This window comes from Micropruina sonneratiae, assembly GCF_025972045.1.
Taxonomy (GTDB): domain Bacteria; phylum Actinomycetota; class Actinomycetes; order Propionibacteriales; family Propionibacteriaceae; genus Micropruina; species Micropruina sonneratiae.
The window spans coordinates 54,980-168,925 of sequence record NZ_JAPDHX010000005.1 but is presented as its reverse complement, the minus strand read 5'-3'; the positions used below and the strand labels follow the sequence as shown (position 1 = coordinate 168,925).

98 protein-coding genes, 1 tRNA gene and 6 pseudogenes (2 of these 105 only partly in view) are annotated in these 113,946 nt (G+C 70.6%); 44 read left to right on the top strand and 61 right to left on the bottom strand.

Annotated elements, in window-relative coordinates; genetic code table 11:
• From cydD to OIE40_RS13735, 3 genes are all read right to left on the bottom strand, one after another.
• Window positions 1-1,396, bottom strand: the 5' portion of a protein-coding gene (gene cydD, locus OIE40_RS13745) for a thiol reductant ABC exporter subunit CydD (protein ID WP_264703431.1). It extends 200 nt beyond the left edge of the window; 1,396 of the gene's 1,596 nt are visible here — the first part of the coding sequence; it begins with the start codon at window positions 1,394-1,396; its stop codon lies off the left edge, out of view.
• Between the two features lie 68 nt (window positions 1,397-1,464).
• On the bottom strand, window positions 1,465-2,526 hold the full coding sequence (gene cydB, locus OIE40_RS13740) for a cytochrome d ubiquinol oxidase subunit II (protein ID WP_264703114.1): 1,062 nt from the start codon (window positions 2,524-2,526) through the stop codon (window positions 1,465-1,467).
• A gap of 16 nt (window positions 2,527-2,542) precedes the next feature.
• Window positions 2,543-4,111 carry a cytochrome ubiquinol oxidase subunit I gene (locus OIE40_RS13735; protein WP_264703113.1) on the bottom strand — a complete coding sequence of 523 codons (1,569 nt, stop codon included), beginning with the start codon at window positions 4,109-4,111 and terminating at the stop codon, window positions 2,543-2,545.
• A 56-nt stretch (window positions 4,112-4,167) separates the two neighbouring features.
• On the opposite strand from OIE40_RS13735, the gene OIE40_RS13730 reads away from it, so the two are divergent.
• Window positions 4,168-4,482, top strand: coding sequence for a BlaI/MecI/CopY family transcriptional regulator (locus OIE40_RS13730; protein WP_264703111.1), 315 nt, complete (start codon window positions 4,168-4,170; stop codon window positions 4,480-4,482).
• Between the two features lie 25 nt (window positions 4,483-4,507).
• Here OIE40_RS13730 and uxaC read toward each other — a convergent pair whose 3' ends face one another.
• Both uxaC and OIE40_RS13720 read right to left on the bottom strand, forming a co-directional pair.
• Window positions 4,508-5,983, bottom strand: a complete 1,476-nt coding sequence (gene uxaC / locus OIE40_RS13725) for a glucuronate isomerase (RefSeq protein ID WP_264703109.1) — start codon at window positions 5,981-5,983, stop codon at window positions 4,508-4,510.
• Entirely contained in the window at window positions 5,976-7,463 is a 1,488-nt protein-coding gene (locus tag OIE40_RS13720) for an MFS transporter (protein ID WP_264703108.1), read from the bottom strand. Before OIE40_RS13720 ends, uxaC begins: the two co-directional genes overlap by 8 nt.
• 206 nt (window positions 7,464-7,669) lie before the next feature.
• Between OIE40_RS13720 and OIE40_RS13715 the strand changes: the two genes are divergently transcribed.
• Entirely contained in the window at window positions 7,670-8,683 is a 1,014-nt protein-coding gene (locus OIE40_RS13715; RefSeq protein ID WP_264703106.1) for a LacI family DNA-binding transcriptional regulator, read from the top strand.
• A gap of 31 nt (window positions 8,684-8,714) precedes the next feature.
• Window positions 8,715-9,842 (top strand): mannonate dehydratase, encoded by a 1,128-nt coding sequence (locus tag OIE40_RS13710; RefSeq protein WP_264703105.1) that lies wholly within the window; start codon window positions 8,715-8,717, stop codon window positions 9,840-9,842.
• 32 nt (window positions 9,843-9,874) lie between these two features.
• Here OIE40_RS13710 and pxpB read toward each other — a convergent pair whose 3' ends face one another.
• Window positions 9,875-11,482, bottom strand: coding sequence for a 5-oxoprolinase subunit PxpB (pxpB, locus tag OIE40_RS13705; protein WP_264703103.1), 1,608 nt, complete (start codon window positions 11,480-11,482; stop codon window positions 9,875-9,877).
• Window positions 11,482-12,240 carry a LamB/YcsF family protein gene (locus tag OIE40_RS13700; protein WP_264703101.1) on the bottom strand — a complete coding sequence of 253 codons (759 nt, stop codon included), beginning with the start codon at window positions 12,238-12,240 and terminating at the stop codon, window positions 11,482-11,484. The genes pxpB and OIE40_RS13700 overlap by 1 nt, the downstream gene beginning before the upstream one ends.
• Before the next feature lie 122 nt (window positions 12,241-12,362).
• Between OIE40_RS13700 and OIE40_RS13695 the strand changes: the two genes are divergently transcribed.
• Entirely contained in the window at window positions 12,363-13,379 is a 1,017-nt protein-coding gene (locus OIE40_RS13695) for an LLM class flavin-dependent oxidoreductase (RefSeq protein ID WP_264703099.1), read from the top strand.
• 107 nt (window positions 13,380-13,486) lie between these two features.
• On the opposite strand, the gene OIE40_RS13690 is transcribed toward OIE40_RS13695, so the two are convergent.
• Genes OIE40_RS13690 through OIE40_RS13675 form a run of 4 tightly spaced genes read right to left on the bottom strand, consistent with a single transcriptional unit; the run spans window position 13,487 to window position 18,858 of the window.
• Window positions 13,487-14,632: an NUDIX domain-containing protein gene (locus OIE40_RS13690; protein WP_264703098.1), complete on the bottom strand. Its 1,146-nt coding sequence runs from the start codon at window positions 14,630-14,632 to the stop codon at window positions 13,487-13,489.
• A 16-nt stretch (window positions 14,633-14,648) separates the two neighbouring features.
• Window positions 14,649-16,550: an ABC transporter ATP-binding protein gene (locus OIE40_RS13685; RefSeq protein WP_264703097.1), complete on the bottom strand. Its 1,902-nt coding sequence runs from the start codon at window positions 16,548-16,550 to the stop codon at window positions 14,649-14,651.
• The gene (locus tag OIE40_RS13680; RefSeq protein ID WP_264703096.1) at window positions 16,547-18,283 is read right to left on the bottom strand and encodes an ABC transporter ATP-binding protein; all 1,737 of its coding nucleotides are present in this window, start codon (window positions 18,281-18,283) and stop codon (window positions 16,547-16,549) included. Before OIE40_RS13680 ends, OIE40_RS13685 begins: the two co-directional genes overlap by 4 nt.
• Window positions 18,277-18,858 carry a TetR/AcrR family transcriptional regulator gene (locus OIE40_RS13675; RefSeq protein WP_264703095.1) on the bottom strand — a complete coding sequence of 194 codons (582 nt, stop codon included), beginning with the start codon at window positions 18,856-18,858 and terminating at the stop codon, window positions 18,277-18,279. Before OIE40_RS13675 ends, OIE40_RS13680 begins: the two co-directional genes overlap by 7 nt.
• Window positions 18,859-19,204: 346 nt before the next feature.
• Between OIE40_RS13675 and OIE40_RS13670 the strand changes: the two genes are divergently transcribed.
• Both OIE40_RS13670 and lysS read left to right on the top strand, forming a co-directional pair.
• Entirely contained in the window at window positions 19,205-20,857 is a 1,653-nt protein-coding gene (locus OIE40_RS13670) for an ABC-F family ATP-binding cassette domain-containing protein (protein ID WP_264703094.1), read from the top strand.
• Window positions 20,858-21,057: 200 nt separating this feature from the next.
• On the top strand, window positions 21,058-22,563 hold the full coding sequence (gene lysS, locus OIE40_RS13665) for a lysine--tRNA ligase (RefSeq protein ID WP_264703093.1): 1,506 nt from the start codon (window positions 21,058-21,060) through the stop codon (window positions 22,561-22,563).
• Between the two features lie 116 nt (window positions 22,564-22,679).
• On the opposite strand, the gene OIE40_RS13660 is transcribed toward lysS, so the two are convergent.
• The 3 genes from OIE40_RS13660 to OIE40_RS13650 are packed head-to-tail and all read right to left on the bottom strand — an operon-like array spanning window position 22,680 to window position 26,002.
• Entirely contained in the window at window positions 22,680-23,894 is a 1,215-nt protein-coding gene (locus OIE40_RS13660; RefSeq protein WP_264703092.1) for a hypothetical protein, read from the bottom strand.
• Between the two features lies 1 nt (window position 23,895).
• Entirely contained in the window at window positions 23,896-25,656 is a 1,761-nt protein-coding gene (locus tag OIE40_RS13655) for an outer membrane protein assembly factor BamB family protein (protein ID WP_264703091.1), read from the bottom strand.
• Between the two features lie 55 nt (window positions 25,657-25,711).
• On the bottom strand, window positions 25,712-26,002 hold the full coding sequence (locus tag OIE40_RS13650) for a cell division protein CrgA (protein WP_264703090.1): 291 nt from the start codon (window positions 26,000-26,002) through the stop codon (window positions 25,712-25,714).
• Window positions 26,003-26,072: 70 nt separating this feature from the next.
• Between OIE40_RS13650 and OIE40_RS13645 the strand changes: the two genes are divergently transcribed.
• The gene (locus OIE40_RS13645; RefSeq protein ID WP_264703089.1) at window positions 26,073-26,834 is read left to right on the top strand and encodes a DUF881 domain-containing protein; all 762 of its coding nucleotides are present in this window, start codon (window positions 26,073-26,075) and stop codon (window positions 26,832-26,834) included.
• 34 nt (window positions 26,835-26,868) lie between these two features.
• The gene (locus OIE40_RS13640; RefSeq protein WP_264703088.1) at window positions 26,869-27,501 is read left to right on the top strand and encodes an aminodeoxychorismate/anthranilate synthase component II; all 633 of its coding nucleotides are present in this window, start codon (window positions 26,869-26,871) and stop codon (window positions 27,499-27,501) included.
• Window positions 27,502-27,802: 301 nt separating this feature from the next.
• On the opposite strand, the gene OIE40_RS13635 is transcribed toward OIE40_RS13640, so the two are convergent.
• The 7 genes and pseudogenes from OIE40_RS13635 to OIE40_RS13605 form a co-directional block, all read right to left on the bottom strand.
• Window positions 27,803-28,675, bottom strand: a complete 873-nt coding sequence (locus OIE40_RS13635; protein ID WP_264703087.1) for a hypothetical protein — start codon at window positions 28,673-28,675, stop codon at window positions 27,803-27,805.
• Window positions 28,676-29,096: 421 nt separating this feature from the next.
• Window positions 29,097-30,893 (bottom strand): Stk1 family PASTA domain-containing Ser/Thr kinase, encoded by a 1,797-nt coding sequence (gene pknB, locus OIE40_RS13630; RefSeq protein WP_264703085.1) that lies wholly within the window; start codon window positions 30,891-30,893, stop codon window positions 29,097-29,099.
• 51 nt (window positions 30,894-30,944) lie between these two features.
• Window positions 30,945-32,360, bottom strand: coding sequence for a peptidoglycan D,D-transpeptidase FtsI family protein (locus OIE40_RS13625; protein WP_264703083.1), 1,416 nt, complete (start codon window positions 32,358-32,360; stop codon window positions 30,945-30,947).
• 308 nt (window positions 32,361-32,668) lie between these two features.
• A pseudogene (locus tag OIE40_RS13620) lies at window positions 32,669-34,012 on the bottom strand (FtsW/RodA/SpoVE family cell cycle protein); the annotation flags it as partial.
• Window positions 34,013-34,014: 2 nt separating this feature from the next.
• Window positions 34,015-35,406, bottom strand: coding sequence for a PP2C family protein-serine/threonine phosphatase (locus tag OIE40_RS13615; protein ID WP_264703080.1), 1,392 nt, complete (start codon window positions 35,404-35,406; stop codon window positions 34,015-34,017).
• A 3-nt stretch (window positions 35,407-35,409) separates the two neighbouring features.
• Window positions 35,410-35,889, bottom strand: a complete 480-nt coding sequence (locus OIE40_RS13610) for an FHA domain-containing protein FhaB/FipA (protein WP_264703079.1) — start codon at window positions 35,887-35,889, stop codon at window positions 35,410-35,412.
• 7 nt (window positions 35,890-35,896) lie between these two features.
• The gene (locus OIE40_RS13605) at window positions 35,897-36,604 is read right to left on the bottom strand and encodes an FHA domain-containing protein (protein WP_264703077.1); all 708 of its coding nucleotides are present in this window, start codon (window positions 36,602-36,604) and stop codon (window positions 35,897-35,899) included.
• A gap of 159 nt (window positions 36,605-36,763) precedes the next feature.
• Here OIE40_RS13605 and OIE40_RS13600 point away from each other — a divergent pair.
• A tRNA-Leu gene (locus OIE40_RS13600) sits at window positions 36,764-36,846 on the top strand.
• Window positions 36,847-37,113: 267 nt separating this feature from the next.
• On the opposite strand, the gene OIE40_RS13595 is transcribed toward OIE40_RS13600, so the two are convergent.
• The 6 genes from OIE40_RS13595 to OIE40_RS13570 form a co-directional block, all read right to left on the bottom strand.
• A complete protein-coding gene (locus OIE40_RS13595; RefSeq protein WP_264703075.1) occupies window positions 37,114-37,965 on the bottom strand; it encodes a DUF5134 domain-containing protein in 852 nt (283 codons plus the stop codon).
• Window positions 37,966-38,029: 64 nt separating this feature from the next.
• Window positions 38,030-40,315, bottom strand: coding sequence for a heavy metal translocating P-type ATPase (locus OIE40_RS13590; protein WP_264703073.1), 2,286 nt, complete (start codon window positions 40,313-40,315; stop codon window positions 38,030-38,032).
• On the bottom strand, window positions 40,305-42,302 hold the full coding sequence (locus tag OIE40_RS13585; protein ID WP_264703072.1) for a cytochrome c oxidase assembly protein: 1,998 nt from the start codon (window positions 42,300-42,302) through the stop codon (window positions 40,305-40,307). The genes OIE40_RS13590 and OIE40_RS13585 overlap by 11 nt, the downstream gene beginning before the upstream one ends.
• A 58-nt stretch (window positions 42,303-42,360) precedes the next feature.
• Window positions 42,361-43,098, bottom strand: a complete 738-nt coding sequence (locus tag OIE40_RS13580; RefSeq protein WP_264703070.1) for a DinB family protein — start codon at window positions 43,096-43,098, stop codon at window positions 42,361-42,363.
• 36 nt (window positions 43,099-43,134) lie between these two features.
• On the bottom strand, window positions 43,135-44,259 hold the full coding sequence (locus tag OIE40_RS13575) for a formimidoylglutamate deiminase (protein ID WP_264703068.1): 1,125 nt from the start codon (window positions 44,257-44,259) through the stop codon (window positions 43,135-43,137).
• Entirely contained in the window at window positions 44,256-45,440 is a 1,185-nt protein-coding gene (locus OIE40_RS13570; protein ID WP_264703066.1) for an allantoate amidohydrolase, read from the bottom strand. The genes OIE40_RS13575 and OIE40_RS13570 overlap by 4 nt, the downstream gene beginning before the upstream one ends.
• A gap of 145 nt (window positions 45,441-45,585) precedes the next feature.
• Between OIE40_RS13570 and OIE40_RS13565 the strand changes: the two genes are divergently transcribed.
• Window positions 45,586-46,119: a type 1 glutamine amidotransferase domain-containing protein gene (locus OIE40_RS13565; protein ID WP_264703065.1), complete on the top strand. Its 534-nt coding sequence runs from the start codon at window positions 45,586-45,588 to the stop codon at window positions 46,117-46,119.
• A gap of 14 nt (window positions 46,120-46,133) precedes the next feature.
• Here the strand turns inward: OIE40_RS13565 and OIE40_RS13560 are convergent, their stop codons facing one another.
• The gene (locus OIE40_RS13560) at window positions 46,134-46,862 is read right to left on the bottom strand and encodes a DUF72 domain-containing protein (protein ID WP_264703064.1); all 729 of its coding nucleotides are present in this window, start codon (window positions 46,860-46,862) and stop codon (window positions 46,134-46,136) included.
• Window positions 46,863-46,867: 5 nt separating this feature from the next.
• Window positions 46,868-47,527: a helix-turn-helix transcriptional regulator gene (locus OIE40_RS13555; protein ID WP_264703063.1), complete on the bottom strand. Its 660-nt coding sequence runs from the start codon at window positions 47,525-47,527 to the stop codon at window positions 46,868-46,870.
• A gap of 358 nt (window positions 47,528-47,885) precedes the next feature.
• Between OIE40_RS13555 and OIE40_RS17065 the strand changes: the two are divergent.
• Window positions 47,886-48,065: pseudogene (locus tag OIE40_RS17065) on the top strand (hypothetical protein); the annotation flags it as partial.
• Window positions 48,066-48,316: 251 nt separating this feature from the next.
• Here OIE40_RS17065 and OIE40_RS13550 read toward each other — a convergent pair.
• Entirely contained in the window at window positions 48,317-49,774 is a 1,458-nt protein-coding gene (locus OIE40_RS13550; protein ID WP_264703062.1) for a helix-turn-helix domain-containing protein, read from the bottom strand.
• 212 nt (window positions 49,775-49,986) lie between these two features.
• Here OIE40_RS13550 and aceA point away from each other — a divergent pair, with 212 nt between their 5' ends.
• Both aceA and aceB read left to right on the top strand, forming a co-directional pair.
• Window positions 49,987-51,303: an isocitrate lyase gene (gene aceA / locus OIE40_RS13545; RefSeq protein WP_264703060.1), complete on the top strand. Its 1,317-nt coding sequence runs from the start codon at window positions 49,987-49,989 to the stop codon at window positions 51,301-51,303.
• Between the two features lie 34 nt (window positions 51,304-51,337).
• Window positions 51,338-53,062, top strand: a complete 1,725-nt coding sequence (gene aceB / locus OIE40_RS13540) for a malate synthase A (protein ID WP_264703058.1) — start codon at window positions 51,338-51,340, stop codon at window positions 53,060-53,062.
• On the opposite strand, the gene OIE40_RS13535 is transcribed toward aceB, so the two are convergent.
• Both OIE40_RS13535 and OIE40_RS13530 read right to left on the bottom strand, forming a co-directional pair.
• Window positions 53,046-53,312 carry a DUF6457 domain-containing protein gene (locus tag OIE40_RS13535; RefSeq protein WP_264703056.1) on the bottom strand — a complete coding sequence of 89 codons (267 nt, stop codon included), beginning with the start codon at window positions 53,310-53,312 and terminating at the stop codon, window positions 53,046-53,048. The two genes, aceB and OIE40_RS13535, sit on opposite strands and share 17 nt — an antisense overlap.
• Before the next feature lie 56 nt (window positions 53,313-53,368).
• On the bottom strand, window positions 53,369-53,581 hold the full coding sequence (locus OIE40_RS13530) for a hypothetical protein (protein ID WP_264703054.1): 213 nt from the start codon (window positions 53,579-53,581) through the stop codon (window positions 53,369-53,371).
• A gap of 71 nt (window positions 53,582-53,652) precedes the next feature.
• Between OIE40_RS13530 and OIE40_RS13525 the strand changes: the two genes are divergently transcribed.
• The 3 genes and pseudogenes from OIE40_RS13525 (at window position 53,653) to OIE40_RS13520 (ending at window position 55,090) form a co-directional block, all read left to right on the top strand.
• A complete protein-coding gene (locus tag OIE40_RS13525; RefSeq protein WP_264703052.1) occupies window positions 53,653-54,426 on the top strand; it encodes a 2,3-bisphosphoglycerate-dependent phosphoglycerate mutase in 774 nt (257 codons plus the stop codon).
• A gap of 159 nt (window positions 54,427-54,585) precedes the next feature.
• Window positions 54,586-54,726 (top strand): annotated as a pseudogene (locus tag OIE40_RS17060) (hypothetical protein); the annotation flags it as partial.
• Window positions 54,727-54,886: 160 nt separating this feature from the next.
• Window positions 54,887-55,090: a hypothetical protein gene (locus tag OIE40_RS13520; RefSeq protein WP_264703050.1), complete on the top strand. Its 204-nt coding sequence runs from the start codon at window positions 54,887-54,889 to the stop codon at window positions 55,088-55,090.
• On the opposite strand, the gene OIE40_RS13515 is transcribed toward OIE40_RS13520, so the two are convergent.
• The 6 genes from OIE40_RS13515 to nadA all read right to left on the bottom strand — a co-directional run bounded on the left by OIE40_RS13515 (window position 55,087) and on the right by nadA (window position 61,297).
• Window positions 55,087-56,034 carry a hypothetical protein gene (locus OIE40_RS13515; protein WP_264703048.1) on the bottom strand — a complete coding sequence of 316 codons (948 nt, stop codon included), beginning with the start codon at window positions 56,032-56,034 and terminating at the stop codon, window positions 55,087-55,089. The two genes, OIE40_RS13520 and OIE40_RS13515, sit on opposite strands and share 4 nt — an antisense overlap.
• Complete coding sequence (locus OIE40_RS13510) at window positions 56,031-56,687, bottom strand: hypothetical protein (RefSeq protein WP_264703046.1); 657 nt, start codon at window positions 56,685-56,687, stop codon at window positions 56,031-56,033. The genes OIE40_RS13515 and OIE40_RS13510 overlap by 4 nt, the downstream gene beginning before the upstream one ends.
• 9 nt (window positions 56,688-56,696) lie before the next feature.
• The gene (locus OIE40_RS13505; protein WP_264703044.1) at window positions 56,697-57,824 is read right to left on the bottom strand and encodes a 6-phosphofructokinase; all 1,128 of its coding nucleotides are present in this window, start codon (window positions 57,822-57,824) and stop codon (window positions 56,697-56,699) included.
• 79 nt (window positions 57,825-57,903) lie between these two features.
• A complete protein-coding gene (nadC, locus tag OIE40_RS13500; protein WP_264703042.1) occupies window positions 57,904-58,755 on the bottom strand; it encodes a carboxylating nicotinate-nucleotide diphosphorylase in 852 nt (283 codons plus the stop codon).
• On the bottom strand, window positions 58,752-60,314 hold the full coding sequence (locus OIE40_RS13495) for an L-aspartate oxidase (protein WP_264703040.1): 1,563 nt from the start codon (window positions 60,312-60,314) through the stop codon (window positions 58,752-58,754). Before OIE40_RS13495 ends, nadC begins: the two co-directional genes overlap by 4 nt.
• Window positions 60,311-61,297 (bottom strand): quinolinate synthase NadA, encoded by a 987-nt coding sequence (gene nadA / locus OIE40_RS13490; protein WP_264703039.1) that lies wholly within the window; start codon window positions 61,295-61,297, stop codon window positions 60,311-60,313. The genes OIE40_RS13495 and nadA overlap by 4 nt, the downstream gene beginning before the upstream one ends.
• Window positions 61,298-61,381: 84 nt before the next feature.
• Here nadA and OIE40_RS13485 point away from each other — a divergent pair, with 84 nt between their 5' ends.
• Window positions 61,382-62,206: a hypothetical protein gene (locus tag OIE40_RS13485; RefSeq protein ID WP_264703037.1), complete on the top strand. Its 825-nt coding sequence runs from the start codon at window positions 61,382-61,384 to the stop codon at window positions 62,204-62,206.
• Here the strand turns inward: OIE40_RS13485 and OIE40_RS13480 are convergent.
• The 5 genes and pseudogenes from OIE40_RS13480 to OIE40_RS13460 all read right to left on the bottom strand — a co-directional run bounded on the left by OIE40_RS13480 (window position 62,201) and on the right by OIE40_RS13460 (window position 65,898).
• Window positions 62,201-62,455, bottom strand: coding sequence for a hypothetical protein (locus OIE40_RS13480; protein ID WP_264703036.1), 255 nt, complete (start codon window positions 62,453-62,455; stop codon window positions 62,201-62,203). The two genes, OIE40_RS13485 and OIE40_RS13480, sit on opposite strands and share 6 nt — an antisense overlap.
• Window positions 62,456-63,515: 1,060 nt before the next feature.
• A pseudogene (locus OIE40_RS13475) lies at window positions 63,516-64,566 on the bottom strand (ISL3 family transposase); the annotation flags it as partial.
• 202 nt (window positions 64,567-64,768) lie between these two features.
• Window positions 64,769-65,110: a hypothetical protein gene (locus tag OIE40_RS13470; RefSeq protein WP_264703034.1), complete on the bottom strand. Its 342-nt coding sequence runs from the start codon at window positions 65,108-65,110 to the stop codon at window positions 64,769-64,771.
• Between the two features lie 108 nt (window positions 65,111-65,218).
• Window positions 65,219-65,617 carry a VOC family protein gene (locus OIE40_RS13465; protein WP_264703032.1) on the bottom strand — a complete coding sequence of 133 codons (399 nt, stop codon included), beginning with the start codon at window positions 65,615-65,617 and terminating at the stop codon, window positions 65,219-65,221.
• Window positions 65,608-65,898: an ArsR/SmtB family transcription factor gene (locus OIE40_RS13460; RefSeq protein WP_264703030.1), complete on the bottom strand. Its 291-nt coding sequence runs from the start codon at window positions 65,896-65,898 to the stop codon at window positions 65,608-65,610. Before OIE40_RS13460 ends, OIE40_RS13465 begins: the two co-directional genes overlap by 10 nt.
• A 172-nt stretch (window positions 65,899-66,070) precedes the next feature.
• Here OIE40_RS13460 and OIE40_RS13455 point away from each other — a divergent pair, with 172 nt between their 5' ends.
• Complete coding sequence (locus OIE40_RS13455; RefSeq protein WP_264703028.1) at window positions 66,071-67,414, top strand: 13E12 repeat family protein; 1,344 nt, start codon at window positions 66,071-66,073, stop codon at window positions 67,412-67,414.
• Here OIE40_RS13455 and OIE40_RS13450 read toward each other — a convergent pair.
• The 4 genes from OIE40_RS13450 to OIE40_RS13435 are packed head-to-tail and all read right to left on the bottom strand — an operon-like array spanning window position 67,387 to window position 74,430.
• Window positions 67,387-68,595, bottom strand: coding sequence for a DUF480 domain-containing protein (locus OIE40_RS13450; protein WP_264703026.1), 1,209 nt, complete (start codon window positions 68,593-68,595; stop codon window positions 67,387-67,389). The genes OIE40_RS13455 and OIE40_RS13450 overlap by 28 nt on opposite strands.
• A gap of 52 nt (window positions 68,596-68,647) precedes the next feature.
• Complete coding sequence (locus tag OIE40_RS13445; RefSeq protein WP_264703429.1) at window positions 68,648-70,849, bottom strand: CHAT domain-containing protein; 2,202 nt, start codon at window positions 70,847-70,849, stop codon at window positions 68,648-68,650.
• Window positions 70,850-70,867: 18 nt separating this feature from the next.
• Window positions 70,868-72,364, bottom strand: a complete 1,497-nt coding sequence (locus tag OIE40_RS13440; protein WP_264703024.1) for an esterase/lipase family protein — start codon at window positions 72,362-72,364, stop codon at window positions 70,868-70,870.
• The gene (locus OIE40_RS13435) at window positions 72,364-74,430 is read right to left on the bottom strand and encodes a CHAT domain-containing protein (protein WP_264703023.1); all 2,067 of its coding nucleotides are present in this window, start codon (window positions 74,428-74,430) and stop codon (window positions 72,364-72,366) included. The genes OIE40_RS13440 and OIE40_RS13435 overlap by 1 nt, the downstream gene beginning before the upstream one ends.
• Window positions 74,431-74,667: 237 nt before the next feature.
• On the opposite strand from OIE40_RS13435, the gene OIE40_RS13430 reads away from it, so the two are divergent.
• Together OIE40_RS13430 and OIE40_RS13425 are read left to right on the top strand one after the other, a co-directional pair.
• Window positions 74,668-75,756: a branched-chain amino acid aminotransferase gene (locus tag OIE40_RS13430; RefSeq protein ID WP_264703022.1), complete on the top strand. Its 1,089-nt coding sequence runs from the start codon at window positions 74,668-74,670 to the stop codon at window positions 75,754-75,756.
• The gene (locus OIE40_RS13425) at window positions 75,746-76,942 is read left to right on the top strand and encodes an MFS transporter (protein WP_319805239.1); all 1,197 of its coding nucleotides are present in this window, start codon (window positions 75,746-75,748) and stop codon (window positions 76,940-76,942) included. The genes OIE40_RS13430 and OIE40_RS13425 overlap by 11 nt, the downstream gene beginning before the upstream one ends.
• A 7-nt stretch (window positions 76,943-76,949) precedes the next feature.
• On the opposite strand, the gene OIE40_RS13420 is transcribed toward OIE40_RS13425, so the two are convergent.
• Both OIE40_RS13420 and OIE40_RS13415 read right to left on the bottom strand, forming a co-directional pair.
• On the bottom strand, window positions 76,950-78,152 hold the full coding sequence (locus tag OIE40_RS13420) for an arginine deiminase (RefSeq protein ID WP_264703021.1): 1,203 nt from the start codon (window positions 78,150-78,152) through the stop codon (window positions 76,950-76,952).
• Between the two features lie 90 nt (window positions 78,153-78,242).
• Entirely contained in the window at window positions 78,243-79,124 is an 882-nt protein-coding gene (locus OIE40_RS13415) for a hypothetical protein (RefSeq protein ID WP_264703020.1), read from the bottom strand.
• Between the two features lie 136 nt (window positions 79,125-79,260).
• Here OIE40_RS13415 and OIE40_RS17055 point away from each other — a divergent pair.
• The 3 genes and pseudogenes from OIE40_RS17055 to OIE40_RS13400 all read left to right on the top strand — a co-directional run.
• Window positions 79,261-79,521: pseudogene (locus tag OIE40_RS17055) on the top strand (toll/interleukin-1 receptor domain-containing protein); the annotation flags it as partial.
• A 178-nt stretch (window positions 79,522-79,699) separates the two neighbouring features.
• The gene (locus OIE40_RS13405) at window positions 79,700-80,362 is read left to right on the top strand and encodes a hypothetical protein (RefSeq protein WP_264703017.1); all 663 of its coding nucleotides are present in this window, start codon (window positions 79,700-79,702) and stop codon (window positions 80,360-80,362) included.
• Window positions 80,355-81,644 (top strand): AAA family ATPase, encoded by a 1,290-nt coding sequence (locus OIE40_RS13400; protein ID WP_264703016.1) that lies wholly within the window; start codon window positions 80,355-80,357, stop codon window positions 81,642-81,644. The genes OIE40_RS13405 and OIE40_RS13400 overlap by 8 nt, the downstream gene beginning before the upstream one ends.
• Before the next feature lie 27 nt (window positions 81,645-81,671).
• Here the strand turns inward: OIE40_RS13400 and cycA are convergent, their stop codons facing one another.
• Window positions 81,672-83,120, bottom strand: coding sequence for a D-serine/D-alanine/glycine transporter (cycA, locus tag OIE40_RS13395; RefSeq protein WP_264703014.1), 1,449 nt, complete (start codon window positions 83,118-83,120; stop codon window positions 81,672-81,674).
• 143 nt (window positions 83,121-83,263) lie between these two features.
• The gene (gene ald, locus OIE40_RS13390) at window positions 83,264-84,382 is read right to left on the bottom strand and encodes an alanine dehydrogenase (protein WP_264703425.1); all 1,119 of its coding nucleotides are present in this window, start codon (window positions 84,380-84,382) and stop codon (window positions 83,264-83,266) included.
• 126 nt (window positions 84,383-84,508) lie between these two features.
• Here ald and OIE40_RS13385 point away from each other — a divergent pair, with 126 nt between their 5' ends.
• Window positions 84,509-85,015: an Lrp/AsnC family transcriptional regulator gene (locus tag OIE40_RS13385; RefSeq protein ID WP_264703012.1), complete on the top strand. Its 507-nt coding sequence runs from the start codon at window positions 84,509-84,511 to the stop codon at window positions 85,013-85,015.
• A gap of 15 nt (window positions 85,016-85,030) precedes the next feature.
• On the opposite strand, the gene typA is transcribed toward OIE40_RS13385, so the two are convergent.
• The 4 genes from typA to OIE40_RS13365 form a co-directional block, all read right to left on the bottom strand.
• Window positions 85,031-86,893 carry a translational GTPase TypA gene (gene typA, locus OIE40_RS13380; protein ID WP_264703010.1) on the bottom strand — a complete coding sequence of 621 codons (1,863 nt, stop codon included), beginning with the start codon at window positions 86,891-86,893 and terminating at the stop codon, window positions 85,031-85,033.
• A 95-nt stretch (window positions 86,894-86,988) separates the two neighbouring features.
• Window positions 86,989-87,387 (bottom strand): hypothetical protein, encoded by a 399-nt coding sequence (locus tag OIE40_RS13375; protein ID WP_264703008.1) that lies wholly within the window; start codon window positions 87,385-87,387, stop codon window positions 86,989-86,991.
• 46 nt (window positions 87,388-87,433) lie between these two features.
• On the bottom strand, window positions 87,434-87,790 hold the full coding sequence (locus OIE40_RS13370; protein WP_264703006.1) for an ATP-binding protein: 357 nt from the start codon (window positions 87,788-87,790) through the stop codon (window positions 87,434-87,436).
• A gap of 19 nt (window positions 87,791-87,809) precedes the next feature.
• On the bottom strand, window positions 87,810-88,385 hold the full coding sequence (locus OIE40_RS13365) for a hypothetical protein (RefSeq protein WP_264703004.1): 576 nt from the start codon (window positions 88,383-88,385) through the stop codon (window positions 87,810-87,812).
• Window positions 88,386-88,453: 68 nt separating this feature from the next.
• Here OIE40_RS13365 and OIE40_RS13360 point away from each other — a divergent pair, with 68 nt between their 5' ends.
• Together OIE40_RS13360 and OIE40_RS13355 are read left to right on the top strand one after the other, a co-directional pair.
• Complete coding sequence (locus OIE40_RS13360; RefSeq protein ID WP_264703002.1) at window positions 88,454-88,723, top strand: hypothetical protein; 270 nt, start codon at window positions 88,454-88,456, stop codon at window positions 88,721-88,723.
• Window positions 88,724-89,523: 800 nt separating this feature from the next.
• The gene (locus OIE40_RS13355; protein WP_264703001.1) at window positions 89,524-91,266 is read left to right on the top strand and encodes a DEAD/DEAH box helicase; all 1,743 of its coding nucleotides are present in this window, start codon (window positions 89,524-89,526) and stop codon (window positions 91,264-91,266) included.
• A gap of 16 nt (window positions 91,267-91,282) precedes the next feature.
• Here OIE40_RS13355 and OIE40_RS13350 read toward each other — a convergent pair whose 3' ends face one another.
• Together OIE40_RS13350 and OIE40_RS13345 are read right to left on the bottom strand one after the other, a co-directional pair.
• On the bottom strand, window positions 91,283-92,101 hold the full coding sequence (locus OIE40_RS13350) for a DMT family transporter (protein ID WP_264703423.1): 819 nt from the start codon (window positions 92,099-92,101) through the stop codon (window positions 91,283-91,285).
• A 22-nt stretch (window positions 92,102-92,123) separates the two neighbouring features.
• A complete protein-coding gene (locus tag OIE40_RS13345; RefSeq protein WP_264702999.1) occupies window positions 92,124-93,647 on the bottom strand; it encodes an amino acid permease in 1,524 nt (507 codons plus the stop codon).
• Window positions 93,648-93,818: 171 nt separating this feature from the next.
• On the opposite strand from OIE40_RS13345, the gene OIE40_RS13340 reads away from it, so the two are divergent.
• From OIE40_RS13340 to OIE40_RS13310, 7 genes are all read left to right on the top strand, one after another.
• A complete protein-coding gene (locus OIE40_RS13340) occupies window positions 93,819-94,946 on the top strand; it encodes a GTPase family protein (RefSeq protein WP_264702997.1) in 1,128 nt (375 codons plus the stop codon).
• Between the two features lie 773 nt (window positions 94,947-95,719).
• Window positions 95,720-97,084, top strand: a complete 1,365-nt coding sequence (locus OIE40_RS13335) for an L-serine ammonia-lyase (RefSeq protein ID WP_264702995.1) — start codon at window positions 95,720-95,722, stop codon at window positions 97,082-97,084.
• A 75-nt stretch (window positions 97,085-97,159) separates the two neighbouring features.
• Window positions 97,160-98,656, top strand: a complete 1,497-nt coding sequence (locus OIE40_RS13330) for a methylmalonyl-CoA carboxytransferase subunit 5S (protein WP_264702993.1) — start codon at window positions 97,160-97,162, stop codon at window positions 98,654-98,656.
• Window positions 98,657-98,663: 7 nt separating this feature from the next.
• Window positions 98,664-100,220, top strand: coding sequence for an acyl-CoA carboxylase subunit beta (locus OIE40_RS13325; protein ID WP_264702992.1), 1,557 nt, complete (start codon window positions 98,664-98,666; stop codon window positions 100,218-100,220).
• A 13-nt stretch (window positions 100,221-100,233) separates the two neighbouring features.
• The gene (locus OIE40_RS13320) at window positions 100,234-100,500 is read left to right on the top strand and encodes a hypothetical protein (RefSeq protein WP_264702990.1); all 267 of its coding nucleotides are present in this window, start codon (window positions 100,234-100,236) and stop codon (window positions 100,498-100,500) included.
• Window positions 100,501-100,509: 9 nt separating this feature from the next.
• Window positions 100,510-100,869, top strand: coding sequence for a biotin/lipoyl-containing protein (locus tag OIE40_RS13315; protein WP_264702988.1), 360 nt, complete (start codon window positions 100,510-100,512; stop codon window positions 100,867-100,869).
• 28 nt (window positions 100,870-100,897) lie between these two features.
• On the top strand, window positions 100,898-101,101 hold the full coding sequence (locus OIE40_RS13310; protein WP_264702986.1) for a hypothetical protein: 204 nt from the start codon (window positions 100,898-100,900) through the stop codon (window positions 101,099-101,101).
• 36 nt (window positions 101,102-101,137) lie between these two features.
• Here the strand turns inward: OIE40_RS13310 and OIE40_RS13305 are convergent, their stop codons facing one another.
• Together OIE40_RS13305 and OIE40_RS13300 are read right to left on the bottom strand one after the other, a co-directional pair.
• Window positions 101,138-102,295 (bottom strand): hypothetical protein, encoded by a 1,158-nt coding sequence (locus tag OIE40_RS13305; RefSeq protein WP_264702984.1) that lies wholly within the window; start codon window positions 102,293-102,295, stop codon window positions 101,138-101,140.
• Window positions 102,292-103,035 carry an SDR family NAD(P)-dependent oxidoreductase gene (locus OIE40_RS13300; RefSeq protein WP_264702983.1) on the bottom strand — a complete coding sequence of 248 codons (744 nt, stop codon included), beginning with the start codon at window positions 103,033-103,035 and terminating at the stop codon, window positions 102,292-102,294. Before OIE40_RS13300 ends, OIE40_RS13305 begins: the two co-directional genes overlap by 4 nt.
• Before the next feature lie 33 nt (window positions 103,036-103,068).
• Between OIE40_RS13300 and OIE40_RS17050 the strand changes: the two are divergent.
• The 3 genes and pseudogenes from OIE40_RS17050 to OIE40_RS13285 form a co-directional block, all read left to right on the top strand.
• Window positions 103,069-103,263 (top strand): annotated as a pseudogene (locus OIE40_RS17050) (NAD(P)-binding domain-containing protein); the annotation flags it as partial.
• A gap of 70 nt (window positions 103,264-103,333) precedes the next feature.
• Window positions 103,334-103,735 (top strand): NAD-binding protein, encoded by a 402-nt coding sequence (locus OIE40_RS13290; RefSeq protein WP_264702981.1) that lies wholly within the window; start codon window positions 103,334-103,336, stop codon window positions 103,733-103,735.
• 66 nt (window positions 103,736-103,801) lie between these two features.
• Complete coding sequence (locus OIE40_RS13285) at window positions 103,802-104,554, top strand: phosphoglyceromutase (protein WP_264702979.1); 753 nt, start codon at window positions 103,802-103,804, stop codon at window positions 104,552-104,554.
• A gap of 92 nt (window positions 104,555-104,646) precedes the next feature.
• On the opposite strand, the gene phoU is transcribed toward OIE40_RS13285, so the two are convergent.
• Window positions 104,647-105,312, bottom strand: coding sequence for a phosphate signaling complex protein PhoU (phoU, locus tag OIE40_RS13280; RefSeq protein WP_264702976.1), 666 nt, complete (start codon window positions 105,310-105,312; stop codon window positions 104,647-104,649).
• Between the two features lie 180 nt (window positions 105,313-105,492).
• On the opposite strand from phoU, the gene OIE40_RS13275 reads away from it, so the two are divergent.
• Together OIE40_RS13275 and OIE40_RS13270 are read left to right on the top strand one after the other, a co-directional pair.
• Complete coding sequence (locus OIE40_RS13275; protein ID WP_413774502.1) at window positions 105,493-106,650, top strand: sensor histidine kinase; 1,158 nt, start codon at window positions 105,493-105,495, stop codon at window positions 106,648-106,650.
• On the top strand, window positions 106,647-107,324 hold the full coding sequence (locus tag OIE40_RS13270) for a response regulator transcription factor (RefSeq protein WP_264702973.1): 678 nt from the start codon (window positions 106,647-106,649) through the stop codon (window positions 107,322-107,324). The genes OIE40_RS13275 and OIE40_RS13270 overlap by 4 nt, the downstream gene beginning before the upstream one ends.
• Window positions 107,325-107,482: 158 nt before the next feature.
• Here OIE40_RS13270 and OIE40_RS13265 read toward each other — a convergent pair whose 3' ends face one another.
• A complete protein-coding gene (locus OIE40_RS13265) occupies window positions 107,483-107,986 on the bottom strand; it encodes a hypothetical protein (protein WP_264702972.1) in 504 nt (167 codons plus the stop codon).
• Window positions 107,987-108,180: 194 nt separating this feature from the next.
• Between OIE40_RS13265 and OIE40_RS13260 the strand changes: the two genes are divergently transcribed.
• The 6 genes from OIE40_RS13260 to OIE40_RS13235 all read left to right on the top strand — a co-directional run.
• Entirely contained in the window at window positions 108,181-108,948 is a 768-nt protein-coding gene (locus OIE40_RS13260) for a DeoR/GlpR family DNA-binding transcription regulator (protein WP_264702970.1), read from the top strand.
• Entirely contained in the window at window positions 108,945-109,904 is a 960-nt protein-coding gene (pfkB, locus tag OIE40_RS13255; protein WP_264702968.1) for a 1-phosphofructokinase, read from the top strand. The genes OIE40_RS13260 and pfkB overlap by 4 nt, the downstream gene beginning before the upstream one ends.
• A gap of 26 nt (window positions 109,905-109,930) precedes the next feature.
• A complete protein-coding gene (locus tag OIE40_RS13250; RefSeq protein ID WP_264702967.1) occupies window positions 109,931-111,961 on the top strand; it encodes a PTS fructose transporter subunit IIABC in 2,031 nt (676 codons plus the stop codon).
• A gap of 273 nt (window positions 111,962-112,234) precedes the next feature.
• Complete coding sequence (locus OIE40_RS13245; RefSeq protein WP_264702966.1) at window positions 112,235-112,720, top strand: CarD family transcriptional regulator; 486 nt, start codon at window positions 112,235-112,237, stop codon at window positions 112,718-112,720.
• A 126-nt stretch (window positions 112,721-112,846) separates the two neighbouring features.
• Window positions 112,847-113,845, top strand: a complete 999-nt coding sequence (locus OIE40_RS13240; protein ID WP_264702965.1) for a thiamine pyrophosphate-dependent dehydrogenase E1 component subunit alpha — start codon at window positions 112,847-112,849, stop codon at window positions 113,843-113,845.
• Window positions 113,842-113,946 carry the start of an alpha-ketoacid dehydrogenase subunit beta gene (locus OIE40_RS13235; protein ID WP_264702964.1) on the top strand. The gene runs 888 nt beyond the window's last position, so 105 of the gene's 993 nt are visible here — the first part of the coding sequence; the start codon lies at window positions 113,842-113,844; its stop codon lies beyond the right edge, outside the window. Before OIE40_RS13240 ends, OIE40_RS13235 begins: the two co-directional genes overlap by 4 nt.

Sequence of the window (113,946 nt, the reverse complement as noted above, 5' to 3'; positions counted from 1 at the left end):
CGACGGCGACCCGGCGCCGTTCGCCCGCTGACAGGCCCTCGCCGTCGTCGCCCACCTCGCGCCGGGGGTCGAGGCTGCTGCCGCCGGCCAGGTCGAGGCAGTGCCGCACCTCGTCGTCCGGCGCTGCGGCGTCCCCGAGCCGGACGTTGTCGGCGATCGTGCCGTTGACCATGCCCGGGTTCTGGCCCACCCAGGCGATCCGTCCGCGCCGCTGGCCGGCGTTCGCCTCGCGGCCCTCGAGCAGGAACCGTCCGGCGCCGGCCGGGACGAACCCCATCAGCGCATGCAGCAGGGTGGTCTTGCCCACCCCGGAGGTTCCGGTCAACACGGCCAACTCGCCGCGCCGCACCTGCACGGACACGTCGTCGAGCACCGGTGCGGCACTGCCGGGGTAGGCCACGGTGAGGCCGTCGATGCGCAGCAGGTCCGGCTGTCCAGGTCGGACGCCGGCGGCGGGTGGCTCGACGGGCACGACGGGCTCCCGCCCAGCCGGCGCAGCCCCCTCGATGATCGCGAAGGCCGACTCGGCGGCCGCCATGCCGTCGGCGGCGTCGTGGTAGTGGACGCCGACCTGACGCACCGGCAGGTACACCTCCGGCGCCAGGATCAGCACGAAGAAGGCGGTGGTCAGGTCGAGCTCGTGGAAGACCACCCGGAAGCCGATCGCGACCGCGACGATCGCCACCGACAGGCTGGCCAGCAACTCGAGGATCAGCGCCGACAGGAACGAGACCCGCAGCGTGCCCATCGTCTCGCGGCGGTGCGCCGCCTCGGAGCGTTGCAGGCCCTGGGCCTGCGCCCGGGCCCGGCCGAACACCTGCAGTGTGGGCAGGCCGGTGATCAGGTCGGCGAAATGGCCCGCCAGCCGAGTCTGCACCCGCCAGCGCTTGCGGGTGCGGGCCTCGGTCGTCCAGCCGACCAGGGCCATGAACACCGGGATCAGCGGCACCGTGCACGCGACGATCAGCGCCGAGGTGAAGTCGGCGGTGAGGATCGCCACCCCGATGATCAGTGGCACGGTGAAGGCCAGCACCAGTTGCGGCAGGTACTTGGAGTAGTACCCGTCCAGGGCGTCCAGGCCCTGGGTCAGCAGCGTCACCACCGACGCGGTCGACGGCTCCGCGGCGACCGGGTCGGCGAGCCGGGCTGCCAGCACGTCACGACGCAGCCGGGATTTGACCGCCGCCGCCGCGCGGTGGGCCAGCCACTGGTTCAGCCAGGCCAGCACCGCCTTGCCGGTGAACACCGCGACGAGGGTCGGGACGGCCCAGCCCAGCACGCCGAGGGTGTGGGTCTCGAAGATGGTGCCGAGCGCCGAGGCCAGCGCCCAGGCCTGGACGATGGTCAGCACCGCCGTCAGCGATCCGACCGCCACCCCGGCGACCAGGTAGGCCAGCGTCGCCCGGCCGCGCCGCAGCAGGCGCGGATCGAGCGGACCCCGGCGTGCCCCCTCGGCGGCAAGGGTCACGGGATGGGTTCGCGCTGCGGGCTGTCGTCGGGAATGTTCGCGGTGCTCAGCCGGCGCCGGAACACCCAGTACGACCAGGCCTGGTAGCCGAGCACGATCGGCACGAAGACCACGGCCGCCCAGGTCATGATGGTCAGCGTCAGCGGGCTGGCGGACGCCGTGACGATGTTCAGCGGGGCGTCCATCGTCGAGGAGTTGTCGAAGCCCAGGTCGGGGTACATCCGCAGGAAGATGCCGATGGCGATCACCGCCGTCGAGACCGCGGTGCCGATGAACGCCCAGCCGTCGCGGTCGGCGCGCACCATGTACCAGGCCATCACCAGCCCGCCGGCGGCGACCACCAGCAGGATCCAGCCCGGCACTCCGGTTCCGTAGGCCAGGTTCGACCACAGCAGCCAGGCGCCGCCGGCGCCGATCACGCCCAGGCCGATCTTCTCGGCGAACGCCTTGGCTCGCTGGTGGATCTCCCCGCGGGTCTTCAGCGCGATGAAGATCGCGCCGTGGAACAGGAACAGCGCCACCAGTACCACACCGCCGAGCAGCGCGAACGGGCTGAACAACGACCAGAAGCCGCCGGTGAAGACGTGCACGCCCTGGCGTCCGTCGGCCACCTGCACCGGCAGGCCGATGACGAAGTTCGAGAAGCCGACGCCGAACACCAGCGACACCACGAACGACCCGATCGAGGCGCCCCGGTCCCAGCCGTACTTCCACGACTGCTCGGGCCGCTTCGCCCGGTACTCGAAGGCGAGGCCGCGCACGATCAGGGCGATCAGGATCAGGAACAACGGCAGGTAGAGGGCCGAGAACAAGGTGGCGTACCAGCCGGGGAACGCCGCGAACGTCGCGCCGCCGGCGGTCAGCAGCCACACCTCGTTACCGTCCCAGACCGGGCCGATGGTGTTGACCAGGACGCGACGCTCCTTGTCGTTGCGGCCCAGGTAGGGGATCAGCATGCCGACCCCGTAGTCGAAACCCTCGAGCACGAGGTAGCCGATCCACAGCACGGCGATCAGCCCGAACCAGACCAGCTGCAGGGTGGTGGGTTCAACAGTCATCGAAGCTCACCCTCTCTCAGTACGCGAAGGACAGCACGTCGTCGTCATCGGTGACCTGCTCGACGGGCTCGACGTCGGGCAGGCCCAGCCGGATGTACTTCAGCAACAGCCGCACCTCGATCACGGCCAGCGCGCCGTAGACCAGGGTGTAGCCGATCAGGCTGATCAGGACTTCCGCGGCACTCACCCCCGGCGACACCGCCGCCGAGACCGGCAGGGTGCCGGAGACGATCCAGGGCTGCCGGCCCATCTCGGTGAAGATCCAGCCGAACGAGTTCGCGAACAGCGGACCCAGTGGGGTGAGCACCATCAGCCACGTCCACCACCGCCGGTTCGGCGGCAAACCGTCCTTGCGCAGGAACCACAGCGCCAGCAGGGCCACGGCGATCGAGGCCATCCCCAGGCCGATCATCAACCGGAAACTCCAGTAGGTGACCGGGATGATCGGAGTGTGGGTATCGACGCCCCAGGCGCGCATGTGCTCGGCGTAGGCCTGCTGTAGCTTGTTGTCGGGGTCGACCAGCTGGCCGTCGGCGTAGGCGGCCTTGAGTTCGTTGATGCCCTGCACCTTGCCGTCCCAGGTGCCGGTGGCCAGGAACGACAGCAGGTGGGGAACCTCGATCACGAAGATCGGCCGCGATCCGTCGAGGGTGCCGATGGTGAGGATCGAGAACGGTGCGCCGGAGCCGTCCCCGCCCGCGGTCTCGTACAGCGCCTCCGCGGCAGCCATCTTCATCGGCTGCACCTGCGTCATGATCTTGCCCGACTCGTCGCCGGTGAGCACGAGGCCGACGCCGGAGACCATCATGGCCACCGCGGCGAAGACGGCTGCGAAGCGGTGCGCGGCCAGGGTGTTGTCGGGCTTGGCCGGGGCGGGGTCGCTTGTCGTCGCGTCGGTGGCCGCCGCGTCCTCGGCGGTGGACTCCGCCACGGCGTCCGCGGCCCGGTCGGCCCGGTTCAGCTTGGCCAGGTGCCAGCCGGAGACGGCCAGCACCAGGGCGGACGCCGTCAGCCACGAGGCCATCAGCGTGTGCGGCAGGGCCCACAGCAGCACCGGGTTGGTGAGCACCGCGCCGAAGTCGGCCATCTCGGCCCGGTCGGTGACCGCGTTGTAGACCGCACCCTGCGGGTTCTGCATGAACGAGTTGGCCGCCAGGATGAAGATCGCGCTGATGTTGCTGCCGATCGCGGCGAGCCAGATGGCGAGCAGGTGGATCTTCTTGGGCAATCGGTCCCAGCCGAAGATCCACAGGCCGAGGAAGGTCGACTCGAGGAAGAAGGCCAGCAGTGCCTCGAAGGCCAGCGGGGCCCCGAACACGTCACCGACGAAGCGGGAGTATTCGCTCCAGTTCATCCCGAACTGGAACTCCTGCACGATCCCGGTCACCACACCCATGGCGAAGTTGATCAGGAAGAGCTTTCCGTAGAACTTGGTCAGCCGCAGGTACTTGTCGTCACCGGAGCGGAACCAGAGCGTTTGGAAGATCGCCACGATGATCGACAGGGCCAGGGTGACCGGCACGAAGAACCAGTGGTAGACCGTCGTGATGCCGAACTGCCACCGGGCGAGGGAGACCGGATCCATGCGGGCAATGTACTACTGGGTGTCGTAGAGGGGCAATCAAGGCTTAGGATCGGTCCGTGCCCGTGTTCGGCGAACTGGAACAGGCCGTGATGGACGTGCTGTGGTCGAGTCCCGCGGCTCTGTCCGTGCGCGAAGTGCAGGGTGCCCTGGCCCGCGACCGCGAGTTCGCCTACACCACCGTGATGACCGTGATGGACCGGCTCGCCAAGAAGGGCCAGCTGCGGCGCGACCTGGACGGCCGGGCCTGGCGCTACCAGCCGAGCCAGTCCTGGGCCGAGCTCGCCGCCGACGAGATCATGACGCTGCTGCAGTCCGGTCCCGCCGACCAGCGCCGCCAGGTGCTGGACGCCGTCCGCGACCGGGTCGGCTGAGTCTCGGGGGTGCGCCGGCCCCCCGTCAGCGGGCTCGATAGCTCTCGACCGCGTTGCGGTAGGCCAGGTCGGCGGCCACCTCGAGCGCCTCGTCGAGGTCGAGCCGGTGCTCGGCGACCAACCGGGCCAGATAGCCGGCGTCGATCCGCCGGGCCAGGTCGTGCCGGGCCGGGATCGAGCAGAACGCCCGGGTGTCGTCGACGAAGCCGGACATGTTGGAGAAGCCGGCCGTCTCGGTGACGTCCTCGCGGAACCGGCGCATCGCCTCGGGCGAATCCAGGAACCACCACGGTGCCCCCAGCTTCATCGCCGGGTACACGCCGGCCATCGGGGCGAGCTCGCGGGAGTAGACGTCCTCGTCGATGGTGAAGGCGACGAACCGGAAGCCCGGGTGGTGGCCGAAAGCGTCCAGCATCGGCCGCAGGGCTCGGGTGTACTCGACCGCGACCGGGATGTCGTAGCCCTTGTCGGGGCCGAACAACGCCGTCATCCGGGTGGCGTGACCGCGTGCGACGCCGGGGTGCAGCTGCATCACGAGGTGGTCCTCGGCCGCCATCGCCGCGGTCTGGAACAGCATGTGCGCGGTGAACGCCGCCGCCTCGGCGGGGGTGACCGGGTCGTCGGCGTCGGCCCGCAGGGCCTTGGCGAACAGGCGGGCCGCGTCGGCGTCCGGCAGCGGGGTGGTGTCGGGCAGGTACGGGCCGTGGTCGGTGGCGGTGCCGCCGGCGGCGGCGAAGCGCTGCCGCTGGGTGCGCAGGGCGTCGAGGTAGCCGGCGTAGCCGGTCGCCTCCACGCCGGCCGCCTCGGCGGTGCGCCGGACGTCGGCGGCGAAGGTGGGCGAGTCCAGGGTGTAGACCGGGTCGGGCCGGAAGGTAGGCAGGATGCGACCGGCGAAGCCTTCTCGGGCCAGCAGTTCGTGGTACTCCAGCGACGCCCAGGCGGGGTCGGTGGTGGCGATCACCTCGATGCCGAAGCGGTCCAGCAGGGCACGCGGCCGGAACGCGGGATCGTCGATGGCGCTCTGCACCTGGTCGTAGATGGCGTCGGCGGTGTCAGGGCCGGGACGCTGCGTGACCCCGAAGATCTCCACCAGCACGGTCTCCATCCAGAACCGGGTCGGGGTGCCGCGGAAGTGCTTCCAGCCGGCGCAGAACCGGCGCCAGATCGCCCGTGGGTCGGCCTCGGCCGGCAGCGAGCCCTCCAGCGATCCCACGCCGAGCTCGGGCAGCGATACGCCCTGGCTGACCAGCATCCGCAGCAGGTAGTGGTCGGGCACCACCAGCAGCTGGGCGGGGTCACCGAAGTGGGTGTCCTGCGCGAACCACTCGACCGGAACGTGGCCGTGCATCGAGACGATCGGCAGGTCGCGGGTGGTGGCGTACAGTTCGCGCGCGATTTCGCGGATGACCGGATCGGCGGGCAGTGCCCGGTCGGGGTTCAGCGTCCACGGCTCGGTGGTGGGGCTGGCAGTCATGGCGACGGTCTCCTCGAGGTCAGACATCGGTGGACTTGATGGTGGGGACGGCCTTGTCGATCAGGTCTGGCCAGACGTGATCGTAGGAGTGACCGGTCAGTTTCTCGACGACCTCGCGGGTCTCGGGGGTGACGTCGGCCTTGGCGCCGCCGGCGGTCAACCGGTCGAGTTCGCTGCGCAGCACCTCGTGGGTGCGGGCGTTGAGGTGGAAGAAGCGCGAGGTGATCAGGGCGATCAGGATCAGCGCCATCGGCAGGAACACCACGACGTTGGTGATGGTGTGCTGGGCCAGTTCGGTCTGCACCAGCGGGCAGTCGGCGGTGCAGGAGGGGTTGATCGGGACGCCGCCGGCGGTGCCCGGTTTGATGAAGCCGCCCAGGTCGAGCAGCCACGACACGATCAGCGTCGCGACCGCGCCGGTGGACTTGCGGGTGAAGGTCTGGTAGGCGGTGCCGACGATGATCAGCAGCACGACCGTCGAGGCCGGCTTGAACAGGTAGATGGCGCCCAGCGACAGCAGGCTGGCGATGATGATCGTGAAGGACAGCCCCCACAGGAACTTCGGACCCTTGCGGACCATCATGAAGCCGGCGGCGATGGTGACCGGCAGGCCGACGATGGACAGCGCCTGCAGCGTCAGGCCGAACGACTCGCTGCCCTGCAGGGAATACACCACGAAGAAGGTCAGCGCGGTGGCGAAGATGTCCTTGCCGGTGAACGAGCACAGGTAGATGGTGAGCAGTTTGACGAAGCTGTTGTTGGTGAAGGTGGAGCCGAAGTCTTTGAGGTTCTGCTTGATCAGTTCACCCAGCGGCAGCTTGGGCCGCGACTCGAGTTCGGCGACGAACTCGGGAGTGAGCGTGCGCTCCCAGGTGGTGAAGTACGTGGTCGCGACGGCCGCGGCGAACAGCACCGAGAAGATCAGGCCCGTGTACAGGTAGGCATTGGGGTCGTTCGTCGCCTTGATCTGGGCCGGAATGAAGAACACCAGGAAGGTGCCGGTCGCGGACAGGAACATCCGCGCCGAACTGAGCTTGGTGCGCGAGGTGTAGTTGTCGGTCATCTCGGTGGGCAGCGTCTCCCACGGGATCAGGATCACCGCCATGATGATCTCGATGGCGAGGTAGACCAGCAGGTAGTACCAGAAGCCCTGGTGCGACACCCACAGCAGCGGGAAGACCAGCAGCAGCGCGGGTGCGCCGATCAGCAGGAAGAAGTGCCGGCGTCCGTACTTCTGGCCCAGCTTGTTGCGGTAGAAGTTGTCGGTCAGCGGGCCGATCAGCAGGCTGATCACCGCGTCCACGATGCGTGCGACGAACAGGATGGTGCCCGCCTCGACGGCGCTGACGTTGCCGTAGGTGGTGAAGAAGTACAGCATCAGGCCGCTGATGATGGTGTTCCAGCCGCCGCCCATCAGGTCGAGGACGCCGAAGCCGATACTGCGGGCCAGGGTGATCGGTTTGGGGGTGTAGACCCGCCGGTCGGAGTAGTCGGTCGGTGTGCTCACGTCGTTGTGCCTTTCCTGCTGCGGACCCGGCGCGGTGGCGGGACGCCTCGGCGGGGATGCGGTCGCATCAACCGCTGATGCGAACGTTTACATTTGGGAGCATACGCTTGTTCTCATCGTTGTCCAGTCGCTGCCTGCACCTGCTGGTCGACGAGGGGTTGACACGATAGGTAACGTTTACATCAATCGTTCCAGGGAGGAGAACCGTGGTCACCATCCGTGAGGTCGCCGCCGCCGCCGGCGTCTCGATCGCCACGGTGTCGCGCGCCCTGGCCGACCCGGACAAGGTCGCTGCCGGCACCCGCGACCGCGTCCTGAGCGCCATCGACACGCTGGGGTACACCCCCAACCGGGCCGCCAGCGGCCTGCGGGCGGGCCGGACCAACACCATCGGACTGCTGGTGCCCGACCTCACCAACCCGTACTTCTCGGGAGTGGCCCGAGGGGTGACGGCCCAGGCCACCGATGAGGGCGTCTCGGTGTTCGTCACCGAATCGCGCGAGGATCCCGCCGCCGAGGTCGAGATCCTGCGCGGGCTCGTCCGGCAGACCGACGGAGTCGTGCTGTGCTCGCCGCGGGCGGTGCACGACGACCGGGGCGTGATCGGTCCGCGTCCGCTGGTGCTGATCAACAACGAACTGCCCGGCGCGCAGTCCATCTCCGTCGACGATCGGCACGGCATCCGTGAAGCGCTGCGCCACCTGTACGCGCTGGGCCACCGTCGCATCGGTTACGTGGGCGGGCCGTCGGGCTCGTGGTCCGACCGTCGGCGCCGGGCGGCGCTGGCCGCGCACGCGCCCGAACTGGCCGGTGTGCAGATCGTCGACCTCGGCGAGCACGAGGCGACCGTGCAGGGCGGCGACTCCGCCGCCGGCGAGGTGATCGCCGCCGAGGTCACCGCGGTGATCGCCTTCAACGACATCGTGGCGGTGGGCCTGATCCGCCGGCTGCATCGGATGGGTGTGAGGGTGCCGCACGAACTGTCGGTGGTCGGGTTCGACAACACCTTCCTCGCCGACCTGGTCACCCCCGCGCTGACCACCGTCCACGGCGACCTGGAAACCCTCGGCCGGCGCGCCACCGACCTGCTGCTCGGCGTCCTGCCGGGGCGTCCGGTGCGGGCCGCCGTGCCCCACCTGCTGCCCGCCCGGCTCGTGGTGCGCGATTCGACCGCGCCGCTGAGGGCGCGGCTTCCCGCCGGCTACGGCTCGGGGTCCTGACCCCCGCAACCCCAACGAAGGAGTGCACGCAATGAAGATCGGCTTCCGCTGGTACGGCGAAGGCAACGACACCGTCTCGCTCGACGACATCCGGCAGATTCCGGGGGTCGAGACGGTGGTGTGGAGCCTGCACCACAAGCAGGCCGGCGAGGTCTGGGAGGTCGACGAGCTCGAGGCCGAAGTGGCCCGGATCGCCGGCATCTCCGACGAGGCGGCCGCACGCGGCGTGACCAAGCGGCTGGACGCCGAGGTGGTCGAGTCGGTGAACGTGCACGAGTCGATCAAGCTCGGCCGCACGGTGCTGGGGGTGAGCCGCGACGAGGCGATCGCCAACTACATCACCACCATCGAACGGCTCGGCCGGGTCGGGGTGAAGGTGATCTGCTACAACTTCATGCCGGTCTTCGACTGGCTGCGCACCGACCTGTGGCACCCGCAGCCGGACGGCTCGACAGCGCTCTACTTCGAGAAGGCGGTGGTCGACCAGCTGACCCCCGAGAAGCTGATCGCCGACATGGAGGCCAACTCGGGCGGGCTGACCCTGCCCGGCTGGGAGCCGGAGCGGCTGGCCAGCTTCAGCGAACTCAACGCCGCCTACGAGGGCGTCACCCACGCCGACATGTACCGCACCTACAAGTACTTCCTGGACGCCGTCATCCCCACCTGCGAGGAGTACGACGTGAAGCTGGGCGTGCACCCCGACGACCCGCCGTTCGACCTGTTCGGCTGGCCGCGGGTGGTCTCCACCATGGAGGATCTCGGCACCGTGCTGTCGCTCAACGACAGCCCCTACAACGGGCTCACCCTGTGCCTGGGGTCGTTCTCAGCCAACGCCACGCAGGCGCCCCGCGCCGTCGAGGCGGTGCGGACCTACCTGGACCGCATCCACTTCAGCCACGTCCGCAACGTCAAGCACTTCCCCAACGGCGACTTCACCGAGGTCGGTCACCGCGCGTGCGAGGGCGACGTCGACACCGTGGGCGTGATGAAGGCCTACGCCGAGGCCGGCTACGCCGGCTACATCCGGCCCGACCACGGCCGGCACCTGTGGAACGAGAACACCACCAACAAGCCGCGCCCGGGCTACGGCCTCTACGACCGGGCGCTGGGCATCCAGTACCTGCTCGGCGTCTGGGACACCGTCACCTACCAGGGCTGAGCGGCCGCGCCGGGCAGCGGTGACGCGGCGGGTCAGCGGCCGGCCGGGCGAAGCACGATCTGCTGGCCGGGCCGGGCCTGCGCCAGGGCGTCGCTGGCGGCCTCGGTCAGCACCCCGACCACTGGGTAGCCGCCAGTCACCGGATGGTCGGCCCCGAAGATCACCGGACGCCCGTCCGGCGGCACCTGGATCGAGCCGCGGACCATCGGTTCCGAGGGCAGTTCGCGCTCGGCGACGTCGGCGTGCCGGGCCAGCGGGTCGCCCTCGAGCCGGACGCCGACCCGGTCGCTCTGCGCCGCCACCTTCCAGGTGGTGCGGGTCAGCGCGTCGGGGTCGGCGAGCCAGCCGGTGCGCGGGCCGGGCAGCACGTCGAGGGTGAGGACGGCGCCGGCGAGCGGGCCGGCCGGGACGAGGTCGACGTCGGCGAACCGCGGCGCCCGCGGGCTGTGCAGGCCGATCCGGTCGCCGGGGCGGAGCTTCGCCGGACCCAGCCCGGAGAGGGTGTCGGTGGACGCCGAGCCCAGGGTGGCGCCGACGTCCAGCCCGCCCGCGACGGCCACGTAGCTGCGCAGCCCAGCGGCGGGGGTCGACAGGGTGAGCTCCTGGCCCTCGCGCAGGTACACCGGCCCGTTGTGGGTGGCGGGACGCCCGTCGATCAGCGGGGCGCAGTCGGCACCGGTGACGGCGACGAGGCAGGTGCTGTCCGCACGGACGCCCAACCCGCCGAAGACGACCTCGAGGGCGGGGGTGCCGGCGGGATTGCCGACCAGCCGGTTCGCCAGTGCGTAGGCGCCCCGGTCGGCGGCCCCCGACCGGCTCACTCCCGTGGACGCCAGGCCCGGGCGTCCGGCGTCCACGACGATCACCAGCGGCCCGGTCGCGGTGACGGTGAGGGCTTCCCGGCCTGAAATGGGGACGGTTCCTTTTTGGGCCACGGCGGTTGTGGGGGTCTGGCCTGTGATGGAACCGTCCCCCTTACAGGCCACGCCTTCCGCCACCCCGGCGTCGACCGCCCGGAACCGCACCCGGCGTCCGGGCCGCAGCAGGGCCGGCGGATCACGGTCGACGTCGAACAGGACCGCGTCGGTGCGCCCGATCAACTGCCAGCCGCCGGGGGACGAGCGCGGGTAGATGCCGCTGAAGCTGCCCGCGAGGCCGACCGAGCCGGCCGGGACGCTGGTGCGCGGCTCCGCACGGCGGGGCACCTCGAGCCGAGGGTCGCCGCCGACGAGATAGCTGAAGCCGGGTGCGAAGCCGCCGAAGGCGACCGTCCAATCGGAGCCGGTGTGCGCCTCGATCACCTCGCGGGCCGAGAGCCCGGTCAGCCGGGCCACCTCGTCGAGGTCCTCGCCGTCGTAGACGACGTCGATCTCGACCAGCTCGCCACCGGTCTCGCCGACGAGTGCGACGTCGAGCCGGGTCAGCAGCTGCGTCAACCGCTCACGCAGAGCCGTCAGCGCCGCCGGGTCGTCGACGCCGACCAGCACCGTCGTCGCCGCCGGCACGACGTCGATCACGGCCGACCACCCCGGCTCGTCGGACGCCTCGGCGAGCGCCGACTGCAGCGTGAGCACGGCGTCCAGGGAGTCGAGCTCGACCAGCACCGCGGCCTCGCCGCAGGGCAGCAGCCTGCCCTCCATCAGCTGAACGCCCGCAGCTCGACGCCGGCGCCGAGCAACACCTCGCGCACCCGGGCCGCCATCGCCACCGCACCCGGCGAATCGCCGTGGGTGCACAGCGACTCGGCCCGCATCGGCACCTCACTACCGTCGATGGCGGTGACCACGCCGTCGGTCACCATCCGCAGCACCCGGGTAGCGGCCACCTCGGCGTCGTGGATCAGGTCGCCCGGCGTCCCGCGCTTCACCAGCGTGCCCTGCGGGGTGTAGCCGCGGTCGACGAACGCCTCGGTGACCGTGCGCAGCCCCGCCTCGGCGGCCACCCCGAGCACCACGGCGCCGGGCAGTCCGAGGATCGGCAGGCCCGGGTCGAAGTCGGTGACCGCGGCCACGACCGCCCGAGCGTGCTGCTCGTGGTGCACCACCGTGTTGTACAGGGCGCCGTGCGGCTTGACGTAGGCCACCGACGTCCCGGCCGCCAGGCACATCGCCTGCAGCGCCCCGATCTGGTAGAGAACGTCGGCGCGCAACTCGTCGACGGAGCAGTCGAGGAAGCGGCGTCCGAATCCGGCCAGGTCGCGGTAGGACACCTGCGCCCCGACCCGGACGCCGCGGGCTGCGGCGAGCGCGCAGGTGCGCTGCAGGGTGAGCGGGTCGCCGGCGTGGAAGCCGCAGGCCACGTTGGCGCTGGTGACGAGCTCGAGCATGGCCTCGTCGTCGCCCAGCCGCCAGGAGCCGAAGGACTCGCCCAGGTCGGCGTTGAGGTCGATGGACGGCATGGCCCAACCCTAGGGATTGCCCGCCCCGCGGTCACGGGCCTTCGGCAGGTGATCGACGACCGTAACGGGAAGTCGGTGAGCGCGCTCCAGGTCGAGCGGTGGTGCGCAGGTCATTGGGGGGAATGGCAGCCGTCCCGTGGCGGTTGAGCAAGGACGTGACCGACGAACGTGACGTGCCGCTGTCCATCCTCGACCTGGCCCAGGTGCTGCCCGGTGAATCCGTCGCGGACGGGCTGGCGGCGACCGTGTCGCTGGCGCAGCGCGCGGAAGGCTGGGGATACCGCCGGATCTGGTACGCCGAGCACCACAACATGCCGAGCATCGCGTCGTCGGCGACGGCGGTGCTGATCGGGCACGTGGCGTCGCACACCTCGACGATCCGGCTCGGCGCCGGCGGGGTGATGCTGCCCAACCACGCGCCGCTGGTGATCGCCGAGCAGTTCGGGACGCTGGCCGAGCTGCACCCGGGCCGGATCGACCTCGGCCTGGGCCGCGCACCCGGCACCGATCAGGTGACGGTGCGGGCGCTGCGTCGCGACCCGAACGCCGCCGACACCTTCCCCGCCGACGTCCAGGAACTGCAGGGCTTCCTCACCGAATCGGTGATCCCCGGGGTGTCGGCGACCCCCGGCAAGGGCACCAACGTGCCGCTGTACATTCTCGGCTCGTCGCTGTTCGGCGCCCAGTTGGCCGCGGCACTGGGCCTGCCGTACGCGTTCGCCTCGCACTTCGCCCCGGACGCCCTCGAGGCGGCCGTCGCCACCTACCGGCGCGACTTCCGGCCCTCGGCGCAGCTCGCCGAGCCGTACGTTATCGCCGGTGCCGGGGTGATCGCGGCCGACGACGAGCCGGAGGCGCAGCAGTTGTTCCAGGCGACCCGGCGGGAACGCGTCCGACGTTTCCTGGCCCGCGGCCGGGAACTGTCCGACGACGACGTCGAGCTGCTGCTCGAAGGGCCGGGCGGCGCCCAGGTCGACCACATGCTGCGCTACACCGGCGTCGGCACCGGCGAACAGGTACATGGGTGGCTGCGCCGGTTCGCCGCCCACGCCGACGCCGACGAACTCATCCTGGTCAGTTCGGCGTCCGAACGGCGGGCGTCGGTGCGCAGTCTGGAACTGGTGGCCCCGACCGCCTGAGGGGCCGCTCCTTCTTACCCCAGATCCGGGTCGCGCCTCGGAATGACGGTCGACGGTCAGCCCCGGATGACAGTCGGCGGGTCAACACCGGAATGACAGGTGTTTCGTCATCCCGGCGGACGCCGGGATCTGGTCCCGGACACGGCGCGCCGGATGCCCTCGCGGCGGGCCAGGAAACCGGCCAGCCGGCGTTCGGTGGCCTCCGGTTCACCGCTGGCGGCCAGGTTGGTCATGCCCTCGTCGCCGCGCCGAACCGCCTCGCGGATGCCGTCGATCGCCAGCTGCACCCGCGGCTGGACGGCGTCCAGCACGGTCAGCGGGTCGGTGCCGTAACCGCCGGCGAACAGCGCCAACCGGGCAGCGGCCTCAGCGTCCGGGATGGGGCGGAACAGCGGGATCGCGGTCCACGCGGTGTGGGCCAGATCCCACACCGGCCCCGACGGCCCGGCCAGGTCCCAATCGAAGACGCCCGCCACCGCGTCGCCGTCGAAGGCCACGTTGTACGGCGCGACGTCGTTGTGGGTGATCAGGGTGGGTGCCTCGACGCCGAAGAACCGCCACGGCCCCGGGTGCTTGAAGTCGGCCATGGCCTCGTGCAACGACCGTAGCCAGTGGCCCAGGTTGGCCAGCCGGGCCGCGCTGAGCTGCTCGGAGTCCACGTCGATCACCTCACCGGGCAGGTGGTCGAGGATCTCGCGCCCGCGGGCGTCGAGGCCGTGCACCCGCGGCACCGCGGCCAGCCCGCGATCGGCCAGGTGCCGCAGCACCGCGTGCACCGCCGGCGTCCACGGCCCGACCGGGCGCCGCACCGTCGTCCCGATCCGCACCGCACCGCCGACGTTGCCGCCCGGCAGCCGTTCGCCCTCCAGCAGCCGGCGGCCCAGGGAGTCCAGGAACGGCCGGTCGGGTTCGAGCCAGTCGACGTCGGCCAGTTCCTCGGGGCCGAGCCAGCGCAGGGCGTCGTGCTCGCTGCCGACCGGTTCACCCTCGACGAGCCGGCACAGCGCGACCCGCAACTCCAGCTCGCGGCCCCGATCGACGCCCAGGCCCAGCTCGGGCAGCCACTCGACCACCTCGATCCGGCAGGAGAGTTCCTCGGCGATCTCCCTGGCCAACGCCCGATCGGCGGTCTCGCCGGGGTCGACCTTGCCGCCCGGAAACTCCCACCGGCCCGCCTCGGCCGCAGGGCGGCCGCGGCGGGCCGCCAACACCCGGCCGTGCCGGACGATGGCGGCGCCGACGACCTCGATCACCCTGGAACGGTACCGGTCAGGCGGCCTCGTCGTCGGCGTCCAGGCCGCCCGCGAACTGCGACCGGTACAGCCGCTGGTAGGCGCCGCCGTGCTCGATGAGCTGGTCGTGCGAACCCTGCTCGACGATCGCGCCGTCCTCCATCACCAGAATGGTGTCGGCGTCGCGGATGGTCGACAGCCGGTGGGCGATGACGAACGAGGTCCGCCCCCCACGCAGCGCGTTCATCGCGTTCTGCACCAACAGTTCGGTGCGGGTATCCACCGATGAGGTCGCCTCGTCCAGCACCAGGATCGCGGGGTCGGACAGGAACGCCCGGGCGATGGTGATCAGCTGCTTCTCACCGGCCGACACGTTGTTGCCCTCGTCGTCGATCACCGTGTCGTAGCCGTCGGGCAGTGAATGCACGAATCGGTCCACGAAGGTCGCCTCGGCGGCGGCGCGGATCTCGGTGTCGGAGGCGTCCGGCCGGCCGTAGGCGATGTTGTCGCGGATCGTGCCGCCGAACAGCCAGGCGTCCTGCAGCACCATGCCGATCTCGGAGCGCAGCTCGCGCCGCGGCACCGACGCGATGTCGACACCGTCGATGGTGATCCGGCCGGCGTCCACGTCGTAGAACCGCATCAGCAGGTTGACCAGGGTCGTCTTGCCCGCCCCGGTGGGTCCGACAATGGCCACCGTGGCGCCCGGTTCGGCGACCAGCGACAGGTCGGTGATCAGCGGCTTGTCCGGGTCGTAGCTGAACGACACGTGCTCGAACGCGACCCGTCCCTGCACCGGCCTGGGCAGGTGCTGTCCGGAATCGGCGCTCTGGTCGTCGGCGTCCAGCACCTCGAAGACCCGCTCGGCCGAGGCGACACCGGACTGCAGCAGGTTCGTCATCGAGGCCAGCTGGGTGATCGGCTGGGTGAACATCCGGGCGTACTGGATGAACGCCTGCACCGCGCCCAGGGTCATCGACCCGGCCGCGACCCAGATGCCGCCAAGCACCGCGATGGCCACGTAGCTGAGGTTCCCGATGAAGAACACCGAGGGCATGATGATGCCGCTGATGAACTGCGCCTTGAACGACGACTCGTACATCTCGCCGTTGCGGGCCGCGAACACCGCCGCGACCTCGCGCTGGCGACCGAACACCTTCACCAGCGAATGCCCGGTGAACGCCTCCTCGACGTGGGCGTTGAGCTCGCCGGTGGACCGCCACATGTCGGCGAACCGGCGCTGCGACCGTTTCATCACCTGCGCCGTGACCAGCGCGGTCAGCGGCACCGACAGCAGCACCACCAGGGCCAGCGGCGGCGACAGCCAGAACATCAGTGCCAGCACGCCGATGACGGTGAAGATGTTGTTCAGCATCTGCGCCAGGGTCTGCTGCAACGACTGGGCGATGTTGTCGATGTCGTTGGTCACCCGGCTCAGCAGTTCACCGCGGGGTTGGCCGTCGAAGTAGGTGATCGGCAGTCGATGCAGCTTGCCTGCGACCAGTTCGCGCATCCGGTAGACGGTGCGCTGCACGATGTCGTTGATCAGGAAACTCGCGAACCACAACACCACGCCGGACACCACGTAGACCGCCAGCGCCTCCAGGATGACCGACGCCAGGGCGCCGAAGTCGATCCCGCCATCACCGGTGGCGCCGTCGAAGATCAGGTCGGTGCCGCGGGCCAGGATGACCGGGCCGATCGCGTTGCCCAGGGTGGCGAGCGCGGAGATCACCACCACGAACACGATCAGGTTGCGCTCGGGGCGCATCATCCGCAGCAGCCGCTTGGCCGACGGACCGAAGCTGACCGCCTTCTCGGTGCTGCCCATGCCCTGCATCGGCCCGTGGCCCATGCCGCGCTGCTGGTGCTTCGCGTCGGGGGAGCGCGGGTTCGCCTTCGTCGCGGCGGCAGCGGCGTTCTGCTGGTTGTCACTCATGCTGCGGCCTCCTCGGCCTTGAACTGGGACGCCACGATCTCGGCGTAGGTGGGGCAGGTGGCCAGCAGGTCCTCATGGGTGCCGACCCCCTCGACGCGGCCGTCGTCCAGGACGACGATCGTCTCGGCGTCCCTGATGGTCGAGACGCGCTGCGCCACGATCAGGACGCCGGCCTGCGACGTCTCGCGGTCGAGCGCGGCCCGCAGCCGGGCGTCGGTCACGACGTCGAGAGCCGAGAACGAGTCGTCGAAGACGTAGATGTCGGGCTTCTTGACCAGGGCACGGGCGATCGAGAGCCGCTGCCGCTGGCCGCCGGACACGTTGGTGCCGCCCTGGCTGATCGGGGCGTCCAACTGTCCCGGCATGGCCCGGACGAAGTCGGCGGCCTGGGCGGTGGTCAACGCCGCCCACAGTTCGTCGTCGGTGGCGTCCGGCTTGCCGTAGCGCAGGTTGGACGCCACCGTGCCGGTGAACAGGTACGGCCGCTGGGGCACAAGCCCGATCCGCGACCAGAGCACGTCCGGTTCGAGGTCGCGGACGTCGACGCCGTCCACCAGGACCTGACCGCCGGTGGCGTCGAACAGCCGTGGGATCAGGTTGACCAGGGTGCTCTTGCCCGCGCCGGTCGAGCCGATGATGGCGGTGGTTTCGCCGGGGCGCACGGTCAGGTCGATGTGGTGCAGCACCGGGTGGGCCGCGCCCGGGTAGCGGAACTCGACGTCGCGCAGCTCGACCAGGCCACGCGCGGCGACCTCGGTGACCGGCTGGGCCGGCGGCACGACCGACGAGCGGGTGTCGAGCACTTCGGCGATCCGGCCGGCGCTGACCGCGGCCCGCGGGGCGATCATCAGCATCATCGTCGCCATCATCACGCTCATCAGGATGGTGGTGAGGTACTGGATGAAGGCCAACAGCTGGCCGGTCTGCATGGCGCCCTCGGCGACCCGGAAGGCGCCGAACCAGGTGACGCCGATGGTGGACACGTTCATCACGAAGAACACGGTCGGGAACAGGGTCATCATCCGGCGGCCGACCCTGGTGGCGGTGTCGGTGAGTTCGGCGTTCGCGACCGCGAAGCGCTCGGTCTCGCGCGGTTCGGCGGTGAAGGCCCGGATCACCCGCAGGCCGGTGATCTGTTCGCGCAGCACCCGGTTGATGGTGTCGATGCGCGTCTGCTGGGTGGCGAACAACGGCATCATCTGGCTGACGATCCAGCCGATGACCGCGGCCAGGATGGCCACGGCAACGGCGATCGTCCAGGTCAGGCCCGGGTCCTCACGGAAGGCCATGATCACCCCGCCGACCATCATGATCGGGGCGGCGACGATCATGAACGCGGTCATCATCACCAGCTGCTGGATCTGCTGGACGTCGTTGGTGGTGCGGGTGATCAGGCTGGGGGCGCCGAAGTGGGCGACCTCGCGGGCGGAGAAGCTCAGGGTCTGGTCGAAGATGGCGGCGCGCAGGTCGCGACCGAACGCCATGGCCGAGCGGGCGCCGAACCAGACGGCGCTGAACTGGGCGGCCATCTGGACGACGGTGACGCCCAGCATGATGGCGCCGAGGCTGAGGATCAGTCCGGTGTTGCCGGTGGCGATGCCCTCGTCGACGATGCGGGCGTTCAGCGTGGGCAGGTAGAGGGCGGCGCCGTTGGCGACCAGTTGGAGCAGCACGACCAGGGCGAGCTGGCCGTAGTACGGGCGCAGGTACTCGCGCAGGATGCGGATCAGCATGTGGCGTCCTCGGTGGTGGGGGAGGGGGCGGCGATGCCGCCCAGGATGAGTCGGGCGATCTGCCGCGGCTCGGCGGCATCGGGGTGGCCGGCCATTGGCATGACGGCGGCGAACGCCATCGCCGAGATCGCCCAGCAGGCGGTCGGGGTGCCGACGGTGAGCTGGTCGTCGTAACGGGTGAGCACCCGGGTCATGGCGGCGTCGACGGCGAGATGGAAGTCGCGGTGGGGCTTGGGCGGCGGGCCGCCGTGCGGGCGTTCTCCTGCGATGGCGCTCATCAGCGCCCGGACCTGCTGGATGCGGGCCTGCAGGACCTGGATCATCCAGGTCACGGCGTCCTCGAGCGACAGCTCGGCGGGGACCGAGTCGATGGCCTCGATGACGGGACCCGGTGCCAGGCAGTCGTCGACGACAGCCTCGATCAGGGACTGTTTGGTGCCGAAGGCGCGAAAGATGGTGCCCTCGGCGACGTCGGCGCACTCGGCGATCTGCCGGGTGGTGATGCTCAGGCCGTGCTCGAGCAGCAGCGGCCGGGTCGCCTCGATCAGTGCCCGCCGACGCTCGTCGGGACTCATAGGATGTGCTCTGCCCACGTCGAGCGAGTATATGAGTGAGTACTCACTCATTCAAGTGCGGTCGACTCTCGCGGGGCGCGCGGTCTGAAATGGGACGGTTCCATACGACGGCTACGCCGTGTTGGTCGATCCCGGTGGGCTGGAGTTCTGCGTCGTCGCGGTGCAGAGCGACCCGGCTACTTCGCCGCGCACGCGCACACCTGGGATTGACCGGCCGGCCGTGATCGGCCTGAAAAGGAACCGTCCCCATTTCAGGCCATTTGACTGTGGGCGCCAGGCTCACGCAAGCTGGGGGCATGTGGAACTGACCTCTCGCCCTGCCCAACGCCAGCGATCGAGGTCCTTCATGTCCGCAACCCTGTTCGTTTCCGGCGTCGCCGCGTCCTTCGGCGCACGCTCCCTGTTCTCCGGTCTGGACGCCACCGTCGCGCCCGGTGACGTGACCGCCCTGGTCGGCGCCAACGGCGCCGGCAAGACCACGCTGCTGCGCATCGTCGCGGGCGAATGGACGCCGGACGCCGGCGTCGTCCGTCTCGCCCCACCCGGGGCGAGTGTCGGCTACCTGCCGCAGTCCCTGCCCGACCGGACAGAGTCGATCCTCGGCTATGTCGGCCGCCGTACAGGAGTGTCCCGTGCGCAGGCCGCCTTCGAGGACGCCGCGGGCCGGCTGGCCGACGACCCGCACGCGGCCGAAACCTATGACCACGCCCTCGCCACCTGGCTGGCGTTGGGCGGTGCCGACCTGGAGGCGCGGCTGGCCGGGGTGCTGGCCGATCTCGACCTGGACGCCGACCTCGACCGTCCGCTCGGCAGCCTGTCCGGCGGTCAGGCGGCGCGGGCCGCGCTGGCGTCCATCCTGGTCAGCCGCTACGACGTTCTGCTGCTCGACGAACCGACCAACAACCTCGACGCCGACGGGCTGACGGCGCTGACCGGGTTCGTGCAGGGGTTGGGTTCGCCGGTGCTGGTCGCCTCCCACGACCGCGCCTTCCTGGACGCCGTCGCGACGTCGGTGATCGAACTCGACGAGGCGCAGCAGCAGGTGAACCACTACGCCGGCGGCTGGTCGGACTACCGCGCGGCGAAACAGGTGGCCCGCGAGCAGGCCCACGCGGCCTATGCCACCTACGCCGACACCCGCGACTCCCTCATCGAACAGGCCCGCCGCAAGGACGAATGGGCTCGTCAGGGACGCGCCAAGGCCGCCCGCCTGGGTGCGGGCATGAAGCTGGAGAAGAAGTTCCGCGAGGACCGCGCCCGGCGGATGGACCAGCGGGCGGCCCGCGTCCGCGACGCCGTGGAGCGGCTCGAGGAGGTCGAGCAGCCCCGCAAGGAGTGGGAGTTGCGGTTCACCATCGCCGAGGCGCCTCCCTCGGCCGAAGTGGTGCTGACCCTGGATCGCCTGGTGGCGCACAACGGCGACTTCATGGTCGGCCCCCTGTCGGCGCAGGTCGTCCGGGGCGAGCGGGTTGCCTTGGTCGGGCCCAACGGGTCGGGCAAGACCACCATGTTGCAGGCGGTCCTCGGCGAGCGGCCCGCGGCGCACGGCCGGATCTCATGGGGCACCCGGGTGCGGCTCGGCGTCCTCGACCAGGCCAGGGACGTCATCAGCGGCGAACGGACGCTGCTGGACGTGGTCGCCGACCGGTTGGGTCGGACCGACCTGGCGGCGGTGCGTACCTTGCTGGCCAAGTTCGGTCTGGGCGCCGAGCAGGTCGGACGCCCCTGCGACTCGCTGTCGCTGGGAGAGCGGACCCGAGCGGCGCTGGCCCTGCTGCAGGGCCGCGAGGTCAACGTGCTGGCGCTCGACGAGCCGACCAACCACCTGGACGCCGCCGCCATCGACCAGCTGCAGGACGCCCTGGTCGCCTTCGACGGCACGCTGCTGATCGTCACCCACGACCGGGCACTGCTGGACGCGCTGGCGCCGGTCGCTGTCTGGGAGTTCCCCATCCGGGGGTCCGAGGAGCCCAGCTACGCCCTGGGCGCGGGCCGCTGAGGACTCGTGGCCTGAAATGGGGACGGTTTCATTTCAAGCCACCCTCAGTACCGCACCGCTCCTGTGGACGCCTGCAGCCGACGGACAGCGGAGCGGCTCAGCCCGGTGACGGCTGCGATCACGTCACTGTCATCATCCCGGGCCGCCCGCGCCCCACGTACGCGGCGAGACCCTCCGCGGGCCGCCGATACAATCGCCCGGTGACCACGCCCTCCACCGACTCCGACCTGCCCGAACAGCTCCGCCTGCGCCGCGACAAGCGCGCTCGGCTGCTCGAGGCGGGCACCGACCCGTACCCGATCAGCGTCGGCCGCACGCACTCTGCCGCCCAGGTGCACGCCGGGTGGGGACACCTGAGCGCCGGCGAGGAAACCACCGACGTGGTCGGCGTCGGCGGTCGCGTGGTGTTCATCCGCAACACCGGAAAGCTGTGCTTCGCCACCATCCAGGACGGGTTCACCGAGCACGACTCGGGCACCAGGTTGCAGGTGATGCTGTCCCTGGCCGAGGTCGGCGAGCAGCGGCTGGCGGACTGGAAGGCCGACGTCGACCTGGGCGACTTCGTCTTCGTCAAGGGCCGGGTGATCTCCTCCAAGCGCGGCGAGTTGTCGGTGCTGGCCAGCGAGTGGCGGTTGGCGTCCAAGGCGCTGCGGCCGCTGCCCACCCTGCACAAGGAGCTCGGTGAGGAGACCCGGGTGAGGCAGCGCTACGCCGACCTGGTCGCGCGTCAGGAGGCCCGCGACATGGTGCGCACCCGGGCCACCATCGTGCGCTCCATCCGGGAGACCCTGCACGACCAGGGCTACCTGGAGGTCGAGACGCCGATCCTGCAGTTGGTGCACGGCGGGGCGGCGGCGCGTCCGTTCAACACCCACCTCAACGCCTTCGACATTCCGATGACGCTGCGGATCGCGATCGAGCTGTACCTGAAGCGGGCGATGGTGGGCGGGGCCGACCGGGTCTACGAGATGGGCCGGATCTTCCGCAATGAGGGCATCGACTCCTCGCACTCGGCCGAGTTCACCATGCTCGAGGCCTACCAGGCGTGGGGCGACCAGTTCACGATCGCCGCGATGACCCGCGACCTGATCGTCAACGCCGCCGACGCCCTCGGCATCGAGTCGGTGCAGACCCCGGCCGGCGAGGTGTACCTGACCGGAGAATGGACGTGGCTGAGCGTCTATCCCGCCTTGTCGGACGCCGTGGGCGAGCAGATCACCCCCGACACCCCACTGGAGCGGCTGCGCGCCCTCGCGGACGCCCGGAGCATCGAGTACGACCCGGCCTGGAGCGACCAGAAGCTGGTGATGGAGCTGTTCGGCGAGATCGTCGAGCCCACCCTGGTGCAGCCCACCTTCGTCAACGGCTACCCGGCGATCGCGCAGCCGCTGGCCCGCAACAACCCCGACGACCCGCGACTGGTCGAGGCCTGGGACCTGATCATCGGCGGTGTCGAGCGCGGCACCGGGTTCTCCGAACTCATCGACCCGGTGATCCAGCGCGACGTGCTCGTCGCCCAGTCGCTCAAGGCCGCGGCCGGCGACCCCGAGGCGATGCAGCTCGACGAGGACTTCCTGCGCGCACTCGAGTTCGGCGCCCCGCCGATGGGTGGCATGGGATTGGGCATCGACCGGACGATCATGCTGTTCACCGGCGCCGGCATCCGCGAGACGATCCTGTTCCCGCTGCTCAAGCCGCACGGCTGAGCCGGGCGTTCGGCCGGTGGAGAGATCCCGGCGTCCGCCGGGATGACGAGGCGGCGATGACGCCCCGGGGTGACGGGACCGCGATACGAGGGCTGCGATGACCGGTGCCGGACCGCTCAGGGCAGCGGCTCTGGCTGCTTCCGGGTGATCAGCGGCGGCAGCGGGGGCAGGTACGGCCTCAACACCCGCACGCCGGCCGCGGCCGCGACCACCAGGCCGGCCAGCACCGGCAGCGCCGCGACCACCAGCCGGCCGTCGAGCCGATAGGACGCCGCGGCCCCCAGCAGCGCCACGACGGCCACCGCGGCCAGCGCGATCAGCAGGTTGCGCAGCGATGTCCGGACCCAGGGCAGTTGCAGCGCCAGCCAGCCCAGGGCGACCACCGCGAGCGGGGCAAGAGCCAGCAGCCACGAACCGCCGAGTCGCCACCACTGCAGCAGGCTGATCGCCAGCACCACGACGGTGGCGCCGACCAACCACAGCGCCGCCGACCTGACCGAGCCGGACGCCGCCGCGCGCTGCGCCACCAGGTCGTCGGCGGGCGTCGCCCAGGCGTCCACCCCTCGCCACCAGCCGCCGGCGGCGGCGAGCCGGCTCCGGCCGTCGCGACCGGCCAGCCGCGCCACCAGCGTCCAGCCGACGTCGACGCCCACCACGAGCAGGGGCGCGATCACCATCGCCGGCGAGGCGTTGGCCAGCCAGGCGTAGTAGCCGACCGCGCAGGCCAGCGCGGCGAGCATCGGGCCGAGCAGCCGGTCGACGAGTCCCGCCGGCGGCGTCCAGACCAGCAACGGCAGCAACGCCGCGACCAGCACCAGCAGCAGGGTCTGCAGACCCGGGTTCGGTAGGCCGGACGCGATCAGCAGCAGGTACAGCGAGCCCAGCACGCCCAGCACGATCGGCGTCCGGTGCGCCCCGGAGCGCTGCGCGGCGCCGACGGCGAACACGACGATGTTGAACCCCAGGACGCCGACCACGGTGGCCATCACCGCCCCGGACGCGAACAGGTCGCCCCGGCGCCACTCGAACACCATCGTCGCGAAGATCACCACGCCCTGCACCAGCAGCCGCCAGACCCAGTGCACGCCGCGCACCGACAGCGCGGCCTCGGCCAGGGCCAGCAGGGTCGCCGGCAGCATCACGATCAGCACCAGGCTGGTGGCTGCGCCGAAGCCCCACAGGGTGGTCACGCCGACTCCCGCACCCAGCAGCAGGGCCAGCCCCGAGACGGCCAGCGGCCGGGAACTCCGCTGCCGGGAGGCCCACAGCAGCAAGCCCGCCGAGACCCCGAGCGCCAGCAGGCAGGCGATGACGACAGCCACGGTGCTCACCTCAACTCACCTTGACCCCGAAGATTTTCTGGTCGTAGCTGGCGACCACGATCATGTTGTCGAAGGCCGCCACCGACGCCTCGACGTTGGCCCCCAGCGAGATCGACGTGTAGTCGCGACCGGTGGTGGGGTCGAACAGGTGCAGCAGCCCGGCCGAGTCGCCGAAGACGCCGTACTCGTGCCCGTCCGCGCCGTGGATCAGCACCGGCGAACTCCACGAGTAGTGCTCCAGGTTGCGTTGCCACACCACCTGGCCCGTCTGCCGGTCCAGGGCGACCATGGTGCCCTCCGAGGGTGCGGTGGTCTTGCCGACGTTGAAGATCACCAGATCGGACGCCTCACCCTGGCCGAGCAGCGGGGTGGACAGTAGCCCACCCTTGACGTGAAAGTCGAAGTAGGCGGGGACGTCGTACTCCCACATCACCTCCCCGGTCAGCCCGTCGACCTTGCGCAGGTTCGTCACCTGGTTGCGCCGGTCGTCGCCACGCCAGCCCACCGTGTTGCCGGTGTACAGGTACGGACGCCCGGTCGAGTCGTCCAGCACCGGGGTTGAGTCGGTGTTGTCGACCAGGGCGTGCGCCCACACCACCTCGAGCGTCCGGGCGTCCCAGCAGATCAGGTTGCCGTCGTTGTCGGTGGCCCACATCAGGTTCTTCCAGGCCACCGCGGACGATTCGATGCCGTACTGCCGGCTCACCGGCGTCCGGTAGGTCATCTTGGTCAGTTTCGGGTCGACCGAGACGGTGCCCTTGTCGGGGTCGTATTCGGCGTTCAGCTTGGCCTTGTAGATGATGCCGTTCTCGCCCGGCTCGATCAGGGTGTCGGAGTGGCGGTCGACCAGCGCGGAGGAGTCGAACGCCCCCCACCCCTCGGGATCCTTGCGGTGCGACACCTCGTCGGTGCCGCTGATCGAGGCGACCTGCGTGTTCTTGATCAGGTCGAAGATCCGGTACTCCCAGGGGCCGTCGGTCTCGGTGCCGTTCTCGTTCAGCCCCTGCCCGGCGTACAGCAACGGGTAGCCGCGCGGGTCGACCGAGCCGGTGCCCTTGAAGCCCCAGCCGGCGTCGATCGGATCCTTCGTGGTGCTGCCGTCGGCGAGGCTGAGCCGGTACACGTGGCCGTCGAAGACCGGGTAGATGACCTCGACGAAGTTCTGGTCGGCGATCTGTGCCGCGCTCAGGCCCATCGCCTTCTTGGTCTGTTCGGGCCACTTCACCAGCAGCGGCTGGCCGGTCCAGCCGGCACCCGGGAACGAGTAGCCGTCGGCGGTGACGACGCCCACGTCGTGGGTCCAGGCGATCTCGAGCTTCTTGTCGGTGATCTGGGCCGTGCCGTACGAGGGTGCCGAGCGCGCGTTGTTGCCGCGCCAGGCCAACACCCCGGGAATCTCGGTGTACTCGCTGCCCGAACCCCAGGCCACCTCACGTTTGGGGTCGTAGCCGTCGATCACGGTGCTGTCCTGGTCGTACACCCGCCAGGTGATGTCGCCGCTCGCCCCGATCATCGGACGCCAGAAGCCGCCGTCACCGAGGGCGGCCGGCGCCTGGTAGCCGGGCAGGCTGGTCAGCGGGACGCTGGACCGCTGGGTGACAACCGTGCCCGGGGGATGCCCGGCGTTGGGACGATCACCGACGCTGATCGGGTCACTGCCCGAGCAGGCGACCAGCGTCACCGACAAACCCAGGGCCACCGCCACCAGGGCGGGGGTGCGTCGCCCACGCCGCCGGGCGGTCGGACTCTTTCCGGGGTTTGCGGAGCTCACCATGACACCGTACGGGCGCGGCCGGGCGGCAGCCCGTGAGCGCGCCGGGGGACGGCTACTTCCAGAGGGTCGCGATGCCGAAGGCGGCCGCCATGCACCCCATGCCGACCAGCACGTTCCAGCCGCCCAGGTCACTCATGAACGGAATGCGGTGACCGGCGATGTAGTAGACGACCAGCCACAGCACGCCGAGCAGGCCGACGGTGATGAACGTGGGCGGAACCCAGCGACGGCTGCCCGGTGCGGCCACCCTGCGCTGGCGCTCCTTGCGCGCCTCGGCCGCCGTTTCGGCACTCGTCTGCTTTTTTTTCTCCGCGGCCTTCTTGCGGATGCTGGACTCCGGCATGGCGGACAGCTTACCGGGCGCCGTCGGGTGTGGCCCAACCGGCAGCGGGACGCCTCCTAGACTCACCTGCATGAAGCGACGGCTGGCACGGGCCCGGCACCGGCTGCGCCGCGCGTCCGGCCGGTCCCGCGAGGTGCGGATCGGACGCCGCGCGGTCAGCGTCGGCGTGTGCGTGCTGGCCGGCTTCATGATCGCCACCAGCGCCATCAACGCCGGCGGCGGTGATCTGCGCCCCGACCGGAACACCGACCTGGCCGGGCTGATCCGCTCCGAGACCGAACGCAACGCCGAGTTGGCGCAACGGGTCGCGCAGCTGCGCGGCGAGGTGGACGCCCTGGCCAGGACGGACGACGCCGGTGTCGACCAGGCCGCCCTGGGGGCCGCCGCCGAGGTGGCCGGGCAGACATCCGTGAAGGGGCCGGCGGTGGTGGTGACGCTGGACGACGCGCCCAGCGGCGTCCAGCCCCCGGGGGTCGACGCCGAGCTGCTGGTGGTGCACCAGCAGGACATCCAGTCGGTCGTGAACGCGCTGTGGAGCGGCGGCGCCGAGGCGATGACCATTCAGGGCCAGCGGGTCACGTCGCGCACCGGGGTGAAGTGCGTCGGCAACTCGGTGGTGCTGCACGGCGTCCCCTACGCCCCGCCGTACGAGATCGCCGCGATCGGCGACCAGGACAGGCTCGAGCAGGCGCTGGCCGACTCGCGTGCGGTGCAGGTCTACCGGCAGTACGTGACCGCCTACGGCCTGGGCTACGACCAGCGCCGGGAGGTGTCGGTGACCATGCCCGCCTACCTCGGCAGCCTCGACATCGAGGCGAAACGGATCGGCTGAGACCGGCCGTCGTCGATGGGGGAGAATGTGCGGCATGGCCCGCATCCTGGTGATCGACAACTACGACTCGTTCGTCTACAACCTGGTCCAGTACCTGGCTCAGTTGGGCGCCGAGGTCGAGGTGTGGCGCAACGACGACCCGCGGTTCGCCGACGAGCGCTGGGCCGACGGCTATGACGGGGTGCTGATCTCGCCCGGGCCCGGGACGCCCGAGTCTGCCGGGGTGTGCATCGACGTGGTGCGCAGCCACGGCGGCAGGGTGCCCATCTTCGGGGTGTGCCTCGGCTTGCAGTCCATCTCGGTCGCCTACGGCGGCGTGGTGAACCGTGCGCCCGAGTTGCTGCACGGCAAGACCTCGGAGGTGTTCCACTCCGGGCAGGGCGTGTTCGCCGGCCTGCCCAGCCCGATCACCACCACCCGGTATCACTCGCTCGCCCTCGACCCCGACACCGTGCCCGACGAGCTCGAGGTGACGGCGACCACCGCGTCCGGGGTGATCATGGCGGTGCGGCACCGCACCCTGAAGGTCGAGTCGGTGCAGTTCCACCCCGAGTCGGTACTGACCGAGGGCGGCTACCAGATGCTCGCCAACTGGCTCGCCACCTGCGGGGACGCCGGCGCCCCCGAGCGGGCGAAGGGGCTCACGCCCCTGATGGCGCTGCGCTGAGGTCGCCTGCCGGTGGTGTCGCCGACGCCGTCCGCACACCAGTGGGGCCTGTAGGGTTCGAACGATTTGTGGCGCCCGGGATGTCGAGATCGGTGCCGGCCGATGGGTCGGCTGTTGGCTTTCGGGTTGTAACCCTGCATGGGGGAGGGTTTCCCTTCATCGGACGCCGTTGTCGAGACCGGTACGCCGCCCGGGGCGGGACACGGGCGCTGTAACCCTGCATGGGGGAGGGTTTCCCTTCATCGGACGCCGTTGTCGAGACCGGTACGCCGCCCGGGCCGGGACTCGGCGCCGAATCCGCTCAGGCGGCCGATGCCCCTCGTCGCACCGCGCGATTCAGGGCGGCTGTCACCCGTGCATGCAGCACCTTGAGCGTGCCGAGCAACTCGTCGGTGACCCGAACCACCTCCCAGCCGAGATTGCGCAGGTCGTCCTCCCTGACCTTCTCGTTGATCAGTGCCCCGTCCTCGTCGTATTTCGCGCGGCCGTCGGTCTCGATGAGCACGCTGGTGCCCTCGATCAGGCCGTCGGCGCGGTAGCGGGTTCCGGGCACGGTGAACTGTGGGATGAGATGCCAGCCCCACCGGTCGAAGGTGAGCGCGGTGCGCGATTCCAGCGGTGACTCGCGCCGGCCATCCCCGAGTCGTCGCACCTGCTCGGCCCGGCCGTATCCGGGCCACGTCCGCAAGGCGTGCAGCGCCTGTTCCAGGTCATCGGGAACCAGCAGCCCGCGGCGCAGTGCGGCGTCGTAGGCCATCAACCCGGACTCCGCCGAGAGCAGGGCCGTCTGCGCGATCGCCAGCGCGGGATCGAGGCTGGTGTAGTCACCCACCTTCTTGTGGAGTGACAACCCGGCCCGGTGCTGCCCAGGCCCGGGCGTCGTCCGCATCAGGTGGACGACGCCCCAGTGCACCCGGTGCACCGGAAGCTGCAGGTGCACCGCTGCGGAGTAGTGGCTCGGCACGACGCCCGTCCGTTCCCGGAGTTCCACCTGCACCATGAGCCGGTGACGGTCCTCGGGCCAGTTGATCGGCTGGGCCGTGTACCAGCCCCGTTTCAGCCGGCGGATCGCCTGGCCCTTGAGCGCGACCCGCAGGTCGGCGTCCGAGACCCCCACCCGGTGCGCCTCGACGGTGGTGAACAGCGGAAGGGTGAGCAGTTCCTGCGGCAACATCGCCACATCATGCGGCGTGGATCGTCAGTGGGCCAGGCACAGTCGTCCGCCTGTGGATAACCTTCGGTCGGCTGTGATGACGGTTGTTGTCGTGAACCCCACAGGTGGTGTCAGTGGTGGTGTCGGACGCGGCCGTCGACGCGAACCGATGTCGAGATCGCCGCCAAGTGGACGGTTGGGTGTCGGATTTCGTGCTGTGACTCCGCATCGGTAGCGGTTTGTCCCCAACGGACGCCGATGTCGAGATCGGCCGCCCCCCGGAAACCACCGAGGCCGGCCAAGACCAGCAGACCGGACGCCGATGTCGAGATCGGCCGCCCCCCGGAAACCACCGAGGCCGGACAAGACCAGCAGACCGGACGCCTTCCCCACCAGGTACACCCCGGAACGCGCTGCCGGCCGGCACGAATCAGCCTGAGGGTCAGCCTGTCGGTTCGGGCTCGGGCGACTCGGAGGTCTCGGTCGGCGTCGGTGTGGGCGTCGGGTCGGGCTCGGGGGCCTTGGCCAGCACCAGCTTGATCGTGGCGCTGAACTTGGCGGTCTCCCCCGAGGCCGGCGACTGCTTGAACACCTGACCGGCCGGTAGTTCGGTGGTCTCCTCCTCGGAGAACGTCACCTCGGTGAAGCCGGCCCGCTCGGCCTGCGCCTGGGCGGCCGCCTTCGTCTGGCCGTAGAAGTTGGGGACGGTTCCGGTGCCCGGGGCGTAGAAGATCGTGATCTGGGTGTCCAGCGGCACCGTGACCCCGCCGGTCGGGTTGACGCTGGTCACCGAGTTCGCCTTGGCCGAGGTGGCCCGTGGGTCCTCCTCGCGGTCGATGTTGGTGAACCCGAGGTCCGTCAGGGCGGTCTCGGCGGCCTTGGCGGTCTTGCCGACCAGATCGGTGGGAATCGTCGCCTTCTTGGGGCCGACGTTGACCTGGATGCTGACCGTGGAGCCCTTCTCGACGTTCACCCCGGCGATCGGGTCCTGACCGATCACCTTGCCGACGGTGGCGTCGTCGGGGCCGGCGACCTCTTCGACATCGACCAGCAGGCCGGCCTCGGTGAGCATCGACTCGGCCAGGTCGCGGCTGCGGTCGGTCACGTTCGGGACGGCAACCGTCTCGACCCGGGTGCCGGGGTTCATCACCAGGTAGGTGCCCACCCCCAGCGCGACCACGACCAGGAAGGCGACCAGTCCCCACACCCAGCCCCGGCGTTTCGCAGAGGAGGGATCCTCCACCGCCCGCTGCGGCGTCGTCGACCCGGTCTCCTCGAGGGTCCCGGTCGCGGCAGTGGCAGGCTGGACGGGTGCGCTGGGCAGCACCCGGGTGGCGGCCGCGGCGGACGCGGGCACGGTCGCGGCCGTCGGAGTGACGGCGTGCACGGCCTGCCCGTTCAGCAGCCGGTTGATGTCGTCGCGCATCTCGGACGCCGACTGGTACCGGTCAGCGGGGTCCTTGGCCAGCGCCTTCAGCACGATGGCGTCCATGTCGTCGGACACCATCGGGTCGAGTTGGCCAGGCGGCACCGGATTCTCCCGGACGTGCTGGTAGGCCACCGAGACCGGCGAATCGCCGCGGAACGGCGGATGCCCGACCAGCAGTTCGTACAGCAGGCAGCCGGCCGAGTAGATGTCCGAGCGGGCATCGACCGTCTCGCCGCGGGCCTGCTCGGGGGAGAGGTACTGCGCGGTGCCGATCACCGCGGCGGTCTGCGTCATGGTGGCGGAGGTGTCGGCCACCGCGCGGGCGATGCCGAAGTCCATCACCTTGACCCGGCCGCTGTTGGTCAGCATCACGTTGGCCGGCTTGATGTCGCGGTGCACGATGCCGGCCCGGTGCGAGTAGGCCAGGGCGTCCAGCACCCCGGCGGTGAACTCCAGGGCGCGGTCGGGCAGGATCTTGCGCCCGTCGCGCAGCAGCTCGCGCAGCGTGTGCCCCTCGACGAGCTCCATCACGATGTACGGCACCGAGACCCCGGTCTCGGAGTCGGTCTCCTCGCCGGTGTCGTAGACGGCGACGATGTTGGGGTGGTTGAGCCCGGCCGAGGCCTGCGCCTCGCGCCGGAACCGGGCCTGGAAGGTGGGGTCGCCGGCCAGGTCGGTGCGCAGCAGCTTCACCGCCACCTGCCGGCCCAGCCTGGTGTCGCGGGCGCGGCGCACCTGCGCCATGCCCCCTCGGCCCAGCGGACTACCCAATTCGTAGCGGCCCCCGAGCACCCTGGGTTCGTCACCCATGCGGTCGTCCCTTCCTCGAAGCGTCCATTGTGGCCGATGGCGTCCGGTCGGTCATCGCAGTGCCTCGATCACGGCCTTGGCGATGGGGGCCGCGACCCGGCCACCGGCCACGTCGGTGTTGGGCATCTCCGCATCCTGGACGAACACGGCCACGGCGACGCTCGGGTCCTCGGCCCAGGCGATGAACCAGGCGTACGGCGTCCGCACGTTGTCGGAGTTGGCGGTGCCGGTCTTGCCGCCGACCGTCACCCCGGAGATCTGCGCCCGCCAGCCGGTGCCGTTCTGCACGACGCCGATCATCATCTGCTTCAGCTTGGCGGCGTCGGCCGAGCTGGTCGCCACCCGGAGCTGGGACGGGCGGGTCTGGCTGAGCACCTGCAGGTCGGCCGAACGCACCGACTCGACCAGATAGGGCTGCATCACCACGCCGTCGTTGGCGACCGCCGCGGCCACCATCGCCATCTGCAGCGGGGTGGCCGCCACGTCGTAGCCGCCGATCGCGGCCAGGCCGGTCTGGGGGGTGTCGATCTCGTCCGGGAACCGGCTGGCCACCGAGCCGATGTCGGACAGCGGCTTGGTGCCGAAGCCGAACTTCTCCGCCTGGTCGCGCAGGGCGTCCGCACCGAGCTTGACGCCCAGCCGGGCGAAGGCGGAGTTGCAGGACAGCTCGAGCGCGCGCTTCAGGGTCTGGCTGTCGCCGCAGGTGGTCGAGATCGTGGTGTTGGTGCCGGGCAGCTTGTACGACGAGGTGTCCAGCTGGCTGTCCGGCTCGTAACCGGCGTCGAGCGCGGCCGCCGACACGATCACCTTGAACGTGGAGCCGGGCGGGAAGATCTCCCGGGTGGCCCGGTTCGACAGCGGCTTGTCGTCGTCGGCGTTGAGCTTCTTCCACGCCTTCTGCGAGTCGGACAGGTCGTGCGTGGCCAGGTCGCTGGGATCGAAGGACGGCGAGGAGACCATCGCCTTGATCGCGCCGGTGCTGGGGTCGAGCGCGACGACGGCGCCCTTGAGGTCGCCGAGGGCCTGGGCGGCGGCCCGCTGCGCCTTGGCGTTGAGGGTGGTCTGCACGCTCGCACCCTTGGGCTTGGCGCCGGTGGCCAGCGCGATCAGCCGGTTCACGAACTGGGAGTCGTCGTTGCCGGACAGCTGCGCGCCGTAGGTCTGCTCGAGTTCGGACGAACCGAACAGGTAGCTGAAGTAGCCGGTGACGGGCGCGTACAGCTCGCCGCCGGGATAGGTGCGCTGGAACTTGAACTGGTCCTTGCTCTGGACGGTTTCGGCGACCGCGGTGTTGCCGACCATGATCGCGCCGCGGTCCTGGGCGAAGGCGGCGTCGGTGACCCTGCGGTTCTGCGCGTTCGCGTTCAGCGAGTCCTGGCGGACGAGGTAGCTGACACACACGTTGACCAGCAACGCCAGGGTCATCAGCATGGCGACGAAGGCGACGCGTCGGATCGGGCGGTTCACGGCTGCCTCCACAGGGGCCGGTCGTCGCCGGGTGCCGACCGGGTCGGCAGGGCGGTGGTCGGCTCGTTCGGGTCGGCTCCGGTCGGCAGGGCCGTAGTCGGTTCGTCCGCACCCGCACCCGCACCCGCCCCGGTTCCGGTCGGTAGGGCGGTGGTCGGCTCGTCGGCGCCGCCGGGTGCCGGGATCGCGGCGGTGGGTTCGGCGTCCTGCTGGTCGGGCAGCGGGTCGTCGGCGCTCAGCGGGGTGTCGCCGAACGTCGGTTCGGGACGCGGCTGGGCCGCCCGGCTGGGCACCGCGATCACCTGGGTGGTGTCGTGGGCCAGCGACTGCTGCGGCTCCTCAGCCGCCGTCCGTGGACGCCGCACCCGGTGGGTGACGACCAGCAGCAGCGCGATCATTGCGTAGTTGGCGACCAGCGACGAGCCGCCCTGGGAGACGAACGGGGTGGTCAGGCCGGTCAGCGGCAACAGCCTGGTGACGCCGCCGATGATGGCGAACACCTGCAGTGCGAACACGAACGACAAACCGGCGGCGAGCAGCTTGCTGAAGGGTTCCCGAGCGGTGAGTGCCGTGCGCAGGCCGCGCATCACGATCACCCCGTAGATCACGATGATCGCCATCAGCCCGGCCACGCCGAGTTCCTCACCCAGCGCCGCGGCGATGAAGTCGTTCTTGGCCAACGGGGTCAGGTTGGGGCGTCCCAGCCCCCAGCCGGTGCCGAACAGACCGCCCCAGGCCATCCCGAACTGGCCCTGGATGATCTGGTAGTTCTGGTCCCAGTTGGCGAACGGGTTCAACCAGGCCGACACCCGGGTCTGGACGTGGCCGTAGGTCAGCCAGCCGACGAAGGCGCCACCCAGGAACAGCAGGGTGCCCAGGATCGGCCAGCTCGGCCGTTCGGTGGCGACGTAGAGCATCATCACGAACAGGCCGAAGAACAGCAGCGAGGTGCCCAGGTCCTTCTGGAAGATCAGCACGGCCAGGCTGGACAGCCACATGACGATGATCGGCCCGAGGTCGCGCGGTCGGGGCAGGTCGATGCCGAGGAAGCGTGCGCCGGCCAGGGCCAGCACGTCCTTCTTCTCCACCAGGTAGGACGCGAACGCGACGGTCAGCACGATCTTGGCCAGCTCGGCGGGCTGGAAGCTGTAGGGGCCGAGCTTGATCCAGATCCGGGCGCCGTGGTTCTCGAACCCGATCACGGGCAGCAGCGGCATCATCAGGATTGCCATGCCGGCCAGGAACATGAGGTACGGGAAGCGCTGCAGCTTGCGATGGTCCTTCAGCAGGAACAGCACGGCGATGAACACCGCCACCGAGATGGCCGTCCAGGTCAGCTGCAGTTCGGCCGAGTGCATCCGCTTCGAGCCGCCCAGGTCGAGCCGGTAGATCATCGCCAGCCCGAAGCCGTTGAGCGTGTACACCAGCGGGAACAGCAACGGGTCGGCGTAGGGCGCCCGCAGCCGGATCACCACATGCGCGGCCAGCCCGATCGCCACGTAGAGCCCGACGCCCCAGTAGAAGTCGCCGGGGAGTTCGCCGTCGACGTTCAGGCTCACCAGCGCGTAGCCCGCGACGGCGAGGCCCATCCCCATGATGAGCATCACCAGTTCGACCCCGCGCCGCTTACGGAAGACGACCACTTCGCCCATCGTCAACAGTCCTCGGGCGCCTTGGGCGTGGTGTCGGCGGTCGGTGTCGGGGTTCCGCTGGGGCTGCCGGTGGGCGAGGTCGTGATCGTGCCCGACGCGGTCGGGGTGCCGGACGCCGTGCTGCCGGACCTGCTGGCGCTCGGGGTCGGTGAGGGTGTGGTGCTCGCGTTGGCGCGCTCCTCGCGCTGTTGGATACAGCGCACCGCGAGGTCGTGCAGGTGCTCGGTCGTACTGGCCGCCGCCTCGAGGTCGGGCACCACGATCGCGTTGCGGACCTGGTCCTGGTAGTAGAGCGGCAGGTCGCTCACCTTGGTGTTGTGCACCTCCAGCACGCTACTGAGGCTGATCCCGAGCACCTTGTCGGGGACGCCGCGGAAGACGGTGACCAGGTCGTTGTTGTCGCCCACGTAGTACTTGGTCTGGACGAAGGAGTACCAGCCGAACAGGCCGCCGCCGATCACCATCAGCGGCAGCACGATGCCCAGCACCACCTTCACCCACGCCTTGGCCCGGCCCTTGGTGGTGGGCTGGTAGCGCGCGCGTTCGGCGTCCTCGGCGGAGAGTTCGGCGGCGCTGCCGTCGACCGGCAGTGGGCGGGTGTCCTCGGCCTCCTGCAGCGGGGCGTCCACATCGATCTCGGTTGCGGCGCCGAGCAGCATGGTGGGCCCGGGCTCGGCGTCGGCGACCACGTCGGCGAGGATGATCGTGACGTTGTCCAGACCGCCCTCGTCGTAGGCGATCTTCACCAACTGGTCGATGACCTGCTCGCGGTCCTCACCGCCGATGACGGCCTCGATCGCGTCGTCGGTGACCATGCCACACAACCCGTCGGAGCAGATCAGGTAGCGGTCGCCCTCGGCGATGTCGGCGAGTTCGAGGTCGGGGGAGTGGGTCGGCTGTCCGTTGAGCACCTTGAGGATCAACGAGCGGTGCGGATGCACCAGCGCCTCGGCCTCGGTGATCCGCCCGTCGTCGACCAGGGTCTGCACCCACGAGTGGTCGCGGGTGATCCGCTCGAAGACGCCGTCGCGCAGCCGGTAGGCGCGAGAGTCGCCGATGTTCGCCACGGCCAGCTGCTCACCGTCGAACAGGACGCCGCACACCGTGGTGCCCATGCCGTCCAGGGCTGGGTCGAGCGCGACCAGGTCACGGATCCGGTCGTTGGCCCGGGCGATCGCGCCGCCCACCACCTCGAGCATGTCGGAGCCCGCGAAGTCGCCGTCGGTCTCACGCAGCTCGTCGATCGCCACCGCGGACGCCAGATCGCCCGCCGCGGCGCCGCCCATACCGTCGGCCACCATCAGCATCGACGGCGACACGTAGGCGGAGTCCTGGTTGTTCTTGCGCACCAAGCCGATCTCGGACCGGGCGACGTAGGCCAATGTGAGCGCCATCGGCTACTTCTCCACGACCATCAGGGTGCGGCCGATCCGCAGGGTGTCCGCGGTGCCGAACGGAGTGGAGACGCTGATCCGCTCGTTGTTGACGTAGGTGCCGTTGGTGGAGCCGAGATCCTCGACCACGTAACCGTTGTCGGTGCGCACGATCTGGGCGTGCCGGGTCGAGACGTAGTCGTCGTCGAGCACGAGCTGGCAGTCGGCGGCCCGGCCGATCTTGATCCCCTCGCCGAGCGGGAGGGTCAGCCCCTCCTGCTTGCCGCGGGTGATCCGCAGGGTGCTGGGCACCTTCTTCGCGGGCCGGGTGCCGCGCCGCTTCTGCTTCTTCAGTTCCGCCACCGGCTGCAACTCGCCGACCTCGTTGGTGGCGAACTTGCGGCCGAACATGTCGGTGCGGATGACGTTGCCGACGAAGAGCACGAACAGCCACAACAGGGCGAGGAACAGCAGCTTGAGGGCGAGGACGACGAGGTCTGACATCGCGGCCTCAGACGTCGTGGCCGGGGGAGGTGATCGTCAGCCGGGTGGAGCCGATCTCGATCCGGCTGCCGGCAGAGACCTCGGCGTGCCGGACGCGCTGGCCGTCGACCACGATGCCGTTGGTCGAGCCCAGATCCTCGATGGCGAGGCGCAGCCGGTCACCCTCACCCGAGACGTTGATCCGGGCGTGCTTGCGCGAGACGCCGGGATCGTTGATCCGCAGGTCGGCCTCGGTGCCTCGCCCGATCACCAGGCCGGGCGGGTTCAGCGGGTGCCGGATGCCGTTCACCTCGACCACCAGGCTGGCCCGCCGGATCTGGGTCGAGGACGCCGAGGCGTCCACCCCTGCGACGGCGGCGCTCGAGACGGTGAACCGGCCGGTCGGCAGCGACTCGTCCAGCTCGTAGTCGATGGTGACCGGGCCGTTGAAGATGTAGCCCTTGTTGGAGGCGTATTCGTTGAGCTGCGGGATCACCTCGGAGTTGAGCATCTTGCTGTACGGGGCGAGCCGGTCATAGTCGTGCGAGGACAACTGGACGGTGAAGTCGTTGGGCACCAAGCGGCGCTCGCGGGTGAGCAGCTTCGCCTCGGAGTCGAGTTCGCGCTGCAGCCGGGCGGTGATCTCGACGGGCTGCACGTCGCCCTTGAACGCGCGCGCGAAGACGCCGTTCACCGCGCCCTCAAGCTTTTTCTCAACGCGATCGAAGACTCCCATGCGCCCCAGAGTAGTGGAACGGTTGTCGGCGCGGCTTGGTGGCGGGCAGTGGTCTGGACCACGTGTCGAGGGCTGCAGCGGGGGCTCGGGGGGTGCCGGCGTGGTCAGGGGCACCCGGCGTGCTGTGCTAAAGTTCTTCGGGTCGCCTTCGGGCGGTACGCGCGAGTGGCGGAATGGCAGACGCGCACGGTTCAGGTCCGTGTGTCCGAAAGGACGTGGAGGTTCAACTCCTCTCTCGCGCACGTAAGACAAGGCTCGACGGCCGGGTGAACACCTAGTCGTAGGGCCTTTCGTCATGTTCGGGGTCGATCGCGGCGGCGCTCGGGCCACGGTGGTCGCCCGGCCTACCCGGTGCTCTGCCTGCTGGTCCTGGTCGGCGGCAAGACCTACCCGCCGAAGACAGAGTGAGGCTGGACATTGAACTCAATGTCTGGGCTCACACTGCGTAGTGCGGGCGGGGGCGGCCTGCAGGTGCGGCCGGGTCCGACGAACCATCTCCGCCTTCCGGTTCAGAACGCCAGCTCGGCCAGGAACGGCAGGATCGGCACCAGCAGCCCGGTGCTCATCCAGAACATGCCGGCGTTCATCGCGAAGTCGGCCAGGTTCGCCAGCCGGAACGACCCGCTGCCCTGCGGGCGCACCTCGTGGCAGTTGTACGCCAAGGCCGCGGGCGGGGGCTGGGCGGTGAGCGCCACGCCGTCGGGTGTGACCAGCTGGCGGGCCTCGACCGCGGGGTGGCTCGTCCCGCAGGCGCAGTCGGGGCCGCAGGTGCAGGCAGGCCCGCAGGCGCACGGCGCAGCCACCACCAGCGGAGGACGGCTCACCTGCCACAGCGCGTACAGCGACGAGGCCAGCAAATAGGCCATGAACGGCAGACCGACCAGGGCGAACAGCCACAACGTTCCACCGGGACGGCTCTGCGCCGCCATCCAGGACGCCATGTCCATGCCACCGCCCATGCCGCCGTGCCCACTCATCCCCGACATCGCGGACGACATGGTCGCCATCGCCGCCAGGTGCCACGTCATCGCCCCGAACATGGCCGCGTGTCCCAACCCGTGCCATCCGCCCGACCGGTCGCCGCCGGTGAACGCGCGGGCGGCGAGCCAGCAGAACCACGCCGTCGCCGCGCCGAAGCCGATGGCCAGCCAGGTGTCGTCCACGACCGCGACCAGCAGCCGCCAGGTCGGCCCGGCCACCATCAGCAGCATCACCACCGCCATCACCAGGTGCAGCACGTTCGAGATGCGTTGCCGGAGGTTCTGTGGCCGGGTCAGCTCGTAGCAGCACCACACGGTGCACCAGGCGAACAGCACCAGCAGCCCGAGGAACTTCACCGGGGTGTCGACGAAGGTGAACATCAGCCGCTTTCTCGAGTCGTCTGCCGGCAGACTAACCGCCGCGGCCGGCGGCCGCGACGCCGGGTCAGCCGCCCGGGCGGAACCGCCGCAACCGCATCGAGTTGCCCACCACGAACACGCTGGACAGCGACATCGCCAGCCCGGCGATCAGCGGGTTCAGCAGCCCGGCCGCGGCCAACGGGATCGCCGCCACGTTGTAGCCGAACGCCCACACCAGGTTGCCGCGGATCGTGCCCAGGGTGCGCCGGCTGAGCTGGATCGCGTCGGGCACCGCGTCCAGGCTGCGACGCACGAGGATGATATCGGCCGACTTCAGCGCCACGTCGGTGCCGTTGACCACGGCCAGGCCCAGGTTCGCGGTCGCCAGCGCCGCGGCGTCGTTGATGCCGTCGCCCACCATGGCGACCCGCCGGCCCTGGGCCTGCAGCGCCTCGATCGCCTCGGCCTTCGCCGCCGGCAGCACCCCGGCGATCACCTCGTCGACGCCCACCTGCTCGCCGACCCGGTCGGCCACGGCCTGCCGGTCGCCGCTGAGCAGCACGGTGCGCAACCCCAGCCGGCGCAGCCGCTGGACGGCGCCGCCGGCCGAGGCCTTGAGCGTGTCGGCCAGTTCCAGCCGGCCACGCACGACGCCGTCGACCGCGACCAGGACGGCGCCGAGGCCCTGCTGGGCGGCCGCCTCGACGGCCGTGACGGCGTCCGGCGGCACCTCGCCGAGCCGCTCGCGGAGCAGTTCGGGGGTGCCGATCAGCACCCGATGGGTGCGGCCGTCGTCGGTGACGGTGCCCTCGACCCCGCCGCCGGGCAGCGCCCGGACGTCGTCGGGACGGGGCCGCGCCAGTCCCCGCTCGTCGGCCGCGGCCACCACCGCAGCAGCGACCGGGTGTTCGGAGTCGGTCTCGACCGCTGCGGCCAGACGCAGCAGCCGGTCGGGCGCCTCCCCGTCGACGCCGACAGCCTCCACGAGCCTCAGCCGGCCTGTGGTGAGCGTGCCCGTCTTGTCCAGCACGACGGTGTCGATGCGGCCGGACGCCTCCAGCGCGTCCGGTCCCTTGATCAGGATGCCGAGCTGGCCGCCGCGTCCCACCCCGACCAGCAGCGCGGTCGGGGTGGCCAGGCCGAGCGCGCACGGGCAGGCGATGATCAGCACCGACATGGCCGCGCCGAACGCGTGCCGGAAGCCGCCGCCGGCCACCAGCCAGCCGGTCAGGGTGGCCGCGGCGATCACCAGCACGGCCGGCACGAACACCGCCACCGCCTTGTCGACCAGCGTCTGCACGGACGCCTTGCGGGCCTGCGCCTGCTCGGCGAGCACGGCGAGTTGCGCGAGCTGGGTGTGCGCACCGATCCGTTGCGCCTCGACCACCAGAGCGCCGGTGGTGTTGGTGGTGCCGGCCAGCACCCTGCTGCCGGCGGTCACCTCGACCGGTTCTGCCTCGCCGGTCATGGCCGCGCTGTCGATCGCGGACGCCCCGGCCACGACGACGCCGTCGGTGGCGATCCGCTCACCGGGCCGCACCACGAAGCGGTCGCCCTTGGCGAGCTCACCGACCGGCAGCTCGGTTTCGACGCCGTCGCGCAGCACCCGCACGGTGCTGGGGGCGAGGCGTCCGATCGCGTCGAGCACGCCGCGGGCGGAACGTTTCGAGCGGGCCTCGACGTACCGTCCGGCCAGCAGGAAGGTCGTGACGGCCGCCGCCGCCTCGAGGTAGAGACTGTCCGCGCCACCCGGCGCGGTGCCGTAGCCCAGCCAGAACGACGGCTCGCCAGGCACGCTCAACACCGTGGCGATTACCGACCAGGTGAACGAGGCCAGCACCCCCAGCGAGACCAGCGTGTCCATGCTGGTGGTGCCGTGTCGCAGGTTGCGCCATGCCGCCTTGTGGAACGGCCACGCGCACCACAGCACCACCGGTAGCGCACCGACGATCAGCACCCACTCCCAGCCGGGGAAGCGCAGCTGCGGCGCCAGCGCCAGCACCAGCGCGGCGTCCCCGAGCGGGACGGTGATCAGCGCCGCCACGATCAACCGGTTGCGCAGCATCCGGACCCGGTCGGCGCGTCCGTCGGGCTGGTCGTCGGCGTCCGGGCGCACCTCGCTGGCGTCGTAGCCGGCCGCGCGGACCGTCTCGATCAGCTCGCCGGCCCGTTGCGGTGGCCAGCCCAGCACGATGGCGCGCTCGGTGGCGTAGTTGACGGTGGCACGCGCGCCGTCCAGCTTGTTCAGTTTGCGTTCGATCCGGTTGGCGCAGGCGGCGCAGGTCATGCCGGCGACGTCGAGCTCGACCCGTTCGCCGAGCGCGTCCGGCTGGCCGGCCGACTGGGCCGGCGGCCTGGTCTCAGTCGACATCGCGCCACCTGTGGGGCGAGGCGTCCCGGGCCGCCAGTTCGGCCAGCATGTCGTTGTAGGCGGAGAGTTCGTCGTCGCCCTCGACCTCGGCCCGCCGGTCCGCGGCGGCGGCGGCCCGGCTGTCCGACCGGAACCACTGCGCGGCCAGCATCACCACCGCGATGAACGCGGGCACCTCGCCGGTGAACCAGGTGATCTGCCCGGCGATGTTCTGGTCGGCGAGCAGGTCGGGCACCCACGGCATCGCCAGCGTGCCGTAGAACTGCTCACCGATCACCCCGGCGCTCATCATGATGCCGACGGCGAACATGGCGTGGAACGGCATCACGCTGATCAGCAGCGCGAACCGGAGCACGTACGGCAGCCGGCCGCCGTGTTCGGCGGGCGACAGCAGCATGTTGAAGAACGCGAAGCCTGTGCCCATGAAGTACAGCAACATCGCCTGATGGCCCCAGTGGTACCGCATCAGCCACGGGAAGAGCGGGCTGAAGTACACCAGGAACAGCGAGAACACGTACAACGCCCAGACCGCCGGGGCGCTGGTCAGCACCCGCACCAGCGGGGCGCTCGCGAGGTCGTCGAGCAGGTGGGCCGGCCCGGCCAGTTCGTCGGCGGCGCGCGGCCGGGACGCCGCCCGCAGCAACGCGATCGGTGCGCCCAACACGCACAGCAGCGGGATGAGCATGTTGATCGTCATGTGCACGAGCATGTGCCAGCTGAACGCCGCCGTGCTGTACTCCCACAGGCCGCTGACGGCCAGGTAGCCGGTGAGCCCCAGACCGGCGACGACGAAGGCGATCCGGCCGACCGGCCAGCGGGTGCCGAGCCGGCGGGCCCGCAGGACGCCGATCGCGTACAGCGCCAGCCCGGTCACCACGATCGTCACCCACAGGAGATTGGGGCGGCCCAGGCCGGCAACCCGTGCCGCCGTTGGCGGATCGATCACCTCGTAGCCGAGGTAGTTGATCTGGATCGACTGCGGCACCGAGAACCGCGGGGGCGGCAGGTGCTCGGCGGCGTTCAGGCTGGTGACGGCGACGATCAGCAGCGCCACGTCGAGCAGCACGGTCACCAGCCGCAGCCGGACCGGGCGGACGACGGCCCGCACGACCGCCGACACAACCAGCGCCGCGAGGCTGCCGACGCCGATCAGCACGGGAAGCCCGAAGGCGACGTCGAATGGGGAGGTCCCCGCCAGCTGCTGCCAGGCGACCACCAGGTAGCCGACGACCAGCACGGCCAGCAGGCCGCCGGTCCGCCGGTAGCGGGCCAGCCCGGCGTCCGGTTCGACGCCGGCCAGCGTGGCCGCGAGGACGCCGATCGCGGCCGAGCCGACCAGCGCGCCGGCGATGCTCGCCAGGCTCATCGCGTCGGTCGCCCAGTCGTGGTCGAGGCCGACCGACACGTTGCCGGTCACGGCCACGAACACGGTGGCCCCGGCGCCGGCCAGCCAGGCGGCGGCCGCCGCACCGCGACCACCGCCGCGGTAGGCGACCACCAGGGTCAGCAGGGCGGACGCCGCGGAGGCCAGCCAGGCCAACGCGGTCGGGGTGCTCGCGACGAAGGTCCACCAGGCCGCCGGGCCGAACGCCAGCCCGATCGGCACTCCGGCCACGAAGGTGGGGCTGGCGAAGGTCATCAGCACGGCCGCGACCAGCCACCACTGGCCCGCCCGGACCGTCCAGCGCATCAGGGCCGCGCCGGCGTCCACCGGGGCGTCGCCGCGGGGCATGAAGGCGACGAAGGCCGCCAGCAGGCCGAGCGCGGCGGCGCTCGCGAGGCGTCCGACCAGGCCGCCGACCAGCGAGGCGACGCCGGTGGCCAGGTCGGCGGTGGGGCGCCCGGGCAACGCCGGCAGACCGGCCAGAACGGCCGTGTAGGCGGCGGTCTGGGCGAGGGCCAACGCGAGGCACAGCGCGACGGTCGCCACCCACGCACGGGTGGGCGGCGCGTAGCGGGCCGGCCGCGTTTGGAGGTCGCTGATCATGACGCTTGTCAGCCTAGGCCCTGCCCGCGGGCCGGGCAGGGCCGTCCGCCCCGGACCGTCAGCGCAGCAGGGCCAGGTCGCGACGGATGTAGCGCAGGTGGGCCCACTCCTCTTCGAGGATGACGCGGAGGCAGTCGCCGACCGTGGGCCGCCAGTCGTCGCCGCCGCCGCCCCACGGGTTGCGCCGTTCTTCGGCGAGCTGGTCGGGGGTGACGGTGGCCAGGAAGTCGGTCACGAGTTGCTGCCGCTGCGCCCGGACGGCCAGCACCTCGTCGTAGCCAGGATCGTCGACGCGGAAGATCGACATGTCGAACCCCATCCGGTCGGCACCGGTGAAGATCAGGCCGATCTCGTGCAACGGCTGCTCGATGCCCAGGATGCCCCCGCGCAGCCAGGCGTCGGTGGCGAGGATGAGGTGCCGCAGCGTCTGCGCCAGCGACCACTCGTCGGGGACGTGGGCGGCGACCAGCTCTCGGGGCGTGTCGTCGACGGTGACCTGCCAGGCGGCCTGCACCGCCACCCAGCCCTCGCGCAGGCCCTCGGGCGTCTGCGCCTTCTGCAGCTCGCGCCCCGGGAACAGCCGGTTCAGTTCGGCGTCGACCAGCGGGACGACGTCGACCCCGTTGACGAACAGGCTGCCGAAGAACAGGTCGTGGCTGTCGATGTCGAGGCCGCCGACGTCGACGCTGCGCATCGTCACGCCGCTGACGTCGGAGAAGCGCATCGTGGCGCCCTGGAAACTGACGCGTTCGAAGGTTGCTCCTTCGAACTCCTTCGTGCCCGAATAGGTGGTCATCGCCCCATCATCGACGCCGGGTCCGACAGTTTGTGCTCAGACCCTGGCCCACACCTCGTCGACCGCGGCGGCCAACTCGGCGCGCACCTGATCGGGGTCGAGGCCGTCCGGCGGCAACACGTCGGCGGCGGATGCCGCCCACAGCGGTTCGGGCGCACCGGCCGTGCGCACCGATTCCACCAGGGTGAACGTGCCGGGGTCGGTGAAGCCGAGCGACGCGGTGCCGTCGGCGGACGCCGCCCGCCACAGCTGCGCGGGCGTCCAGCCGTCGCGGGTGCCGGTGGCCAGCCGTTCGTTCATGGCCAGGCCGCGGGCCTCGGCGAAGCCGTCGATGACGGTGTTGGAGTCCGACCCGAGGGTGATCCGCGCGCCGGCCTCGCGCAGCGCGACGCTGGGGCCGATGCCGTCGGCGAGCTCTGCCTCGGTCGTGGGGCAGAAGCAGACGAACGCCCCCGCGGCGCCGAGGGTGGCGATGTCGTCGCCGGTCAGGTGGGTGGCGTGCACGGCGGTCGTGCGTGGCGTCCACACCCCCGCGTCGGCGAGCAGCGCGACCGGGGTGCGGCCGGTGGCCGCCAGGCACGCCTCGTTCTCGGCGGGCTGCTCGGAGACGTGCACGTGCAGCGGCGCCCGCGGCAGGGCCGACGCCACCGTGGCCAGCGAGTCGGGGTCGACGGCCCGCACCGAATGGATCGCAGCCCCGACCACCACGCCGGCATCGCCCGCGTAGCGGGCAGCGAGGTCGTGCAGCCGGGCCGCCCAGACCTCGGCGTCGGGGTCGAAGAAGCGCTGCTGCACCGGCGACGGCTGCTCGCCGGCCAGTCCGGTCCGCAGGTAGCAGGCGTCCAGCAGGCAGATCCGCAGCCCCACCGACCTGGCCGCCTCGATCGCGGCGGAGCCGAGCGCGTTGCCGTCGTCGTAGCCCACGCCGCCCGGGGCGTGGTGCAGATAGTGGAACTCCCCGACGCTGGTATAGCCGGCCAGCCGCATCTCGGCGAACGTGGCCCGGGCGAGCCGGAACCACAGCTCGGGGTCGAGCACGCCGGCCACCGCGTACATGCCGTCGCGCCAGCCCCAGAAGGTGCTGCCGCCGGCGAGACGGCCACGCAAGGCTCGGTGGAACAGGTGCGAGTGGCAGTTCGCGAACCCGGGATGCGTGCTCACGCCAACTCCTCGACGACCCGCACCAGGGCGTCCACCCCGGCGGTGCAGTCCGCCTCGTCGGCGAACTCCTCGGGTGCGTGCGAGATGCCGGTCGGGTTGCGGACGAACAGCATCGCGGTCGGCACGTGCGCCGACAGGATGCCGGCGTCGTGACCCGCGCCGGTGGGCAGCACCGGGGCCTCCAGCAGCCCTGCGAGCCGGTCGCGCAGGACCTCGTCGAAGGCCACCGCGGCGGTGACCGACTCTGAGGTGAACACCACGCCGGTGCCGTGCCGTGCTGCCGCCTGCTCGGCTTCGGTGAGGATCGCCGCCACCAGTGAGTCGAGGGCGGGTTCGCTGTCGGCGCGAGCGTCCAGCCATGCCCGGACCGCCGACGGAATGGCGTTGGTGCTGCCGGGCAGCACCTGGACGCGCCCGAACGTCGCGCGTTGACCCGTCCGTTCGGCGAGGCTCGCGGCGGCCAGCACCGTCGCGGCGTAGCCGAGCATCGGGTCGCGCCGGTCGCCCATCGCCGTGGTGCCGGCGTGGTTGCCCTGGCCGGTGAAGTCGAACCGGTACCTGCCGTGCGGCCAGATCGCCGAGGCCACCCCGACCGCGGCGGACCCGTCGGCGAGCCAACGGCCCTGTTCGACGTGCAGTTCGACGAAGGCGCCGATGTCGCGCAGCCACTCGGCTGGACCGGCCGCCTCGGGGGCGCGCCCGTGCCGGCGCATCGCCTCGGCCAGGCTGGTGCCGTCGTCGTCGAGCAACGCCAGCGCCTTCTCGGCGGTGATCGCACCGGTCGCCAACCGCGAGCCCAGGCAGGCCAGCCCGAACCGGGCCCCCTCCTCGTCGGTGAAGTTCGCCACCACGATCGGACGCCGCGGCGCGAACCCCTTGGCGTGCAGGTCGTCGATCGCCGCGAACGCGCTGACGATGCCGAGCGGGCCGTCGTAGGCGCCGCCACCACGCACCGAATCCAGGTGCGACCCGAGCAGCAGGGCGTCCGAACCCGACCCCCACCAGGCGAGTTGATTGCCGTTGCCGTCCTCGACGACCTCCAGGCCCCTGACCTGCGCCTCACCCGCGAACCACTCCCGCAGCTGCGCCACCTCGGGCGTCCAGGGCATTCGGTGATAGCCGTCGTCCGTGTCGCGCCCGACGTGCGCGATGTCCTCGAGCAACTGGTTGGCGGTGGGCATGAGGCTCCTTTCGCGGGGTGCTTCCAGCAAACGGTGCTCGTCGCGCGGCCACCACCGCCGGATCTGACGGGTCTGGCATCCGAGACCCTGCGGCTGGGTCCCTGCGGGTGTGTTGGAGACGGGCCGCGGGTCGCAGACTGGAGTGGTGAACACCACGCAACAGAAGGTCGCCTTCCTGGTCGCCGCCGAGGGCATCGAGTCCGCCGAGCTCGTCGACCCGTGGCAGGCCGTCGCCGACGCCGGCTATCAACCAGTGCTGATCTCTCCCAACGACGGCACGGTGCAGCTGTTCGAGCACCTCGACAAGGCCGACACCCGGCCGGTGGACGTCGTTGTGGCCGACGCCAGCGTCGGCGACTACGCGGCCCTGGTACTGCCCGGCGGGGTGGCGAACCCCGACGCGCTGCGCACCGACGACGACGCCGTCTCCTTCGTTCGCGACTTCGTGGGCTCGGGCAAGCCGGTGGCGGCGATCTGCCACGCGCCGTGGACGCTCGTCGAGGCTGAGGTGCTGCGGGGCAAGAAGCTGACCTCGTGGCCCAGCCTGCGTACCGACATCCGTAACGCGGGCGGCGACTGGGTCGATCAGGAGGTCGTGGTCGACGGCAACCTGATCACCAGCCGTAACCCCGACGACCTACCCGCCTTCAACGCCGCCCTGGTCAAGGCGCTCGGCTGAGGCGGTTCCTGGGTCTATTGGCCCAGGAACGCCCGCAACGTCCGGGCGTTGCGCACCGCGTTGCCGTCGCCGTCGTTGTTGAAGTAGGCGTAGACGTCACGGCCCTGGCTGCGCCACTCGCCTATCCTGTCCGCCCACCAGTGCAGGTCGGCGTGGGAGTACGAACCGCCGTACAGCCAGTCGTGGTCGGGCCCGTGCAGTCGCACGTAGGCGAACGGCGCGGTCGCGCGCAGCACGCACGGCAGGTGCGCTCCCGACATCACCACGTAGGCCGCCCCCTGCCGCTCGAGCAGGGCGAACACGTCCTCGTGGAGCCACGAGTCGTGCCTGAACTCGACCGCCACCGGAACCCACCACGGCAGCCGACTGAGGAAGTAGTCGAGGCGGTCGTCGTCGCGCGCCATGCCCGGCGGCAGCTGCACCAGCAGGACGCCGCGCTTGTCGAACAGCGCGTGCCAGTCGCGTTGGATCCACTGCACCCACTGGTCGGGGTGCAGCAGCCGCTTGCTGTGGGTGAGACCACGCGGCGCCTTGACCGTGAGCCGGAAGCCCTCTGGCAGCCGGCGTTGCCACGAGGCGAAGGTGGCGGTCTTCGGCCAGCGATAGAAGGACGCGTTCAACTCGACGGTGCGGAACTCGGCGGTGTAGCGCGCCAACCGGTCGCGCGACGGTGTGCCGGGCGAATAGAGGACGCCGTCCCAATGGTCGTAACTCCACCCCGAGGTGCCGATCCAGGCAGTCACCCGTCTCAGGCTGGCACGACGGCCGGCTGGGGCCGGACGTAGTCGGAGGCGAAACCGTGCCGCATGCCCCACGAGACGGCCTGCGAGCGCCGAAGAACACCGATCTTGCGGTACGCGGAGCGGATGTAGCTCTTCACCGAGTTGGGGCTGAGGAACATGCTCTGTGCGATCTCGGCGTTGGACAGGCCCTCGGTTATCAGCGCGATCACCTCGCTCTCGCGGTAGGACAGCCCCTCCTCGCGGCCGGGCCAGTTGCCGCCGGTCGGGTTCGTCGCCTTGGGTGCCGGGCTGATCACCGCCCGCCCGGCGTGGATCTGCTCGATCGCGTCGACCAGTTCGCGCGCGGTCAGGCTCTTCGACAGGTACCCCGACGCCCCGTCGCCGATGGTCCGTTCGACCAGGGCCCGCTGGAAGTTCCACGTGTAGACCACGACGCGGTCGACCATGGGGTCGCTCAACAACCGCTGCAACGTGGGGGCGTCGACCGAATGCCGCCCGAAACTGTCGTAGAGGGCGATGTCGACCGGGTGCCGGAAGCCTCCGCCGGGGGTCGGCTTCACCACCTCCACCCGGTCGGCGTAGTTGGCGAACATGTGCAGGAGACCGGCGACGACAACCTCGTAGTCATCGATCAGTGCGATTCGGATGGGGTTTCTGTTCAGCACCTGCACAGTGTGCCACGCACCACCTAAAAGGTTGAGTGCATTCGCAACAAAGGATGAAGGGTCACACCCCGGAACACTGTCGTGGCACCGGAGCCGTCGAGGACTGTACATACCCACTCCCGGCCCATTCACACCGGGCACTACTCTCCGTCCATGTCCGTGCGCTTCGGGTGGTGGGATCGGCTCCATCCGGCCGATATCCGGGCGCGGGTCACGGAGATCAACAACGGGATCATCGCCGTTGCGGGAAGGGGTCTCGGCCTGGCCGGGGCACCTGGCGGCGCAGGAGAAGCGGCTGCTCGAACTGACCCCGCAGGGGGAGATCGCCGAGCTGGCCGAGTGATTCGTCGCCAAGGGGGTCAGCGCCGAGACGGCCAAAAGGGTGGCCGACGAGCTCTCCGCCGCGGACGCCCTGTCGGCCCAGCTCGAACTCGAGCACGGAATCCGTGAGGTGGCCACCCACCGGGCCGCCAGGACCGAAGCGTTGCTGTCCGGGGGCGGCTTCCTGATGGGCTCGCTGCTGCCGGTGCTGGCCGCCTACCTGGCCCCGCTGCAGCGGCACCCCGACCGGTCGCGGCGAGCAGGTCCCGGCCGAAGATCGTCAGGCTCTCCGCGACGTAGGCCTCGAGCAGATCGTCCGGCACACCCAGCTGCCGGGCCTGCAGGGTGGCGAACCAGCGTCGCCGGGCCAGCGTCGGGCCCCACAGCCAGCCGCTCACGCCGCCCCCGTGCAGCAGCACCGTCGGACCCGAACCGGTCACCGTCACGTGCATCGGCGACTCCCGCCGCTCACGGCTGCCTCTCCAGGAAGGCCGTCACCTCGGTGCGATCGATTCCGGCGAACTCTCCGGCCGGCAGGCTCGCCAGCAGCGCCGAATGCACCCGGGAGCTGGGCCAGGCGTCCCGCCAGCGTTGGGCCAGCTCGGCGGACGGCTCGGTGCAGCAGGCGGGATCGGGGCAGCGGGATGCCGAGCGGTGCGGGGTGTCGCGGCCGCGGAACCAGCGCACGTGTTCGTAGGGAGTGCCGACCGAGACCGAGTGGGCATCCCCGTCGACGTGCTCGGCCAGGGCGGTGCACCAGAACGTGCCCGAGGGGGTGTCGGTGTACTGCTGGTACGGCTCCGTCCAGTCGGGTTGGTCGAAGACCGCCCGCGCAGTCCAGTACCGGCACACCCGTTGCCCCTCGATCGCCCCGGTGGCGTCGCTGGGGAACGCGACCCCGTCGTTGGCGTACGCCTTCTGGATCACCCCGGAGGCGTTGATCTTCATGAAGTGCACCGGAATGTCCAGATGCACCGTGGCCAGGTTGGTGAACCGGTGCGCGGCCATCTCGTACGAGGTCAGGTACCGGTCGCGCAGGTCGGCGATCTCCAGGTCGCGGGCCCTGCGGGCCTCCTGCAGCAGCGGCACCGCCCAGCGCTGCGGCACCAGCACGGCCGCGGCGAAGTAGTTCACCTCGACCCGCTGCGCCAGGAACTCGGCGTAGTCGCCGGGCGGCCGGTGTTCGAGCACGACGTGTCCCAGCGCCGACAGCGCGACGGTGCGCAGGGTGGCCGCCTCGGCGCTGGGCAGGAACACCCGGCGCCGGGTGCGGTCGATGATCGAGCGGGTCGAGCGCGGCAGGTCGGGCGCCGACTGCAGGGTGAAGCCGAGCCGGGCGGCGATCGCCCGGACGTTGTGCCAGGTCAGCGGGCCGCCGTCGTGGTCGATGCCGGTCAGCAGGTCGTCGGCCAGCGACTCGATCGCCGGGAAGTGGTTGTCGGCGGCCAGCATCCGTCGGCGCAGGCCGGCGTTGGCGCGGCGGGCGTACTCGGGCGTCCCGTCCCGCTCGATGCTCAGGCTGCGCACCTGCCCGTGCAGCGCCACCAGCGACTCCAGGGCGTCCATCGGCAGCCGCGGTCCGGTCCGCACGGGCTGGACGCCGAGCGCCGCGAACGCCGGCGACTGCTGGGCTCGTTCGAGCTGCAGCTCCAGGGCGGCACGCCGGCTCGGCGGCGCGTCGTCCAGCAGGTCGGCCAGCGTGCAGCCCAGGACGTCGGCGATGCCGGCCAGGACCGACACCTTCGCCTCCCGGCGGCCGGTCTCGATCAGCGACAGGGCGGACGCCGACACCCCGACCCGCGCGCCCAGAGTGTCCAGGGTGAGTCCGGCCGCCTTGCGGCGGTGCCGGACGCGCTTGCCGACGGCCAGCGGATCGGGTCCCGCGGCGGGTCCCCGACGCTGCGGGGGTTCCGTCCGGGCGATCAACCGGGTGATCGGCGGGGCGTCAAGTTCCTTTGAACTTGACGCTGCGCGGGCAGCTTTCGTGGGCATGCACCGATTGCACGCGGTTCGTGCAGATCCGGTCAAGGGGTGGCCGCCATCAAGAATCAGCGATCTTGACGATTCCGGATGGGTTCCGCCGGCGTGCTCTCGCTGCACAGTTGTCGTCACCACCCGGTCCCGACGAAGGAGTTCCGATGACCACGACCGCGAACCCGGCCACCGCCGAGCACACCGCCACCCCCGAGCAGCAGCTGCTGCGCGACTGGGCCACCAACCCGCGCTGGGCCGGCATCGCCCGGTCGTACACCGCGGCCGACGTGGTGCGGCTGCGCGGCTCGCTGGTCGAGGAGCACACCCTGGCCAGGCATGGGGCCGCCCGGCTGTGGCACCTGCTGCAGCACCGGCCGTTCGTCCGCTCGCTTGGCGCGCTGACCGGCAACCAGGCCGTGCAGCAGGTCAAGGCGGGGCTGGAGGCGATCTACCTGTCGGGCTGGCAGGTCGCGGCCGATGCGAACCTCTCGGGCCACACCTACCCCGACCAGAGCCTGTACCCGGCCAACTCGGTGCCGACGGTGGTGCGGCGGCTGAACAACGCCATGCTGCGCGCCGACCAGATCGCCTGGGCCGAAGGGGAGCGCGACGGCGAGCCGGGCGCCCGGATCGCTCCGATCGTCGCCGACGCCGAAGCCGGTTTCGGCGGCCCGCTGAACGCGTTCGAGCTGATGAAGCAGATGATCGCGGCCGGTGCGGCCGGCGTCCACTGGGAGGACCAGCTGAGCTCGGAGAAGAAGTGCGGCCACCTGGGCGGCAAGGTGCTGATCCCGACCGCGCAGCACGTCCGCACCCTCAACGCCGCCCGGCTGGCCGCCGACGTGCTCGGCACCGAGACGATCGTGATCGCCCGCACCGACGCCCTGGCCGCCGACCTGCTCACCTCGGACGTCGACCCGACGGACCGGCAGTTCTGCATCGGCGAACGCACCACCGAGGGCTTCTTCCGGGTGCGCACCGGCATCGAGCCGGTGCTGGCGCGGGCCAAGGCCTACGCCCCCTACGCCGACCTGATCTGGGTCGAGACCGGGACGCCCGACCTCGGCCTGGCCAGGGAGTTCGCGACCGAATTGCACCGCGAGTTCCCCGGCAAGATGCTGGCCTACAACTGCTCGCCGTCGTTCAACTGGTCCGCGGCCCTGGACGAGCGCCAGATCGCCGAGTTCCAGGACAGCCTGGGCGAACTCGGCTACCGCTTCCAGTTCATCACCCTGGCCGGCTTCCACGCCCTGAACCACTCGATGTTCACCCTGGCCCGCGGCTACGCCGAGCGTGGCATGCCCGCCTACGTCGCCCTGCAGCAGGCCGAGTTCGCCGACGAGCGGCACGGCTACACCGCGACCCGGCACCAAGCCGAGGTGGGCACCGGCTACTTCGACAAGGTGGCCACCGCGCTCAACCCGAACAGCGCCACCACCGCCCTGGCCGGCTCGACCGAGGCCGAACAGTTCCACCCCTGACCCACCCGCACCGACTCATCGAGGAGACCCGATCATGACCACCGACACCGTCAGCAGCCAGCCCCCGACGACGCCGCCGGCACCCCCGGCGACGGCCCGGCCCCGCTCCGAGCCGGCGGCCGCCGGCTACCCGACGTCGCCGATCTCACCCCGCCGGCTGAGCAGCCGGCTGCAGGTCGCGGGGGCGTCCGGCGCCCGCTACGACGAGATCCTGACCACCGAGGCGCTGGAGTTCGTCTGCGGACTGCACCAGCAGTTCGCCGGACGCCGCGCCGAGCTGCTGCAGCAGCGCAAGGACGCCCGCCGGTACGGCCAGAACTTCGACTTTCCGACCGAGACCGCCGGGATACGCGACGAAACGACCTGGCGGGTGGCGCCGCCGGCGCCCGGCCTGGAGGACCGGCGCTGCGAGATCACCGGCCCGCCGACCAGGCGGATGACGATCAACGCGCTGAACTCGGGTGCCCGGGTGTGGATGGCGGATTTCGAGGACGCCACCGCGCCGACCTGGGCGAACGTCGTCGAAGGACAGCTGAACCTGTTCGACGCGATCCGTCGGCAGATCGACTTCAGCACGCCCGACGGCAAGAGCTATGCGCTGAACGAGACGACGGCGACGATCATGGTCCGGCCACGCGGCTGGCATCTGACCGAGAAGCACCTGCTGTTGGACGGCCAGGGCATCCCCGGCGCGTTCGTCGACTTCGGCCTGTACTTCTTCCACAACGCCGCGGAGTTGATCGCCCGCGGCCGCGGGCCGTACTTCTACCTGCCCAAGCTGCAGTCCCGTTTCGAGGCGCGGCTGTGGCACGACGTGTTCGCCTGGGCCGAGGCGCGGTTGGGCATCGCGCCCGGCACCATCCGCGCCACCTGCCTGCTGGAGACGTTCCCGGCGGCCTTCGAGATGACCGAGATCCTGTACGAGCTGCGTGAGTACAGCGCCGGGCTGAACGCCGGCCGGTGGGACTACATCTTCTCGTTCATCAAGAACCACGCCCAGGACGCCTCGATGGTGCTGCCCAACCGCGACCGGGTCACGATGACCGTTCCGTTCATGCGGGCCTACACCGAGTTGCTGGTGAAGACCTGCCACGAGCGCGGCGCGCACGCGATCGGCGGCATGGCCGCCTTCGTGCCCAGCGGGGCCGATCCGGAGGCCACCGCAACGGCCCTCGACAAGACCCGCTCCGACAAGGCACGAGAGGCCGCCGACGGGTTCGACGGCTCCTGGGTCGCGCATCCCGGGCTGGTCGCGACCTGCACCGCGGTGTTCGACGATGCGCTGGCCGGACGGCCCAACCAGCTCGACCGGCAGCGTCCCGATGTCGCGGTCACCGCCGAGCAGCTGGCCGACCTCAGCGGTGTCGAGCGCATCGTCACCCTGTCCGGCGTCCGGACAAACCTGCGGGTGCCGCTGGCCTACCTGGCCGCGTGGGTCGGTGGGCAGGGCGCGGTGGCGATCGAGGGCCTGATGGAGGACGCCGCCACGGTCGAGATCTCCCGAATGCAGCTGTGGCAGTGGATCCGGCACCGGGTGACCACTCCCGGCGGGGTCACGATCACCGCCGAACTGGTCGCCTCGATGCTCGAGGAGGAGGTGGAGCGGCTCCTCGACCAGACGCCCGCCGAGCAGCACCGGCAGGTCACGGCGGCCCGGGGGATCCTCGAACAGGGCTGCCTGGCGGCGGAGTTCCCGTCGTTCGTGACGCTGTACGGCTATACCCACCACCTGGTGGGGCGGGTCACTCCGACTCGCTGAACTCCTGGGCGAGGCGGCCGAGCCGTTCGGATAACTCCAACGGGTCGGCCCCTCGGCCGGCCGCCACGCCGACCAGGAAGGCGGTCAGCGGTGCGGCGGGGCGGGCGGCGCCGTGCGCCACCTTCGCCGTGAGCCGCAACAGTGGCTGCTCGAGGGTGTCGATCAACGCGGGTTCGATGCCCGCAGCCTCGGACGCCGCGGCCAGCCAGTCGCGCATCCGCTGCATCAGTTCCGGGTCGTGCGCCGGCATCGGAGCCTCCTGTCGTCGGCGTCCGGTTCAGTCTGCCAGCCCCCGGGTGGCGCGGCTCAGGCCGACACCGACTCCACGGCGCCGGCCAGCGCCTCACGTGGGCCGCGGGCCAGGAGCAGCGCGGCCGCCCGTGCGGTCTCGGCGATCAGCCGCTCCGCCTCCGGCAGCTCCGCCAGGACGGTCACCGGCCTGCCCGGCCGGCTGCGGCGTCCGTACGGCCCCGGGTGGGCACTGGTCGGCGACGCCGGCTCGTGGAAGGACCCGATCACCGCGCGGGGGGAACGCGTCGGCGTGATCGCCCGGCGTCATCGTGCGGTCGTCGCTGTACCTTGGCAGCCGCATGGTGGTCGGCGGCGCGGAAGGGGACATGGTGCCGGGGGAGTTGTTCCTGCTGCGGCACGGGGAGAGCACTGCCAACGCCGCCGGCCTGTTCACCGGCTCGCTGGACGTCGGGCTCACCCCGCTGGGGCAGCGGCAGTCGCGGCGGGCCGCGGCGCTGATCAACGACGCCGGGCACCGGGTGGACCTGCTGCTGACCTCACCGATGACCCGTGCCCGGGCCACCGCCGATCTCGCGGCGGAGGCGCTGGCCGGGCAGCCCCCCGTCGAGATCGATTGCCGGTTGGCCGAGCGCAGCTACGGCGCCCTCACCGGGCGTACCAAGGCCGCGGTGCTGGCCGAGTACGGCACCGAGGCGTTCGTGCACTGGCGGCGGTCGCTGGAGGGCACCCCGCCGCCGCTGACTGCCGCCGCGCTGAGCCGGCTGCGCGCGCAGCCGGCCTTCGCCGGCTGCCCGGCCGAGGCGGTCGCGGCCACCGAATCGTTGGCCGATGTGATGCGGCGGGTGAGGCCGGTCGCCGAGCGGATCGCCTCGACCCTGCTGGCGGGCCGTTCGCTGCTGGTGGTCGGGCACGGCAACTCGCTGCGCGCCCTGATCGGGGTCGCCGAGGGGCTGGACGCGGCCGCCCTGCACGCCCTGAACCTGCCGCCGGGCGAACCGCTGCGCTACGCGGTGGATGACGCCGGCCGCCCGGTGCCGGCCACGGCGTCCTATCTGGATCCGTGGACGGCATTGCCGGCCGCGCGGCGGGTGGCGCGCGAGGGCGGCACCTGAGCGGCGTCCGGCAGGGACACGCCCGATCTGCCGCTGGGACACCGGGGCGGGAGGTCGCCGGGGTGCGGGGATGCCTGCGTCCTACGCGTGACCCAGTTCCGGAGGCCCGGTGAGCAGCCCCCCCCGTGACGGACGCCCGCTGGCGTCTGCGTCCGATGCCTGCCCGCGACCCGCCGGAGTCCCACCGCGCGGCTACCAGCCTCGAGTTGTTCTTCGACCTGGTTCGCCACCTCGTTCGACACCGACGACTGGCTGTACCGGGTGCTGACGATCGTCCAGATGGCTGGCGTGCTCGCGCTGGCGGCCGGCATCGCCGTCGTCCAGGTGTTGTGGCTGGTGATGCTGCTGCTGCAGCCGGCGGTGCAGAACTGGGTGCTGTCGGTGCTGATCCTGGCCGAGATCGCGGTGCCCGTCGCCGCCGAGAGGCGGGGCTACACGCCGTGGCACCCCCACCTTCACCGTGACGGTGCCGATCGCGGTGTTCGTGCTGGGCATCTGGTGGGTCGCCATCCGCGACCATGCGGACGCCGTGGTGAACACGGTGCTGCCGGTGGGCGCGCTCCCGCTCATCCCGGTGCCGATCACGCTGACCGCGGTGATCATGATCGCGATCGTCGCCGTACTGGTGGTCAGGCCGCCGGTGGACGGCCGGCATCCGGGCTAGTCCCGAGGGCCCAGCACCTCCGCGATCGTGTCGACCACCTTGCCGGCGTAGGTCCTGCCGTCGGGCAGGGTCGATTCGTAGTCGAAGTAGTGCTGTTTCACGTTGTGGTTGTACGGGCCCAGGTCGATGAAGGTGATCTTGTCGTCGCGCAGGGCCTCGTTCCACGGCGAGGCCTTCGAGATGGGCCAGCGGCCCGCGAACAGCACTTGGCCGGAGGCCTGCAGGAAGTCCTTCGAGCCGTACAGGTGCCACAGGTGTTCGGTGCGGGCCAGGGCGATGTCGTCGGACAGCATGCCGCCCAGCGACAGCAGTGAACAGCGCAGCCCCATCGCGTGCAGATACCAGATCGCGCCGAGGGCGATCTGGCCGCCGCCGCTCCAGCCGAGCAGCACCACCTCGTCGGGACTGCCGGGGGCGTGCCCGTGCCGGACCAGGGAACGGTGGATCTCCTTCGCCATCCCCATGTTGTAGGTGGGTCCGTAGCGGCGGTCGGCGCAGACGAACAGCTGCATCAGGTTGCGGATGTTGATCAGCGTCGCCAACAGCGTGTTGGGGTTCTTCAGCCGGGCCTGCTCGAGTTGCCGCCACAGCCATCCGAGCAGCCGCTCGCCGGTCAGCGAGCGGTTGTCGACGGCGTAGGGGAACACGTCGTCGATGACCCGGTAGCCGGACAGCCGGTCGCGCAGGTCGGCGATGAACGGCACCTCCTCCTGCGGGACGTCCTGGGCGCCGATGGCGCCGATGCCCGACAGGTAGACGACGAACTTGCGCGGCCCCCCGTCGTCGGGCCGGGAGGCCGCCAGCTCGAGCGAGCTGGGCGCCGGGCCGAGCTCGACCTCCTCGATACCGCGCGTCGCCCACCAGTGCAGCGACTCCAAGGGTGCGAGCAGCATGCCGGCCACCGCGAAGGCCCCGATCAGCACCAGCAGGTCGGCCAGGATCACGCGTGCACCTCCTCGGTGATCAGCGGGCGACCGTTCAGCACGTCGGCGCCGGACACCCAGAAGGGGCGTCCCGCCACCCGTTCGAACAGTGCCGAGAGGCCCGTCGAGATCCACGGTGCGGCCAGCGTCGACAGCAGCTGCATCACCAGCCAGGACGCCGCCACGAGCCCCAGCGCGGGCCAGCGACCGACGTCGAAGGTGCCGGCCGTGACGGCCCACAGCACCACCGCGCTCCACGCGGACAGGAAGCGGCTGATCGCCGTGCCCAGGTAGGGCATCAGGGCCAGGAATCCCCAGATCTGCGGAGCCATCGAGACCAGCACCCCGCTGAGCACGGTGACGTAGCTGACGTGCGTCGCACTGAACCAGTTGCCCAGCGCCCACAACGCCACGGACTCCACCACGTGCAGCAACACCAGCCAGATGCCGCTGAACAGCAGCCCGACGCCGAACTTCCACCCCGCCATCCGGTTCACCAGCAGCACCACGGCCTGCCCGCACATGATCGAGATGCCCGCGAGCAGTGCGACCCCGACCGCCAGTCCGATGGCGTGCGGCTGGTCCCGCACCCAGGCCAGCGCCACCGGGTCGAGCCGGTAGGCGCGTCCGACCAGTTCGAACAGCCCGGCGAAGTATCGGCCGATCTGGTCCACGGCGGCAGACTAGTCGCCCAGACCGGTGCCCACCTTGCGGGCCGCGGTGATCCACTCGTGGTCGGCGGGCACGAGTTTCACCTTGCCCGCCACCTCCTTGAGCGGGACGGGCTGGGTGCCATCGCCACGGGCCGCCACCATCACCCCGAACTCGCCGTCGGCGACCAGGTCGGCCGCCGCGGTGCCCAGCCGGGTGGCCAGCAGCCGGTCCGCCGCCGACGGCGTTCCGCCGCGCTGCACGTAGCCGAGGATCGTCACCCGGGCCTCCAGGCCGGTGGCAGCCTCGAGCTCCTTGGCCAGCTTGAACGTGTGCTCGCGCTGGGCGTTCTCGACGTTGGCCAGGTGGGTGCGGGCGGCGCGCTGCGCCTCGGGCGTCTTGGCGTTTCTCACCAGCAACTGCGCCGCCTCGTAGTCGGCGGTGTCGCCCACGTCGCGGGCACCCTCGGCGACGGCGACCACCGAGAAGGTGGAGCCGCGCCTGGTGCGTTCCTTGATCGTGTCGGCGACGCTCTCGACCGTGTAGGGGATCTCCGGCAGCAGGATGATGTCGGCGCCGCCGGCGATCCCTGCGCCCAGCGTCAGCCAGCCGGCCCGGTGCCCCATGATCTCGGTGAGGATGATCCGGTGATGGCTGTGCGCCGTCGAATGCAGCCGGTCGATCGCCTCGGTGGCGATCTCCAGCGCCGTCGCGAAACCGAAGGTGGTGTCGGTCAGGGCGATGTCGTTGTCGATGGTCTTGGGCAGGTGGATGACGTTCAGACCGGCCTCGACCAGGCGGTTCGCGTTCTTGGCGGTGCCGCCGCCGCCGAGCATGATCAGCGCGTCGAGCTTGTCCTTCTCGTAGTTCTGCACCACGGTCGGCACCATGTCGACCGGACCGTCGGCGGTGGGGAACTTGTGCACCTTGTCGCGCGACGTGCCCAGGATCGTGCCGCCGACGGTGAGGATGCCGGACAGCGCCTTGCCGTCGAGCGTCGCGTAGCGGTTCTCGACCAGGCCCGTGACGCCGTCGCGGAACCCGATCAGTTCCATGCCGTACTCCCCGATCGCCGACTTGCCGAAGCCGCGGATGGTGGCGTTCAGGGCGGGGCTGTCACCGCCGGCGGTGAGGATGCCCACTCGTTTCGTGCTGCTCATCGCTGTCCTCCTGCATCGGTTACGGACCCGGGACGTAGTCTGCCGCGAATCGGTTACCGCTGGGTGACATCACCGCTGGTCAGGTGCTTGACAGGTGATCCAGGCCGATGTCGAGGACGCGGGCGCTGTGGGTCAGCCAGCCGACGCTGATCAGGTCGACACCGGCCTCGGCGATCGGCACGGCGGTCTCCGGCGTGATCCGCCCGGACGCCTCGGTGACCATCGCACCGTCGACCATCGTCACCGCCTCGCGCAGCTGCGCCGGGGTGAAGTTGTCCAGGAGCACCACATCGGCACCGACCTCGAGCAGTTCGGCCAGCATCGACAGCGAGTCGACCTCGACCTCGACCTTCACCAGGTGGCCGATGTGCGCCCGGGCCGCCTCGACGGCCTGCCGGACGCCGCCGGCGACGGCGATGTGGTTGTCCTTGATCAGCACCGCGTCGTCCAACCCGAAGCGGTGGTTCGATCCGCCGCCGCAGGTCACGGCGTACTTCTGCAGCGCCCGCAGGCCCGGAATGGTCTTGCGGGTGTCGGCCACCTTCGCGCCGGTGTGGGCGATCACGTCGGCGATGGCGGCGGTGCTGGTGGCCACCCCCGACAGGTGCCCCAGGAGGTTCAGCGCCACCCGCTCGCCGGTCAGCAGCCCGCGGGCCGGCCCGGACGCCGTGGCGATCACGCTGCCGGGCGCGACCCGCGAGCCGTCCGGCAGGTGCACCTCGACGGCGATTGTCGGGTCGACCAGCTCCCAGGCCAGGAGTGCGGCCGGCAGGCCGGCGACGACCCCGGCGTCCCGGGAGACGAGCTGCACGGTGGCGGTCGCGCCGGCGGGGACGATGCTGTCGGTGGTCAGGTCGCCGGCTCGGCCCAGGTCTTCCAGCAGGGCCGTGCGGACGACCGGCTCGAGCACGATGCGGGGCAGGCTCCTCATGCGGGCACCCCCGCCGGTGTGGCGGACGCCCGCTCGAGGCTGGCCTGCGACAGCAGGGTGTGCGCAGGTGCGGTGTCGGTGCCCGGGAAGTCGGTGCGGGTGTGGCCGCCCCGCGACTCGGTGCGTTGCAGGGCGGCCAGCGCGATCAGGTAGCCGACCAGCGCGGCGTCGTCCCGCGCCGTGGGCGTCGTCGCCTCGCCGCCCGCCACGGCCAGGTCGCCGAGCGCGGCCAGGGTGCGGCGCAGCCCCTCACCGTCACGCAGCACGCCGACGCCCTCGCTGACCGTGTCGCGGATCCACCGCAGCCCGTCGCCTCGCCGGTCGGGCGCGACCGGTCCGGCAGGCCGGTCGATCGGGCCGGGGCGCCGGGGTGTGGGTCCGGCGGGCCGGCCGACGGCCAGCGTCCGGGCCACCCGGCGTCCGCACACCACCGCCTCCAGCAGCGAGTTGGACGCCAGCCGGTTCGCTCCGTGCAGGCCGGTGGACGCCACCTCGCCGGCGGCGAACAGGCCCGAGACCGTCGAGCGGCCGTCGGCGTCCACCAGCACCCCACCCATGTGGTAGTGCGCGGCGGGGCGCACCGGCAGCAGGTCCCTGGCCGGGTCTAGCCCGGCCGCCCGCGCCGTGGCCGCGATCGACGGGAACAGCTCGGCGAACGTGGCGCCGGGGGCACGCCGGGCGTCGAGGAAGACCCGGTGGCCGGCCCGCAACCGCGCCCATGCGGCGCGCGAGACCACGTCGCGTGCCGCCAGCGGGTCGGCCAACACCCGTTCGCCGCGTTCGTCGACCAGGATCGCGCCCTCGCCACGAACCGCTTCGCTGACCAGCGGCATCGGGTCGAGCGCCACGTCGAGGGCGGTGGGGTGGAACTGCACCAACTCCAGGTCGCGCAGCACCGCCCCGGCCCGGAAGGCCAGCGCCAGTCCCTGCCCGCGGGAGCCCAGCGGGTTGGTGGTGTGGCTGAACAAGCCTCCGACGCCGCCGGTGGCCAGCACGACCGCCGGCGTGCGCAGCAGCACCGCGCCTGCCGGGGTGTCAGCCTCGACGCCGGTCACCCGGCCGTCCTCTACTACGATGCGGGTGGCCCGAGCGTGCTCCCACAGGGTGATCGACCTCAGTGTGCGGGCCCTCTCGACCACGGCGCGCAGCAGTTCCGCGCCCGTGCCGTCGCCGCCCGCGTGGACGATCCGGCGCCGTTGGTGGGCGCCCTCCAGGCCGAGCTTCACCGAGCCGTCTGGGTGCCGGTCCCAGCGCACGCCCTGGCCGGCGAGCCAGTCGACGGCGTGCGGGGCGGCGGCGGTGATCGCCGCGACGGTGGCCTCGTCGCACAACCCGGCCCCGGCGGCCATCGTGTCGGCCGCATGCAGGGCCGGTGAGTCGTCCGCGCCGACCGCGGCGGCGAGCCCGCCCTGGGCCCAGCCGGTCGAGGTGCCCGCGCTGATCGCCCCGGCCGACAGCACGAGGCAGTGCGCGGGGGCGAACTCGATGGCGCAACTCAGCCCTGCCAGTCCGGCGCCGACGATGACCGGGCCGCCGGCGTCCAGTTCGCGGCGGGTCATCGCGCACCCACCGCGAGCATCGCCTCGACCGCGGCGCGGGCCCGGTCGGCGACGTCGGCGTCGATGGTGACCTCGTGGGTCATCGTCTCCAGTGCGCGCCGGATCTTCGCCAGCGTGTTGCGCTTCATGTGCGGGCACAGGTTGCAGGGCCGGACGAAGTCGAGTTCGGGGAACTCCTGGGCGATGTTGTCGCTCATCGAGCATTCGGTGATCAGCGCCAGCCGCTTGGGCCGGTGGGTGCCGACGAAGGTCAGCATCTGCGCGGTCGACCCGGAGAAGTCCGCCTCGTCGACGACCTCTGGCGGGCACTCGGGGTGGGCCAGCACGACCACGCCGTCGGGGTGGTCGGCGCGCACCTGCCGGATGTCGGCGGCGGCGAACCGTTCGTGCACCTCGCAGGCGCCCGGGTGGGTAATGACCTTCACCCCCGTCTGCCGGGCGATGTTCGCGGCGAGGTACTGGTCGGGGATCATGATCACCTCGGGCACCCCCAGGCTCTCGATGACCTGCACGGCGTTGCCCGACGTGCAGCAGATGTCGCTCTCGGCCTTCACCGCCGCCGAGGTGTTCACGTAGGTGACGACCGGGACGCCGGGGTGCAGCTGGCGCAGGTCGCGCACGTCGGCGGCCGTGATCGACTCGGCCAGCGAGCAGCCGGCGCGCAGGTCGGGGATCAGTACCGTCTTGGCCGGGTTGAGCAGCTTGGTGGTCTCGGCCATGAAGTGGACGCCGGCGAGCACGATCACGTCCGCCTCGACCGCGGTGGCCTCACGGGCCAGGGCGAGCGAGTCGCCGACGATGTCGGAGACGCCGTGGAAGATCTCGGGCGTCATGTAGTTGTGCGCCAGGATCACGGCGTTGCGCTGCCGCTTGAGCTCGAGGATCGCATTCACGTCGTCGGTCATGGTCGCCCACTCGACGGCGGGTACGACGTGATCGACCCTGCGGTACAGGTCGTCGACGGTGATCAGGGTGGTGCTCATGGGAGGCTCCTCCTCGGTTCGACACTCTTATGCTACAGCTGAGCAAAAGCCGCGACAAATCGACGTCCGAGGTGGGTCGCGCTGGTGCTGCTGATGATTCCGGGCGTGCAGGCGGTGCTGGCCCTGCTCGACCTGGGCCGGCTGATTACCGCTCACCTGGTCGCCCGGCGCTGGGAGCGGATGCTGGCCGACCCCGAGCGTGCCGTCGAGGTGCCGCCGTTGGGTGGCCACCTGATCGACCGGACCGGCACCGGCGTCGGCTGGGCGGTGCTGCGGCTGTTCGGCTGGCTGGCCGCCACCGCGGTGTTCGGGCTGCTCGGCTACGCCTCCTGGGCCGGCTGGATCTCGCTCGACGAGCCGGGCGAGACCTGGTTCGCCCTGGCCACCACGATGCTGCTGATGATCGGCACGCTGATCGCCTCGTGGCGTCAGGTGCTGGCCGCCCGCCCGGCCGCGGTGGTCGAGACGCTGTCCTCGTCCGGGCCGGCCGAGACCGGCGTCCGGGTGCGGGGGGCGCTGGCCACGACCGTGCCGACGCTCGACGTGCGCTTCGCCGGCGCCCTGCGCCCCGGATCCGCAGCCGCCCAACCGGCCGGGGCGTCCGGTCGGGTGCCGCGATTGCTGTACCTGCGGCTGTTCGACAACTTGGCCGGCACGGACGCCTTCGTCCGGCGCTGGCGGCGGGTGGCGTTGGTGCACTTCCTGCGCAGCGCCGACCAGGTCAGTGCCGACGAGCTGGCAACCTGGAGCCGGGAGGTCGGAGACCTGGCGGCCTTCATCGATAACGACGCCGAGCTCGACGAGGTGCTGCACGTTCCCTCACCGGCGGCCGGCTCGGAGGGGGTTCGACGACGTCCGACGCCCGGTAGCGGACGCTGCCGGCCCAATTGTCCCGATCGAGGCTCATGACCGGCCGGCCCTCCCTGACTCCCGTTGTCGGGCCACGGGCGCGACGGTGCGACGCATGATGCAGCGGAACCTACCGATATCGGGGCCCCGGGTGAAGCCCGCGCCGGCGAACATGCCCACCGAGCCGCTGAACAGGAAGGACGCCGACATCTTCCTCTCGCCGACGTCCACCCGCGGGTAACCCTCGACCGTGCCGCCGCCGCCCGCCGCGATCAGGTCGAGGGCGCCCTGCAGGGCAAGCGTCGCCACCCCGCGGCGGCGATGGTTGCGGTCGACGAAGAAACACGGCAGCCGGTACCGGGTGGGCTCGATGCCGCTCCTCGTACTCCTTGCGGTGGTAGATCCGCGGCAGTTCCTCGGGCGTGCCGTACTCGCACCAGCCGACCGCCGCGTCGCCATCCATCACCAGGGCATGGTGCGTGCGCCCCTGGACGACCAGCCGATGCTTGGCCACCAACGCCTCGGACGCCGGCCAGGTGGCCTCGGACAGCGCCTCGACCCGGTGCTCGCTCATGGCAGGTCGGTACCCCGGGCCCGGACGCCACGGTTGCGTGATTGCGAGCCACGAGCGAAGCACGGGGACCCGTCGCCGACCGACTCAATTCCCTTGACCTCTACGCGCTCAGGAATCTGGTGGTCGATCTGGCACCAACTCGTCGTCGACCAAGTCTCCCAACTGGCGGTCTGCCATTAGTAGTTCAAGCTGAATTACTTGACCCTGAACAGACGTTGTGAGGATGCCTATCACGTTTCCATTCATTTCGATGGGGACGTCGCGCACGTCGGGCGGCGAAGGAAACCTCGGCCCGAACTTGATGACCGCAGCATTAGCTTCCTCGTCCACCTGGATCTCTACACGGCGAGTCAACGAACGCATCAGTGCAACTGATCCACAGGCTGGGACCAGCCGCCACCCGAGGTTCGCCAGTAGACGGTAATGACTCCGCCTTGCCTATTCATGATGACACCCAGGAAGCCTGACTCGTACTTGTACGTTCCGTCCCACCACTGGTAGTAGACGTTACTGTTGCGGCAGCGTCCTTGACGCCGCTGACCACCTCCGCCTTGGAGATATCCCGCTCCGCCATTCGGAGCCGCGCATTGGTCGTGTAGTACGAAACCGTACAGGGAGCTCCGACCGGAATGGCCAACGGTCGACCGACCACGGCGGGCAAGGTGAGCGACTGTCCCGCCGCCGGAGGAGCGCTGAAGATCACGGGAAAAGCCGACACGACTAGCGTCAATAGAAATCCGACTACTTTCATTCGTGGAATGTAGGCCGATATCACGGCAAAGGCAAACCGGCTCTTCACAATCCACGGTGTAGTTGGGGTCTGAATCCGCCGGTCTCGAGCAGGCTGCGGGCGATGTAGTTGGTGAGGTTCCGGAAGCCGAGTGCGCTGCCGCGGAGGTGTTCGAGGCGGCCGTTGATGGCTTCGGTGGGGCCGTTGCTGGTGCGGGGGTGGTCGAAGTAGGCCAGCACGTCGGCGGCTCGTTGTTTCAGGGTTCGGCCGAGGGATCGTAGTTCGGTGAGCGCGGTCGGGACGCCGCTGCTGAGGCTGGCGATGAGTTGTTTCATCTGGCCATGGCCGCGGGCAGGGTCGGGGTCGCGGTAGGCGGTGCCTCCGCTGGTAGGCGGCCCAGGTGACCTCGACGGCGACGTGATCATCGTCGGCGAACAGGGCATCAAGCCGGGTCTTTTGTTTGTCGGTGAGCAGGCTCGTGCCGGTGTGCAGGGTCCGCCGCGCCGAGTAGAGCGGGTCGCCGGCCCGGCCGCGGTGGCCGTGGAGGTCTTGTTGGATGCGGCGGCGGCACTTGTCGAGGGCGTCGCCGGCGAGGCGGACGACGTGGAAGGGATCCATTACCGTGACCGCATCAGGCAGTTCTTCGGTGGTGGCGGTCTTGAAGCCGGTGAAGCCGTCCATCGCGACCACCTCCATTTGGTCGCGCCAGGCCTGGTCACGCTCGGACAGCCACTGCTTGAACACGCTCTTGGAGCGGCCCTGGACCATGTCGAGCAACCTGACCGGTCCACTGTTCGTCCTTGCCGGCGTCAGGTCGATGATCACGGTGACGTACTTGTCACCGCGGCGGGTGTGGCGCCACACGTGCTCATCCACCCCGATCGTGGTGACACCGTCGAAGCGTGCCGGGTCGTTGATCAGCACCCGCTGGCCCTCGGCGAGAACCGCGTTGTTCGCCGTGTTCCACGACACCGCGAGTCCCTCGGCGACCCGGGCCACGGTGAGGTGCTGGACCACGATGCCCTCCAGGGCCCAGCGCAGCCCGCGGCGGGACAGCCTGGCCTTGGGCTCGGCCGCCTTCGTCATGTCTTGGCGCCATACATGAGCGCAGTCGGCGCGTCCAAGGCCTTGGCCGCGGTATTGACGGCTGTGCCGGCGGACGAGCATCCGCAGTCCGGGCTGGTCGCCACCGTCACTCTGTGCGTCTGCTCCGGCTCCGACCCGACCTCGCGCCGGAAGACATCAGCTGAGGCAGACTTTCAACTTCATCGAGAACCGCTGCGTTGGCACCTGCGGTGAACGCGACCCATGCTCGAGCTCAAGCATGGCGTCCATCCTCGGGCCACGGGTACAGCGACGGCAGCCGGCGGAATCCGTGCCGGACGCCGTTGAGGTTCCACTTTCCTTCCGGGTCGGGCTGGAGGTCGCCGCTATGGTCGTGGCTGCCGCCGGCGTGGGCGATCGACGCGAGGACCAGGTCGAGGTGTTCGCGGTCAAGGCCGGGCACGTCCTGGTAAAGGTCGACCGGCTGCTCACCCAGTAGCGCGGCAGCAATCCGCAGTACTCGCTGCTGGCCGCCCGAGTAGACACCGATGGTGTCGTTGTTGATCTGGTCGGCGTCGATCCACCAACGATCCGGAGAGTCGGAGTTGCGTTGCACCCAGCGATGACCCGAGCTAGCGAGCCTCGTTCGGATCAGCAGCTCGACGCCGGCCTCCGTCGGGTAGATGCCCTTGGCCCAGATCGCAGGGCGTGTGCGCCCGGGATCTCAGTCGGCGTCCGGCTTCATCGCGATGAGTTGGATCAGGTTGCCGCAGGTGTCGTCGAGTACGGCCATCCAGGCGTTGCCGATGTCGGTGGGCGGCTGGGTGAAGGTGACGCCCCGTGCGGTGAGGCGCGCGTGCTCGGCCTGCAGGTCGTCGACGGTGAACTGTGCGAGCGGAATTCCGTCAGCCATCAGTGCCTCGCGATATGGCGTGACCGCGGGGTGGCCCGCAGGTTCGAGCAGCAGCTCGGGACCGTCGGGGACCTCGGGGGAGACGACGGTCAGCCAGGCCGCGTCGCCCAGCGGGATGTCGCGCTTGAGCGTGAAGCCGAGCACGTCGGTGTAGAAGGCGAGCGCCGCGCGCTGGTCGTCGACGAACACGCTGAGCAGATTCAGTCGCATGATGAGTCCTTCGTGGTCTGCGGCCAGCGGCGGTGGATCTCCGCCAGCGGTGCCGGATCGAAATGGTGCAGTTTGGTGCGGCCACGCCGCTCGCTGGTCACCAGGCCGGCGTCCTCGAGCACCGCCAGGTGCTGCGAGATGGCCTGCCGGCTGGAGCCGATGCCGTGCCGGACGGTGAGCGTCGTGCAGATCTCGAACAGCGTCTGCCCGTCACGCGCCGCCAGGCCGTCGAGGATCAGGCGACGGGTCTCGTCGTCCAGCGCCTTGTACACATCGGCCATACGGACACAATAGGCAAGCAACTGCTTGCCTTTCAAGGGTCGCGAATCTGGCCTGAAAAGGAACCGTCCCCATTTCAGGTCATGATCAACAGGTGGCGAAGGCTCGTAGAGGAGTTCGAATGAGCCGTCCATTTTGCTTGTCGCGGGGCGATTAGCCGACTAAAATAGCGACATGCCAGATCTGCTGCGGATCGCCCGGGCCGCCTCGGCGGTCGATCGGTTGCGGTCCGCGGTCAGGTTGCAGCGGGTTGCCGAGGCGGAGCAGCTCCGAGCGATCGCCGATCTGGCCTCGCAGCATGACTGGACGACCGACGACGAGCTCGACATGATCGGTGAGCGGACGGTCCGGATCGGCGCCGACGGGACGCCGCTGGTGGGGGAGTTTCTGCCGCTGGAGGTTGCCGCGGCGACGGGCCGGTCGATCGAGGCCGCGACCTGGCTGATCCGCGACGTTCTGAACCTGCAGGCCCGGTTGCCGCGGTTGTGGAGCGCGGTGCTCGGCGGCGCAGTCGAGACGAAGCAGGCGTTCGTCCTGGTGCAGCTCACCTCCCGTTACGACCTGTCCGGCGACCAGGCGATCATCGTCGACGACCGGCTGCGCGGAAAGTACGGCCAGATCGCGTGGTCGCGGGTGCTGCGACTGGCGCGGGGGCTGATCGCGCAGGTGGCCGCTGACAAGGTCGAGGTCGTCGCCGACGCGGCACGCCGGGCGAGATTCGTTAAGACCGGCCCGGCGGAGTCGTTGGTCAGCGAGGTATGGGCGCGGGTCGACGCCGCCGATGCCCAGCAACTCGAGGCGTCCATTCAGGCCATCGCCGCCACGCTGCGCGCACTCGGCGACACCGATGAGCTGGACGTCCGTCGCGCCCGGGCCCTGGGCATCCTCGCCACCCCTGGCCGGGCGGCCGCCATGCTCGAGGGCCGCGACGACGAGCGGTACGTGCCGCGCACGAAGGTGTACCTGCACCTGAATGACGCGATGCTGAACCGCTGCGCGTGCGAAGCCTCCGGCGCCGGTGAGCAGAGCGTGGCCAGGTCCGAGACCCTCGGCCCCATCACCCGGCGGCAACTGGCAGAACTGTTCGGCACCAGCCGGATCAGCGTCACCCCCGTGTTGCAGGCCGGCGACGACGTGGCCGTCGACCGCTACGAGGTTCCCCGGCGGATGCGCGAGCAGATCATCCTGCGCGACGTGGTCGAACCGTTCCCGTTCTCGGGCCGCTCGGCCCGCGGCCTGGACGCCGACCACACCGTTGCCTACCGGGCGGGCGGTCGGGGCCAGACCAGACCGTCGAACCTCGGACCGTTCCGCCGCCGGCTGCACCGCGCCAAGACCGCCGGACGCTGGCGGCTGCGGCAGCCGCGATCCGGCGTCTTCTGGTGGCAGTCACCCACCGGTCAGGAGTACCGCGTCACCCCGAAGGACACCATCGACCTGCACGACCACTCGCCGCTCGAGCGCGGAGCCTTGTGGTTGCTCGACACCGGTCAGGTCGGACGCCGTCCCAGCACGTAGAACCGCTCGGTGGCGGCCTCGTCGGGATAGGGCGAGCGGCGGTACCACTCGAGCGACTCCAGGCCGGCGCCGGTGAACGCGGCCAGCACCTGGGCGGGGTCGTGCAGCACGAAATCGAGCTCGACGCTCTCGCCGACCAGTTCGGTCACGTGGCGCACCTCGTCACCGACATGGACGCCGACGGCCAGCACCCCGCCGGGCACCAGGGTACGAGCGAGTGCGGCCACCGCGGGCGCCAGTTCCGAGCCGGCCAGGTGCACCAGCGAGTACCAGGCCACCACTGCCCCCCAGCCGGACGCCGTACGCGGCCGCAGCAAGCTCGTCAGGTTGCCCACCTGGAAGTCCAGATCGGGGAACTCGCGCCGCGCGACCGCCACCATCGCCGGCGACAGGTCCACCCCGCTGACACCGGCGCCGGTGTCGGCCAGGAACGCGGCGATGTGGCCCGGCCCGCAGCCCACGTCCACGATCGGATCCGAACCGGCCAGCGATGCCACCCGCTCGAGCAGCCACACGTCGAACGGCTTGTCGACCAACTCATCGCCGAGCGTCGCGAAGTACGGCTCGGCGACGGCGTCGTAGGTCTCGCGCACGTGCGCGTCCCGGTCTGCCGCGCCGCCGGACAGCACCGTCTCGCGATCGACCGCCGTGGCCGCCGCGACCGGCCCGGCCGACTCGGGCACCGGCCCCAGCAGGTGCACCCAGCGGCGGTCCTGCTGGCCGGGGCGCCGCTCGAGCTCGCGGACCAACGGCTCGGGCAGTTCGGCCAGCCGCCGCAGAACCTGCTCGACGGCGTCCCGGTCGGCGAACGGGTGCAGCCGCTCGGTGCGGGTCTTGAGTTCACCGGGCGCCTGCGGCCCGCGCAGCAGCAGCACCGTGATCAGAGCCCGCTCGTCCGGCTGCAGGCTCAGTTCCTCGTCGAGCAACTGGTGGTACTTCAGCGTCCGCGACCCCTTACCGGCCCACACGATGCGCAGCAGGCCGCGGCCCTTCAACTCGCGCGCGACCGTCTCGATGGTGGGGTCGTCGAGGTCGGTGATCGGGTCGCGGCTCGAGGTCTGGTTGCACGCCAGTCGCAACGCGTTGAGGCTGAGCGGGTAGCTGCCGGGCACGGTCCGCTGCTTCTCCAGCAGGCTGCCGAGGATCCGCTGCTCGGTGGCGTCCAGTACGGGCAGGGCCATGGCCACACTTTAAGGCGAACCGCCACCCCGCGGCAGGGCGTGGCGCTCTCGACTACGCCCGCAACTGCAGGTCGTGCCAGTAGGCGGGGTGCGCCCGCACCTCGGCGCTGCGCTGCGGATTGGTGCTGCGCATGCCGAGGTTGGCGAAGCTGCCCGACTTGCGCTCGGACACGTTGACGTTGGCCGCCAGCACGGTTCCGGCGACGTGCTGGTTGAGCCCGGTCGCCCCCCACGGAATCCGTGCCTCGAGCACGTAACCGGTCTCGGTCAGCTCGATTGCGGACTGAATGCCGCTGGCGTCCCCGAGCAGCTCGAACGAGGTGCCCTCGGCGTTCGGCTTGAGCACCGCGACCAGCGGCTGCTGTTGATCGGGCACCCCGAACATGTAGTAGGCGTCGGTGGGCCGGGCCAGGTCGGACGCCGCCAGTCCCCGCTTGTCGGGGCCAAGTTCGAGGATCACCGAGTCGCCACGGAAGGTCCGCCTGGGGTCGTCGGGGTCGGGCGGACGCGGGCGGCTGTCGGTGACGTCGGCCAGCACGTACAGCGCATCGGAGTCCCACATCAGGTAGACGTTCGCGGTGGCCGAGGAGTTGCCGGCGATCGGATTGGTGGCGCGGGCCACGTACTGCCACGCCCAGTCGCCGGTTCGGCCGTCGATGGTCAGCGGGGTGGTGACCCGCTCCGCCTGCAGTGTGCCCACCTGGCGCACCGGCGGCAGGGTCGGGGTCTGCCGGCGGGTGGACCGGCTCGGCGTGGGCGTGGTCGGCAGGCCGGACTGCGTGACCGTGTCGGTCGGCGTCGGATGCGGCGAGGACGTGTCGGTGCTGCTGCCCCACGGCAGCGGGAACGGACGCCAGACGAACAGGATCGGCGCGACGACCGCGACGGCGGCCCCGAGGATCGCCCATCGGGCCGGGTGGGAGCGGCCGCTCACCCCGCCGCCCCCGGGAGCGACCGCGACCGGGCTGGCCGGGCCGGCCGGCGGCTGCTGTATCGGCGGCTGTTGTATCGGCGGCTGCTGCGCCTGCGCCTGCTCCGGCTCGGGCTGCGGTGGCGTCCACGGCGGCACGACCACGGGCACCACCCGAGCCGCGGCCTCACCGGCCGGTGCGTCGGGGGCGGTGGGAACCGCGGAGGCCGCGGCCGGCTTACCGGCGACGTCGAAGATGCGGCCGTCGCTGGCCCGCAGGTACAGCACCGGCGTGCCCCACTCGACGTCGTTGTTGTCGCTATACACGGCCCGGCGCGCCTCGGCCAGGGCGGCGTCGATCGGGTAGCCGTCGGCGATGGCGGCGTAGAACTCCGCCGAGAACCGGGTGGCGGCGGCGTCGGTGATCTCGAACTGCATGGCGATCACCGCCGGGACACCCTGCGACACCAGCGCCTGCGCGACGCCACCCAGCGGATCGGCGGGCGACTGGCGCCCACCCTCGCAGGCGTTGAGCAGCACCAACCGCAGCGTGTCGTGATCCTGCAGCAACGTCGCCAGGTCGCCGCCGGAGACCAGCCGGGCCCGTCCGGTCTCGTCGTCGGTGAACGCCAGCATCCCCTCGCCGGTGCTGTCGTTGAAGCCGCCGTGGCCGATGAAGTGCAGCACGTGGAACGGCCCCTGCCGCAGCGCCCGGCTCAGCTCGCCCAGGCTCGCGGTCTGCAGCACGGTGACCTGCACCTGCCCGGCGCCCTCCAGGCCGGCGAGAGCGCCGTTGATCCGCTGCACTTCGGCGGCGACGTCCAGCGTGGCCAGGTCGGTCGGCGACGACACCACCAGCAACACCTGCAACGGCGGGGTGACCAGCAGCGGCGTCACGCTGCGCGGCTGCTCCAGGTAGCGCACCACCGGCGTCTTCGACGACAACACCAGGAAGCGCCGCCGGCTCGCCCAGTACAGGTATTCCCACGGGACATCGGCCAGCTGCGGCGCCCGGCCAAGCCGCAGCCGGATCCGCAGGCCCTTTCCGCTGTCGGCTGCCTCGTCCAGGCTGCTCTCGAAGCGGCTGCCCACCTCGCCGGCGAACAACGCGTCGAACAGTTCGCGCCCGAACTTCTCCGCGACCGATTGGGTCGGCGACCCCAGCGAACGGACGCCGGTGCGGGTGCGGCCCAGCTTCAGGATCACGTTCTCGAGCGCGTCGGCGTTGAACGGGAACACCATCTGCCCGGACGCCTCACCGCGCGGCGAGGCGAGCACCGAGACCTGGTAGGTGCCGGGCGTCGGTGTCGCCTCGACCGCCAGGTCGAAGTCCAGGTACTCCATCGCCGCCACGACCGCCCCCTAACCCGTCAGCCAGCCCGCGATCTGCTTCGCGACGTCACCCTGACCGAAGAAGCTGCCGTGGAACACGCCCCGCTCGCGCGGCAGCACCAGCCTGCGGTTCTCGGGGATGTTCATCGCGTCCTCGCCCTCGTACACCCCGGCGGTGGGCACCACCAGGTCGTTCGCCGCGGTACCGAACACCCGGTCGACGACCAGGTTCTCGACGTTCTTCAGCGTCATCGCCCGCCACCCGCCGGTCGGGCTGAAGTCGGCGGCGACGGCGTACTGCTCGGCGGGCAGTTCGGTGCTGTTGAAGCCGGCCAGGAAGTCGCCGGCCGAATCCATCGACGCCAGCCCGGGAATGCCGACCAGGCCGTACGTGGCGATGATCTTCACCACCACCAGCACCGAGGTCAGCGTCGCCTCGACCAGGGCGGCCGGGCCGTCCGGAAGCAGGTTGACGATGGTGGTGATCCGGTCGATGAACGGAACCAGGTTGGACGGCGTGGCGAGGGCGGTGCCGTGGTTGGCGCTGGCGACGTGCACGATCCGGCGGACGTCGAACACCGCGTCGGTGCCCTGCCCGGCCAACGCCCGGGCCACCAGGCCGCCCCGGCTGTGGCAGACGATGTCGACCTCGAGATCCAACCCGTCCGGCACCAGTTCGCGGACGAGGTCGGCGTTGCCGAGCGGGTCGACGCCCAGCGTGTGATGGTCGAGCGCCGCGACCCGTCCGCCGTAGGCGTCGGTGAGCGCCGCCAGCACGTCGCGCGGGAAGGCTTGGAAGGCGGTGTGGGTGCTGACGAACGTGCCGTGCACGAACCACAGGCTGCGCCCCGACGCCAGCCGCTGCCAGTCGGCGTCGGACAGGCTCGGCACGTCGGCGGAGGTGTAGTCGCCCGGGGTGAACGGCCGGACCCGTGCGATCCGCGACTTCGACTCCCACAGCCTGGCCGCCGCCCCCGCCAGCGGTGGCACGACCAGCCGCGACAGCGGCAGGGCCACCAGCTCCAGCACCTTGCGGCCGATCAACCCGAACACGCCCCGGTCGCTGCCGTCGCCGGGGCTGGGCTCGGTCGCGAACGCCGGCACGATGAACCGGACGACGTCGCCCGAGCCGCGGGTGGTCGGGGCCAGGGCGCCGCCGCCGTCCACCGGGAAGTTCCAGTTGACCACGCCGTTCTCGTCGACGGCGAGCAGCACCTGGGCCACGTCGTCGCCCAGGTCGGGCACGGTCACCTCCAGCCCGTCGACGTCGGTGGTCGGCGAGCGGACGTCGCTCGGCGGTGCCTGCGGTTCGGGCACCACGTCGAGGGTGATCACCCCGAGCCGCAGGAAGCCTTCCCTGGTCAGCGCCGTGTCCAGGGCGACGCCCGAGCCGTCCACGTCGGGCGCCCGGGTGTCGCCGGTCGCGCTGACGTCGTGCGCCTCGGCCCAGCCACGCAACCCGGGCGCCCGGACCTCGATGCCGCCGCCCAGGCTGACCGAACGCGAACTGCCGTCGAGAGTGGGCATCAGGTGGTCTCCTGCCTGGTGAGGACGAGGGCGGGGTGCCCGTAGTAGGCGTACGCGAGCGGGGTGGTCTGGTCACGCTTGGGGAACGCGGTGGTGTACCTGGCCCGCAGTTCACGCATCACCTCACCGACCGGACGCCCGGCGTTGATCGCCTGGTCGTAGAAGGCCAGCGCGGTGTCCTTGGCGATTCCGTCGTTGACGTTCCACAGCGGCGCGATGAACGCCCGGGCCCCGCTGGTCAGGAACGCGGCCGCCAGCCCGCCCTCGATCAGTGCGCCGGTGGTGGGGCTGCCCAGTTGGCAGCAGTTCAGGAACACCAGCGGCGCCGAGGTCCGGGTGAAGGGCGAGCCGCTGACGATCGACTCGTCGATGCGCACCGCCGAGTTCGACAGGATCACCCCGTCGCTGATGGGGCGGTCCGGGTCGACCTCGCCGTGCGCCGCGACGTGCAGTACCTGGGCGTCCACGGCCTCGCCACGGTCGTCCTTCAACGTGCCCAGCAGCAGGCTGGCGACCTGGTCGTCGGTGCCGTCCACCCATTTGGCCGGGTAGCTGTCGGTGAGCTGGCGGCCCTCGGCGATCGCCTGCTCGAGCGGCTTGAGGCGGGACTCGGGGGTGTACTGGCCGACCACGACCACCAGCGTGGTCAGCGGCAGTGCCTCGGCCGGGGTGGTGGTGGGGCGGCGCACCCCCGACGGCGTCTCCGGCCCGGCCGGACGCCAGCGTCCGACCGCCCACTGCGCGCCCAGGATCTGCGGAGCCTCGGCGTCCACCAGGTCACGGTCGACGATGTAGTCGGCGTCGGTGGTGGCCAGTTCCCACGGCACCAGCGATTCCTGCGACACGATCAGCAGGGTCGGCACCCGGCCGGCGTCCTTGGCGATCCGCCAGACGGCCGCCAGCACCTTCCAGCACCACAACGGCACCTGGGCACCGATCTCGCGGGCCACCCCGTTGACCTTCAACTCGGCGGTCGGGCTGCCGTCCACCTTCGCCATCTCGCGGATCTTGCGCAGCGCGAACGTCTCGGCGGTGTCGGAGTCGAGTTCGGTGATCACCTGTTCGTCGGGCAGGGCGACCGGGTGCGGGGTGGTGAACGTCCACAGGAAGGTGCCGTCGGCCTGGCCCCGGCTGATCGAGACGGTCAGGTCGATGGGCAACCGCTGGTCCAGCTGGACGGCGACCTCGCCGCCCGCCGTGGATGTGGCCGGGTGCTCCGCAGCGCCGGGCGTGACCACCAGCTCACGCCACGCGGTGCCGATCAGCAGGCCGTTGGAGCTGTACTCGACCTCGATCCGGCCTCGCCACGCCTGCGTGACGGCGGGTGCAGTGAGGGCGACGGTGACGGTGTTGGCGGCCACGTCGCTGGGATCGAACGGCAACTCGTGGCGGATGGAGGCCAGCTCGAAGCCCTCCGCCTTCAGCTGGACGGTGAGAGTGGTCGGCGCCGGCAGGAACCGCATCAGAGCACCCATCACTCCCGGTTGGACCTGCCGGGAGAGTCCGATCACGACGTCGAACGTCTGCCCGGGCAGCACCGATTCGGGCACGTCGACGCGCGGGTAGGCCAGCACCAGTTCCGGCAGCGGACCGGGCCGTGTGCCGCCCTCTGCGGGCACCGGGCCGCCGTCGGCTGGATTCACCCCCATACCCGGCTGGGGTGCGCCGGTCGGGGGGGCCTCGGCCGGGCCACCGAAGTCGATGCCGCGGGTGGGTCCACGGTCGCCGGCGGCTGCGTCGGCGACCATCCAGCCGACCGCCCGCGAGCCGTCGACGACCAGGCCCGTCCAGCGTCCCGAGGTGACGTCGGGATGGTCCAACTGCCTGTTGTCCGAGGCGCCGTGTTCATGCAGGTCGAGCGACACCTCGAGCGGCATGGCCGGGTCGATGTCGCCGGCGAGCACCCTGGCCAGGTCGTCGGACGGCAGCGGGTACCACAGCGGTGTCGCACCGCCGCGGGGGTCACGGCGCCGGACGACCACCCGGTCGGTGGGGGCGAGGCCGGTCACCGCCGTGCGCGCCGCACCGACGCTCATCGTGGCGTCCAGCACGATCACGGGGTCCATGGACTGCTCCTCTCACCGGCAGGAGGCCGGGGTGTGCGAGGTGATACACCCGCGAAGAGCCGCTGCCGAGCACCCTAGGCCGAGCAGGTCGCAGTGGTCTTGGTGGCAGTTTTGCCACCTCCGCCGGCGCCCTCGCTCAGCGGTGTTGCACGACCTCCTGCGGTGAAGAGGGCTGAATTACCCATCCGGCACCCGGTCGGGCCGGGGCCGTCTCCGGCGGGGCATTACTCTGCGGCCATGGCCACCTTCACCCTGAGCCGGACAGAGCACCCGACCCCCGCCGACGAGCGGGCAGCGATCGTGGCCAAGCCGGTGTTCGGGGCGAACTTCACCGACCACATGGCGCTGGCGATCTGGCGCGACGGCCAGGGGTGGGCCGACCGCGAGATCGTCGGACGGCGTCCGTTCGAACTGCATCCGGGTGCGGCCACGTTCCACTACGGCCAGGAGATCTTCGAAGGCCTGAAGGCGTTCCGGCAGCCCGACAAAGGGGTGGCGATCTTCCGGCCGGAGAAGAACGCCGCCCGGTTCGCCAACTCGGCCAGGCGGCTGGCGATGGCGCCGCTGCCCGAGGACGATTTCGTCGCGGCGGTCACCGAGCTCGTCGACCTGGACCGTGACTGGGTGCCGTCGCCCGACGGCGAGCAGAGCCTTTACCTGCGGCCGTTCGAGATCGCCAGCGAGACGCTGATCGGCGTCCGGGCGGCGAAGGAGTACACGTTCTGTGTGATCGCCTCACCGGTGGGGCCGTACTACCCCGAACCGGTCACCCTGTGGGCGACGCCGAACTACACCCGGGCGGCCGAGGGCGGTACCGGCGCGGCCAAGTGCGGCGGCAACTACGCCGCCAGCCTGGCCGCCGCCGGCGAAGCCGCCGACCACGGCTGCCAGCAGGTGATCTGGCTGGACGGCGTCGAGCACCGCTGGGTGGAGGAGTGCGGCACGATGAACATCATGTTCGTCACGGCCGCGGGCGAACTGGTCACGCCGGCCCTGACCGGCACGATTCTGGACGGCGTCACCCGCGACTCGATCCTCGCCCTGGCGCCCGAACACGGACTCACCCCGGTGCAGCGCCGGGTCGCGATCGACGAGGTCTTCGACGGCGTCGAGCAGGGCACGATCACCGAGGTCTTCGCCTGCGGCACGGCCGCCGTGGTCACCCCGGTGGTCGGATTCGCGGCACCCGGCGTCAACGGCGCCGACCGCAGCTTCATCGTCGGCGCCGGGACGCCGGGGCCGATCAGCGCCGCCGTCCGTTCCCACCTGCTCGACATCCAGTACGGCCGGGTCGAGGACACCCGAGGCTGGCTGCATCACGTCTAGCGCGTTCCTGCGGTACTGGCTGGGCGCCGCGCTCAGCGCGTTCGGCACCGCAGTCACCGCCGTGGCGCTGCCGGTGCTGGTGATCCAGCTGCTGGGCGCCGGCCCGTTCGAGGTAGGCGTCGTCAACGCGGCCCAGTTCGTGCCCTACGCGGTCCTGGGGTTCTTCGCCGGCGTGTTCGTCGACCGGTGGCCGCGCCGGACCGTCCTGGTCTGGGCAGGGATCGGTCGCGCGGTGTCGCTGGCGTTGATCCCGTTGCTGTGGTGGCTCGGAGTGCTGCAGGTGTGGCTGCTGGTCTGCCTACTGCTGGTGTTCGGGGCGTTCGCCGTGTTCGGGTTCGCCGCAACCCAGTCGTTCCTGCCCCGGTTGGTGCCGCGGGACGGCCTCGTGCGTGCCAACGCCCGGCTCGACCAGGCCGACAACACCGCCCAGACGCTTGGGCCGACCATCGGTGGCGGGCTGGTCGGCGTACTGGGTGCGCCGGTCGCGCTGCTCGTCGACTCGGTCAGCTACCTGGCCGAGGCGGCGCTGAACGCGTCCCTGCGGGTGGACGAGCCACGGCGGCCCCGGCGTCAGGCTCGCCTGCGCACCGAGCTGGGCGAGGGCTGGCGGGCCACCTACCGGCACCCCACGCTGGGGCCCCTGGCGGTCTCGACGCACGTCTGGTTCGTGGCCAACGGGATGGGGCTGACGGTGCTGTCGCTGCTGACCCTGCGCACGATGGGGCTCACGGCGCTCGGCTACGGCCTGCTGCTCACCACCGTCGGGTTCGCCGCCCTGCTGGGAGCCACGCTGGCGCCCGGGCTGGGCTCCCGGCTCGGCACCGGATGGGCGGTGATCGCGTCCCTGGTCCTGTATCCGCCGGCCTGGCTGCTGGTCGCGGCCGCGCCGTCCGCGCCCGCGCTTCTGTTCGTTGCGATGGTGCTGCACGGCTTCGCCGGGGGAGTGGAGAACCCCAACTCGCTCGGCTACCGGCAGGCCGTCACCCCCGACGGCCTGCTCGGCCGGGTCAACGGGATCATCCGTTCGGCCAACCGCACCATGGGTGCTCTCGGCGCCCTGCTGGGCGGGGCCGTGGTCGGCCTGATCGGCACCGGCCCGGCCCTCGCGACGGTGATCGTCCTGTTCACCTTCGCCCTGGGGATCGCCGCCCTGTCACCACTGCGGACGGCGCGGCTGCCCGGCTAGGTGGGTCTCACAGTGGGTCGCGGCTGATCGGGCACGACATGCACCGCGGCCCGCCACGGCCTGAGCCCAGTTCGGAACCGGCGATCGCGATCACCTCGATGCCGGCGTCCGCCAACCGCTCATTGGTCTCCACGTTGCGTTCGTAGGCGATCGCGACCCGTGGCTCGATGGCCAGGGTGTTGTTGCCGTCGTCCCACTGCTCGCGTTCGGCGGTGACCGGATCGAGACCGGTGTCGATCAGCCGCAGGCGTTCGATGCCCATCGCCCGCGCGGCGGCGTCCAGGAAGTGCTCGATCGGCTCGATCACCAGGTCGCCGTCGGCGTCCGGCTTGATCGTGATCGCCGACAGCCGGTGCGCGACGTTGGGGTACATCACCATCGCGTCGACATCGACCATGGTGCAGATCGTGTCCAGGTGCATGGTGGCCCGGTCCTGATCGATCGGCACCGCCAGCACGGTGTGCGCCAGGCCCAGCTCGAACGCTGTCCTGGCCAACCGCTCGGCGCCGGCCGGACGCGTCCGCTCGCCCACGCCGACGGCCAGCACGCCCTCGGCCAGCGCCAGCACGTCGCCGCCCTCGAGCAGTTCGGCGTCCCAGCCGTGGATGCGCTGCACGCCGGCGAAGCGCGGATGGAACTCGTAGATGAGTTCGGTGAGCTGGGTCTCACGCCTGCGGGCCGGCATGGCCAGCGACGTGATCGTGGCCCGGTCGCCGACCCACACACTGGAGTCCCTGGTGAACAGCAGGTTCGGCAGCGGGTCGATCAGGAAGTCGTCCGGTTCGTGCAGTGCCACCACCAGGCTGCCCGTCGAGGACACCTCGTCGGTGCGCAGGCCCGCCATCAGGATCTCGGCCAGTTCGCTGGGCCCCTGGTCGCCGAGCGCGTCGACCAGGTAGCGGCGCAGGGTGTCGCCCAGGCGCAGGTCGGTCACCGTGTGCTCGATCGCCGACTGGCGGGCCTCGGGGTCGGCCAGTGTCTGCGTCAGCAGTTCGCTGAGGTACAGCACCTCGACGCCGCGGCCGCGCAGCACGTCGGCGAACGCGTCGTGTTCGGCCTGGGCCCGGTCGACCCAGGGTAGGCCGTCGAACAGCAGCGAGTCGTTGTTGCGCGGGGTGAGCCGACGCAGTTCGTTGCCCGGCCGGTGCAGCATCACGGTGCGCAGCCGGCCGACCTCGGAGCGGACGCCGGGCGTGGGCTGGTCAGTCATGGCGACACCCTAGGGGTCGTCGGGCGGCTGAACCTATGCCCCGCTCCGATGCTGGGCGGCGGGCGGGACCGGGACAAGCCGGCCAACCGATCAGGGCCGGCGCTCGGTCCAGGCCAGCGGATCGGGATCGAAGGACGCGACGCGCTCCTCGCGCTCGCCGATCAGCCTTCCGGCCCGCAGCCGCCCCAACACTTCACGGCGCACCGCCCGGATCCGGTTCGGTGAGTTGCGCAGGGCGTCCGGGCCGGCGTCGGCCCACCACCGGTCGAGGGCGTCGAAGACCTCGTCGGCGTCCCGTTGATCGAGCAGATCACCGGTGACCCTGCCCATGCCGGTCTGGCGTCCGGACCGATCGGCCCGGTGGGCCACCTCGCCCAGGATCAGGGCAGCCACACCGGCGCCCGCGAGCAGGGTGAGGCCCGCGATGGCCGGCAGCACGTCCAGGGTGCCGACCTCGCCCCAGCGGAGGCCGAACACCGCGGCGGCGGACAGCAACCACAGCCCCCCGAACCCGAAGTGGATCACCGCCGGGATGCGCGACCCCCACAACGAGCCGTTGGCGCGCCGCGGCTCGAGCCACCCCAACACCATCACCGACCCGACGGCGAGCAGCCCGGCCGGCAGCAGCGCGTCCTTCACGGCGAGACCGCTGGTGCGCGGGGTGGTGAGCAGGGCCACCGCCACGACCCCGGCGACCAGGGCGACGCCCAGCGCCACCCGATGCAGCCCGGTCGAGGTGGGCACCCGCGGGGCGGTGGGGTCGCGGCGGGCGTTCGCCGCGCCGACCGCGGCGGCGCGGGCACGCTCGTGCGCGGCGCGCATGCGGGCATCTGCCGCCATCACCGCGACCCGCCACGAGTCCTCGAGGGCGGCGTGCGCGTCGCGGTAGTCGGCATCGAAGAGGATGAGGTCGATGCGACCCAGAGTGCGCTCGTCCATCCCCGTCACCGACGGATGCTGTGCCCCGGCCATGGCGCCCTCCTTCGCGCTCGCACGCAGTGCACCAAGCGTAGGCCCGCCCCCACCGGGCGGCCGACCTCGCTAGACTCGCCCTTCCCAGCACCCGAGGGTCGGTCACCCCGTCGCCCGAGTCGCGAGGAGCCGCGTCGTGCGCATCTTCCTGTCCTACCGTCGCTCGGATTCCCGGACGATCACCGGACGCCTGTGGCAGCAGTTGTGCGCCGAGTTCGGCCGCGACAACGTCTTCTTCGACCACGATTCTCTGCCGCCCGGCATCGACTTCCCCTCCCAGATCGCCTCGGCGATCGAGCAGAGCGCGGCGGTGCTGGTGATGATCGGCCCGACCTGGGTGAGCGCGGCGGCCGACGGCGTGCAGCGGCTCAGCCAACCGGGCGACCACGTCCGGCGCGAGGTCGAGTTGGCCCTCGAGCGGGTCGGCGTGGTGATTCCGGTGCTGGTGGACGGTGCCGGCTTCCCGACCGCGGCCGAACTGCCCGAGTCGATGCACCCGCTGCTGAACCGCACGGCGCGCACCCTCCGCGACGATCCGGACTTCCTCACCGCCCATCCGCTTTCAGCCGGCCGCCTTGCGGCTCGCAGAGGTGCTGTGGCGGGACGCCGAACGCAACGGCGTCCCGGTGCCCGGCCCGGTGGGGTGGTTCCGCAGTTGCTGGGACTTCCCGCTGCCGACCGATCGACGGGGCCGGGTGCAGGTGGCGAGCGCGGTGATCGGGTACAGCCTCGCCCTGTTGCGCGACCTCCCCGGCCGCGTGCAGGTCGGCGACACGTTGTTCGGCGGGCCGAGTTTTGGGGCTGCGCTGCTGGCGGCGACGGTCATGCGGCTGAACGCCGGCAGCTCACCGGTGCGCCTGCTCGGCCACGGCGACTGGCTGCAGTACCTCCCGCTGCTGGTACCGGTCCGGACCCGGACTCGGCTGCGGGAACTGGACGAGGGTTTCGGCGACCTGGCCCTGCGCGGTGAGGACGGCTGGATCGGCGAGGAGGTGCCCGACCTGTTCGAGAACGCACCGATGCAGGGCCGGTCGTGGCAACGGCTCACCCAGACCGTCGTCGGTGCCTGGGCCGAACGTCGCTTCGCCGAACGGCTCGACCCGTACGGCCGCTACAGCGACGGATCCTGGCCGGTGCCGCCGCCCGATCAGGCACTCCCGGAGGCCTACCGGCAATTCGCTGCCCTACTGGAACACCACGCCCGTGAGGGTCGACTGTTCGGTGACGCCGATGGCTGACTCGTGGCGGGCCGCGGTGCTGGCCGGTGCCGAACGGTTGGCCGATGGCGGTCGGGTGGCGACCGAGCACCTGGCTGCGGCCTGGCTCGAGGTGGACCCGTCGGCGGTCGAGTTCCTCGGTCCTGCGGTGGCCGGGCAGGTGCGTGATCGGGTGGCCGCGCGTCCGGCCCTCGACGGTTCGGGCTTCGAGCCGGACGCGGCGGAGCTCGTCCGGTGGCTCGACCGGACCGCCTGGGGCAGCTCCGACCTGGCCGGCGCCTTCGCCGCGGTGCTCGACCTGCCGTCGGAACCGGCCGTGGCCCCGTCGGTGGCGCCCTCGCCTCCGGCGACTCCGGCCGTGACCGACGAGCCCCCGCCGGGGCGTCCGGCCGCCGAGCTGTTCGCCGGGCTCGCCGCCCTCATCATCGGCCAGGACGAGGTGCTGCGCACCCTGAGCCGCCGGATCAGCCTCACCCTTGCCGAACTCGACCTGCGGCCCGAACGACCCAACGGCGTGTTTCTGCTGGCCGGGCCGACCGGGGTGGGCAAGTCGTCGATCGCGCGGGCCCTGGCGCAGGTGCTGCACGGCTCGGCCGAGGCGCTGGTCGGCGTCGACCTCAGCGAGTACAGCGAGCCGCATTCGGTGAACCGGCTGTTCGGGCCGCCGCCGGGTTACATCGGGTCCGACGACCCGAGCGGCTGGCTGACCACCCGGATCGCGGCGCGCCCGCGCTGCGTCATGCTGCTGGACGAGGTCGAGAAGGCCGATCCGGCGGTGTGGAACACGTTCCTGCAGGTGTTCGACTCGGGCCGGCTGACCGACTCCCCCGGGGTCCAGGTGCCGTTCGCCGACGTCACCGTGGTGCTCACCTCGAACCTCGGCGCCGCCGAGGGCAACCGCACCGGCCTCGGCTTCGGCGTCGGTACCGGCGACGAGGACGCCGACCGCCTGGTGGCCGCCATCGAGCATGCCGTCACGACGACCCTTCCGCCCGAGCTGATCGGGCGCCTCGACGCGGTGCTGGTGTGCCGTCCGCTGGACGCCGGGGCGATCCGGCGCATCCTCGACCTGGAACTCGGACCGGTGCTGGCCCGGTTGGAGTCGCGCGGCTGGCGGCTGGAGGTCACGACCGCCGCCCGTGACCTGATCGCCCGGCGTCACCACGACCCCCGGCGGGGCGCGCGGCACCTGCAGCGCAACCTCGAGACCTTGGTGCTGGAGCCGCTGATCGAACGCACCCCCGGCCCGTGGCGGCTGGACGCGGACGGCGAGGAGCTGGCTTGGGAGGCCGTCGCCGAGTGAGCGGCGGCCCCCCACCGGGAACCGGGCCTAGCTGCCGGCGCCGGCGGCGCGCCGCAGATGCACCCGGTAGGCGACGGCCAGGGCGGCGAACCAGATCGGGGTCACCGCCAGGGCCATCCGGGTGTCGGGCTCCATGGCGAGAATGCCGATCATCACCGCGAAGAAGCCGAACACCACCCAGCACATGACGACGCCGGCCGGCATCTTGTACACCGAGGCGGCATGCGCCTGCGGCTGCCGGCGGCGGTACACCAGGTAGGACGCGACGATCAGGCCCCAGACGAAGATGAACAGCACCGACGCCACCGTCGTGGCCAGGGTGAACGCGGACACGATTGAGTCGGTGGTGTACAGCAGCACCAGGCCGGGCAGCAGGCAGCAGCAGGAGAACACCAGGCCGTTGGCCGGCACCTTGAAGCGGGACAGGCGTCCGAACGGCTTGGGCGCCTTGCGGTCGAGCGCGAGCCCGTACAGCATCCGCGAGGTGGAGTAGATCCCCGAGTTGGCCGACGAGGCCGCCGAGGTGAGCACCACGAAGTTGATCGCCGACGCCGCCAGTCCGAAGCCGGCCAGGCCGAACATCGACACGAACGGGCTGACGGCGGGGTTGATCAACTGCCACGGGGTCACCGCCATGATCGCGGCGAGCGCGCAGATGTAGAACAGCCCGACCCGGATCGGAATGGCGTTGATGGCACGCGGCAGGGTGTGGGTGGGGTCCTTGGTCTCGGCGGCGGCGGTGCCGACGAGCTCGATGCCGAGGAAGGCGAAGAACGCGATCTGGAAGCCGGCCAGGAAGCCGCCGGCGCCGGTCGGGAAGAAGCCACCGCCGTTCCACAGGTTTGCGAGGGAGGCCTGATGGCCCTCGGGCGAGATGAAGCCGGTGGCGACCATGACGACGGCGACGCCGATCAGGGCGACGATGGCGACGATCTTGATCAGCGCGAACCAGAACTCGATCTCGCCGAACAGCTTCACCGTGACCAGGTTCAGCACCAGCAGCAGCACCACCAGGCTGGTGGCCGCCACCCACTTGGGCAGGTCGGGGAACCAGTACGACACGTACGCGGTGACGGCGGTCAGGTCGGCGACGCCGATCACGATCCAGCAGAACCAGTACGTCCAGCCGGCGAAGAAGCCGGCCCAGGGGCCCAGCACGTCCTCGGCGATGTCGCGGAACGACTTGTACTGCAGGTTCGACAGCAGCAGCTCGCCCATCGCACGCATGACGAAGAACAGGAAGCCGCCGATGATGGCGTAGACGAGCAGGATCGACGGGCCGGCCAGCGAGATGGTCTTGCCCGAGCCCATGAACAGGCCGGTGCCGATGGCGCCGCCGATGGCGATCATCTGCAGGTGACGGTTGCCCAGGGCGCGGTCGAGGTGGTCGTGCCCCTCGGGTGCTGGGTCGGTCGGGGGTCGGCCGTTGGTGGGGTGGGTGGCTGCGGGCTGGGTGGTGCGGGTCTTGGGGGTCATGAAAACTCCTTCGTCTTCATTCCTCGGGCAGGCGGACGTGCGCCCGCCGGTTCGGGTCCCCGGCCCCCGCCGCGGGGGCGGCGGGCCGGAGAACCGTTGGGGGTAGCGGACGCCTGGGCGGCGTCCGGGTGGAGGGTGCGGCCTCAGGCGGCGAGCACGTGCTGGATCGGGGTGAACGAGTGACCCCAGGCCTCGGCGACCGGCTGGCTGGTGAGCGTCCCCTCGATGGTGGACAGGCCCCTGGCCAGGGTGCGGTCGGCACGCAGGGCGTCGAGCCAGCCGGCGTCCGCGATCCGGGTGACGTAGGGCAGCGTGGCGTTGGTCAGCGCGTAGGTGGAGGTGACCGGAACCGCACCGGGCATGTTGGCCACCGCGTAGAACACCGCGTCGTGCACCCGGTAGGTGGGTTCGGCGTGGGTGGTGGCGTGGGTGTCCGCGAAGCAGCCGCCCTGGTCGACGGCGATGTCGACGAAGACCGAGCCCGGCTTGGCCTTGGCCACCATGTCGTTGGTCACCAGCTTGGGGGCGCGGGCGCCCGGAACCAGCACCGAACCGATCACCAGGTCGGCCTCGCCGATGGCCCGTTCGATGGCGTAGGCCGTCGACATCTGGGTCTTCACCTGGCCGGTGAACTCCGAGTCGAGCTGCACCAACCGGTCGGTGCTGATGTCGATGATGGTGACGTCGGCGCGCAGTCCGTGGGCGATCTGGGCCGCGTTCAGGCCGGCGACACCGCCGCCGATCACCACGACCCTGCCCGGGGTGACACCGGGAACGCCGGGCAGCAGGACGCCGTCGCCGCCGGCGTGCTTCATCAGGGCGTGGGTGCCGGCCAGCACCGAGAGCCGTCCGGCCACCTCGCTCATCGGCCGCAGCAGCGGCAGCGCGCCGGTGTCGGTCTGCACGGTCTCGTAGGCGATCGCGGTGGTCCCGGAGTGCAGCAACGCCTCGGTCTGGGGCTGGTCGGCGGCCAGGTGCAGGTAGGTGAACAGCACCTGGCCGGGCCGCAGGTAGCCGTACTCGGCGGCGATCGGCTCCTTGACCTTCAGCAGCAGGTCGGCGCCCGCCCAGACGTCGGCCGCGTCGTCGACCAGCGTGGCGCCGGCGTGGCGGTAGTCGTCGTCGCTGATGGCCGAGCCGATGCCGGCCCCGGCCTGCACCAGCACCTCGTGGCCGCGCTGGGTCAGGTGGTGCGCGCCGGCGGGGGTGATGGCGACGCGGTTCTCTTGGCTCTTGATCTCGGTGGGAACGCCGATCTTCATGTTCATGCGCCTCTCTGCGTAGGAAACTGGGGGACAGCCGGTTGTTGCCGAGGATTCTTTTCCCTGCCCGCGGCGAAGTCATCAGCGGCGGCCACGATCGGCAGAAGCTTCGGATAACCTGCGACAGTGACCGGGGAGAACGCCCGTGCAAAGCAGGTGCGGCCGAAGAATCCTCGGGCGTTGGACGACATCGACCGGCGCCTGGTGCGATTGCTGGTCGCCAACGGGCGCATGTCGAACAGCCGGCTCGCCCTCGGCGCGAACATCGCCGAATCGACCGCCCACACCCGGGTGTCGGCACTGGTCGATTCGGGGGTGATCCGTGGCTTCCACGCCGACGTGAACCTGGTGGCGCTCGGTGCGCCGGTGCAGTCGCTGATCCTGGTCAAGCTCAAGGACAGCGCCCGCCCGCGGCTGCGCGACGAGGCGCACCGGCTGGCCGGCGTCCGGGGGGTGCTGAGGGTGCTGTTCCTGACCGGGCAGTACGACCTGGCGGTGACGGTGGCGGCGTCCGACCCCAGCGAGTTGCGCGACTTCGTGGTCAACGAGCTGAGCCGGCACCCCGAGATCGCCGGCACCGAGACCTGCGTGATCCTCGAGGACGTCCGCGGCGACTGGGTGCCGTTCGGCTGACCGCCGGCTCGACCGTCAGCCCTTCTTGGCGCGGTTGCGCTCCTTGGCCCGCTCGTGGGCGGGCAGGGTCACCTTGCGCAGCCGGACGTGCGCCGGCGTCACCTCGAGGCATTCGTCGGAGCGGCAGAACTCCAGGGCCTGTTCCAGGGAATGCACCCGCGGCGGGATCAGCCGCTCCAGCTCCTCACCGGTGGAGGAGCGCACGTTGGTGAGCTTCTTCTCCTTGGTCGGGTTGACGTCCATGTCCTCGTTGCGCGGGTTCTCGCCGACGATCATGCCCTCGTACACCTCGTCGCTGGGAGCCACGAACAGCACCCCGCGCTCCTGCAGGTTGAACAGGGCGTAGGAGGTGACCGCGCCGGTCCGGTCGGCGACCAGCGAGCCGGTCGAGCGGGTGGTGATCTCGCCCGCCCACGGCTCGTAGCCCTCGAAGACGTGGTGCATGATGCCGGTGCCGCGGGTCTGGGTGAGGAACTCGGTGCGGAAGCCGATCAGCCCGCGGGCGGGCAGCACGAATTCCATCCGCACCCAGCCGGTGCCGTGGTTGATCATCTGCTCCATCCGCGAGCGCCGGGTGCCCAGCAACTGGGTGACGGTGCCGACGTGGTCCTCGGGAATGTCGACGGTGAGCCGCTCGAACGGCTCGTGCAGCTTGCCGTCGATTTCGCGGGTCAGCACCTGCGGCTTGCCGACGGTCAGCTCGAAACCCTCGCGGCGCATCATCTCGACCAGCACCGCGAGCTGCAGCTCGCCACGGCCCTGCACCTCCCAGGTGTCGGGGCGTTCCGTGGGCAGCACCCTGATCGACACGTTGCCGATCAGTTCGGCGTCCAGCCTGGCCTTGAGCAGCCGGGCGGTCAGCTTGCTGCCCGACTTGCCGGCCAGCGGCGAGGTGTTGATGCCGATCGTCATCGAGATGGACGGCTCGTCGACGTGGATCAGCGGCAGCGGTGACGGGTCGTCCGGGTCGGACAGCGTCTCGCCGATCATGATGTCGGGGATGCCGGCGATCGCGACGATGTCACCCGGCCCCGCCTGCTCGGCCGGCACCCGCTCCAGGGCGTGGGTCATCAGCAGTTCGGACAGCTTGACGTTCTGGACGCTGCCGTCGGTGCGGCACCAGGCCACGTTCTGGCCGCGCTTGATGGTGCCGTTGATCACCCGGCACAGCGCGAGGCGACCCAGGTAGGGGGAGGCGTCCAGGTTGGTGACGTGCGCCTGCAGCGGCGCTCCCTCGGTGAAGACCGGGGCCGGGATGGCGTCCATGATGACGCCGAACAGCGGCTCCAGGTTCTCCGAATCGGGCATGCCGCCGTCCTCGGGCTGGTTCAACGAGGCGCGGCCCGCCTTGGCGGCGCAGTACGCCACCGGGAAGTCGAGCTTGTCGGCCTCGTCGTCCTCGAGCAGGTCGAGGAACAGTTCGTACACCTCGTCGGTGACCTCGCTGATCCGGGCGTCGGCCCGGTCGACCTTGTTGATCACCACAACGATCGGCAGGTGCTTGGCCAGCGCCTTGCGCAGCACGAACCGGGTCTGTGGCAGCGGGCCCTCGGATGCGTCCACGAGCAGCAGCACGCCGTCGACCATCTCGAGGCCGCGCTCGACCTCGCCGCCGAAGTCGGCGTGGCCGGGGGTGTCGATGATGTTGATGGTGACCGATGTGCCGTCGGCCAGCGCGTGGTCGACCGCGGTGTTCTTGGCCAGGATCGTGATGCCCTTCTCACGCTCCAGGTCCATCGAGTCCATCACCCGCTTCTCGACGTCCTGATTGGCGCGAAAGGCGCCCGACTGCCACAGCATGGCGTCGACCAGCGTGGTCTTGCCGTGGTCGACGTGGGCGATGATCGCGACGTTGCGCAGATCGGCGCGGACGGGCATGCAGGGCTCCTCGGTTCGGACAACCTGATGATTCTACGGGTTGGCCGGACGTCGGGTCGCACCGCCACCGCTGGTCGAGCCTGGCGAGGCCGGGCTCAACCGGCGGACTCGGTCGGGGGCGGTCGTCGATACGTCCACGAGGTGAGGGCCGTGGTCAGCATGGCGATCAGCACGCCCAGAAAGATGTGCACGTCGGCGATCTCGAGCTTGCCCAGGGTGAACTGCACGACGATCGCCGCCGCGGTCAGCCAGGCGAGCCAGAGCAGCACCCGTCCGGCGGTGCGGCGCAGCACGGTGAAACAGATCGCGCAGGCGATCGCCAGGGTGATCGTCACGCCGGCACCGATGGCGTGAAACACGAGGTAGCTCTTGTCGCGTTTGCCGATCGCCGCGGCGGCGAAGCCGGCCTGACCGATCACCGCGCTGATCAGCAGGGTGACGGCCGACCGCAGCCAGATCAGGTGCGGGTGGGGCAGTTCGACGCGTGCGGCCATGCCTCAGTGTGCCGTAGCGATGCTCGCGTGGGCAGACCCGACCGAGTCAGTCGGGGGGAAAGTGCCGCACCGAGAATCCCTTCAGTTCGCGCTCGGCGACCCCCGCACCAGGCACGATCCGGGTGTTCAGCCCCTCGATGCGGCGCAACAGCCAGTTGGTGTCGAGGCCGGCGTATCGGTCATGGCCGGACGCCACCTCGGTGCGGCGGTCGAACAGCGCGTCCGCCTCGTCGAAGAAGAGCGTCCAACCCTTGCGTTCGGCCTCGTCGAACAGTTCGCGAAGCACCTTCTCGGTCTCGCCGAGGTACTTGCTGTGCACCTGGGCCAGGTTCACCACCACCGCGACGCCGGTCGAGGCCGGCCGGAGCGCCGGTGGAGTGCGCCGTTGCAGCCGCTCGTCCATCACCCGAGCGTAGTGCGCGTCACCTCGTCTGTGCCTGCTGGTTGCGGTCACAGCAGGGTTCGGCCCAGATACTGCCCATAGTGCTCGCCGCCCGTGCCTTGTTGTTCAGCGAATAGGGCTGCGGACCCTTGGACGTCGTCCAGCAGTCGGCAAGGATCCCCCAGCCCGAGTCGGCGGCGGTGCCACGGTCTTCGCGCGGAACGCCGATGAGCACACTGAGCGTGCCCTCCCAGTCGGCTCCCATCTGATAGTTGCGCAGGCCGGCCAGCGTGGCCCCGAGTTGGTCGCCCTTCTCGGACTTGCCCGGCAATCCGTGGCCCGACGTCAGGCTGGTCGCCTTCAGCTTCCAGAAGAGATTCATGCGGGTGATGCTGCCGGCATCGACCACCGATCCGACGTTTTCCCCAGGCGCCCCGACCCACAACTGGTAGGTACCGTCGTTTGGGGACATGAAATATCCGATGACCACTGCCGACCCGAACCGGTCGCCGGTTTCGTTGGCGCCCGGAACGCCGGACGTGTTCTGGTCGATCGACTGCATCACTTTGAGCTCGTCGTCGGCGTCCACAAATACCTGCACCGAGCCCGTGTCCACCTTGCTGCGATGTCTTCGCCAGGCACCCCGACGGCCGCGTAGTAGTCCACACCCAAGGCGGCACCGGAGTGGTCGCCCGTCTCGTCCACGCCGGGCACGCAGGGCTGTTCTGCGTGTACGACATGCCCCGCACGGTCATCGGGTCCCCGGTCGTCGTGACCAGCTTCACCACCGCGCCGGCATCGGCCGCGGCACCGACGTCCTTGTTGGGCATACCGACCAGGTCGTCTGCCACGACGCCGCCGAAGTTGTCACCCGCCGTCGAATCGCCGTCCACGCCGGGGCTGCTCTGGGTGACCCGGCTGGCCGACCCCAACACCGGAGAGGTGAGCGGGTAGAAGTACACGGCGCCGGCGTCGGTCGCCGCCCCGTCGTCGTAGCCGGGTGCGCCGACCAACAGAGCGCTGTCGCTCGTCGTCGTGGTGTGGATCCAGCCGAAGCGCGCGGACGGGTCGGGTGACTCGATCACCGTGACGCCGGAGGTCACCAGGCCCTCGGGGCTGCCGTACACGATCGTGACCTGCCCGGCCCACCGTTCACCCCGGGGGCAGCCGATCAGCAGGCTGTAGTAGTAGCCGCCGTTCACGTCGAAGGCGTAGGTGGCGGCGCCGAATTCGTCCGAGTGCGTGCGGCCAGGCCGAGGCCGGCCGGTGTCAGCCGGGTGGGTGCCCCCGTGCGGCTGCAGAACACGTCGACCGCATTGGCGGCGGGCACACCCACCACGGGGTCGGAAAGCCGTCGTTGTTGAAACTGTCGGACGATCCGCTGGAGCACTCGGTGAGCGCTTCGGCTCGCGTGGCAGCCACCCCCGACAGCGTGATTTCCAGGGCGATTGCCCAAACGAACGTCATCATCCTGCGCATAGACGAGGTCCTTCCCATCGTGTCGTCCCACAACTGACGCGGCGGACCGGCCTTTCGTTGCGTCCCCGAATGAGTTTCGACAGTGACAGTCGTCGGTTGCCGATCTGCGCCGTGGACGGCGCCGTCGTCCTCGCCGGCTCAGGGACAGTTCTGCGGGGTGACGCAGCGATCGCCGGTGCGTCGGCTTGCCCCGCCCCGACCCCCACTGGCTAGGGTCGCTCACCTATGTGCCAGCACCTCCCCGCCCGACGCGCGATCGTGCCAAGGCGGCGCCGGTGAGCCATTCGGCGCTCGAGCGGCTCTCCCCGGCGTTCCCGCAACGGGCGCCCTGGGGCACCTCGGCGAAGCTGCGGGCGTGGCAGGCTGAGGCGCTGCAGCAGTACCTGGACGCCGCGCCCACCGACTTCTTGGCCGTTGCCACCCCGGGTGCGGGCAAGACCACCTTCGCGCTGCGGGTTGCGGCCGAACTGTTGCATGCCCGCACCGTCAGGAAGGTGATCGTCGTCGCACCGACCGAGCACCTCAAGGTGCAGTGGGCGGACGCTGCGGCGAAGGCCGGCATCCAGCTCGACCCCGGACTGGCCGGACGCCGCAAGGGCCGCTCGAAGCAGTTCGACGGGGTAGCCGTCACCTACGCCGGGGTCGCCGCGGGCATGCTCAGCTACGAGGCGATGGTCGCCCGTGACGACACCCTCGTGATCCTCGACGAGGTGCACCACGCCGGTGACTCGCTGAGCTGGGGCGAGTCGGTCGCCGAGGCGTTCCGGCTCGCCAAGCGCCGGTTGGCGCTGACCGGGACGCCGTTCCGCTCCGACGCCAACCCGATCCCGTTCGTGCGCTACGACGAACTCGCCGGCGGTGCCCGCATCTCCCGCGCCGACTACTCCTACGGCTACGCCGACGCGCTGCGCGACCACGTCGTCCGGCCGGTCGTGTTCATGAACTACGGCGGGCCGATGCGCTGGCGCACCAAGGCGGGCGAGACCGTCGCCGCCAACCTGGGTGGGCTGCAGACCAAGGACGTCACCGCACAGGCGTGGCGCACCGCACTGGACCCTAAGGGGGAGTGGGTCTCGGCCGTGCTGGCCGCCGCCGACCGCCGGCTGACCGAGGTGCGGCGGCACGTACCCGACGCCGGTGCGTTGGTGATCGCCAGCAACCAGACGCACGCCCGCGCCTACGCGAAGGTGCTCGCGTCGATCACCGGCGAACAGCCCACCGTCGTGCTCTCCGACGACCCGGGCTCCAGCAGGCGGATCGAAGCGTTCGCCGAGGGCGAGGACCGCTGGATGGTGGCGGTGCGGATGGTGTCGGAGGGGGTGGACGTGCCCCGGCTCGCCGTCGGGGTGTACGCGACCGCCACCTCGACACCGCTGTTCTTCGCCCAGGCCGTCGGCCGCTTCGTCCGGGCCCGCCGCCGCGGTGAACTGGCCACCGTGTTCCTGCCCACGGTGCCGATCATCCTGGCCCACGCGTCCACCCTGGAGCGGCAGCGCGACCACGTCTTCGGTGCGCCGGCGGCGGCGGACGTGTGGGACGAGACCGACGCCCTGCTGGCGCAGGCCAATCGCACCGAGAACGCCGCCGACGAGCTCGAGGGCAGTTTCGAGGCGCTCGCCTCCGAGGCCACCTTCGACCACGTGCTGTTCGAGGACCAGCAGTTCGGCATGCACGCCGTCCCCACCTCCGACGACGAGGCGGACTATCTGGGCCTGCCCGGCCTGCTCGAGACCGACCAGATCGCGCACCTGCTGCGTGAACGGCAACGCCGCCAGGTGTCCCGGCACGACAAGGCCGGACGCCGCGAGAAGACACCGCCCGAGGTGGCTCTGCACCGGGCGCTGGAGGCGCGCCGCAAGGAGCTCAACAGCCTGGTCGCGCAGCACGCCCGGGCGACCGGACGCCCGCACAGCCACGTCCACGCCGAGCTGCGCCGGCAGTGCGGCGGGCCGCCGCTGGCCCGGGCCACCACCGAACAGGTAGAGGAGCGGATCGCGATGCTGCGGCGCTGGCGCTGAGCCCGGCCGCGTACCGCTAGCCTGCGGCGATCAGGGCGACCCCGGCGAACGCCAGCAGCACCCCCGCCAACTGCACCGGTTTGAGCCGTTCGTGCAGCAGCACGGCCGCCAACCCGACCGTGACCACCGGATAGAGGGCGGACAGCACCGCCGTCACCGACAGCAGGTCCATGGTCGTGGCGAAGCCGAGCAGGGCGTTCGCGGAGACGTCGCCGAGCCCCAGCAGAACCAGCTTCGGCAGATCGGAGGCCGCGACGCCGCCCACCGTGCGCAGCACGATCGCGGCCACCACGAAGCCGATCACCGAGGTGCTGCGCATGCCCACCATGGTCAGCATCGTCGAGGAGGCCGACCCGCGGGCGATCGCCAGCATCGTCACCCCGAAGCCGACGGCAGCGGCCAGCGCGAACCACACCGCCTGCTGCTTGACCGGCTGCTCGCCGCGCAACTCGGGGCCGCTGGCCATGACGGCACCGGCGAAGGCGACCACGATGCCGGCGAGCTGCAGGGTGTGCGGCTGCTCACCCGCCAGCAGGCCGGCCACGACGGGGATCGAGACGGCCAGGGCGCTGATCGGCGACACCACCCCGACGGTGCCGAAGGCAAGGGCCCGATAGAAGCAGACCAGCGCCAGCGACCCGGCGGCGCCGGCCAGCACCGACCAGCCCAGCCAGCCCCAACCGGCCGACGCCGGCACGAACGGCAGGACCGCCAGCAGCAGGACCAGTGAGCACGCCTGCGACACCCCCACCACGGCCGCCGAGGGCAGCCGCCGGCTGAGCATGCCGCCGGCGAAGTCGGCCGCTCCCCAGGTGAGCGCCGACCCCAGCGCCAGCAGCGGTCCGATCAGGGCCGGCTCACTGGGCTTCGGGGCGCTTCACGACGCCGTCGTCCATCGCCGCCTGCACATCGTGCGGCAACGCCGCCCCGGTGGCCAGTCGCGCCCGGCGGTAGCCGTAGGCGAAGTAGATCGCGAAGCCGATCGCCATCCAGCCGACGAACCGTACCCAGGTCTCCAGCGACAGGTTCAGCGTGAGGTAGAGGCAGATCACGGCCGAGAGCACCGGCAGCACCGGCGACAGCGGCACCTTGAACGCCCGCGGCAGGTCGGGCCGCTTGCGGCGCAGCACCACCACCGCGATCGACACCAGGATGAACGCCGTCAGGGTGCCGATGTTGACCATCTCCTCCAGCACGCCGATCGGGGTGAAGCCCGCGGTGATTGCGCAGACCGCGGTGACCAGGATCGAGATCATCCACGGCGTCCGGAACTTCGGGTGCACCTTGGCCAGCCGGATCGGCAGCAGGTTGTCGCGCGACATGGCGAAGATGATCCGGGTGGCGCCGATCATCAGGGTCAGCACGACGGTGGTCAGGCCGGCCACCGCACCGGCCGAGATCAGCGTCGCCATCCAAGCCTGGCCGTGGTGCACGAAGGCGCTGGCCAGCGCCGCCTTCGGGTCGATCTCGGTGTAGTTGACCATGCCGGTCACCACGAACGCGACCGCGCAGTACAGCACCGTGCAGATGGTCAGCGAGGCGATGATGCCGACCGGCAGGTCCTTCTGCGGGTTCTTCGCCTCTTCGGCTGTGGTCGCCACCACGTCGAAACCGATGTAGGCGAAGAAGACCAGCGCGGCGCCGGCGAACACGCCGCTCCAGCCGAACGCCATCGGCGCCGAACCGGTCAGCCACTGCAGCAGCGGCTGGGTCCAGCTGAACCCGGCGGTGGCCTCGGTGGGTGCCGCCTCGGGGATGAAGGGGGAGTAGTTGGCCGGGTTGATGAACATCGCCCCGGCGACGATCACGAACAGCACGATGAACAGCTTCACCGCGACCAGCACCAGGTTGACCCGCATCGACTCCTTGATGCCGACCGTGATCAGCACGCCGAGCGCGACCACCAGCAGGATCGCCGGCAGGTCGACCACACCGCCGTAACCGACGGCGGCCGGGATGGGCAGCCCGAAGTTCTCCATCAGCACGCCCAGGTAGGCGCTCCAGCCCTGGGCCACCACGGACGCGCCCAGGAACATCTCCAGGATCAGGTCCCAGCCGATGATCCAGGCGAACACCTCGCCGAGTGAGGCGTAGCTGAAGGTGTAGGCCGATCCCGACACCGGCACCGTCGAGGCGAACTCGGCGTAGCACATGGCGGCCAGCGCGCAGCAGATCGCCGCCACGACGAAGCTGATGATGATCGCCGGTCCGGTCATCTGGTGCGCGACGCGTCCGGTCAGGGTGAAGATGCCCGCGCCGATCACCACACCGACGCCGAACACGGTGAGGTCGAGCGCGGTCAGCGACTTCTTGAGCTGGTACTCCGGCTCGTCGGTGTCTGCGATCGACTGCTCGATCGACTTGGTACGTAGCACGCTCATCGGGACCTCCCGGGGTTGGCGCATGGGGTTGTCACAAGCTATTACGCGCGTGCGCTCCGGTGAAGCGGACGGGCCGCGAATGGGACGCCGCGGCACGGCCAGGGGTGAACCGGGCCACCCTCAGGGCTGGAGGAGTCCCCCGGCGGACGCCCGGCCCCTAGTCTTGGCTGCGTGACGCAATGGTTCACTGACGCCTTCCGGACCGAGTTCGACAAGCAGGCCGCCCAGCTCGGACGGTTCAACCTGGCGATCTTCGGCAAGACCGGCGTGGGCAAGTCCACCCTGATCAACGCGATCTTCGGCGAGCCGGTGGCCGCGACCGGCATCGGCGACCCGGTCACCCTGGATTCCCACCTCTATCTCGACACCCGTGGCACGCTCGGGCTGATCGATACCCGCGGGCTCGAGATCGGACGCGACGACGGCGAACTGATCAAGGAGGTCACCAAGTACCTCAAGGGCCTGCGGTCCAAGCCGGTCCAGGAACAGGTGCACGTGGCCTGGTACTGCGTCCGCGGCATGGACCGGCGCTTCGAAGAGGTCGAGGCGACGTTCATCCGCACCCTGCACGAGGCCGGCATCCCGGTGCTGGTGGTGTTCACCCAGGTACCGATGCGCGACGGCCAGTACCACCCCGACGCCGTCGAGCTGGCGCGCCAGGTCGAGGCCAAGCAACTGCCCATCGTCGGCGGGCGTCCGTTCATGACCTACGCGATGAGGGACCAGTTCACCGGTCAGCCGCCCTACGGCTTGATGGACGTCTTGCAGGCCACCTTTCAGGTTGTTCCTGACGCGGTCCAGGGAGCCCTCACCGCAGCCCAGGCGATCGATCTGGAAGCGAAACACAAAGCCGCGCAGCGACACATCAACGCGACCGTAGCGGGCGCCGCCGGTGCGGCCGCGGTACCGATCCCGTTCTCGTCGGCAGCCCTGCTGGTGCCGATGCAGCTGGCGATGATGGGCCGGATCGCCCACCTGTACAAGGTGCCGTTCGACCGCGCCGCCCTGCTCGCCGCGGCGTCCACGGGCGTCGCCACCACTCTCGGACGGACGGCCGCGGCCAACCTGCTCAAGTTCATCCCGGGCGCGGGCAGTGTCGCCGGCGGAGTCATCAACGCCTCGGTGGCTTCGGGTTTCACCCTCGCCATGGGTCAGGCCTGGCTGACGGTCTGCCAGCGCGCGGCCGCCGGCAAGCTGCCCACGAACGTCGAGGGCGTGATCGACTCGGCCGCGGTGAAGCACCTGTTCGAAGAGGAGTTCCGCAAGCGGATGCCGACCATCCGCAAGAAGGACGACTGACCCGAGAATCTTCTCTGGCAACATCTCCCGTCATCCGGGTCTGCCCGAGGATCCCGTTCGCGTGTTGCGCGCCCCCGTCGCGGTTCGGCGTTCTCAGCAACGCCCACAGTTCTCGGGAACGCCGACTGTTTTCGTGTTGCAACGCGAAAGTAGTCACCCGAGGTGCGAGTAGTCGGCGTTGATGAGAACGGCCGACCCCCCCAGGACGGCCGACCCCAAGTGTGAGCCCGGGCCGACCCACCCCGGACGGCCAAACTCGGCGCGACCCCGCCGTCGCGGTTCGGCGTTCTCAGCAACGCCCACAGTTCTCGGGAACGCCTACTGTTTTCGTGTTGCAACGCGAAAGTAGTCACCCGAGGTGCGAGTAGTCGGCGTTGATGAGAACGGCCTACCCCCAGGACGGCCGACCCCAGGTGTGAGCCCGGGCCGACCCACCCCGGACGGCCAAACTCGGCGCGCCACCGTCGCGGTTCGGCGTTCTCAGCAACGCCCACAGTTCTCGGGAACGCCGACTGTTTTCGTGTTGCAACGCGAAAGTAGTCACCCGAGGTGCGAGTAGTCGGCGTTGATGAGAACGGCCGACCCCCAGGACGGCCTACCCCCAGGACGGCCAGACCCCCAGGACGGCCGACCCCCAGGACGGCCGACCCCCAGGACGGCCGACCGGCGCGATCCCCCCGAACGGCAGACCCCGGGACGGCCAGCCCGGACGTCCACCCCAAACGGCCTCGACTGCTCGACCGGGGGGTGGACCGCCGTCCTACAGTGAAGCGATGGCGCTGAGCTTCTTCGACCTGTTCAGCATCGGCATCGGACCGTCGTCGTCGCACACGGTCGGGCCGATGCGTGCGGCGCTGCGGGTCGCCGAGGACCTGGCGGCCGAAGACAGGCTGGACGAGGTCACCCGGGTCCGGGTCGACCTGTACGGCTCACTGGGCTCCACCGGACGCGGACACCACTCCGACCGCGCCGTGCTGCTCGGGCTGCTGGGAGAACGTCCCGAGACGATCGACCCGGCCGGCGTCGAACCCGCCCTGCGGGTCGTGCGCAGAACCGGCCGACTGCCGCTGCTGGGCCGTCACGAGATCGACTTCGATCCGGACGCCGACATCGTCCTGCACCGCCGCCGCGCCCTGCCGCAGCACCCCAACGGCATGCGGGTGCGCAGCTTCGGCGCCGGCGGCGTGCTGATCGATGAGCGGGTGATGTTCTCGATCGGCGGCGGCTTCGTGGCCACCGCCGACGAGCTGGACGCCCCGCCGCCCCCGGCCCGCGACACCGAGCCCTACCCGTTCACCACCGCCTCCCGACTGCTCGCGCTGTGCGCCGAGCACGGGTTGAGCATCGAGCAGGTCGTGCTCGGCAACGAGTGCGCGCTGCGGCCCGAGGCGGACGTGCGGGCCGGGGTGCTGGCCACCTGGCGGGTGATGGCCGAATGCGTCCGCAACGGCTTCGCCACGAACGGCCGGCTGCCGGGCGGGCTGAACGTGCTGCGCCGGGCGCCCCAGTTGCACCGTCACCTGTCCGAGAACCCCCCGGACGACCTCACCGGCATGGACTGGATCGCCGCCTATGCGCTGGCGGTCAACGAGGAGAACGCCGCCGGCGGCCGGGTCGTCACCGCCCCCACCAACGGCGCCGCCGGCGTCATCCCGGCGGTGCTGCACTACTACCGCCACCACATGCCCGGTGCCGATGACGACGGCGTGGTCACCTTCCTGCTCACCGCCACCGCCGTCGGCGCCATCATCAAGACCACGGCGTCCATCTCGGGGGCGGAGGTCGGCTGCCAGGGCGAGGTCGGTTCGGCGTGCGCGATGGCGGCGGCGGGCCTCGCCGCGGTGATGGGCGGCACCCCGGCGCAGGTCGAGAACGCCGCCGAGATCGGCATGGAGCACAACCTGGGGCTGACCTGCGACCCGGTCGGTGGGCTCGTCCAGGTGCCCTGCATCGAGCGCAACGCGATCGCCGCGGTGAAGGCGGTGGCCGCGGCGCGCACCGCCATGCATTTCGACGGCACCCACCTCGTGCCGCTGGACACCGTGGTCGCCACGATGCGCGACACCGGCGCCGACATGCTGACCAAATACAAGGAGACGTCCAAGGGTGGTCTGGCGGTCAACGTCGTCGAGTGTTGAGACCGCTGGTCCCAATCGGCAGGAATCTGCCGAACTACGACACGTAGTAGTAGTAGTAGTGACAAGATCGCCATCATGAGTCAGCGAACCATTGGGGTAACCGAGGTCGCTCTCCGGGACGCCCACCAGAGCCTGATGGCCACCCGGATGGCACTCGAGGACATGGTGGACGCCTGTGCCGACATCGACGCGGCCGGTTACTGGTCCGTCGAGTGCTGGGGCGGAGCCACCTACGATTCCTGCATCCGATTCCTCAACGAGGATCCCTGGGCGCGGCTGCGGACCTTCCGCGAGCTGCTGCCCAACAGCCGGCTGCAGATGCTGCTGCGCGGCCAGAACCTGCTCGGCTACCGGCACTACGAGGACGACGTCGTGAGGCGTTTCGTCGACAAGTCCGCCGAGAACGGCATGGACGTGTTCCGGGTCTTCGACGCCCTGAACGACCCCCGCAACATGGCGGTCGCGATGAAGGCGGTGCAGGAGAGCGGCAAGCACGCCCAAGGCACGATCTGCTACACCATCTCGCCGCTGCACACCGTCGAGGGCTACGTGAAGCTCGCCGGGCAGCTGCTCGACATGGGTGCCCAGTCGCTGGCGCTGAAGGACATGGCCGCGCTGCTGCAGCCGCAACCCGCCTACGACATCATCCGGGGCATCAAGAGCACCTACGGCGAGGACACCCAGATCAACGTCCACTGCCACGCCACCACCGGCGTCACCCTGGTCACGCTGATGAAGGCCATCGAGGCCGGCGCCGACGTCGTCGACACCGCGATCAGCTCGATGTCGCTCGGCCCGGGCCACAACCCGACCGAATCGCTGGTGGCGATGCTCGAAGGCACCGAATACACCACCGCCCTCGACCACGACCGCCTGGTGCGCATCCGCGACCACTTCGCGAAGGTGCGCCCCAAGTACGCGGCGTTCGAGTCGGCCACCCTGGTCGACACCGACATCTTCTCCAGCCAGATCCCGGGCGGGATGCTGTCCAACATGGAGAGCCAGCTCAAGGCGCAGGGCGCCGGCGACCGGATCAAGGAGGTGATGGCCGAGGTGCCGCTGGTCAAGGCGGACGCCGGCCATCCGCCGCTGGTCACCCCGTCGTCCCAGATCGTCGGCACCCAGGCGGTGTTCAACGTGCTGATGGGCAAGTACAAGGTGATGACCGGCGAGTTCGCCGACCTGATGCTGGGCTACTACGGCGAATGCATCGGCGAGCGGAACCCCGAGGTGGTCGAGATCGCCAGGGCGCAGGCCAAGAAGGAGCCGATCACGGTCCGGCCGGCCGACTTGCTGGCACCCGAGTGGGACACCCTCACCGCGGACGCCGCCAAGCTCGACGGCTTCGACGGCACCGACACCGACGTGCTCACCTACGCCATGTTCCCGGGCGTCGCGCCCGGCTTCTTCAGCACGCGCGCGGAGGGCCCGAAGAACGTCGGCAAGACCGAGGCGCAGCTCAAGGCCGAGGCGGAGGCCAAGTCGGACTCGGGCAACGCGGTCACCGGCCCGATCAGGTACAAGGTCAGCATGGGCGGACGCCAGCACAGCGTGACCGTCGAAAGGGCGTGACGAGACAATGGCAAAGACCAAGGACATGAAACAGCGGGTCGACGACCTGCTCGAGAAGCGGCTCACCACCCGGGCCGGCGGCGGCGAGAAGCGCATCGAGAAGCAGCACGCGCAGGGCAAGCTGAGCGCCCGCGAACGCATCGACGCGCTGATCGACGAGGACACCTTCCAGGAGATCGGGCTGTTCCGGCGCAACCGCACCGTGACGTTCGGCATGGACAAGGCCGACATGCCCGCCGACGGCGTGGTCACCGGCACCGGTGCGGTGCTGGGCCGGCCGGTGCACATCGCCAGCCAGGACTTCACCGTCGCCGGTGGCTCCGCGGGCGAGACGCACAGCAAGAAGGTCGTCGAGATGATGGAGTCCGCGCTCAAGTGCGGTACCCCGTTCGTCTTCATCAACGACTCCGGCGGCGCCCGCGTCCAGGAGGGCATCGATTCGCTGTCCGGATACAGCCAGGTGTTCTACGCCAACGTGCTGCTGTCGGGCGCGGTGCCGCAGATCTCGATCATCGCCGGCCCCTGCGCCGGTGGCGCGGCCTACAGCCCGGCATTGACCGACTTCATCATCCAGACCCGCAAGGCCCACATGTTCATCACGGGGCCGAACGTCATCGAGCAGGTCACCGGTGAGAAGGTCACCGCCGACGGGCTCGGCGGCGCGGACGCCCACATGGCCGTCTCCGGCGTCAACCACTTCGTGGCCGACGACGACGAGCAGGCCATCCTGATCGCCAAGAAGCTGCTCAGCTTCCTGCCGCAGAACAACACCGAGGACCCGCCGATCGTCGATCCGGATCCCTACGTCGAGTACGACCCGTCGCTGCACGACATCGTCCCGGCCGAGGGCACCAAGGGCTACGACGTGCGCGAGGTGATCGGCAAGGTCGTCGACCACGCCGACTTCCTCGAGGTGCAGGCGGGCTACGCCCAGAACCTGGTCGTCGGGTTCGCCCGGATCAACGGCAAGAGCGTCGGTGTGGTGGCCAACCAGCCCAACGTGATGGCCGGCGTGCTCGACATCAACGCCTCCGACAAGGGGTCGAGGTTCGTCCGCTTCTGCAACGCGTTCAACATTCCGATCGTCACCTTCGTCGACGTCCCCGGCTTCCTGCCGGGCGTCGCCCAGGAGCACGGCGGCATCATCCGGCACGGCGCCAAGATGCTGTACGCCTACGCGGCGGCCACCGTGCCAAAGATCACCGTGGTGCTGCGCAAGGCCTACGGCGGTGCCTACATCGCCATGTCGGCGAAGGATCTGGGTGCCGACCAGGTGTTCGCCTGGCCGACCGCCGAGATCGCCGTGATGGGGGCCGAGGGTGCGGCATCGGTGGTGTTCCGGCGCGAGATCGCCGAGGCCGACGATCCCAACACCCGCCGTGCCGAGCTGGTCGAAGAGTACCGCGAGACGTTCTCGACGCCGTTCGTCGCCGCCTCGCGCGGCCTGGTCGACGACGTGATCGACCCGGGCGACACCCGGCGCAAGGTGGCCATGGCCCTGGAGTTGCTGGTGGCCAAGCGTCAGCTGCGGCCGGCCAAGAAGCACGGCCTCGGCCCGGTCTGATCGGAGACACACGATGAGCGACCAGAACGCCGAACTGCTCTCGATGGTGAGGGCGCTGACCGACAAGGTCACCGCCCTCGAGGTTGAGATCAAGGAGCTGCGGCTGCTGCACGCCGACGTCCCCGAGGAGACGATGGTGGCGATCGCGGCCGCGGTGGCCGCCTACCTGGGGCATCGGGCCAAGCGGCGCCAGGCGTCCTTCTCGAAGTCCGCTATCTGGCAGAGCGGCACCCGTCGCCGGCAGCACGCCCACGAACCGCTGCACCTGCGCAAAGGCTGAGGAACAGACATGAAACTGAAGGTCACTGTCAACGGCGTCGCCTACGACGTCGAGGTCGAGGTCGAGGAGCAGGAACGCCCCTCGCTCGGCGCGGTCGTCATCGGTGGTGGCGGAGCGGCGCACGCCCCGACCACCGCGTCGGTGAAGGCAGCCTCGGCCAACTCGGTGGTGGCGCCGCTGTCCGGCGTCGTCGCCCGCATCCTGGTCGCCGAGGGCGACGCGATCACCGAGGGTCAGGTGCTGCTGGTGCTCGAGGCGATGAAGATGGAAACCGAGATCACCGCGCCCAGCAGCGGCAAGGTGGGTTCCATCCTGGTCGGCGAACGCGATTCGGTGCAGGGCGGCGAGCCGCTGATCGAGCTAGCCTGAGCGGCGTCGGCCGAACTCAGGAGGCGGAATGCCCAAGCCCCAATGGGGGTGGTTCGCGGTCGCGGTCGTCGCGACCGCGACCGGGATCTGGCTGATCAGCTCCGGCCTGGTGCGCATCGACAGCACGACCGGTCCGCCCGGCGGACTGGCGTTCGCGCTCATCGCGCTGGTCGCGGTGTGGGCGTTCGGCAAGGCGTTCTTCAACTTCCCCGACTACCGTAAGCGGAAGTAACCGGGCCGGACGCGAACCGGTCCTGCTGCGATCTCGTCATCCCGGCGGACGCCGCCATCTCGCCACCAGCAACACGCCGGCGAGCAGCCCCGGTGTGAGCAGCACCAGGGCGTGCGCCCACCACAGCACCGCCGGCGCCGCCGAGGTGACGGACGCCGGCGCGGGCGCAACGCTGCGCGCCCACGCCACGAAGGCGTCCCCGACCGGCACCAGGCCGAACGCGAACCGGCGCCGGCCGTCCCACTCCAGCGGTATCCCGAGATACTCCGCCTGCCGGTCCAGGTCGGTGGCGAGCGCGGTGTCGCCGTTGCGCAGCGCCGCCGCCAGCGTGACCGCAGAGGCGGACGCCGACACCCCGAACAGCAACGGCCCGGAGTCGACGTCGCCGGCGTCCTCCACCCCGCGCGGGTACTCCCGGACGCCGACCAGCCCCGCCTCGCGGACCACGAACGTGTCGACGAAGCGCTGCCACTGCACGGCCGAGCCGCTGGGGTCGACGTCGGGCCAGAACGCCTGGATGATCGCCTGCGAACTGCCCCGCGGCCCCTCCGCCCCGCCCGCCGACGACAGCCGGTGCGGCAACAGTCCCGTCCCCGCGTCGCGCGAGGCGTCCAGCCGGCCGCGCCAGGCCGCGAGCTCGGCCGCCGGCAGCGGTTCGCCGGCGACGGCCCGGGCTCGCACCACCGCAGCCATCGCGACCACCGCGTCGCAGGGCCAGTACCCGCCCGGGTAGGACGCCGGGACGCCGGTGGGGGAGGCCAGCAGCGCGGCCCGCACGGCGTCCGCCTCGGCGAGCAACTCGGATCCTCCCGCTCCGCTCAGCCGCACCTGCTCCGCCCACAGCAGCAGCCGCCAGCCGCGGTAGAAGGTGCCGCCGGGCAGTTCGTCCAGGTCACCGAACCGGTCGCGCACCGCCGGCGTCCCACTGTCCGCCAGCGTGGCCCGCACCGTGTCCAGATCGCCGGTCGAGGCCGCCGCCAGCCCGGTCAGCAGGTGGGTGAAGAACTCCCCCTCGGGGAACAGGTCCTGCATCCGGTGGGCGGCGCCGTCGGCCCTGGCGGTGTTCAGCCAGCGCACCTGCGCGGCCACCCTGCCGGTGCCGCTGAGCGGCTGGGTGGAGGCGTGCACGACGTGCGCCGTCGCGGCCAGGCTGACCAGCAGCACCAGCACGGCCAGGACGCGCAGCGCCCTCATCCGGTGACCCGGTACACCTTGTGGTTGGCGGCCTGGGCGCGCGGCCGGATGACCAGCCTGTCGACGTTCACGTGGGCCGGACGGGTGGCCATCCAGGTGATCGCGTCGGCGATGTCCTCGGCGACGAGCGGGTCGGGCACCCCCGCGTAGACGGCGTCCGCCTTCGCCTGGTCGCCGCCGAAGCGGGTCGTGGAGAACTCCTCGGTGTGCACCATGCCGGGCGAGATCTCGCATACCCGCACCGGCTGGTCGAACAGTTCCAGCCGCAGCGACCCGGCCAGCGACCGTTCGGCGGCCTTCACCCCGCAGTAGCCGGCCCCGCCCTCGTAGGGGGCCTCGGCGGCGGTCGAGGTGACGAACAGCACCATCCCCTCGCCGGCGGTCAGGGCCGGCAGCAGCGCCCGAGTGACCCGTCCGGCGCCCAGCACGTTGATGTCGTACATCCGCTGCCACGCGCCGATCTCGGCCTGCGCGACCGGGTTCTGGCCGAGCGCGCCGCCGGCATTGTTGACCAACAGGTCGAGCCGCTCGCCGACCGCCTCGGCCAACGCGGCGACCGCGTCGTCGTTGGTCACGTCACAGGTCACCGCGAGCCCGCCGATCTCTGCCGCCAGCGCCTCGATGCGCTCGGTGCGCCGCGCGGCGCAGATCACCTGGTAGCCGGACGCCGCCAGTGCCCGGGCGGTGGCCGCCCCGATCCCGCTGCTCGCACCGGTCACAACTGCTCGTCGGCTCGTCATGCGGCCGATTCTGCCAGTCGCTAGCGTGCCGGGATGGCACGGATCGCATTCCTGGGGTTGGGCCGGATGGGCTCGGGCATGGCGTCGCGGCTGCTCGCCGCCGGCCACGACCTGACGGTGTGGAACCGCAGCGCGGGTCGCGCCCGGCCGTTGGTGGTGGCCGGTGCCCGGCTCGCCGACAGCCCGGCGGCGGCGTCCGAGGGTGTGGACGTGGTGGTCGCGATGCTGGCCGGCGACGCGGCGTCGGAACGGGTCTGGCTCGGCGAGGACGGCGTCCTGGCCGGCGCGCCGGCGGCCGGTGCTGGAGCCGCTGGCGCGGCACGTCGAACACTTCGGCGGCGTCGGGACGGGTACCGCCTACAAACTGATCGTCAACCTGATGGGGGCGGTGCAACTCGCGGGGGCGGCCGAGGGCCTGGCGATGGCGCAGCGCGCCGGACTCGACCTGACCCAGGTCGTCCGGGTGCTGGCCACCGGTCAGGCGGCCAGCCCTCAGGTGGTGCGCAACGCGCAGCGGATGGTCGCCGGCGACCACGACCAGCGGGTCACCTTTCCGGCCGGCTGCGCCGCAATGACACCGACTACTCCCTACGGCTGGCCGACGCGCTCGACCTCGGCGTCCCGCTGGGCGAGGTGGCGTTGGCCGGACTGGACGCCCTGCTGGCGTCCGGACTCGGCGAGGCCAACGAGAGTGCGGTGATCGAGGTGGCCCGCAATCGCCCCCGCCCGCTGCCGGGCCGGGGCGCCGACCACTAGGCTCAGGGCCATGAGTGCGAACCTGATCCTGCTCCGCCACGGTGAGAGCGAGTGGAATGCCCTGAACCTGTTCACCGGCTGGGTCGACGTGGACATCAACGAGAAGGGTGTCGGCGAGGCCAAGCGCGGTGGCGAACTGCTCGCGCAGGCCGGCCTGCTGCCCGATGTGCTGCACACCTCGGTGATGCGGCGGGCCATCCATACCGCCAACCTGGCGCTGGAGAACTGCGATCGGCATTGGATCCCGGTGCGCCGGCACTGGCGGCTCAACGAGCGCCACTACGGCGACCTGCAGGGCAAGAACAAGGCCGAGACCCTCGAGCAGTACGGGGAGGAGAAGTTCATGCTCTGGCGGCGGTCCTACGACACCCCGCCGCCGGAGATCTCCGACGACAACCCCAACACGCAGTTCGACGACCCGCGCTACGCCTTCCTGCCCACCGAGGCCCGGCCCAAGACCGAATGCCTCAAGGACGTGGTCGTGCGCATGCTGCCCTACTGGTACGACGCCATCGTTCCCGACCTGCGCGCCGGCAACACGGTGCTGGTCACCGCGCACGGCAACTCGCTGCGGGCGCTGGTCAAGCACCTGGACAACATCTCCGACGCCGACATCGCGTCGCTGAACATCCCCACCGGCATCCCGCTGCACTACGAACTGGACGACGACCTGCGTCCGGTCACACCCGGCGGCACCTACCTCGACCCGGAGGCCGCCAAGGCCGCCATCGAGGCGGTCAAGAACCAGGGCAAGAAGAAGTAGCCCCGGCCACCCCCACCGCTCGCCTAACTACCCAGCGCTCGCCGCCAAGCTTGGCGAGCGCTCGGTAGTTAGGGGAAGGCGGAGGCGAGGCCTCAGGCGTAGGACCAGTTCTCGCCCGCGGGATGGTTGCCGGTGACCACGTAGATCACCCGGCCGGCCATGATCACCGCGTGGTCGGCGATCCGCTCGTAGTAGCGGCCCAGCAGGGCGACATCGACGGCTGCCTCGACCGAATAGGGCCACTCCGCGCCGAGCAGAATGCGGAACTGGCTCTTGCGCAGTTCGTCCATCTCCTCGTCGGAGTCGGCGAGCTTCGCCGCGTCGTGGGCGTTGCGGTCGTTCAGCGCGCGACCGGCGGTGGCCACCATGTCCTCGGCCACCCGCGCCATCAGTTCGAAGTTGGGCACCAGTCCCTCGGGCACCGCCTTGGTCGGGTAGCGCAGCCGAGCGATCTTGGCGACGTGGCAGGCCAGGTCACCCATCCGGGCCAGATCGGCGACCATGCGCATGGCCGCGACGATCGTCCGCAGTTCACCGGCCACCGGCGCCTGCCGGGCCAGCAGAACGAAGCAGCGGGCCTCGAGGTCGTCGTGCTGGGCGTCGAGCAGCGTGTCGTCGCTGATCACCTGTTCCGCGGTGGCCAGGTCGGCCTCCAGCAACGCCCGAGTGCTCAGCCGCACCGCACTCTGGACCCGCTCGGTCATGGCGACCAGGTCTTCGACCAAGCCGTTCAGGTCTTCGCGGTAGCTCTCTCGCATGTCTCCTCTTTCAGCTCTCGGCCGCTGCTTCGACCGAGGTCCGGGGCCTGGGCCGACCTCAACCCTAAGCCCGCCGCCTACCGACCGGACCGCCTGCGGCGAAGACCAGGTGAACAGTCGGTGAACTCTGCGAGGAGGCCGATCGCCGGCCGACGAAGGGCCCCTCGGCGTGCGCTTATGATCCAGCGTGTGAGTCCGCTCGTCGCAAGCCTGCTGGGGGTGGTGCTCGGCGTGCTCGCGACCCTGCTGGCCGTCATCGCCACCCGCACCCGCCCGGTGGCCGACGACCCCGTCGCGACGCCGGTGCTCCCGCCCATGCTGGTGACCACGATCGAACACCTCCGCGGTCCCGCCGTCGTGCTGGGCCCGCACGACGAGGTACTCACCGAATCACCGGCCGCGGCCTCCTCGGGCCTGGTCCGGGGGCGCCGGCTCGCCGCCGAGGTGCTCGAACTGGTGCGTGAAGCCCGCCGCGAGCACGAGCCCGGCGTGCTGAACCTCAACGTCCCGGGCGGGCTGGGAATGCCGGCCCGGAAGCTGGCCGTCCGGGTGGCGCCGTTGGGGGAGGAACTGGTGCTGATGGTGGCCGACGACCGCTCCGAGGCGTTGCGCGTCGACGAGACCCGGCGTGATTTCGTCGCCAACGTCACCCACGAACTGAAGACCCCGATCGGCGCGGTGTCGCTGCTCGCCGAGGCGATCGCCGGGGCCGCCGACGATCCGGACGCCGTGCTGCACTTCACGCAACGCCTCTCCGACGAGGCCGCCCGGCTCAACGAACTGGTCTCGCAGATCATCGCGCTGTCGCGCCTGCAGTCCACCGACCCCCTGCTGGCGGCCTCACCGATCGACATCGCCGAAGTGGTGGACGTCGTGCTCGACCAGGCCAGGGCGCTGGCCGACAGCCGCGGCATCACCCTCACCCAGCACCGTTCGGGGGCGGCCTTCGTCCGGGGCGACCGGGATCACATCGAGGCGGCGCTGCGCAACCTGGTGCAGAACGCGATCGCCTACTCCGACGCCGGCGCCCGGGTGACCATCACCACCCGGCTGTCCTCCGACACCGCCGGCGACTGGGTCGAGATCAGCGTGTCGGACAACGGCATCGGCATCGCCGAGGCCGACCAGCCGCGGATCTTCGAACGCTTCTTCCGCGTCGACTACGGCCGCAGCCGAGCCAGCGGTGGTACGGGCCTCGGCCTGTCGATCGTCAAGCACATCGCCGCCGCGCACGGCGGCACCGTCAGCCTGTGGAGCCGGCTGGGCCAGGGCTCCACGTTCACCCTGCGGCTACCGGCTCACCACCCCGACTCCGACGCCGAAGGGACGGCCGCATGACCCGGGTTCTGCTGATCGAGGACGAGGACGCCTACCGCGAGACGGTCGGCTTCCTGCTGCGCAAGGAGGGTTTCGACGTCGTCGAGGCCGCCGACGGCACCATGGGGCTGACCGAGTTCGAGCGCGGGGGCGCCGACATCGTGCTGCTCGACCTGATGATGCCCGGACTGCCCGGCACCGAGGTGTGCCGCCGGCTGCGGGCGCGCAGTTCGGTGCCGGTCATCATGGTCACCGCCCGCGACGACGAGATCGACAAGGTGGTCGGCCTCGAACTCGGTGCCGACGACTACGTCACCAAGCCGTTCAGCCATCGCGAGCTGGTGGCGCGCATCCGCGCCGTGCTGCGCCGTGGCCAGGACGTCGAACTCGAGCCGGACGTGCTCGAGGTGGACGCCGTCCGGCTGGACGTCGAACGGCACGAGGTGTGGGTGCGCGGTCAGCAGGTGAAGCTGGCGCTGAAGGAGTTCGAACTGCTCGAGATCCTGTTGCGCAACGCCGGCCGGGTGATGACCCGTGGCCAGCTGATCGACCGCATCTGGGGCGCCGACTACGTGGGGGACACCAAGACCCTGGACGTGCACATCAAACGGTTGCGGGCCAAGGTCGAGACCGACCCGGCCGACCCGCAGCTGCTGGTCACCGTGCGCGGGCTCGGCTACAAGTTCGAGGCCTGAGCCGGCCTGTAATGGGGACGGTTCCTTTTTAGGCCACCGCTCGGACGCTGTGTTCGGCCTTGTGAGGAGGCGCTTGCCGGGGGTGACCGGCCGGCCTGAAATGGAACCGTCCCCATTTGAGGCCGGTGCTCGGCGGCGGCCGAGCCCGCGGGCTCGGGTCAGCCGGCGCCTCCGACCGTAATGCCCTCGAACTCCGGGTCGTCCGCCGACAGTACTGGGGCGACCACCTTGACCTGGCCCGCGGTGGCGAAGGTGAGGGTCAGGTCGACCAGCAGGCCCGGCTTCAGGTCGGGCGAGCTCACCGCGATCCTGGTGGGCGCGTCGGTCAGCACGAACAGGGTGTTGGTCGGCATGGCCAGGGGCAGCCCGGTGGCCGTGACCACCAGGGCGCTGCCGGCGGAGCCGTCCACCTTCTGCGGCGTGCCGGCCACGGCGGTCAGGGTGTCGTCGGCGTAGCTGACCAGCGACGCACTCACCAGCCCCTGGCCGGTGGAGTCCGCGATCACCAACACGTTGCGCACCATCACCTGGCCCACTGAGGTGTTGACGCCCTCTGCCGGGGTGTAAGGCTGCAGGGTCTGGGCGCCGAAGCCGCACCCGGTCAGCCCCAGCGCGAGGGGCACACACAGGCTGGCGGCGAGGCTACGAAGGCTGCGGGCCATGGGGAACTCCTTGTGGTCGCCGGTTTGGAGGCCAGCGTAACGAATTGCGTCCGGCTTTGGGACCGCCGATACCCGTGACACACGGAGAGACCTGGATGTGGGTTTACCTGAGATCTATGTGGGTTTCTGTTGACATTGCTATGAATTTGCGTATGATTCAACACAATCCACGTTGGATGAGAGGTGCGACACCGATGTACGCCGAGGAAAGACAACGCACGATCGTCAACCTGGCACTGCGCTACGACCGGGTGTCGGTGACCGAGTTGGCTGGACGCTTCGGCGTTACCACTGAGACTGTCCGCCGCGACCTCGACGTGCTCGACCGGCGCGGCATCCTGCGCCGGGTGCACGGCGGGGCCGTGCCGGCCGAGAACGTCCGCCTGGTCGAGACCGCCGTCGCCGATCGCGAGCCGGCCTTCTCAGCCCAGAAGGCGCGCATCGCACAGGCCGCACTCGCCTTCCTGCCCACCGGCGAAGGCTCGACCGTGCTGATCGACTCGGGCACCACCACCGCCCGTTTCGCTGCGGCGATGGGTGCCCACCCCCGCACCGTCGTCACCAACTCGGTGCCGATCGCGTCGCAGCTGGCGCTGTCCCAGCGCGGCGATGTGCACCTGCTGGGCGGACGGGTCCGCGGCCTCACCCAGGCCACCGTCGGCGGCGAGACCGTCGAGGCGCTGGGCCGGCTGCGTTGCGACGTCGCGTTCCTCGGCACCAACGGGCTGACCGCCGAGCACGGGTTCTCCACCCCCGACCCGGACGAGGCGGCAGTCAAGCGGGCGATGGTGCACGGCTCGCGGCGTCGGGTCGTGCTGGCCGACTCGTCCAAGATCGGCGTTACGCTGCTCGTCAGCTTTGCCGCCCTCAACGAAATTCACGTACTGGTCACCGACGCCGGTCTGGCCGAGGCTGATCGTCAGCAACTGGTCAACGCAGGACTGGAGGTTGTTACCGCATGATCATCACCCTGACCGCCAACCCGAGCCTCGACCGGACCGCAAGCCTCGACGCGCCCCTGGCGCGCGGGCAGGTCCAGCGAGTCAGCGGGGTCACCGTCGAGCCGGGCGGCAAGGGGGTCAACGTCGCCCGGGCCATCCACTACGCAGGCCATGCCGTCCGGGCCGTGCTGCCCGCTCCGGCCGACGACCCGATCCTAGGCGCCCTGCGCCACCTGGGCGTCGACTACCGCACCGTCGAGGTGGACGAGGGCGTCCGGACGAACTTGACTCTGACCGAACCCGACGGCACGACCACCAAGCTCAACGAACCCGGGCCGGAGCTCACCGCCGAGCTGGTCGAGCAACTGGCCGCCCTGGTCGTCGACCAGGCGAACGGCGCCGAGTGGGTGGTGCTGTCCGGCTCGCTCCCGCCCGGCGTGCCCGTCGACTTCTACGCCACCCTGGTGCGGCGGCTGCGGCCGCTGGGCGTGAAGGTGGCCGTCGACACCTCCGACGAGCCGCTGCAGGCGCTGGTCGACAACTTTCCCGAGGCCGCGCCCGACCTGCTCAAACCCAACTCCGACGAGCTCGCCCAACTCACCGGGGCGGACGCCGAACAGCTCGAAGCTGCGGCCAAGGCCGGCGACCCCGGCGCCGCGGTGGACGCCGCGCGCAGCCTGGTGGCCGCGGGCGTCCGGGCGGTGATGGGCACCCTGGGCGCCTCGGGTGCGGTGCTGGTCACCGCCGAGGGCGCCTGGCACGCCGCCCCTCCGCCCATCGTCCCGCGCAGCACCGTCGGTGCGGGCGACTCATCGGTGGCCGGCTACGTGCTGGCCGACTGCGGGGGAGAAGCCGCCCCCGACCGCCTTCGAACCGCTGTGGCGTACGGCTCCGCCGCAGCATCCATGGCCGGAAGCGCCCTGCCCAGGCCAGAGCATCTCAACACCGCAGCCGTCGTCGTCACCGACCTGGCCTGATCCGAAACACCCGAAAGGAACCCACAATGTCGCAGGACCTGATCACTGCTGATCTGGTTGTGCTCGACGCCGACCTTGGCCCGACCAAGAACGACGTCATCCACAATCTGGCCGAACTGGTCGCCAAGGCCGGCCGCGCCGAGGCCGCCGGCCTCGAGGCCGACGCGCTGGCCCGTGAGGAGAAGGCCCCCACCGGCCTCGGTGGCGGCATCGCGATTCCGCACTGCCGCTCCGCCGCGGTCACCACCAACTCACTCGTCTTCGCCCGGTTGAAGCCGTCCGTCGATTTCGGCGCCTTCGACGGGCCGGCCGACATCGCCTTTCTGATCGCCGCGTCCGACGGCTCCGACGACGCGCACCTGGCCCTGCTGGCCGAGCTCGCCCGCAACCTGATGCGCAGCGAGTTCACCGACGGGCTGCGCAACGCCAGCACGCCGGAGGAGATCGTCACGCTGGTCAACAACGCCATCCACGCCGAGGAACAGGCCGACGCCGCCGTCGCGGCCGCCACTCCCGCGGCCGCCGAGGGCGCGAAGGTCATGGTCGCGGTGACCGCCTGCCCGACCGGCATCGCCCACACCTTCATGGCAGCGGACGGTCTCGAGCAGGCGGCCCGCGCCGCCGGCGTCGAACTGCACGTCGAGCCACAGGGCTCCGGCAAGGTCACCCCGCTCGATCCGGCGGTCATCGCCAGCGCCTCCGCTGCGATCTTCGCCACCGACGTCGGCGTCCGCGATAAGGAACGGTTCGCCGGCCTGCCGGTGATCGAGTCCGGCGTGAAGCGGGCCATCAACGAGCCCGCCGCCATGATCTCCGAGGCGATCGCCGCCTCGACCGATCCCAACGCCCGCAAGGTGAGCGGCGACAAGGCCGCGGCCGGCGCGAGCCAGGGCGGCAGCCAGCTCAGCGTCGGCAAGCGCGTCCAGCAGGCGCTGATGACCGGTGTCTCCTACATGATCCCGTTCGTCGCCGCCGGCGGCCTGTTGATCGCCCTGGGCTTCCTGTTCGGCGGCTTCGACATCGCCCTCAAGGCGGGCGCGACGGGTGCTCGCACCTGCGCCGACCTCGCCTCGTGGGTGGACGCCGAAACGTGCGCCAGCGGTGACTCCATCGCCGCCCTGGCCATCAACGCGGGCTGGGCCTCCGGCTTCGGCAACTACTTCGGCGCGCTGCTGTTCACCATCGGTGGTGCGGCCTTCGGCTTCCTGCTGCCGGCCCTGTCCGGCTACATCTCCTACGCCCTGGCCGGACGCCCCGGCATCGCTCCCGGCTTCGTCGGCGGCGTGGTGGCCGGTTCCGTCGGCGCCGGCTTCCTGGGCGCTCTGGTGACCGGCCTGCTGGCCGGCGTGCTGGCGGCCTGGATCGCCGATCGCAAGGCACCCCGCTGGTTGCAGGGCCTGATGCCGGTGGTGATCATCCCGCTGGTGGTGACCACCGTCGTCGGCCTGGTGATGTACCTGCTGCTGGGCAAGCCGCTCGCGGCACTGACCACCGCCCTGCAGGACGGTCTGTCGGGCATGTCCGGCGGTTCGGCGATCCTGCTCGGGGTCATCCTCGGCCTGATGATGTGCTTCGACCTGGGTGGTCCGGTCAACAAGGCCGCCTACCTGTTCGCCACCGCCGGTCTGTCGGCCCAGTCGCAGGCGTCCTTCCAGATCATGGCCGCCGTGATGGCCGCGGGCATGGTTCCGCCGCTGGCGCTGGCCATGGCCACCACGCTGCGCAAGAAGCTGTTCACCGAGGTCGAGCTGGAAAACGGGCGGGCCGCCTGGCTGCTGGGTGCGTCCTTCATCTCCGAGGGCGCCATCCCGTTCGCCGCGGCCGACCCGCTGCGGGTGATCCCCTCGATGATGGCGGGTGGTGCCGTCACCGGCGCGCTGTCGATGGCGCTCGGGGTCGGCTCGCGGGCCCCGCACGGCGGCATCTTCGTCTTCTTCGCCATCAACCCGATCTGGGGCTTCCTGATCGCACTGGCGGCGGGCACCATCGTGTCGACCCTGGCGGTGATCGCGATGAAGCAGTTCTGGCCGGCCAAGCAGGTCGCGGCAGTGGCTTGATCCCACCGGTTCACCGAGCCCGCCGGCCCACGCCGGCGGGCTCGGTCGCGTCCGCCCACGGTGAACGTCGCCGGCGGCAAAACAACGGCAGCACCGACGATCATTTGGTGTTGTCAGAGCCGCATTGGTGAATCTGGAACGCGCGCTTCCGGCGGCCTCGGGCATACCGGCGACGCCTTTGTCAACCCCCTAAAGTGGCTCTGGCTAGGACGAACGTTTCGATTAGGGGACCTTTCCGTGCTACTATGGGTGACTGGGAAAGGGGTCTGCTAGATGACTTTTGAAGTCGGTGAGACGGTGGTCTACCCCAATCATGGGGCGGCCGTCATCGAAGACATTGAAACCCGGACGATCAAAGGCGAGGACAAGCTCTATCTTGTGCTGCGCATTGTCGGCCAGAACGATCTGGTGGTACGGGTCCCGGCACAGAACCTCGACGAGATCGGAGTCCGCAACGTCGTGGACGCCGACGGTCTCGAGCGGGTGTTCAACGTGCTCCGGGCGCCGCACACCGAAGAGCCGACCAACTGGTCGCGCCGCTACAAGGCGAACCTCGAGAAGCTGCACTCCGGCAACGTGCTGAAGGTGGCCGAGGTGGTTCGCGACCTGTGGCGTCGTGAGCGTGAGCGTGGCCTGTCGGCCGGCGAGAAGCGGATGCTCGCCAAGGCCCGGCAGATCCTGGTCTCCGAGCTCGCTCTGGCCGAGAAGGTCGAAGAGGATCGTGCCGAGGTGCTGCTGGACGAGGTACTGGCCTCCTGACAACCATTCACTGAACCGGCCGTCGCTCCTGCGGCGGCCGGTTTCGTTTGCGCCTGGGTGGTGCAAGAACTTTCAAGTTTGGAAAAGACTTGCAGAATCACTGATTGGTTCTCTACTGTTCCGGCCATGGCAGCAGAGCAGCTGGACGAGATCGACGCGTACCGCACCATGTGGCGGATCCGTCTCTTCGAGGAGGCGGTCGAGGACCTGTACGGCCGGGGCATGATGCACGGCACGATGCACCTCTCGATCGGGCAGGAGGCGGTCCCCACCGGCGCCTGCGCCGCCCTGAAGGAGGGCGACCAGATCACCTCGACCCACCGCGGGCACGGGCACTGCATCGCCAAGGGCGCCGACCTGGGCCGCTCGATGGCCGAACTGTTGGCCCGCGACAACGGCTACTGCCGCGGACGGGGCGGCTCGATGCACATCGCGGACGTCGCCACCGGCAACCTGGGTGCCAACGGCATCGTCGCCGGCGGCCCGCCGATCGCGGCCGGTGCGGCGCTCAGCAACCAGCTGCGGGGCACCGACCAGGTCTGCCTGTGCTTCCACGGTGACGGCGCAGTCGGCGAGGGCGCCTGGCACGAGGCGCTGACCCTGGCGTCCATGTGGCAGCTACCCGTCGTGTTCATCTGCGAGAACAACAAGTACGGCATGTCCATGTCGAGCGAGAAGGCCTTCAAGGTCGAGCACCTGAGCGAGAAGGCCGCGGCCTACGGCATTCCCGGCCTCACCGTCGACGGCAACGACGTCGAGGCGGTCTTCGAGTCGGTCAACACCGCCGTCGAGCGGGCCCGTGCCGGCGGGGGACCGACCTTCATCGAGGCACTCACTTACCGCTGGCGGGGTCATTCCAAGTCCGACAAGAACTTGTACCGCACCCGCGAGGAGATCGCGCAATGGCGGGCCCACGACCCGATCGCCGCCTACGCCGCGGTACTGCTCGAGCGGGACACCGCCACCCAGGAGGAGCTGAACGCCGTGGCCGACGAGGTCCGCACCGAGATCCGGGACGCCGTCCGCTTCGGCACCCAGGGCGACGAGCCCACCGTCGAGGCGATGCTGGCCGGCGTCTACGCGCCGTCCCCGGTGGACGCCCGTGAACTGGGGGCCCGGGCGTGAGCGACCTGCGCACCATGACCTACGCCGAGGCCGTCCGCGAGGCGATGGCCACCGCGATGACCAACGACGATCGGGTCTTCCTGATGGGTGAGGACGTCGGC

What these genes read in the sequence shown, in the direction of transcription:
- cydB (WP_264703114.1), bottom strand. Translation starts at nt 2,526, where the DNA reads ATGACTGTTGAACCCACCACCCTGCAGCTGGTCTGGTTCGGGCTGATC.
- OIE40_RS13735 (WP_264703113.1), bottom strand. Translation starts at nt 4,111, where the DNA reads ATGGATCCGGTCTCCCTCGCCCGGTGGCAGTTCGGCATCACGACGGTC.
- uxaC (WP_264703109.1), bottom strand. Translation starts at nt 5,983, where the DNA reads ATGTCTGACCTCGAGGAGACCGTCGCCATGACTGCCAGCCCCACCACC.
- OIE40_RS13710 (WP_264703105.1), top strand. Translation starts at nt 8,715, where the DNA reads ATGAAGATCGGCTTCCGCTGGTACGGCGAAGGCAACGACACCGTCTCG.
- pxpB (WP_264703103.1), bottom strand. Translation starts at nt 11,482, where the DNA reads ATGGAGGGCAGGCTGCTGCCCTGCGGCGAGGCCGCGGTGCTGGTCGAG.
- OIE40_RS13700 (WP_264703101.1), bottom strand. Translation starts at nt 12,240, where the DNA reads ATGCCGTCCATCGACCTCAACGCCGACCTGGGCGAGTCCTTCGGCTCC.
- OIE40_RS13695 (WP_264703099.1), top strand. Translation starts at nt 12,363, where the DNA reads ATGGCAGCCGTCCCGTGGCGGTTGAGCAAGGACGTGACCGACGAACGT.
- OIE40_RS13685 (WP_264703097.1), bottom strand. Translation starts at nt 16,550, where the DNA reads ATGAGTGACAACCAGCAGAACGCCGCTGCCGCCGCGACGAAGGCGAAC.
- OIE40_RS13680 (WP_264703096.1), bottom strand. Translation starts at nt 18,283, where the DNA reads ATGCTGATCCGCATCCTGCGCGAGTACCTGCGCCCGTACTACGGCCAG.
- OIE40_RS13675 (WP_264703095.1), bottom strand. Translation starts at nt 18,858, where the DNA reads ATGAGTCCCGACGAGCGTCGGCGGGCACTGATCGAGGCGACCCGGCCG.
- OIE40_RS13670 (WP_264703094.1), top strand. Translation starts at nt 19,205, where the DNA reads ATGTCCGCAACCCTGTTCGTTTCCGGCGTCGCCGCGTCCTTCGGCGCA.
- OIE40_RS13650 (WP_264703090.1), bottom strand. Translation starts at nt 26,002, where the DNA reads ATGCCGGAGTCCAGCATCCGCAAGAAGGCCGCGGAGAAAAAAAAGCAG.
- OIE40_RS13645 (WP_264703089.1), top strand. Translation starts at nt 26,073, where the DNA reads ATGAAGCGACGGCTGGCACGGGCCCGGCACCGGCTGCGCCGCGCGTCC.
- OIE40_RS13640 (WP_264703088.1), top strand. Translation starts at nt 26,869, where the DNA reads ATGGCCCGCATCCTGGTGATCGACAACTACGACTCGTTCGTCTACAAC.
- OIE40_RS13635 (WP_264703087.1), bottom strand. Translation starts at nt 28,675, where the DNA reads ATGTTGCCGCAGGAACTGCTCACCCTTCCGCTGTTCACCACCGTCGAG.
- pknB (WP_264703085.1), bottom strand. Translation starts at nt 30,893, where the DNA reads ATGGGTGACGAACCCAGGGTGCTCGGGGGCCGCTACGAATTGGGTAGT.
- OIE40_RS13615 (WP_264703080.1), bottom strand. Translation starts at nt 35,406, where the DNA reads ATGGCGCTCACATTGGCCTACGTCGCCCGGTCCGAGATCGGCTTGGTG.
- OIE40_RS13610 (WP_264703079.1), bottom strand. Translation starts at nt 35,889, where the DNA reads ATGTCAGACCTCGTCGTCCTCGCCCTCAAGCTGCTGTTCCTCGCCCTG.
- OIE40_RS13605 (WP_264703077.1), bottom strand. Translation starts at nt 36,604, where the DNA reads ATGGGAGTCTTCGATCGCGTTGAGAAAAAGCTTGAGGGCGCGGTGAAC.
- OIE40_RS13595 (WP_264703075.1), bottom strand. Translation starts at nt 37,965, where the DNA reads ATGTTCACCTTCGTCGACACCCCGGTGAAGTTCCTCGGGCTGCTGGTG.
- OIE40_RS13590 (WP_264703073.1), bottom strand. Translation starts at nt 40,315, where the DNA reads ATGTCGACTGAGACCAGGCCGCCGGCCCAGTCGGCCGGCCAGCCGGAC.
- OIE40_RS13585 (WP_264703072.1), bottom strand. Translation starts at nt 42,302, where the DNA reads ATGATCAGCGACCTCCAAACGCGGCCGGCCCGCTACGCGCCGCCCACC.
- OIE40_RS13580 (WP_264703070.1), bottom strand. Translation starts at nt 43,098, where the DNA reads ATGACCACCTATTCGGGCACGAAGGAGTTCGAAGGAGCAACCTTCGAA.
- OIE40_RS13570 (WP_264703066.1), bottom strand. Translation starts at nt 45,440, where the DNA reads ATGCCCACCGCCAACCAGTTGCTCGAGGACATCGCGCACGTCGGGCGC.
- aceA (WP_264703060.1), top strand. Translation starts at nt 49,987, where the DNA reads ATGACCACGACCGCGAACCCGGCCACCGCCGAGCACACCGCCACCCCC.
- aceB (WP_264703058.1), top strand. Translation starts at nt 51,338, where the DNA reads ATGACCACCGACACCGTCAGCAGCCAGCCCCCGACGACGCCGCCGGCA.
- OIE40_RS13535 (WP_264703056.1), bottom strand. Translation starts at nt 53,312, where the DNA reads ATGCCGGCGCACGACCCGGAACTGATGCAGCGGATGCGCGACTGGCTG.
- OIE40_RS13525 (WP_264703052.1), top strand. Translation starts at nt 53,653, where the DNA reads ATGGTGGTCGGCGGCGCGGAAGGGGACATGGTGCCGGGGGAGTTGTTC.
- OIE40_RS13505 (WP_264703044.1), bottom strand. Translation starts at nt 57,824, where the DNA reads ATGAGCAGCACGAAACGAGTGGGCATCCTCACCGCCGGCGGTGACAGC.
- nadC (WP_264703042.1), bottom strand. Translation starts at nt 58,755, where the DNA reads ATGAGGAGCCTGCCCCGCATCGTGCTCGAGCCGGTCGTCCGCACGGCC.
- OIE40_RS13495 (WP_264703040.1), bottom strand. Translation starts at nt 60,314, where the DNA reads ATGACCCGCCGCGAACTGGACGCCGGCGGCCCGGTCATCGTCGGCGCC.
- nadA (WP_264703039.1), bottom strand. Translation starts at nt 61,297, where the DNA reads ATGAGCACCACCCTGATCACCGTCGACGACCTGTACCGCAGGGTCGAT.
- OIE40_RS13465 (WP_264703032.1), bottom strand. Translation starts at nt 65,617, where the DNA reads ATGCGACTGAATCTGCTCAGCGTGTTCGTCGACGACCAGCGCGCGGCG.
- OIE40_RS13460 (WP_264703030.1), bottom strand. Translation starts at nt 65,898, where the DNA reads ATGGCCGATGTGTACAAGGCGCTGGACGACGAGACCCGTCGCCTGATC.
- OIE40_RS13455 (WP_264703028.1), top strand. Translation starts at nt 66,071, where the DNA reads ATGCCAGATCTGCTGCGGATCGCCCGGGCCGCCTCGGCGGTCGATCGG.
- OIE40_RS13450 (WP_264703026.1), bottom strand. Translation starts at nt 68,595, where the DNA reads ATGGCCCTGCCCGTACTGGACGCCACCGAGCAGCGGATCCTCGGCAGC.
- OIE40_RS13445 (WP_264703429.1), bottom strand. Translation starts at nt 70,849, where the DNA reads ATGGAGTACCTGGACTTCGACCTGGCGGTCGAGGCGACACCGACGCCC.
- OIE40_RS13440 (WP_264703024.1), bottom strand. Translation starts at nt 72,364, where the DNA reads ATGCCCACTCTCGACGGCAGTTCGCGTTCGGTCAGCCTGGGCGGCGGC.
- OIE40_RS13435 (WP_264703023.1), bottom strand. Translation starts at nt 74,430, where the DNA reads ATGGACCCCGTGATCGTGCTGGACGCCACGATGAGCGTCGGTGCGGCG.
- OIE40_RS13430 (WP_264703022.1), top strand. Translation starts at nt 74,668, where the DNA reads ATGGCCACCTTCACCCTGAGCCGGACAGAGCACCCGACCCCCGCCGAC.
- OIE40_RS13420 (WP_264703021.1), bottom strand. Translation starts at nt 78,152, where the DNA reads ATGACTGACCAGCCCACGCCCGGCGTCCGCTCCGAGGTCGGCCGGCTG.
- OIE40_RS13415 (WP_264703020.1), bottom strand. Translation starts at nt 79,124, where the DNA reads ATGGCCGGGGCACAGCATCCGTCGGTGACGGGGATGGACGAGCGCACT.
- OIE40_RS13400 (WP_264703016.1), top strand. Translation starts at nt 80,355, where the DNA reads ATGGCTGACTCGTGGCGGGCCGCGGTGCTGGCCGGTGCCGAACGGTTG.
- cycA (WP_264703014.1), bottom strand. Translation starts at nt 83,120, where the DNA reads ATGACCCCCAAGACCCGCACCACCCAGCCCGCAGCCACCCACCCCACC.
- ald (WP_264703425.1), bottom strand. Translation starts at nt 84,382, where the DNA reads ATGAAGATCGGCGTTCCCACCGAGATCAAGAGCCAAGAGAACCGCGTC.
- typA (WP_264703010.1), bottom strand. Translation starts at nt 86,893, where the DNA reads ATGCCCGTCCGCGCCGATCTGCGCAACGTCGCGATCATCGCCCACGTC.
- OIE40_RS13375 (WP_264703008.1), bottom strand. Translation starts at nt 87,387, where the DNA reads ATGGCCGCACGCGTCGAACTGCCCCACCCGCACCTGATCTGGCTGCGG.
- OIE40_RS13370 (WP_264703006.1), bottom strand. Translation starts at nt 87,790, where the DNA reads ATGGACGAGCGGCTGCAACGGCGCACTCCACCGGCGCTCCGGCCGGCC.
- OIE40_RS13345 (WP_264702999.1), bottom strand. Translation starts at nt 93,647, where the DNA reads ATGAGCGTGCTACGTACCAAGTCGATCGAGCAGTCGATCGCAGACACC.
- OIE40_RS13335 (WP_264702995.1), top strand. Translation starts at nt 95,720, where the DNA reads ATGGCGCTGAGCTTCTTCGACCTGTTCAGCATCGGCATCGGACCGTCG.
- OIE40_RS13330 (WP_264702993.1), top strand. Translation starts at nt 97,160, where the DNA reads ATGAGTCAGCGAACCATTGGGGTAACCGAGGTCGCTCTCCGGGACGCC.
- OIE40_RS13325 (WP_264702992.1), top strand. Translation starts at nt 98,664, where the DNA reads ATGGCAAAGACCAAGGACATGAAACAGCGGGTCGACGACCTGCTCGAG.
- OIE40_RS13320 (WP_264702990.1), top strand. Translation starts at nt 100,234, where the DNA reads ATGAGCGACCAGAACGCCGAACTGCTCTCGATGGTGAGGGCGCTGACC.
- OIE40_RS13315 (WP_264702988.1), top strand. Translation starts at nt 100,510, where the DNA reads ATGAAACTGAAGGTCACTGTCAACGGCGTCGCCTACGACGTCGAGGTC.
- OIE40_RS13310 (WP_264702986.1), top strand. Translation starts at nt 100,898, where the DNA reads ATGCCCAAGCCCCAATGGGGGTGGTTCGCGGTCGCGGTCGTCGCGACC.
- OIE40_RS13305 (WP_264702984.1), bottom strand. Translation starts at nt 102,295, where the DNA reads ATGAGGGCGCTGCGCGTCCTGGCCGTGCTGGTGCTGCTGGTCAGCCTG.
- OIE40_RS13300 (WP_264702983.1), bottom strand. Translation starts at nt 103,035, where the DNA reads ATGACGAGCCGACGAGCAGTTGTGACCGGTGCGAGCAGCGGGATCGGG.
- OIE40_RS13285 (WP_264702979.1), top strand. Translation starts at nt 103,802, where the DNA reads ATGAGTGCGAACCTGATCCTGCTCCGCCACGGTGAGAGCGAGTGGAAT.
- phoU (WP_264702976.1), bottom strand. Translation starts at nt 105,312, where the DNA reads ATGCGAGAGAGCTACCGCGAAGACCTGAACGGCTTGGTCGAAGACCTG.
- OIE40_RS13270 (WP_264702973.1), top strand. Translation starts at nt 106,647, where the DNA reads ATGACCCGGGTTCTGCTGATCGAGGACGAGGACGCCTACCGCGAGACG.
- OIE40_RS13265 (WP_264702972.1), bottom strand. Translation starts at nt 107,986, where the DNA reads ATGGCCCGCAGCCTTCGTAGCCTCGCCGCCAGCCTGTGTGTGCCCCTC.
- OIE40_RS13260 (WP_264702970.1), top strand. Translation starts at nt 108,181, where the DNA reads ATGTACGCCGAGGAAAGACAACGCACGATCGTCAACCTGGCACTGCGC.
- pfkB (WP_264702968.1), top strand. Translation starts at nt 108,945, where the DNA reads ATGATCATCACCCTGACCGCCAACCCGAGCCTCGACCGGACCGCAAGC.
- OIE40_RS13250 (WP_264702967.1), top strand. Translation starts at nt 109,931, where the DNA reads ATGTCGCAGGACCTGATCACTGCTGATCTGGTTGTGCTCGACGCCGAC.
- OIE40_RS13245 (WP_264702966.1), top strand. Translation starts at nt 112,235, where the DNA reads ATGACTTTTGAAGTCGGTGAGACGGTGGTCTACCCCAATCATGGGGCG.
- OIE40_RS13240 (WP_264702965.1), top strand. Translation starts at nt 112,847, where the DNA reads ATGGCAGCAGAGCAGCTGGACGAGATCGACGCGTACCGCACCATGTGG.